The organism is Arthrobacter sp. NPDC058288 (assembly GCF_042880995.1).
Classification (GTDB): domain Bacteria; phylum Actinomycetota; class Actinomycetes; order Actinomycetales; family Micrococcaceae; genus Arthrobacter.
Map to the genome: position 1 here is coordinate 57,471 of NZ_JBHVYH010000007.1, position 115,343 is coordinate 172,813.

Consider the following 115,343-nt stretch of genomic DNA (forward strand, 5'->3'; position numbering starts at 1 on the left):
CTTTCGCTGGCGGACCTTCACGACGAGGACTTTGTCAGCCTTCCCTCTGACACCGGATCAATTCTCCAGGCGACCATGTTTGCCCTCTGCGTCACTGCCGGGTTCCGGCCACGGGTGGTCCAGGTATCGCCCGACTCGGCGACCGCGCTTGCCCTTGTCGCTGCCGGGGCGGGCATCACCATCACCCTGAGTTCCGTGACGCCGGCGCAGTCCGTCGGAATCGTCTACCGGGAACTGGTCGACATTAACCCCAGCCATATGTTCGCAACGCTGACCTGGCGCAAGGATGACCAGTCCCCTGCGCTTGCGGCAGTCCTGAAGGTCTCGGAGTCGGCTCTACCCACCCCCGATCTTTCTGGTTTCGCTCTCAAATAAGAGGCAATTGGTATTTCTATTGAGAAGAATCTCTAGCTAGTCTCTTGTGAAGGCACCAAATCACACGCCCTCAATGAAGAGAGACAATTGCGATGACAACAACTCCTGTGGCGGTGGATCCGGGCATCGAGGCCCGCGTCTTCCGAAAAGTGACGGTCAAGGTTCTTCCGCTCCTAATGCTCGGAATGTTCATCTCCTATATAGACCGCGCCAATCTCGGTGTGATCGCGGGCCCGCTGTCCAAGGACCTGGGCCTGACTGCTGCGACATTCGGCCTCGCGGCCGGATTCTTCTACATCGGCTATCTTTTGTTCGAGATCCCCTCGAACATGTTCCTCGCCAAGGTGGGCGCACGGATCTGGCTGGCGCGGATCATGGTCTCCTGGGGTGTCGTGACCATCGCCATGGCATGGATGCAGAACGATGTCACCCTCTACATCATGCGGTTCCTGCTCGGATTGGCTGAGGCCGGCTACTCCCCCGGGGCGATGCTCTTCCTCGCTCTCTGGTGCCCGGCCCGTCTGCTGCCGAAGGCAATGTCGTGGCTCAACCTCGCTGTACCGGTCGCACTGGCGGTCGGCTCCGTGGTTACGTCATCGATCCTTCTCATGAACGGCGTCGCCGGCATCGCCGGATGGCGGTGGGTGTTCTTCCTCGAAGGTCTCCCGGCAATCCTCCTCGCCGTCGTCATCTTCTTCGTCCTGCCTTCCTCGCCTGCAAAAGCTTCCTGGCTCGACGAACGAGAAAAGGCATACCTTGCGCAGAACGTCACACAGCGCGCGGATTCCGGAGCCCACGAACTCAAACAGCTTCCGGCGGCGCTGCGCAGGCCCTCACTCTGGGCGTTCGCGGTCACGTACTTCTTCATCCTGATCGGATTCTGGTCGATCACGTACTTCCTCCCCACAATCGTCAAGGAGCAATTCCATCTCGATGCTGTCGGATCCGGGTACGTCTCCGCGCTTCCATGGATCTTCTCGGCAATCGTCATGTTTGTTATTCTCCGCAGCATCTCCCGGACGGGTGAACGTCGTTGGCACCTCACCATCCCGATGGTTGCCGCCGCGCTGGGACTCCTCATCGGAGTTCTCTCAGGGAACCCCTTCCTGTCACTTATCGGCGTGAGCGTCGCTGCTGCCGGCTTCTTCGCCGTCCTCTCCACGTTCCAGGCCACCGTCGCGCAGGTCTATGCCGGCGCACTGGCCGCGGTCTCCATCGCACTGGTCAACTGCGTTGGTAACGTCAGCGGCCTCGTTGGCCCGTACATTCTGGGATGGCTGACCGACCTCACCGGAACGACCTCCGCGGGCCTGCTGGTCATGTCCGGTTTCTTTGCCCTCGCAGCAGTTTTCAACTACTTCCTGATCGGATGGGCCGACCGCCACACCGGAGGACTCCGCGGAACTTTGACTACCGAATCGGCTGCACGGACAGCCGCCAATCCGCACACCGAAGGATGACCGAAACTTTGCTAGTTCAAACAGCCACCCATACAGCGGCTCCGGGCCATGAGCCGTCAAGGGCGGCACGCATCGTCGAAGTACGCACCGTGCCGTATGCGATCCCCTATCGCAAACCGCTTCGTTTCGCGAGCGGATCGATCGACATCGCAGACAACGTCCTCGTGGAAGTCGTCACCAGCGACGGGATAGTCGGAATCGCCGAAGCACCCCCGCGCCCCTACACCTACGGTGAGACGCAAGCGTCGATCGTGGCCGTGATCGAGCAGATCTTCGCACCCGCCATCATCGGACTGTCAATCCTCGACCGCGAACTGGTCCGGTCACGGCTGGCACGAACAGTCGGAAACCCCACCGCCAAAGCCGCAATCAACATGGCCATGTGGGACGCATGGGGCAAGACGATCGACACCCCGGTCCACAGCCTTCTCGGAGGCTTCACCGACCAGCTCCAAGTCAGCCACATGCTGGGATTCGATGATCCCGAGGTCGTAGCCGCCGAAGCCATCCAACTGCGCGAGACGCTCGGCATCTCGAGCTTCAAGATCAAGGTCGGACGCCGCCCCATCCCCCTGGACGTGGCCGTCTGCAAAGCCGTCCGCGAAGCCCTCGGGCCAGATGCCGAACTCTACATCGACGGGAACCGCGGATGGACAGCAGCGGAATCCGCCCTAGCGGTCCGTCAGCTCGAAGACGTCGGCCTCAGCCGCGTCGAAGAACTCTGCCCCGCCGATGACGTACTGGGCAGACGCTGGCTCGTCTCGCAATGCCCAATCCCGTTCGTCGCCGACGAGAGCGCTCCGACCCCCGCAGACGTCACCCGCGAAATCCTCGCGGGTGCGGCCACCGCGGTGAGCATTAAGACAGCCCGGACAGGATTCTCCGACTCGCTCCGCGTCTCCCACCTTGCCGAGGGTCTCGGCATCGAAGCAGTCATCGGTAACCAGATCGACGCGCACCTCGGCACAGTCTGTTCCCTCGTGTTCGGCGCATCCCAAGAGATCACCGCACGGTCCGCCGCAGAACTGTCCAACTACCTGGACATGGCCGACGGGCTACTCCAGGAACCACTTCTGATCGAGAATGGGCACATGCGGGTCCCCGACGGGCCCGGCCTCGGCATCCGACTCGATCCGGAGAAGGTCGCCCGCTACCGCGTCGACCTCTGACACCCTTCAAAACTTGCCCTCCCAATCCCAAACCCATCAATCAAAGGATCAATCATGGTTTACCTCCGTCTCCACCACGTCAACGTCACCTCAGATGACATGTCACTGCTGACCGACTTCTACGGAAAGGCCCTGGGACTCGACCAGCTCCCCTCCCCTGCGATGATCGCCACTTCCAAGAACGCGGACAAGGACATCGACGGTGACGCCGAGTGGGACAGTGCCGCCAAGTTCTTCGACGCCGGCGACCCGAATGAGCTGCAGATTCACGCCACCCAGCGCCAGCCATACCTCGCGGCGCAGGAAGGACATTCGGTCAACCCGCTGATCGGAGGGCACTTCGCATTCCGGACCGATGACATTGAGGCGGTTAAGGCGCGCTTGACCGAGCACAACATCCCGTTCGACGACTGGGGCATCTGGTCGGTCGAGGGCTGGCACCAGATCTTCTTCACGGACCCCGCCGGCAACATGATCGAGATCCACCAGGTCATGACCGAGGGCGAATCCTGAACCAGCCGATGACGACTCCTCAAGCCCTTCCGCATACCTCAGGGGGTGAGTTCCCCCGGTTCGACCAGCTACTCGATCGCCCCGGACGGCTGCGGGGAACGGCGTGGGGCCTGTGGGGCCCGGCAGATCAGCTCGGCACGCTCAACCACCTCAGTCCCGAACGCGTGCTCGCCGCACGCGGGAGCATCGTGACAGGCGACGTCGTACCGCTCAACCTTCCGTTAGCCGAGTTCGACCCGCCGATCATCGCCCACCGAGGATCAATTGAACACACCGTGTTCGGTTTGAATGACTTCCACCGCGATGACCGAATCGACAACCTGTTCCTGCAGGCGTCCACGCAGATCGACGGACTTCGACACTTCGGACACCCGGACCGCGGCTTCTACAACGACTCCGATCCCACGGGGCTGGTTGCCGGTCAACCCGACCTAGGCGTCCAGGCGGTCGCGCAACGCGGAATTGCAGGAAGAGGATTGCTCATCGATGTGGGCGCCTACCGCGAAGCGGTCGGCCGTCCCATCGACCAGACCCGCAACGAACAGATTCCCGTCGAGGACCTTGACGCAACGCTCGAGTGGCAAGGGAGTTCGATTCATCCCGGTGACATCATCATGATCCGCACCGGATGGCTGAAGTACTTCCGGCAGGGCCCTGATCGTTCCGATGGTGTCCTTCGCTCGCCGGGCCTTCGCCAGTCGGAAGACACGGCGGCCTGGCTTTGGGATCACCAGGTTTCGGTGGCGGCGTCGGACAACATCGCGCTCGAGGCATGGCCGGCGACAGATTCGAACCTCACCGTCGACGCAGAACTCACCGGTACGATGCCGAAATCCAGTCACAGCGGGATGCTGCACCGCATCCTCATCCCGCTGCTGGGACTCACCATCGGTGAACTCTGGGTACTCGACGAACTTGCCGCCGCCTGCACCCTGCGGGGACGGTACGACGTATTCCTCACCGCACAGCCGCTGAACCTGTTAGGTGGCGTCGGCAGCCCCGCCAACGCAATGGCAATCCTCTAAGAAATGAACATCAGGAGCACGTAACGTGAATCAACCCCAGTCTGTGAAAGACGAAGCTGTACTCATCACCGGCGGCGCATCGGGCATCGGCCTGACTTGTGCACGCCTGGCTGCGGCCAGAGGTGCCCGCGTAGCCATCGTGGATATCAACCCCACGGCCGCCGCAGAAGCAGTAGCGACGCTGGATGGGGACGGACACCTCGCGATTGCCGCCGATGTGACCGACGCCGACGCTATGCGGCGCGCCGCCGATCAATTCGCGGAAGGGGGGAGCTTGACGGGTGTCGTCGCCGCCGCCGGCATAGTCAGCCGGTCACCGTTGCTCGACATCGATGTCGCCGAATTCCGGCGGGTGCTCGACATTAACGTGATCGGGGTCCAGAACACGATTTCCGCCGCGGGGCCGCACCTTATCCGCGCAGGCGCCTTGGGAACCGTCGTCGTCCTAGGCAGCGCCGCCGCGTTCACCGGAGGCGGACTGATGGGAAACGGCGCCTACGCCACCTCCAAAGCCGCTCTCATCGGACTGGTTCGCGGTTACGCCCGCGAACTAGCCCCCCACCGGGTGCGCGTAAACATGGTCGCCCCCGGGGCAACGGAAACCCCGATGACCGATGTATTGAGCGACACCGACCGCGACAGGATCGCCGGAATGTCACTCCTGGGACGCCTCTCAAAGCCGGAGGAAATTGCCGCCGCCATCTCCTTCCTCCTGGCACCCGACGCCGGCACCATCACGGGACAGATCCTTCACGTCAACGGAGGCGTGGTCTTCGGCTGAAACGCCGACTCCCGGGGATGAAGCGAGGTGCCTCTGCCGAGCCGACGGGGGCACCCCCTTTTGCACCCACGTCCCCACATTTCGCGCCAAAATCCCAACAGACAGGTTCCGAGAATGACATCCCTTCGTGCTCCCGAGGCAGAAGCCGCCCATGTCGGCAGCACCATGCGTGCCGTGGTCAAGGCACGGCCCGAGCGCGGCGTCGAGTTCGTCACGGCCTATGCCGAACCGGAGGTCTCGGCCGGGAAGGTAAAGATTCAAGTCGCTGCTGCCTCGGTCTGCGGAACCGACCGCGCACTGTACGAGTACTCACCGATGGCGCAGGCATTCAACCTCATGATTCCCGTCGTGCTGGGGCATGAGTGTGCCGGCACCGTCATTGAAGTCGGCTCGGGTGTTGAATCCCTCGAAGTGGGCGACACGGTGGCGCTCGAGTCCCACGTCGCCTGCTGGGACTGCTACCCCTGTCGAACCGGTGACGCCCATAATTGCCTGAACATGGAACTCCTCGGCCTGCATGTAGATGGCGGCTTTGCGGAGCGGCTCGTAGTGCCGGCAGGGGCCTGCTTCAAGCTGCCTGAAGACTTTCCGCTGGAACAGGGCGCCCTGCTCGAGCCGGCCGGGGTCGCGATGCACGCGATTCAACGGTCCAAGATCGACCTCTCCGGGGCTGACATTGTGATCAGCGGCGGAGGGCCCGTCGGCCTGTTCATCGCCGCAATCGCCGGCGCCATGGGTGCCGCCAATGTTGTCGTTGTGGAACCCAACGCGTACCGCAGAGGCCTCATCGAAGCCCTCGGCGCAACAGCACTTACCCCCGAAGATGATGTCGTCGGGACGTGCCGGAAGCTTTCGGGCGACAAAATTGGTTTTGATGTTGCCTTCGAGGCTTCAGGAGTACCGGCCGCGCTGCCGGCGCTCCTTGAAGCCCTCAGGAGGGAAGCAACGGTGGTCGCCGTGGGGATTCCAGGAAGACCGATTGAACTGGACGTCGCCGCGTACCTGATCAAGAAGGGGCTGACTTTCACAGGCAGCTTCGGGCGCTCTCTCTGGGGAACGTGGGAGCAGATCGCGGAACTCGTCGCCAGCGGAAGATTGGACCTGTCCAAGTTCGTCACCCACCGCCTTCCGCTGTCCGCTCTCGACGAGGCCATCGCACTCCTTTCCCAGGATTCGTGCAAGGTCCTGCTCATTCCGGCGCTTCCCGACCGCCCACGGAACGACAACCGGTAGGACGGGATGCGACCCAGGACGAGCAGAGCAAACCTAAATAATCAGTGGAATTCATAAGATGTCCACGGTCTACACAACGGCGGCCCACGTCCGCCGGCCCGACCCGACTGGGTCGCGGACCCGCCGCATGGTTGACGGCGTGATTCCCGGGGAAGACAACTGGTCATGAAAACGCGGGCAACGCAGATTCTGGGCATCGAACACCCCGTGGTGCAGGGCGGCATGCAGTGGGTGGCAACCGCTGAACTTGCGGCCGCCGTTTCCAACGCCGGCGCGCTCGGCATAATCAGTGCGCTGACCACTGGCTCACCAGAGAATCTGGTGCGTGAAATCAGACGCTGTCGTGAACTAACGGACCGCCCGTTCGGAGTGAACCTGACCATACTGCCGTCCATCAGTCCTCCTCCCTATGACGAGTACCGCGACGTGATCGTCCACGAAAAGGTATCGGTGGTGGAGACCGCCGGAAACAATCCGGGTCCATTTGTTGACGTTTTCAAGGCGCAGGGGATCAGGACCATCCACAAGTGCACCAGTGTGCGGCATGCGCTCAAGGCCGAGTCCCTGGGTGTAGATATTGTCAGCATCGATGGGTTCGAATGCGCCGGCCATCCGGGCGAGGACGACGTCCCTGGCCTTGTCCTGATTCCCGCAGCCACCGCCCGTCTCCGGATACCGGTACTGGCTTCCGGAGGAATAGCCGACGGCCGCGGGTTGGTCGCGGCGCTGGCGCTTGGAGCCGAAGGAATCAGTATGGGGACGCGCTTCATGTGCACCCAGGAATCTCCAATTCATCCAAAGATCAAGGACGCGATCGTAGCGGCCACCGAGCTGGACACCGAGCTCATCTTCCGGCCACTCCGCAATACTTCGCGCGTGGCAAGCAACTCGGTCAGCCGCGAGGCAGTCGGGATCCTCGCGAACGGCGGTGTCTTCGAGGACGTCAAGAACTTGGTGGCTGGGTCCCGGGGCAGACGGGTCTACACAGACGGCGATCCCGAGTCCGGTGTCTGGACCGTTGGTATGGTCCAAGGGCTCATTCACGATGTGCCAGGCTGCTCAGAGTTGGTTGCCAGAATTGTGCAGGAGGCCGAGGGGCTGATCCAGTCACGCCTTAGCGCCACGATTGCAGCCCGCGTATGACTTGTCTTCTTGTCCGCCGAAGTGCGGGCCAACGATTATCGGGGCAATGATGCCCCCGGCAAGGCTGGTGCTGACCGCCCTGCACGACGGCGTGTTGGTAGTGACGCTGAATGATCCGGCTCGCCGCAACCCCCTTTCCACACTGATGCGTGAACAACTGATCGCGGCCCTCGCTGCGGCTTCCGCGGACGACGCCGTCCGCGTTGCGGTCCTCACAGGGGCAGACGGAGCGTTCAGCTCAGGCGGAGACCTTTCCGCGATGCCGCCCGCGACGAAGGAAGACAGCGATAAACGGATGAGCCGGATCCGGACGCTGGTGCAGTTGGTGGCCGGATCCGCGAAACCCATGATCGCCGCCGTCGAGGGCCCGGCTGCCGGAATTAGTGTTGGGCTGATGGCGGCCTGCGACATCGTCATCATGGCAGAAGGTGCAAAGGCGCTGTTTCCGTTTACACGTCTAGGACTGCTCCCCGATGGCGGTGTGATGGGCACTCTGTCTCACCGGATCGGGCGGTCTGCGGCCAAGCGGGTACTGATGTTGGGCGACCCTGTCGGCGCCAGCGAGGCGCTCACGCTGGGGCTTGCGGACGAGGCGGTCCCCGCAGGCCAAGCGCTGCAGCGGGCCGTGGATGTGGCCGTCGTGCTCGCGGGGCGCGCACCGCGGTCGCTGGCTGCGATCAAAGATTTCTTCGCGGCCGGACGGCTGGATGTCGACGACGCTCTCGCCGCCGAGCAACGAATCCAGCGGGAGCTGTACTATTCGCAGGATTTCGCTGAAGGAAAAGCGGCCTTCTTCGACCGGCGAGAGCCGCGGTTCACCGGGAACTGATAGGCCTCTAGGCACGCAACACACACGGCAGCCAGATCCCGAGCAGTCAGATCTCAAGGTTCTTCGACCCCCGCGCTTTTGGCATTCAACGACGACGGCGTTGGGCGCTTTCGCGTCCGGCCAGTCGCGCGGGCGCGACGCTGACGGCGGTCGCCCGTCGCGCGAGCTTGACCGTGCTCCTCTTCGCATGGGCTAGCTTGCTTTGTCGACTCATGACGGAAGAAGAATCCCGACAGGTAGTCGAGCGCGGCCTAGGTGACGAGAAATGCGATGCATTCAATTGCAAAGCTGCCGAACCTATAGAAGAAGGCTGCTAATGCAAATGAGATTAGAACCACAGGAAGTTGACCGGTTGCAAGTTGCTGGCTACTTATGAATATGGCAGTTTGGTTCAGGACCGCTGAGACGGCTTGAACCAGGACCCCCGACGACTCGCCGGTTGCTTGTGACGGTTTCAGTCAGGACCACCCCCAGTGTTGTTTTCATCTGATGAAAGCGAGCATTTGGAGGTCTGGATGAGGGTGCGCATGGAGCTGTTTGCCAAGATCCGCAGAGACGCCCGCGTTGAGGGCATGTCAATCCGCGGGCTGGCAAAGCGGAATCAGATCGGCAGGGACACAGTCCGGAAGGCATTGTCGGATCCTGTCCCGCCGGCGCGGAAGATGCCCGTGAGGTCATCGCCCCGGCTGGATCCGTTCAAGACGGCGATCGACGCCATGCTCACCGAGGACACGACGGCGCCGAGGAAGCAGCGCCATACTGCCCGCAGGATCCTGGCCAGGCTCATTGAGGAGCACGGCGCGGCGGAACTCTCGTATTCTGGCCATAAGTACACAGTTTCCACGTTTCTTACGTGTATCCGTTGCAACGCGCATGCGTAAATTCCGGCTGGGCACGCTCACCTACGGCGCGTGGAATGCCCCTGACGCAGCACGAACGGCCGAGCCGTTTGCAGGCTCGGCCGTTCGGGTGTTGCGGAAGCTCGTCGGTATTTTTCGGACGGAGAGTTATTCCTGGTGCGTGTTATCGGCATATTTGGCGGGGCGCCACCTGCGAAGCGGGGTGCGCGACTCGTAAGCCTGCGGAGAGGGATAGGTCACGAGTTCGACCGTGCTCCCCCACGGGGTGCGGGCGTAGAGGTACCGGTTGCCCTCCCCTGCGTCACCCCCGGGAAGATCGCCAGGCGCGCTGAGCAGTTGACCGCCGGCCTTTTCCAACCGCGTGGAAGCCTCCTCGATGTCGTCCACGTAGACGCAAAAGTGCTGAAGTCCGTAGTCGCTCGGCACGACGGGCTCACGCTGGGCAGCCCCGGAGTACGTGAACAACTCCAGGTTGGGTCCGTCTCCGAGACGAAGCATACGGATGGCCTCGATCCTCGCCCCTTGCGGGATGCCCAGACCAGCCTCGACAGCGGGCCCCGCCAAAGGTTCGTCGAGCATGTCGTAGATCTTTTCGGCTCCGAATGCGTCCACGAAGAAGTCCGTGGCCCGTTCGAGATCAGGAACTGTGATGCCTATGTGTTCAATTGCGCGAATGACCATTGGTACTCCTCCTAAACCTCAGCTGCGGCCCAGAAACCGGACTGGGTCGCCTCGTACATTCGGCCACCCCGGAAGCGTGTGCCGATGGTGCGTATGCGTCCGTCGTCGACCGCCGCTGCCAGGAAATTGCTGGGTGTACGGTCCTGAGCCCACACCACTGTCCCTGCCACAGGGGCCGTCTGATCCGTACGAATGTTGACGTTCCGAACCGCGAGCAGTCCCTTCACATGGGTTCGCTGCATGTCATTCGTATCGAGCCCAATGTCCGCGCTGGGAGAGCTGAGCGTTACCTTCCGGCCCTGTTCGGCTAGCCACAGGGCTGCGAACATAGCTGTTTCAGTGTTTCCGTGCACGGTCACCTCCTTCGCCTCCGGCGCACTGCGGTCTGCCAGCATTTGCACAGCATCGATTGCACCCTGGGGTGCACCGGCACTCTCGGTGCCGGTAGCGAGAAAGACTGTGTCATACCCGCCCATGTCCGCTTCCGTGACCTCGGTTCCGAGCCGCACGTCGACGCCGGTGCGCTCCAGTTCGGCGCGGTAGAACTGGACGAACGTTGATACTTCCTTGTTCAGGACCTCAGCTGCAGCCCAGGCCCGCAACTGACCGCCGATCTCCTGCTCGCGCTCCACCAGCGTTACTTCATGGCCCCGGTCCGCGGCCAGAATGGCTGCCTCGCATCCGGCCGGGCCGGCTCCGACGACCAGGACCCGCTTTGCGGGAACAGCCTGCCGACGGGCTTCGGCGGCCCGCTTCTCCTGGGAGAGCGCTGGGTTGATAACACACTGGGTGTGCTGGCCATTGAACATCCAGCGGGAGATGCACTCGTTGACCGCCAGGCAGCGACGGATGTTGGACGTTGCCCCACGCCGGGTCTTCTCAACGATCGTGGGATCAGCCAGACCTGCCCGTCCCATGGCGACGAAGTCCAATTCACCGGCAGCGACGTCGTCATTGAGTTCATCCAGTAACCAGACAAGACGCCCGACGCCGATGACCGGCACGGAGACCCGCTTCTTCACCTCTTTGGCGTAGTGCAGGAGGTTGCCCGGCGGGACCATGGGTAGGAGAACGTCCGCCGTGTCATAGTTGCCGGCCGAAACGTCCAAAGCGTCCACATGCTCTTCAAGCATTTGGCAGAACGCCAGGCCGTCGTCCAAAGAGAGCCCGCTTTCGTACGGCTCCTCGACACTGAGCCGGTACATCACCGGATAGTCAGGACCGACCTGTTCGCGAACTGCCCGCACCACTTCGAGGGCGAACCGGGCGCGGTTTTCCAGCGAGCCTCCATACCCGTCCGTGCGCTTGTTGGTCTTGGGCGACAAGAACTGACCCAGCAGATATCCATGGGCGCCGTGGAGTTCCACTGCGTCGAAGCCAACTTCCTTGGCGCGGCGGGCACCTTGGGCGTACATATTGACCAGGCCGGGAATCTCGTCCAGCTCAATGGCGCGAGGCGCCGTTCCAAAGGCACTGGTGATCCCGGCGGTCGGCGCAATCGGGGGCACATTGCCTTCGGTATTGCCCTGCGAGTTCTGCCGGCCCGTATGGTGCAACTGCACCGCAATTTTCGCGCCCTCATTGTGTACCGCTTCCACCAAGTCGGCCAGACCTGACCGATAACGGTCATGGTCGATCCGGATCGGGTGTCCGACCGTACGGCCAACCTGCCAGTCAACAGAGGTGTTCTCGGTGATCAGAAGGCCTGCTCCACCGCGGGCCCGTTGCCGGAAATACTCGATGAGGCGAGGGCCTGCATACCCGTCGACCTCGGCATACTGCGTGAATATGGGTGACTGAACGAAGCGGTTTTTCAGGGACATCGATCCGATTCGTCCGGGCTGGAATAGTGCGGCGTGTTTCACGGCATGCTCGCTAAGGGTACTGGTCAATTGGGACTCCTTCGTCACCGGGAGGCATCTCCTCGCCTCCACAAGTATCGAAAACTCGAGGAAGCAAAACCTGCCGCCGTGTGCACAGAAGTGTTCCGGATATGCACAAAGTCGTTCAGATCACATTGAGCGGTGAGCGTTCCGTGCCTCGCGGGGGGAAACGCCGTATGCGGCACGGAAGGCGCGACTAAACGACGACGGGTTGTCGAAACCACACCGGTGCGCCACCTCGGTGACCGAGACAGGTGCGGGTGACAGGAGGAGTTGGTACGCCACTTCCCGGCGGCGACGCATCAAAAATTCCCGGCAGGTTTCCCCTGTGCCCTCGAACAGCGCATGGAGGTAACGGATCGACACTGCATTTCCGTGAGCAATGTCGTCTACGGTAAGGCTGGAGTCGCCCAGCCGGGACTCGACAAAGGCTTTGATTTCCATGAGGCGGATCGTCTTTATGTCGAAGACGATGTTGGAGGATGCGCCGATAGCGGAAGCCAAAAGATCGACCGCTATCCGTCCCGCCATCGCCGCTGAGTCCTCGTCCAGATCCACCGCTCTTGTCGACGTATGCAACCAGTCAAACAACAGACGAAGGCTGGGCGTGCTATTCAAGGGGCGCCCGACAAGTGATTCAAGGCGCGGCAACGCCTCAAGGCAGAGCTGCCGGGGCATGAAGAGTGTTGTTTTTAGGAGAGGTCCCTCGCTGAAGCACTCTCCGGGCAATACTCCGTCCCACATGACCGCACTGCCTGGTCCCACAACTGCCTGTCTGCCCCCTTGTGAAAACACTTCCCGGCCGCGCCTTACCAATAGGACGGCTACGTAATCTCCGTCAGTTTGGCTGATTTCCCGCTGGCCGCGCCGCCCTGTCATGCCACCCAGCCGGCAGTCCACAGCCCATAGCCCACCAAATTCTGCCGCGCGGTGTTTCAACGCCGCGTCGCGAACCACATCCAACTGCCACGGCAGATGACTCGTTGAGAATTCGTCGACCATTTCGTCGTTAACTACGGGCATCGTTGTCACGGACGTCATGTGTCACTCCGTTTCCCTGCATCGGAGCAACCGCGGCAAAGTCGCCGGGTGGCAATAGTCCGACCACCCGACGACCGATGCCTTCGGAGGCTCCACCTTCCGATACGTGGAGTTGTATCAGTTCTCCGGATCGAGGACGAAGTCGTAGGTGACTTCCCGTCCCTTGCCGTCCGTGCGGTCGGTCGGCGCTAGGATCAGTTCCGGCTTGACGGCTGAAGCGATGTCGTCTGCGACGTGCTCATCACCCTGGAAGTACAACTGGGTGGTGATGAGTTGGTGACCCGGAGCCGAGACCTTCAGGTGCAGGTGGGCCGGACGCCAGGCGTGCCAGCCGGCCGCGGCGATTAGGGCACCACAAGCGCCGTCCGTCGGAATCTGGTACGGGGCCGGCTGAATGGTGTTGATCTGGAATTTGCCTTCGGCGTCGGCAATAACGGACCCGCGAAGGTTCCATTCAGGCAGGCCCGGCGCAAACTGGGAGTAGAACCCGAGGTCATCAGCGTGCCACAGCTCAATCAACGCGCCGGCCAGAGGCTGCCCGGCAACGCTCGTGACCTGGCCCTGGAACAGCAACGGCGTGCCCGACTCGTCATGCCGCATTGGCAGCGTGGCTGGTGAGTTTTGAACGGGCGCGTTCGGGATGTAGTAGGGGCCTTCGATGGTTCCTTTGGAGCCGTGCCGGTTGGCGTTGGCAACTTCTTCGACCGAGTGCTCCACCCAGACGTCAAGAAAGAGCGGCCATTCGCCGTCCTCACCGACCTGAATCAGCCAGGCTTTGAGAGCGTTGTACTCGTCATAACTGACTTTTTCCTCGATCACGGTTTCGTTGATAGCTTTGATTATCCTGCCGGCGAGGGCGCTCACGCGTTCCTTGCTGGTTGCTGCGTTGACGTGCTTGTTTTCCCTGAAGCGGGCAGTTGCGCCTGCACCTGAGGCGGCTGCGGTTGCCTGGGTTTCCGTGGTCACGGTGACTCCTTTGTCGTGGACATTTCGTCAAGGGTTTCTGCGTTGCCCTTCCGGGCAGCTACGGGTGGTTGGCATCACACAGTGTGCGCTTCATTCAAGGCTAGGCTTCCTATTTGTCGAACAGAAATACCTTTTCCAAAAAGATTGAAAGGTTTTGCATATCAGTTCGTCCCTTGGTAAGCACAGCCGCCTTGTCGTCCTGCAGCCCGCATGGGGATCCTTTACGGACACTGTTATGTGACACCTGTCTGGCCAAGAAGTGAGTTCTTCATCAGTGTTCCTTGTCTCTTCCGATCAGGACCTGGTCCCGGCGGTCAGCGCCGAGACCGCATCCAACTGTTCCTGGGTGAGCTCGACATCGGCGGCCGAGGCGTTGGCGCGGAGCTCCCCAACGGTCTCGGCTCCGACGATCACCGATGCAACGGCCGGGCGGGACAGCAGCCAGGCCAGCGAGACCTGCTGCATTTCCAACTCCCACTCGCGGGCCAGCCGGTCGAGCTTGCGGGCGACCGCGATCTCGGACTCCGAATAACCGGGTCCTCCGTAGCGCTTGCCTCCGGCGATCGGGCGGTCCAGCACCGACAGGTCGGCCAACAGGCCACCATGCAGCGGCGCGTAGGGAATGATCGACAGTCCGAACCGCACGCACTCGCCACTGAGCTCGTTCTCGACGCTTCGGTCCAGGAGGCTGTACATCACCTGCGCGGCCACGGGAGCGGACACCAGCCGACGGTCATCGGCGATCCACAGCGACTCGGTCACCTGCCACGCTGGATGGTTGGACAAGGCGACATAGCGCAGCTTCCCCTGCCGGATCAGATCATCGTAAACGGCGAGTGTCTGTTCCAGGGGCGTGTTCGGATCCGGGAAATGCGCGTAATAGAGGTCGATGCGGTCAGTACGCAGCCGACGCAGGCTCTGCTCGACCTGCTGAATGATGTACCGGCGCGAGAGACCGGCATCCGGGTCGAAGCGGCGCTCCCCCGACTTCGTGGCCAGCACCACCTCGTCCCGATGACCGGCGAGGGCACGACCGAGGATCTCCTCCGCGGACTCGCGCTCTGAGGCGGGCGGGGCCCCGGGCCGGTCGAACGTCGGGGTCGAGCCGTAGACGTCAGCGGTGTCGAAGAAGTTGATGCCCAGATCCAGGGCTGCTCCTACGACTCCATCAGCTTCGTTTGCGCTCGGTGCCACGCCGAAAGTCGCCGTACCCACGCAGATGCGGGACACACGCACGCCGGTCGGGCCGAGAACGGAGTACTTCATCTAAAGGATTCCCATCTGCGAGTTTCGGGACCGGGCTGACACGTGCAGCCATCTGTCTGGACGCCCCGGACGGCTACAGGCCGTGTTCGAATTTAAACACTAACCGATTGGTTATATTTAGGCAACGGTCATGAGAAAGTAGTGGCATGCCAGAAAGCGCGCAAACCAGAACACGGGGCCCCTACCGCACAGGAATCCGCCGGCGCGAGCAGCTCGTCGGCATCGCCATGGACGTCTTCGGCGAACACGGCTTCGCCGGCGGCTCCCTCCGCACGATCGCCGAACAGGCCGGGGTCAACCACGCCACCCTGATCCAGCGCTTCGGCAGCAAGGAAGGCCTGCTCACGGCCGTGCTGGAAGAATGGGACCGACGGACCGTGGACAACGGACTCACAGACGTCAGCGGCCTGGACTACTTCCGGCGGCTGCCAGACGTCATGTCCGCCCACCAGGACAACCGCGGCCTACTCGAGCTATTCACGACCATCGCAGCCGAGGCCTCCAACACGGCCCACCCGGGGCACGCGTTCATCACCCAGCGCTACATCGCAAACCTGGGCACCCTCTCAGCGCATTTGCAAGAAGCCGTCGAGGCCGGGGATATCGCCCCCCTCTCCCCTGCGCAGATCGAGGTCGAGGTGCGGCTACTCACCGCCATGATGGACGGCATCGGTCTACAATGGCTCCTCAACCCCGAAACCGACATACGCGCCAGCGTCTCGACTTATGTCGAACGAGCCATCGCTGCCTGGGGAGGCAAGTGATGCCCGGCACTTAAAACGGCCGCCGAGAAGTGCGTGCGACGGCACGCCGCCGGCCGTCATTCAGTCTCCAGAAATCTGAAGAATCAGGGTTGCCTGCCCGCCTCACCCAACGATCAGCCTCCGTCGGAGGCGTTGCACGCCGGAAGACCAAACCAAGTTGGAACACACCCCAACCGGACGTCAGCAGGTTGCCAGGGGTCGTCCGAATAGAGTTAATTCTGCTTTTCTGACGAGGGGTGGGCAAACTCTTAGACCGCAACCTGAGACCTGACTCGTCCCTGGCGGCACCGCGACACCGCGACACCGCGACACCGCGACACCTGGCAGGATATGGGCGTCTCCCATAGGTGCCAGGTCAAGGGTTCGACGGAGCCGTTCGGCTTGATGTCACAGTTGTCATTCTGATCCCCATCATCGCTGGGCGGTTCCTCCGCGCAACCAGGGCGCTATGCGCCGCTCACGATCCAAAGTTTCGTTCGGCGCCCCTCCGTCGCTTATTTCCTCTCGAAACGTTGAACCGCTCCCTGTCCCCCAAGTTGCGTTCCGGACCTCGCAACCCAGCGGTGACTCCATGTATCAGAACGACGCCCAAATCTGACAGACACATCCGGTCCCGGCAGCGACCCAGCAGCCTCGTCCACAACGCCAGTGCCGCCAGCATGCTCCTCGCCGTGTCACCGGAACGACCTTCGGTGACCAGCCCGCCTCTGAGGGCCGCGGAAGCCGCCCCATCTACCGCAAGTCTGAGCGGGACGCCTTTCCTAGCGGCAACGGCGCCGATCCTATGCATCGGAGGAAAACGATAGTCGCGCGTCCAACGATGGACGGGTCTTACGGATCAACCAAAACCTGCCCCCGGAAGGAGAGTCCGGATCCCACACACCTTCACCCTGACGACGGATCCTAGGTCAGCCACAGGTGGGCCCAAAAGGCATTCCGGCTGAACCCCGGGCGTCCTAGGAAATCCTACGATCCGGACCGCAAAGTCATGTCGCCTGCAACAGCCGACTTTATAAAGTGGTGAAGGCAGAACCATGAGCAAGGGACCAAAATGAGGGCCCCAAAGCCGCCCGTGCACAAAAGTGTGCACAATGTGCACACCCCTTTGCCCGGACAAACACGCGATGAGCGCACGCTACCTGGCTCGCAGAAGGCAGCTATCGAGGAAGATCCTCGAAGAAAGTTCGTCTTGGTCATGTCGTCACCACAACTCCTGGCCATGAACGAGTGAAGGCCAACAACCGGCCACCGGAAACAGCAAGAAGGGACGCCACATAGCCCTAGATCCCAGCAGGCGGAGGACCCACCACCAAGAATCCTGACCCCGCCACCCACACAACCAAACAGGCCTCCGCGGCGCCAGGCACAAACCGCGGACAACGTCGGAGGGACCCGCCGAGTCAAAATGTCCACACATTAAAGCAAAAACCCCTCTGAGGAGAGGTTATGCGTGCCCGAGGTGGGACTCGAACCCACACACCTTTCGATACCGCATTTTGAGTGCGGCGCGTCTGCCAATTCCGCCACTCGGGCGCGGATTACACGGAAGTAACAATCTTAGGCTCACAGCAGCGTTGTGAGCAACGCGATCGCTTCCAGTGCGCGGAATTACTCTACATGCAGATAGGCTGAATTCCAGAATCGCGCCAGTGACGCCGCAACGAACCCAAGCAGTTCCAAGTACAACGGCGGGCACAACTAAGATGGACTAGTTCCCGCCGTACCTTTCAAGGAGTTCCCGTGTCAGAACAGACGGAGTCAAACCCCAACACCCAGCCGGCGCGCCGCGTTATTGTCGCCGAGGACGAGACCCTTATCCGCCTGGACATCATCGAAATCCTCCGGGGCGAGGGCTATGACGTCATCGGCGAAGCGGACAACGGCGAGAAGGCCGTCCAGCTCGCCGAGGAACTCAAGCCTGACCTCGTCCTGATGGACGTCAAGATGCCCGTCATGGACGGCATCTCGGCAGCCGAGAAGATCGTCAAGGCCCGTATCGCCCCCGTAGTCCTCCTGACGGCCTTCAGCCAGAAGGAACTCGTGGAGCGCGCCCGCGACGCCGGCGCCATGGCCTACGTGGTCAAGCCGTTCACGCCCGCGGATCTCATCCCCGCCCTGGAAATCGCGCTCTCCCGCCATGAGGAGATCAAGGCCCTCGAAAACGAGGTCTCGGACCTCCAGGAGCAGTTCGCCACCCGCAAGCTCGTAGAGCGCGCCAAGAGCCTGCTCACCACCAAGATGGGCCTCACCGAGCCTGAGGCCTTCCGTTGGATCCAGAAGACGTCCATGGACCGCCGCCTCAGCATGCGCGAGGTTGCCGAAACCATCATCAACCAGGTCAACTAGCAACAGCGGTCCGGCAGGCAACGTACGACGGCGGCCTGCCGGGCTGCTTGCCCGCCGGCACCAGCTGCCGTCGAGCAGTTAGAGACAAAAAGGGAGGATCCCCGCCAACCGGCGGGGATCCTCCCTTTTGTCCTGCGTGCGGCTCGCGCCGCACGCAGGGGACATACTAGGCCTTCTTCTTCTTTTCCGGCCAGGGACCGAGCTTTTCCTTGTTGCTGACGCCTTCACCGGAGCGGCCGGTGTCGGTCAGGTCGCCCACCTTGTGCACCTTCAGCGAGTTGGTCGAACCGGCCTTTCCGGGAGGGGAACCGGCAGCGATGACCACCAGGTCGCCGTCTTCCACCAGGTTCAGTTCCAGCAGGCTGCGGTCCACCTGGGCGGTCATTTCGTCGGTGTGGTCCACCATGGGAACCAGGACCGGCTGGATGCCCCAGGTCAGTGCAAGCTGGTTCCACACGTGCTCCACCGGAGTGAACGCGAAGACCGGCCGGACCGGACGCAGCCGGGAAAGGCGGCGTGCCGAGTCACCGGACTGGGTGAATGCACAGATGTACTTGGCATCCAGCTGGTCGGCGATCTCGACGGCGGCGCGGGTGATGGCGCCGCCACGGGTCTTGGGCTTGGTGCCCAGCGGGGGGACCCGCTCGAGGCCGTGGACCTCGGTGGATTCGATGATCCGGGCCATGACCTTGACGGTTTCGATCGGGTACTTGCCCACGCTCGTCTCGCCGGAGAGCATCACTGCGTCGGCGCCGTCGAGCACTGCGTTGGCGCAGTCCGAAGCCTCCGCACGGGTGGGGCGCGGGTTGTCGATCATGGACTCAAGCACCTGGGTGGCCACGATGACCGGTTTGGCCCAGCGGCGGGCCAGTTCGATGGCTCGCTTCTGGACGATCGGCACCTCTTCGAGGGGCAGCTCCACGCCGAGGTCGCCACGGGCCACCATGATGGCGTCAAACGCATCGATGATCTCGTGGAGCTGGTCAACAGCCTGCGGCTTCTCGATCTTCGCGATCACGGGCACGCGGCGTCCCTCTTCGTCCATGATTTCGTGGACGCGCTTGATGTCCGAGGCGTCACGCACGAAGGAAAGGGCAACCATGTCCACGCCGCGGCGCATGGCCCAGCGCAGATCGTCCTCGTCCTTTTCGCTCAGGGCGGGGACGTTGACGGCAACACCGGGCAGGTTGATGCCCTTGTTGTTGGAAACCATGCCGCCGACAGTCACCTGGGCGACCACCTTGACGTCGTCGACCTCAAGCGCCCGCAGGGCGACCTTGCCGTCGTCGATCAGCAGCGCATCGCCGACGTTGACGTCGTCGGTCAGGCTCTTGAGCGTGGTGGAGCAGATGTCCTTGGTGCCCGGGACGTCTTCGGTGGTGATGGTGAAGATGTCGCCGACAGCCAGCTCGTGCGGGCCGTCAACAAAGCGGCCCAGGCGGATCTTGGGGCCTTGGAGGTCAGCCATGATGGCCACGGGCTTGCCGAGCTGCTTCGAGGCCCGGCGGACGTTCTCGTACGTCACGTCGTGTACCGAGTAGTCGCCGTGGCTCATGTTCATGCGGGCAACATCCACGCCGGCTTCAACAACTGCGAGGGTGTTCTCGAAGCTGGAAATAGCCGGTCCGAACGTTGCCACGATTTTTGCGCGTCTCATATACCTACCCTATTGGTCTGTTTCTGGAATGGAGTTGTACCGCAGGTGAACTTCCGTGGTCCCCCGTTTGTGACTAGAGAACGGCGATCGCCCGGTCGGTTGGGGCAACCGGGGCAGGCAGGATCGTGGTTCCCATCAGGAATTTGTCTACCGCCGCGGCGCAGGCACGGCCTTCGGCGATGGCCCACACGATGAGCGACTGGCCGCGGCCGGCGTCACCGGCAACGAACACACCCTCGGTGTTGGTCATGTAGTAGCCGTCACGCGCCACGTTCCCGCGGCCATCGAATTCGGCGTGGACCTGATCGGTGATGCCGGCAGGTTCCGCACCGGTGAAGCCCAGGGACAGGAACACCAGGTCCGCGGGAATGATCCGCTCGGTGCCGGCCTTGGGAAGCCGCTTGCCGTCCACGAATTCGGTCTCAGCAACCTTAACGCCGGTGAGCTTGCCGTTTTCGCCAACGAACTCCACCGTGGAGGCCAGGTATGTCCGCTCGCCGCCCTCTTCGTGCGCACTCGCCACCTCGAAAAGCGTGGGGAAAGTGGGCCAGGGCTGGTTCGGGGTGCGTTCCACGGACGGCTGCTTGCCGATCGCCAGTGTGGTCACAGACGCGGCGCCGTGGCGATGCGCGGTACCGAGGCAGTCGGCCCCCGTGTCTCCGCCGCCCAGGATTACCACGTGCTTGCCCTTGGCATGGATCTGGTTCTCCACCTGCTCCCCCGCCACCACGCGGTTGGCGGGAACGAGGTAATCCATGGCGAAGTGGACGCCTTCGAGCTCGCGGCCCGGAATGGGCAGGTCGCGCGGCACGGTGGCACCGGTGGCAACCACCACGGCGTCGTAACGCCGACGGAGCTGCTCCCAGGTCACGTCAGTACCAACAGCGACTCCGGTCCGGAAACGGGTGCCTTCGGCCTTCATCTGCTCAAGGCGGCGGTCAACCTGTTCCTTCTCCATCTTGAAGTCGGGGATGCCGTAGCGCAGGAGCCCGCCGATCTTGTCGTCGCGCTCGTACACCGCAACGGTGTGACCCACACGCGTCAGCTGCTGGGCAACGGCCAGGCCGGCCGGGCCGGAGCCCACCACTGCCACGGTCTTGCCCGTCAGGCGGGTCGGCGGCAGCGGATTGACCCAGCCGTTGTCGAAAGCCTGATCGATGATGGAAACCTCAACCTGCTTGATGGTCACCGCAGGCTGGTTGATCCCCAGCACGCAGGACGCCTCACAGGGAGCCGGGCAAAGGCGGCCGGTAAACTCCGGGAAGTTGTTGGTGGCATGCAGCCGCTCAATCGCTTCCTCACCCTTGTCCCGCCACACGAGGTCGTTCCACTCGGGAATCAGGTTGCCCAGCGGGCAGCCCTGGTGGCAGAACGGCACGCCGCAGTCCATGCAGCGGCCGGCCTGGCTCTTCAGGACACCCTTTTCCTGGGCCTCGTAAACTTCCTTCCAGTCCATGATGCGGACGGGAACAGGACGGCGCGGCTGGGTTTCACGCTGACGTACTTTCAGAAATCCGCGTGGATCAGCCACCGGTCACCTCCAGGATTCGAGACCATACTTCTTCGCCATCGGGGTCCAGGCCCTCTTCGATCGCGTCAAGGCGTGTCTGCAATACGGCCGCGTAGTCGCGCGGCAGGACTTTGGTAATGCGGGCTGCGGTGTCGTCGAAGTTTTCCAGCAACCGCTCGGCGTGCAGCGATTCGGTTTCCTCAACATGCTTGACCAGCAGGCCGTGGACAATGTCGCGGTCCTCGGCGTCCAGTTCGCGCAGCTGCAGTTCGCCGGACTCCAGCGCCTGCTTGTTCACGCGGGTGGTCCGCAGGTCCAGCACGTAGGCCGTTCCGCCGGACATGCCCGCACCGAAGTTACGGCCCGTGCGGCCAATGATCAGCGTCTGGCCGCCGGTCATGTACTCGCAGCCGTGGTCGCCGATGCCTTCGACAACCGCGGTGGCGCCGGAGTTGCGGACCAGGAATCGTTCGCCCACCTGGCCCCGAAGGAACATCTCGCCGCTGGTGGCACCGTAACCGATCACGTTGCCGGCGATCACGTTGCTCTCCGCCTGGAACACGTTGGTCCGGTCCGGGCGGACGATGATGCGGCCGCCGGAAAGACCCTTGCCCACGTAGTCGTTCGAATCACCGAACATGCGCAGCGTAATACCGGCGGGCAGGAAGGCGCCCAGTGACTGGCCGGCAGTGCCGGTCAGCGTGATGTCGATCGTGTCCGTCGCCAGTACGTCCGTACCGAACGTCTTGGTGACGGTGTGGCCCAGCATGGTGCCCACGGAGCGGTCCGTGTTGATGACGTCCACCGCAATCTTCACCGGGCTGCGGTCTGTCAGCGCCTCGGCGGCCATGGTGATCAGTCGCTGGTCGAAGTGCTTGTCCAGCTCGTGGTTCTGGCCGGTCAGGTTGCGCAGCGGGGCGTCGTCGTCGAACTCGAGTCCGTGCAGGATCGGGTCCAGGTCCAGCCCTTCGGCCTTCCAGTGGTTGATCGCCTCACGGGTATCCAGCATCTCGGCGTGGCCGATCGCCTCTTCGATGCTCCGGAAACCGAGCTCGGAGAGGATCTCACGGACTTCCTCCGCGAGGAACTCGAAGAAGTTCACCACGAACTCCGGCTTGCCGCTGAAGCGGGCCCGCAGCTCGGGATTCTGCGTGGCAACGCCCACCGGGCAGGTGTCCAGGTGGCAGACGCGCATCATGATGCAGCCTTCCACCACCAGCGGTGCCGTGGCGAACCCGAATTCCTCGCCGCCGAGCAGCGCGGCGATCACGACGTCGCGGCCGGTCTTCAGCTGCCCGTCCACCTGCACCACCACGCGGTCGCGCAGGCCGTTGAGCATCAGGGTCTGCTGGGTCTCTGCGAGCCCCAGTTCCCACGGAACACCGGCATGCTTGAGCGAGTTCAGCGGCGAGGCGCCGGTACCGCCGTCGTGACCGGAAACCAGTACGACGTCGGCCTTCGCCTTGGTGACACCGGCGGCAACTGTGCCGATGCCCACCTCGGAGACGAGCTTGACGTGCACCCGGGCCGAAGGATTGGCGCGCTTGGCATCGTAGATCAGCTGCGCCAAGTCTTCGATCGAGTAGATGTCGTGGTGCGGGGGCGGCGAAATGAGTCCGACGCCGGGGGTTGAATGGCGCGTGCGGGCAACCCAGGGGTACACCTTCTGCGCCATCAGCTGGCCGCCTTCGCCGGGCTTGGCGCCCTGCGCCATCTTGATCTGAATGTCGTCGGCGTTGGTCAGGTACAGGCTCGTGACGCCGAAGCGGCCCGAGGCGATCTGCTTGACGGCCGAGCGGCGCTCGGGATCCAGCAGGCGGTCAACGTCCTCGCCGCCTTCACCGGTGTTGGACTTGCCGCCCAGCCGGTTCATGGCGATCGCGAGTGTTTCGTGGGCTTCCTTCGAGATGGACCCGTAGCTCATCGCACCGGTGGAGAAGCGCTTGACGATGCTGGAGACGGGCTCCACTTCTTCGAGCGGAACCACGGGACGGGCACCGGTCTTGAACTTCAGCAGGCCGCGGAGGGTCATGAGGTTCTCGGACTGGTCGTCCACGCCGCGGGTGTACTGCTTGAAGATGTCATAGCGGCGTTCACGCGTGGCGTGCTGCAGCCGGAACACGGTCTCCGGGTTGAACAGGTGCGGCTCGCCGTCACGGCGCCACTGGTATTCGCCGCCGCCCAGCAGCGGACGGTGCGGCTGCTCGATGCCGCCTTCCGGGTAGGCCATCTGGTGACGTGCGGACACTTCAGCGGCGATGACGTCGAGTCCGACGCCACCGAGCTGGGAGTGCGTGCCGGCGAAGAATTCGTCCACTAGTTCCTGGCCGAGGCCAAGGGCTTCGAACGTCTGCGCACCGGTGTAGGAGGCAACCGTCGAGATGCCCATCTTGGACATGATCTTCAGGACGCCCTTGCCGAGGCCCTTGATCAGGTTGTAGACGCCGTCCTGCGGAGTCACGCCAACAACATCGCCGCTGCTGATGAGCTGCTCCACGGATTCCATGGCCAGGTACGGGTTCACGGCGGAGGCACCGTAGCCGATCAGGACTGCCACGTGGTGCGTCTCGCGGACGTCGCCGGCCTCGACCACCAAGGCGGTCTTGGTCCGGTTGGCGCTGCGCAGCAGGTGGTGGTGTACGGCGCTGACCAGCAGCAGCGACGGGATGGGCGCCCACTGCGCGTTCGAATCACGGTCCGAAAGCACCACATACTGAACGCCGCGGTTGATGGCGCCGGAAACCTGCTCGCAGATTTCCGTCAGGCGGGCACGCAGGGCGTTTTCGCCGCCTTCGGGCCGGTACAGGCCGCGGACCTTCATGGCGACCCTGTCGCCGTCGGGGGTTTCGATGTTGGCGATCTTGGCGAGCTGGTCGTTGTTGATCACCGGGAACGGCAGCGAAACCTGCGGCTGCCGGACCTGCTTGGTGTCCAGCAGGTTGCCGTTCGGGCCGATGGCGCACATGAGTGAGGTGACCAGCTCTTCGCGGATGGCGTCCAGCGGCGGGTTGGTGACCTGCGCGAAAGACTGCACAAAGTAGTCGAAGAGGAGCCTCGGGCGCTTGGACAGCACAGCCACGGGAGTGTCCGAACCCATGGCGCCGAGGGGCTCGGCACCGGTGCGTGCCATCGGGCCCAGCAGGATCTTCAGTTCTTCGGTGGTGTAGCCGAAGGTCCGCTGGCGGATGTTCACGGATGCGGCCGTGTGCACCACGTGCTCGCGTTCCGGCAGGTCATTGAGGTCGATCAGGTTGTCCTTGACCCACTCCGCCCACGGGTTGGCGGCGGCGACTTCAGCCTTGACCTCTTCATCGTCGATGATCCGGCCGGCCTCGGTGTCCACCAGGAACATCTTGCCCGGGGAAACGCGGCCCTTCTTGACCACCTTGGAAGGTTCGACGTCGATGACGCCCACCTCCGAGGCAAACACCACCAGTCCGTCTTCTGTGATCCAGTAGCGGCCGGGGCGCAAGCCGTTGCGGTCAAGCGTTGCGCCCACCAGGCTGCCGTCGGTGAAGGAGACGGCGGCAGGGCCGTCCCACGGTTCCATCAGCAGGGAGTGGTATTCGTAGAACGCCTTGCGGGCGGGATCCATCGTGGCGTGGTTTTCCCAGGCCTCGGGGATCATCATCATGATCGAGTGCGTGATGGGGCGTCCGGAAAGCCACAGCAGTTCGGCCACTTCATCGAACGACGCCGAGTCGGAGGCGCCCGGGGTGCAGATGGGGTACAGCTCCTCGGGCGAATCACCCAGCAGCGGGTTGGCCAGCTGGGACTGGCGTGCACGCATCCAGTTCCGGTTGCCCTTGACGGTGTTGATTTCACCGTTGTGGGCGATGGTGCGGAACGGCTGGGCCAGGGGCCATGACGGGAACGTGTTGGTGGAGAAACGCGAGTGGACGATCGCGAGCTTGGTCTTGAAGCGCTTGTCCGAAAGGTCCGGGTAGAACGGCTCCAGCTGTGCGGTGGTCAGCATGCCCTTGTAGACGATGGTCCGGGAGGACAGCGACGGGAAGTACACGCCGAACTTGTTCTGGGCGCGCTTGCGGATGCGCCAGGCCCGGGAGTCCAGTTCGTTGCGCTCCAGCACTTCCCCGGTGCTGGAGGCAAAGAACGGCTGCGAGAAGTACGGCATGCAGGCACGCGCCATGGCGCCAACGAGGTCGGCCACGATCGGGACTTCACGCCAGCCGAGGACCGTGAGGCCCTCATCAGCCGCGAGCCCTTCGATGCCGGCCTTGGCGGCATCGGCTTCGCGCTGCTCCGCTGGCAGGAATGCCGTACCGGCGACGTATTGACCGGGTGCAGGAAGCTCAAACTCGGTGACGGCCCGGAAGAACTCGTCCGGGATCTGCATCAGCAGTCCGGCGCCGTCGCCCGTCCCCTCGTCGGCGCCCACGGCGCCGCGGTGCTCAAGGTTGCGCAGGGCTGTCAGGGCGGCGTCGACGATGTCATAGCCGGGCTCCCCGCGGAGCGTGGCAATGATGGCGAGGCCGCAGGCGTCCTTCTCCTGCTCCGGGTTGTAGAGCCCGCCGGCTTCCGGCAGCGCCGCAAACCGCTTGAACGGCGACATGGCAGCTGCCGGCTGGTTCGGTTCGGACCAACTGGGGCTGTGAAGAGTTTGGGTCATGGGAGACGTCCTTCCTCCTGATCGAGCGTATGGAAGGGACAACGTTGGCCCCACTCGCGGTGCCTGTGTGATGGGCACAACAAAGTGTTACTTACTGGAAATTGTAGGTCAGCCCGGCCTGCTGAACTAACAGTTACGCAGGCCCTGACCTGGGCTTGACCCGGCGGCAGCTCTGTGCTGACGGGAGGGGGCCCTGGTGCCACGACGCTGTGGGAACGGGCGCTGCGGGCGGTAGCCCTGCTGCCCGGTTTGCCGGCCCTGACTACTTGGTGCGGTCAGTGCCCGGCGCGGATCCGGAGTCCTGGTGCGCGGAGTCGCCGGCGGCCTGCGGGCCCTCGGCGGGCTTGGTGCCGACGGTTGGTTCCGTCACCGCTTCAGTTGGGGCGGAAGTGTGCCCCGGACCGCTTTGGTTATCAGGGAGATTATCACGGGACCCACTATCTGAGACACTCTTGTCCGAATGCCGGATGCTTTTGCCGTTCGCTGGAACAGCTGCCAGTTCGTCGTCTTCGCGGTCCCCGGCCTCGGCGGTACCGTCTTCGTCGGCCCCGGTGCCGCCGTCGGCATCGGCGTCGCCGTCTGTTACGGCCGGAACGTGGCCGGCAAGGTACGGGGTGTCCGGCTCGTCGCGCTTGCGGAGCCCGAGAACGATGAACACGATCAGCGCCGCAAGGAACACGAAAATGCTGGTCCAGACATTGAGGCGGGTGGTAATTCCGAACAGGCTGATCTGTTCGGCATCGTCGATCCGCATGGCCTCGATCCACACCCGGCCCAGGGTGTAGTACATGGCGTAGAGCCAGAACAGTCGGCCGCGGCGGAAGTTGAACTTCCGGTCCAGTGCCAGCAGGATCAGTACGCCCGCGATGTTCCACAGGGACTCATACAGGAACGTCGGGTGGAACAGGGTGTCGGCCGGCATCCCCGCAGGAAAGTTGGGATTGTCGGCGTCGATCTGGAGGCCCCACGGAAGGGTGGTGGGGCCGCCGAAGAGTTCCTGGTTGAAGTAGTTGCCCCAGCGTCCAAGAGCCTGGGCCAGCAGCAGCCCGGGAGCAGCGGCATCCAGGAACGCGGTCAGCTTGACGCCTGCGCGGCGGCAACCGATCCAGGCGCCCACGGCGCCGAGCAGGACGGCACCCCAGATCCCCAGTCCGCCGCGCTGGATCTGCGGAATCAGGGACAGGTCGCCCGTGCCGTCGAATCCGGGACCGAAGTACGCGTCCGGGGAAGAGAACACGTGGTACAGGCGCCCGCCGATGATGCCGAACGGGATCGCCCAGATGGCGATGTCCCACAGGCTGCCCTCCGGCGTTCCGCGCCTGGTCCAGCGGACCGACGTCAGCCACAGGCCAACGACGATTCCGGCCAGGATGCACAGCGCGTAAGCATGGATGCGCAGGGACCCCCACGGCAGCGGGATGTCGAACCCGGACCAATCCGGGCTCGGAATGCTGGCGGGGAGCATGGCCGCCGCGTGGAGGACAGTCTGCATTGGTTAGGCTTCTTCCCTGGTCAGGCCGGTACTGAGGTCTTTGGTCAGGGCGGCGACAGCGTCCACGCCGCCGTCGCGGATGGCTGCGACGAGTGCCGTGCCCACGATCACCCCGTCTGCGTAGGCCGCGATCTCGCGGACCTGCCCGGCGTTGGAAACTCCGAGGCCTACGCATACGCGTTCGGCACCTGCCGCATGCGCGGCGGCAACGACGCCTTCCGCTGCGCTGCTGACGGAGTTCCGGGCACCGGTGACGCCCATGATGGACACTGCGTAGACGAAGCCCCTGCTGGCATCCACCGTGCGCTTCATGCGCTCCGGAGAGGAGGACGGGGCGACGAGGAAGACCCGGTCCAGTCCGTACTTGTCCGAGGCAGCCATCCATTCGGAGGCTTCATCGGGAATCAGGTCCGGGGTGATGAGTCCGGCGCCCCCGGCCTCGGCCAGCTGGCGGGAGAACTCGTCCACGCCCATCCGGACTACAGGGTTCCAGTAAGTCATGACCAGGACGGCGGCGTCGGTCTTGCTGGTGATGCCTCGGACCACGTCGAACACCTGGCGGACGTGGAAACCCTTGGCGAGGGCCTCGGTGGTGGCGGCCTGGATGACCTGTCCGTCCATCACCGGGTCCGAGTAGGGGATCCCGATTTCGATCAGGTCGGCACCGTTCTCGGCCAGCGCGATGCCGGCTGCGATGGTGTCTTCCACGCTCGGGTAGCCGGCGGGCAGGTACCCGATGAGGGCGGCCCGCCCTTCGGCGCGTGCCTTGTCGATGGCCGCTGCCGATTTGCTGGTGCTGGTGATGTCCTGAACGCCGGTCACAGCTGTTCCCCTTCTTTGCCGATCTCGGCCTCGACAGAATCCTTGTCCAGCAGGTCGAACCATTCAGCAGCCGTGGCCACGTCCTTGTCGCCGCGGCCGGAGAGGTTTACGATCACGATCTTGCTGTCCGCCGGCTGGCCTTCAGCGGCAGCCTCGGCCGCGAGGCGCTGGCCCACCTTGATGGCGCCCGCCAGGGCGTGGGCCGATTCGATGGCCGGGATGATGCCTTCGGTCCGGCACAGGACCCGGAAGGCGTCCATGGCTTCGGCGTCGGTGATGGGTTCGTAGCTGACGCGGCCGATGTCCGAAAGGTAGGCGTGCTCCGGGCCGACGCCGGGATAGTCCAGGCCCGCCGAGATGGAGTGCGACTCGATGGTCTGCCCGTCGTCGTCCTGCATCAGGTACGAGCGCGCACCGTGGAGCACACCCGGCTTGCCCAGGCTGATGGTGGCGGCGTGGCGGCCTGTTTCCACGCCGTCGCCGCCGGCCTCGAACCCGTAAATCCGGACCGAAGGATCGTCCAGGAAGCCGTGGAAGATGCCGATCGCGTTGGAGCCGCCGCCGATGCAGGCGCAGACGGCATCCGGCAGCCGGCCGGCCTGTTCCAGGATCTGGGCCCGGGCTTCTTCGCCGATGACCTCGTGGAAGTACCGCACCATCGCCGGGAACGGGTGGGCTCCGGCAGCCGTGCCGAGCAGGTAGTGGGTGTGGTCCACGTTCGCGACCCAGTCGCGGAGCGCCTCGTTGATGGCATCTTTGAGGGTCCGCGAGCCGCTCGTTACCGGAATGACCGTGGCGCCCAGGAGCTCCATCCGGGCCACGTTCAGCGCCTGGCGCCGGCAGTCCTCGGCACCCATGTACACCACGCACTCGAGGCCCAGCAGGGCGGCGGCCGTTGCGCTGGCCACGCCGTGCTGGCCGGCCCCGGTCTCGGCGATCACCCGGGTCTTGCCCATGCGCTTGGCCAGCAGGGCCTGGCCCAGGACGTTGTTGATCTTGTGCGAACCGGTGTGGTTGAGGTCCTCGCGCTTGAGGAAGACGCGGACTCCCCCGGCGTGCTCCGCGAAGCGCTTCGCCTCCGTCAGCAACGAGGGCCGGCCTGAGTAGTTCTTGTTCAGGTCCTTGATCTGGGCGACGAATTCCGGGTCGGCCTTGGCCTTTTCGAATGTGTCTTCCAGCTCATCCAGGGCAGCGATAAGGGATTCGGGCATCCAGCGCCCGCCGTAGGAGCCGAAATACGGACCCGGCGCGTGGCGCAGGGACCGGTCTCCTTGCAGAAATGCGTCCGCGGTGCCCTCATCAGAGCCGGTTGTTGGCGCGTCGACCATCGGTCTCACCATCCTGTTCCACTGTTCATAAGAAAAATCGGGTGGCGCCCGGCTTCAGCAGACTGATGCCGGGGCGCCCGGGTCGTCAGACCCGTGCTGCGATGGCTTCTGCCCCGGCAGCGGTAAATTCGGCGATCCGCTCACGTGGGGTTGCGTCGCTCACGAGCGCTTCGCCCACGAGGACGGCGTTGGCGCCGCTCGCGGCGTAATGCCTGACGTCGTCCACGTCGCGGACCCCGGACTCGGCAACGATGACCGCTTCCGGGGGGATGCCGCCGGCGAGGGAGGCAAAAACGGAACGGTCGACGTCGAGCGTCTTGAGGTTCCGGACATTGACGCCGATGATCCGGGCATCAGCCGCAACGGCGCGCTCGATCTCTTCCGCCGTGTGCGTCTCCACCAGCGCGTTCATCCCCAGCTCACGGGTGAGCTGGCTGAAGTCGCGCAGTTCCGCGTCGGTCAGCGAGGCGACGATCAGCAGGACCAGGTCAGCCCCGTGCGCACGTGCTTCCCAGATCTGGTATTCGTCGACCGTGAAGTCCTTGCGCAGCAGCGGCACATCCACGGCTTTGCGGACGGCGTCGAAATCGGCGAGGGAGCCGCTGAACCGGCGCTGCTCGGTGAGCACGCTGATCACGGACGCACCGCCGTCGGCGTACTGGACCGCCAGCTCGGCCGGATCGGCGATGCTCGCCAGGTCGCCCTTGGAGGGGCTGCGACGCTTGATTTCGGCAATGACCTTCAGGTGGTTCCGCGGCGAGTCGCCGCCGCCGAGGGCTGCCCAAGCGTCACGCGCGGGCGCCTCCGCTTCGACGCGGTCCTTCAGTTCAGCGAGGGACACCAGGCGCCGGCGGGCCTCCATGTCCTCCCGTGCACCGGCATTGATGTCATCGAGAACAGTCACTGCTAGTGGCCGGAGTTCTTCAGCTTGCTGCCGTCCACGCCGTAGCCGGCCTTCCGCATGATCCAGCCGAGCAGCAGGCCGATCACCATGACTGCCGCGCCGGCAATGAAGATGGGGGTGCTGGCGATGACAAAGGCGATGGACGCAATGAGGGCGCCCACCAGCATAACGATCACGCAGGTCCAGGCGGCCGGGCTGTTGCCGTGGCCGAGGTCTGCGCTGTGGTCGACGCCGGTGTTGACGTTCTGCGCAGCAGCGGATTTGGATGCGGAAACAGTGGCTTTGCTCATGGAAATCTCCTCAGGATGAATACTGCTTACATTCTGCCATTTTTTGGCCGTGCCTTGGACATCGGCGGTCCCTGCCTACGTCGGATCGTCGCCCCGGGACAGCCTGTCCCAGCTGTCGATCTCGTCTGCGGGGCCGTCGGCTGCAGCGGGCCCGCCAGCCGGTGCGGCGTCATATTTGGTCCGGGCTTTCCAGTGCCGGCCCGCCGGAATGATCAGCAGGGCACCCAGACCCAGCAGGACGCCGGCGACGACGGCGAGTGCCGGGAAGGCTGAGACGCTCACCTGGACGCTGCTCCCGGTAATGCCGGTGGCGGCGGCGATGGACCCCTGGGCTGCGGCGAGGGGGTCCGACATGACCGTTACGGCGGCGGCAACGATGCCCACCGACGCCAGGACGATGATCGCCGTAATGATCCAGCGCGCAACCCGGCCCGCGATCGAGGCGGCGAGGCCGCCGGCTAACGCGACGAGTGCCAGCGCGGTGACCGTTGTGGCCGCTTTGCTGCCCTGGACCTGGAGGCCGTCCTGGCTGTTGACGGCCTGGCCCAACTGGGCCGGGTCCAGATGGACGGTCAGCCATGTCTGCGTTGTGGTGCCAAAGGCGGCCAGAGCCATCGCGGCGATGACCAGGACCAACGTGGACTTCCGAGCCCAAACAGGGGCACCGCCCCGATTCCTGGCCGGATGGCTTGCCTTGTCTGCCATGACTCCCATCAACGGGCCACTGTGCCCGTGCCGGCAGCATCGCCCGGCTCCGGAAGGGAGTCGGCTGTGATGTTGTGCAGTGACCCTGCCGTGTGGACGGCGCGCAGCGGCGCGGCTGCCTTATTGACGGTTTCCAGGGCCTCCGTCGGGTTCACCGAGTCGGCAACGATGCCGCCGCCGGCCTGCACGTAGGCACGGCCTTCGCGGAGCAGCGCGGAGCGGATGGCGATGGCCATGTCCATGTCGCCGGCAAAGTCCAGGTACCCCACCACGCCGCCGTAGATGCCGCGGCGGTGCGGTTCCAACTCGTCGAGGAGCCGCAGGGCACGGGGCTTCGGGGCACCGGAGAGCGTCCCGGCGGGGAACGTTGCCTTCAGGACGTCGTAGGCCTTGGCATTCGGCGCGAGTTTGCCCACCACCGTAGATACCAGGTGCATGATGTGGCTGAAGCGCTCCACTTCCATGAACTGCGTGACATCCACTGTGCCGGCAACGCACACCTTGGAGAGGTCGTTGCGGGACAGGTCCACCAGCATGAGGTGCTCGGCGCGTTCCTTCTGGTCTGCCAGGAGTTCCTCGGCGAGGGCCTTGTCCGCTTCGACGGTCTTGCCGCGGGGACGGGATCCGGCAATCGGGTGGGTGATGACTTCCTCGCCGGTGACCGTCACGAGGGCCTCCGGGGATGAGCCCACGATGGAGTACTGCCGGCCGGCGGCGTCTTCCAGGCTGAAAATGTACATATACGGGCTGGGATTGGTATTCCGGAGCACCCGGTACACATCCAGCGGATCTGCGCCGCACTCCATTTCGAAGCGGCGGGAAATGACAACCTGGAACACTTCACCGTCGACGATCGCCTCCTTGCCGCGGTCCAGCGCAGCAAGGTAGTCGGGTTCGTTCCAGCGTTCCTGGACGCTGGAGGCGAAGTCCAGCGCGGCCGGCTCCAGGACCGAGATCGGCTGTTCCACAGGGGTGCTGACCTTGGCCAGGAGTGCTTTGACCCGGGCCACGGCGTCGTGCCATGCCTCGTCCACACGCTCCGAGCTGTTGTCGAAGTTGATGGCGTTGGCGATCAGCAGGACGGTGCCGTCCATGTTGTCGTGCACTGCCATGTCCGTCACCAGGTTCAACGCCAGTTCCGGCAGTTCCAGGTCGTCTTCAGGCGGGCTGGTGAGTTTTTCCCAGTGCCGGACGGTTTCCCAGCCCAGGAAGCCGACCAGGCCCGAGGTGAACGGCGGCAGGCCGTCGAAGCGGTCGGTGCGCAGAGCCTCCACGGTGTCCCGGATCGCGTCAACCGGGTTCCCGTCGACCGGAACACCGGCCGGCGGCTCACCCAGCCAGTGCGCTTGCCCGTCCTTGGTGGTCAGGGTGGCGCGTGACTTGGCGCCAATGAAGGAGTAGCGGGACCACGAGCCGCCCACAGCCGCGGATTCCATCAGGAAGGTTCCGGGCTGGCCGTTCGCCAGCTTGCGGTAGAGCCCGATGGGGGTCTCGGCGTCGGCCAGGACCTTCAGCCGGACGGGGATGACACGGCTGTGGCTGGCGAGCTCCCGGAATTCCTCGAGGCCCGGGCTGATGATTCCAAGGTCCTGCATGGCTATGGTTTTCCGCCTGTTCTTGAGTGGTGCCTGAATCGTGTGGTGGGTGTCCGACGCCTGCGCCGCACCCTGCGTGAGCGGTGCTAGCCGGGGTTGCCTGCAGCGTTATCGGCGTCGCCGGCAACCACGGCAAGCCCGCGGCCGTCGAAGCAGGTGCGCGTGCCCGTGTGGCACGCTGCTCCGACCTGGTCAACGCGGACCAGCAGGGCGTCGCCGTCGCAGTCCAGTGCAACGGACTTAACCCACTGCACGTGGCCGGAGGTGTCTCCCTTGCGCCAGTACTCCTGGCGGGACCGGGAGTAGAACGTCACCCTCCCGGTGGTCAAGGTGCGCCGCAGCGCCTCGTCGTCCATCCAGCCGAGCATGAGCACCTCATTGGTGTCGAACTGCTGGACGATGGCAGCTACAAGCCCCGCGGCGTCACGCTTGAGGGCGTCCGCCACTTCGGAGGGCAGGACAGGTACTGGGGCGGGGGCGGGCTGCTCAGACATCAGACCAAGTCTAGTGCCTCACCGCAGTGTGACGGTCAGGGCAAAAACGGCGGCGCTTCCAGTGCGCAACTCGCCGCCTCTCGTGCTAGTTTCACAAGTGATGCATTTCGTCGATCCGTCCCGAGAAGTCCTGGCCGAAACCCTGTTGGCGGCCGGTCCTGACTCCCCCACGCTCTGCAGGGGCTGGCGCACGCGCGACCTCGCCGCGCACCTCTACCTGCGCGAACGCAAGGCAGGCGTCGGGCTTGGCCTGATTATCAAGAGCCTGGCCAAAGCCTCCGACGAGGCCACTGCGAAGCTCGCCGCCAAACTCAAGACCACCGAGGACTACACACGGCTGGTCAACACCTTCCGGGCCGGTCCCCCGGCGTTGTCACCGCTGCGGATCAAGGCCCTGGCCGAGAGCTCCAACCTCATCGAGTACTTTGTGCACACCGAGGATGTCCGCCGGGCTGTGGACCGTTGGGCACCGCGTGCACTGGACGAGGAATACTCCGACGCCCTGTGGGATGAACTCATCAAACGCGCGGCCATCCTGTACCGCGGTGTTGACCTGGGCATCGTGCTGGTGCGGCCTTCCGGTCCGCGCCACGTCGCCAAACGCGCTCCCGTATCGGTGGCCATAGTGGGCGAACCGGGCGAGCTGCTGATGCACGCCCATGGGCGTACCCGCCACGCGCTGGTGACCTTCGAAGGACAGCCTGACGCAGTCGCCCTCCTCCAGTCAGCCGAAGTGGGACTCTAGCAGCGGACCAGCTGAACCACCGGAGAGTTCCGAACCCCGCCACCGGCGTTTTCCGCTAGCGGACTTCGAAGCCCGCTTCGCGGATGGCCGTCTTGACCTGCGAGATCATGTCCAGCGGCCCGAAATGGAAGATCGACGCCGCCAGCACCGCATCTGCTCCGGCCTCGACGGCGGGCGGAAAGTGTTCGGGTTTGCCCGCTCCGCCGGACGCGATGATGGGCACCTTGACGGCGGCACGGACCAGCCGGATCAGCTCGATGTCAAAGCCGTCCTTGGTGCCGTCGGCATCGATGGAGTTGAGCAGGATCTCGCCGACGCCACGGTCCGCGGCTTCGCGTGCCCACTCGATGGCGTCAATTCCGGTCCCCTGCCGGCCGCCGTGCGTTGTCACTTCAAAGCCCGACGCCGTGGGCTCGGATCCGGGGCGGGTGCGCCGGGCGTCCACGGACAGGACCAGGACCTGGGACCCGAAATGCCGGGTAATTTCGTCAATGACGTCCGGCCGTGCCACGGCCGCCGTGTTGATGGAAGCCTTGTCCGCGCCGTAACGCAGGAGCTTGTCCACTTCTGCCACGCCGCGGACACCGCCGCCGACGGTGAGGGGAATGAAGACTTCCTCGGCTGTCCGGCGGACCACGTCGAAGGTGGTCTCGCGGTTGCCCGAGGACGCCGTGACGTCCAGGAAGGTGAGCTCGTCCGCCCCGCCGTTGTCGTAGCGGTGGGCCAATTCCACGGGATCGCCGGCGTCCCGGAGGCCCTCGAAGTTGATGCCCTTGACCACGCGGCCGGCGTCAACGTCCAGGCACGGAATAACGCGCACTGCTACAGCCATGATGTCTCCTGAAGATTCGCTGGTGGGAGATGCGGCGGGGACCGCAGAAACGGGCCGGGCCCTAAACGGTCAAGCTCAGATCCGGCAGGCGTGGATGCTGCTGACCAGGATGGCCCGGGCGCCCAGGTCGTAGAGCTCGTCCATGATCCGGTTGGTTTCCTTCTTCGGCACCATGGATCGCACGGCGACCCAGTCGGAGTCGCGGAGCGGGGAGACCGTGGGTGATTCCAGGCCGGGTGTGAGTGCCGCGGCCTGCTCCACGAGTTCTTTGCGGATGTCGTAGTCCATCAGGACGTACTGCCGGGCCACAAGCACACCCTGCAGCCGGCGGATCAGCACCTCGATCTCCTTGGCTGTGCCGTTCGCGGCGCCTTCCTGGGCCGTGCGGCGGATCAGCACCGCCTCGGACTTGAGGATCGGTTCGCCGAAGATTTCCATCCCGGCCGCCTTGAGGGTGTTGCCGGTTTCGACGACGTCGGCGATCGCGTCCGCGACGCCGAGCCGCACCGAGGATTCCACGGCACCGTCCAGGCGGACCACCTTGGCGTTGATGCCGCGCTCGGCGAGGTAGCCGCGCAGGAGGCCGTCGTAGCTTGTGGCCAGGCGCTTTCCTTCAAGCTCTTCCACCTTGGCGAAGTCACCTACGGGACCGGCGAAGCGGAAAGTCGAAGCCGCAAAGCCCAGCGGCAGCAGTTCCTCAGCCTCCACCTCGGCGTCGAGGAGCAGGTCACGCCCGGTGATGCCGACGTCGAGCGTTCCCCTGCCGACGTAAACGGCGATGTCGCGCGGGCGGAGGAAGAAGAATTCAATGTCGTTGTCCGGGTCCACCATGACCAGCTCGCGGGTATCGCGGCGTTGGCGGTAGCCGGCTTCGGACAGCATGGCCGAAGCCGCTTCGGACAGGGATCCCTTGTTGGGGACGGCAACTCGCAGCATGGGGGTCTTTCTGGGTTAGGAAGTCTTGGTTACAGGCAATCGGCCACGCTCAGCATGGCTACAGATGCTTGTAGACGTCTTCCAGGGTCAGGCCTTTGGCGAGCATCAGAACCTGCAGGTGGTAGAGGAGCTGGGAGATTTCCTCGGCGGCAGCCTCATCGGATTCGTATTCGGCAGCCATCCATACTTCGGCGGCTTCCTCCACGACCTTCTTGCCGATGCCGTGGACTCCGGACTCCAATTCTGCGACGGTGCGGGAGCCTGCCGGACGGGTGGCTGCCTTCTCACTCAGTTCTGCGAACAGCGTCTCGAAATTCTTCACGCCCTCCAGCCTACTTGCTCCGGGCCTGACCCCGCCTGTCGGGCCGTTCCATGACGGCGTCGATGTGAGGCAATACACAGCGAACACGGCACCGGAGCAAGCAAGGGGACGCCTAGCTGTACTGCTTCAGAATGACCGCGGTGGCCAGGGCCGCGGTGACGGCTTCGTGCCCCTTGTCCTCCTTGGACCCGGGCAGGCCAGCGCGGTCCAGGCCCTGCTGCTCGGTGTCGCAGGTGAGCACCCCGAAACCGACCGGAACGCCGGTGTTCACGCTGACGTCGGTCAGCCCCATCGTGGCCGCCTCGCAGACGTACTCGAAGTGCGGGGTGCCACCGCGGATCACCACACCAAGCGCCACAACAGCATCGAAGTGCTTGGCCAGCCGGGCAGCTGCCACGGGAAGCTCAAAGCTGCCCGGTACCCGCAGGACGGTCGGTTCGCTGATCCCGGCGTCCTTCGCAGCGCGGAGCGCGCCGTCCAGCAGCCCGTCCATGATCTGGGTGTGCCAGCTGGCCGCCACAATGGCCAGCTTCAGCTGCGACGTCTCCGCCGGGTTGAGGGTTGTGAGGTCAATCTCCGGTGCGCCGTGTCCACTCATCTAAAATCTCCTGCTTCGTTCTTTTCGTCAGTCTTATTCGTGCTGGTTCAGTCTTGTTCGTGCTGGTAGGGCCCCTGGCCGGCGGCCGGCAATGCCGTCACCGGTTCGCCGCCCCGGATGTCCAGGACGAGCCGGTGGTCCATCCGGTCTTTCTTGGTCTGCAGGTACCGGATGTTCTGTTCGCGTGAAGGGACCTCAGTGGGAACCATCTCGACGACGGTGACGCCGGCATCCGCCAGCCGGTTCTGCTTGTCCGGGTTGTTGCTCAGCAGGCGCACTTCGTGCAGTCCCAGCTCGGCCAGGATCTGCGCGGCGGCGTTGTAGCAGCGCGCATCGACGGGAAGGCCCAGCTGTTCGTTGGCTTCGACCGTATCGAAGCCGGCCTCCTGCAGGGCGTAAGCCTTGATCTTGTTGGCCAGGCCGATGCCGCGGCCTTCCTGTCCGCGAAGGTAGAGCAGCGTGCCGCCTTCCTCGTTGATCTTCTCGAGGGCGTAGGCCAGCTGCTCTCCGCAATCGCAGCGGTAGGAACCAAAAACGTCCCCGGTAAGGCACTCCGAATGCAGCCGGACCAGCGGTGCCTTGCCATCCACAGGCGGAATGGGTGAACTCACGGCGAGGTGCTCGGCACCCGTCACCAGGTCGGTCCAGGCCTGGGCCACGAAGTCCCCGAATTCACTGGGCAGCTGGACAACTGGTCCGCCGCTGACCGGGTGCGGCCGGCGCCCGGCCTTAACGTCTTTTCGTGCCTCTGAAGCCGTCATCGCATCTCCTCATTCCCCGCCGGGACCGGCGCCTGTCCGTCGTGCAGCCCCGCATCCAGGTACGCCACCAGATCCTCGATCGAGATCAGCGGGCATCCATGTTCTGCAGCGAAACCGCGAAGTCCGTCCAGACGCATCATTTCTCCGTTGTCGTACACCACCTCGGCGATCACGCCCACCGGCTCCAGTCCGGCAAGCCGGCAGAGGTCCACGGCCGCTTCGGTGTGGCCCGGGCGTTCACGCACTCCACCGTTAACGGCCCGGAGCGGGAAAACATGCCCGGGACGGGTGATCGATCCGGGGCGGCTCGCGGGATCCGCCAGCACGCGGGCGGTGAGTGCCCGGTCGGTTGCCGAAATTCCCGTGCTGACGCCAACGGCCGCATCACAGGAAACGGTGTAGGCGGTGCCCTTGGAGTCTTCGTTGACTTCGACCATGGGCGGCAACAGCAGGGCGTCTGCCCTGGCCCCGTCAAGCGGTACGCAAATCACGCCCGAGCTGTAGCGGACAGTCCAGCCCATCAGCTCGGGCGTGGCGTGCTGGGCGGCAAAAATGATGTCGCCCTCGTTTTCGCGGTCCTCGTTGTCCACCACCAGAACGGGGAGGCCGGCAGCCATGGCCCGGACGGCGTCTTCGATCGGGTCCAGAACCCTGCCTGTCGCGGCTGCCCCCGGGACGCTGAGCTCATCGTTGCTGAGTTCATGATGGCGCAGTTCATCGGTGTGCAGTTTAGGGGTGTTCTTGAGCTGGCTCACTTGGAGTCCCCCGTTCCTGCTGTGACATTGGCGGCGCCGGCGGCGGTACCGCCGGCAAAAGCGAGCAGGCGTTCGGTGTACTTGGCCAGCACATCGACTTCGAGGTTGACCCTGCCGCCGGAGTTCTTCGCCCCCAGGCCGGTTTCGGCCAGGGTGGTGGGAATCAGGCCCACTTCGAACCAGGGCGCCGGTTCCGACGCATCGCTGACGGCCGTCACGGTGAGGGAGACGCCGTCGACGGCGATCGAGCCTTTCTCGGCGATGTAGCGGGCAAGCCGCACAGGCACTCCGAACCGCAGGCGGTCCCAGTTGCCGAGTGCCTCGCGCTCGAGTAGTTCCCCGACGCCGTCCACGTGCCCCTGGACAACATGTCCGTCCAGGCGTCCGCCGGCCGGAACACAGCGTTCCAGGTTTACGGTATCGCCCGCTTCGAGCTCACCGATGGTGCTGCGGACCAGGGTCTCGCCCATGACGTCGACGCTGAAGTCCTTGCCGTCAATCGCGGTGGCGGTCAGGCATACTCCGTTGACGGCCACCGAGCCGCCAAGGGCCAGTCCTTCGATGCTGCCGGGCGCATGGAGTCGCACCGTGGCGCTGACGTCGCCGTTGCGCTCGACGGACAGGACCCTGCCCTGTTCGGCAATAATTCCGGTAAACATCAGTTGCCTCCTGTGGCGGTGCCCGCGCCGGTGCGGTGCGGTAAGGATTCGGGTGTGGTGGTCAGGGATAAGTAGGGTTCGGGCGCAGCCGGTGCTGCCGGCAGAGCCGCTTCGGCCGATTCGTCGGGCCCGGCAGTTCTTGCTGCCGGTTCGGTGCTGCCCGGAAAGAGGTGGAGCCTAAGGTCCCGCCCCAGGCTCTGCACGGCTCCCCCGGAGGCCGGGTCCCAGTCCCAGGCCTGGGCGTCGGCGAGGGTGGTGATGCCGAGGTCGCCGAGGGCGGCGGTGCCGGATCCGAGCAGGGTGGGCGCCAGGTAGACGATCAGTTCGTCCACGAGGCCGGCGGCGAGGAACGCGCTCAGGATGCTGGATCCGCCTTCCACCATGACGTGGCGGACCCCGGCGGAGAAGAGCTTGTCCAGTGCCTCGTGCGGATCCCGGGTGGGCAGGTGCAGGACGCGGCCGTCGTCACCGTGGATGGCAGCGTCGTCGGGAATTCCCCGGAGCCCCATGACTGCGCGCAGCGGCTGGCTGCCGGCCGGTTTGCCGGACGCGTCCCGGGCAGTGAGCCGCGGGTTGTCCACCAGGAGCGTTTGCGTACCCACCAGGATGGCATCAACCCGGCTCCGGAGTCCGTGGTTGTCCGCGAGGGACTCCGGACTGGAGATCCACTGGCTGGTGCCGTCCGCTGCCGCGATGCGGCTGTCCAGGGTCTGGGCAATATGGAGGGTGACGAAGGGGCGCTGGCCGAGAACAGCTTCAAACCAGCGGCGGTTCAGCTCGAACGCAGACCGGGCGGCCAGGCCGGAACGTACGCTGACGCCTGCAGCCCGCAGCGTTGCAGCTCCGCCGGCGGCGGGGTCATGGGGGTCGTCCACGGCGTACACCACCGAAGCAATGCCGGCGTCGATAATTGCCTGGGCACAGGGGCCGGTCCGTCCGCAGTGGTTGCACGGCTCGAGGGTGACCACCATGGTTGACCCGGCCAGGTCGATGCCCTGCATGCCGGCCTGGGCAATGGCGTCAGCCTCCGCATGCGCCGTCCCGGCCCCGCGGTGGTAGCCGGTCACCAGTTGCCGGCCATCAGGACCGACAACGACGGCGCCCACCAGTGGGTTTGCCCCGCGCGGTCCCAGGAGCGCAGCGTCGAGGGCCGCATCCATGGCATCGATCTCGGCAGCACTGAACCGGTTGGCAGTCTGCGGCGCTGTTGTCTTCGGCGTCAAAGCGTTCGTCGTTCCTTCCCTCGAGAACCGCGTGGGCTCCGGGGGTAGACGACAGCGCAATACCGCACAGCCCAAAGGGCAGTGCAGTAACAGCTGTACGTGCTTCTCTCATCCAGACTTTAACTGTCGGTACCGGAATTTCACCGGTTCAACCGTCCGCCGGAGCAGTTCCTGGAGAGGATCTGTGCCGGCTCGCGGGTCGCGGACTGTCACCGCCGGTTCGGACTTACACCGACCCCGGAGCACGTAGTGTGTGTTGTTATTCTGTCACAACTGAGTGACTGGTCCGCGTATTCCCGTCAGACTCCGTCATGATTCCGAAACAGAGCGTGCCGCGGCCGGAACCGTGCGTGAGCCGGCTTCCCGGAGGCGGTCAATCGCAGCCGCCGGGTCATCCGCACCGTACACGGCCGAGCCTGCCACGAAGACGTTGGCTCCCGCTTCGGCCGCCCGGACAATGGTCTCCTCCGTGATGCCGCCGTCCACCTGCAGCGCCACCCCGGTGCCGGAACCGTCGATCGCCGCCCGGGCACGCCTGATCTTCGGGAGGGTCAGGTCCAGGAAGGACTGGCCTCCGAAACCGGGTTCGACGGTCATGATCAGCAGGAGGTCCAGCTCCGAGAGCATATCCAGGTAGGGCTCCACCGGGGTGCCGGGACGCAGCGCCATTCCAGCCTTGGCGCCGCGTGCGCGGAGCTCCCGTGCCAGTTTGATGGGCGCGATCGACGCTTCAACGTGGAATGTCACGGAGGCGAGTCCTGCGTCGGCAAAGGCGGGTGCCCAGCGGTCGGCGTCGGCGATCATCAGGTGTGCGTCCAGCGGCACCGGGCTCACGTCCTGGATGCGCTGGACCACAGGCAGGCCGATGGTCAGGTTCGGCACAAAGTGGTTGTCCATCACGTCAACGTGGACGGCATCGGCGTTGCTGATTCTGCGCAGCTCCGCCTCCAGGTTGACGAAGTCGGCGGAGAGAATGCTGGGATTGATGCAGCACTGAGCCATGTCGGCTCCTTTCACTCAAGCGGAGGGATCAGGTAGGGCGGATCAGGGTTTCTTGTGGATGAGTGCCAGGAACATGGCATCGGTCCGGTGCACATGGGGCCACAGCTGGGCTGTCAGTTCATGGCCGGCCTCAAGGTGCCCTGGCAGGCTGACCTTATCCAGCGCCGCGCCGGCGTCGAGCAGTTCCAGGTCGTCGCGTTTGCGCAGCGCGTCGGTCACGACAGCCGTGGTTTCGGCGGGGTGCGGCGAGCACGTCACGTAGGCCACCACGCCGCCGGGCCGGACTGCGTCCAGGGCTGACTTAAGCAGTTCCCGCTGGAGCGGGCCCAGGTCCGCGAGGTCCTTGGGCGTTCGCCGCCACCTCGACTCCGGCCTGCGCCGCAGGGCACCAAGGCCGCTGCAGGGGACGTCGACGAGAACACGGTCGAAAGTCCCTGCCATTTCAGTTCCGACGTCGCGGCCGTCCCCGGTCCGGACATGCCACACCTCGTGGGGGACCGCGGCCAGCGCCTGCCGGACAAGCTTGGCACGGTGCGCGGCGGGTTCGTTGGCCAGCAGGGTTGCGCCCTGCTGCCGGGCGAGGGCACCCAGCAGGGCGGCCTTGCCACCTGGTCCTGCGCAGAGGTCCAGCCATTTTTCGCCGCCCGTGCCGGCGGGCTGCCCGTCCGCGCGTTCCGGAGCCACGGCATGCGCGTCCCCGGGACGCAGATCCACGGCGGCCATGGCCCGGGCCACCAGCTGGGAGCCCACATCCTGCACCCTCGTGCTGCCGTCACGCACGGAGGCCAGCCGGCCGAGGTCCCCTCCGCTGGAGAGTGCCGAACCCTCGACGAGTTCCCCGGCCGTGGCCCCGCCTTCCAGGGCTTCGTCCAGGCTCCCCAGACCGGGCAGCGCAACAAGGTTGACCACCGGCGCCGCATTGTCAGCTTCAAGAAGTTCGTTGATTTCGGTGACGGAACGTCCGTGCGCCACCAGCGACTGCCGCAGGGCGCGGACAATCCACTCCGGGTGGGCGTAGCGGATGGAGGCCACCCGGGTTTCGTCCTGCTCGTCGCTGAGCAGCAGCTCCAGCCACTCGTCCAGCGTGCGGGCGGAGACCTTGCGAAGGACGGCGTTGATTAAGGCGGATGGCCCGGCGCCGATGACCGCACGGGCCAGTCCAACGGTCTGGTCCAGGGCGGCGTGGGCGGGTACGCGCATGGCCAGCAGCTGGTGTGCGCCGATCCGCAAGGCATCCAGGATGGCAGGATCCAACTGGTCCAGCGGCCGGTCGACGCAGCGGGCCAGGACGGCGTCATAGGTTCCCTGCCCGCGCAGCGCCCCGTAGCTCAGTTCGGTTGCGAAGCCGGCGTCCCGCTTGTCCAGGCCATGGTGGCGGATCCGGGCCGGCAGGACCAGGTTGGCGTAGGCGTCTTCCGATGCGACGGCACGCAGCACTTCAAAAGCCACCAGGCGGGCGGGGTCGGCACGCCGCGTCCGCTGCGAAGGTGCGTTCTCGCTGAAGTTCCGCTTCGGCCCGCGGTTGCGTTCCCGGCCCTGGGCGTCGCGTTGGCCTCCTTGGCGGCGACCGCCGGAAGACCCGCCGGACTGACCGCCGGCTCCTCCTCCGCCGCGCTGGGGTCCCCTGCCGCGGCCGCTGCCGCCCGTTCCGGACTCACTCATTCGAATACCACGCCTTCCAGTGCTGCCTGTCCGCGCGCCCAGTCGGCGGCGGCCATCATCTTCTTGCCCGAGGGCTGTATCCGCGTCAGCTCAACCGGATGGGACCCCGTACCCACCAGAACGCTCTTACCGTCGAGCTGCACCTGGCCCGGCCGCAGCGCCGGAGCGTCGGTCCGGAGCGCAACAGGTTCGAGTTTGACCCGCTGTCCGTCCAGCGTGGTCCAGGCACCGGGTTCAGGCGTGACGCCTCGCGCCCTGCGCCCGATGGCGAGGGCGGGCTCGTGCCAGTCGATCCGGCCGTCGTCGATGCCGAGTTTGGGGGCCAGGGTCACGTCCCCCGACTGCGGAACAGCTACTGCCCGTCCCGCTTCAATGGCGGAAAGGGTCTGCGCGAGCAACACAGCGCCGCTATGCGACAGCCGTTCCAGGAGCTCACCGGAGGTGTCATCGGGCCGGACCGTCTCGGTGAGGGTGCCGAAAACAGGGCCGGTATCCAGCCCTTCTTCGAGGAGGAACGTCACAGCCCCGGTGATGTCGTCGCCCGCCATCACGGCGCGCTGCACAGGGGCGGCGCCGCGCCAGGCCGGCAGCAGGGAAAAGTGCAGGTTGATCCAGCCGTGCCGCGGAACGTCCAGCGCTGCGCGCGGGATAAGGCCTCCGTAGGCCACAACGGCTGCCGCATCCGGCGCTATGGCGGCAATCCTGGCGGTCACTTCAGCGTCGACTTTCGCGGCGTGGATCACCTCAATGCCTAGTTCGGCGGCGCGGGCGGCAACGGGCGACGGCGTGAGCACGCGCTTGCGTCCGATCGGCGCGTCCGGCCGGGTCAGGACGGCAACGACGTCAAAGCCTGCCCGGACCAATGCGTCCAGGGACGGTACCGCGACAGCCGGCGTACCGGCGAAGAGCACCCTCACTCGGCGGCGCCGAAACTGCCGCCGCCAAAACTGCCGCCCCCGAAACTGGAACCGACAGTCTTCGCCCGCTTCGACGTCGTCCGTTCGGTAATCGCGTCGTAATTGGCGTTGCGGATGGAACGCAGGGCAGCCTTGCGGTCTTCGCCCTCCAGCCTGTCCGTGAAGAGGATGCCGTCGAGGTGGTCGGTTTCGTGCTGGAAGCAGCGGGCCAGCATGCCCTCGCCGTCCACGGTGACGGGATGTCCATGGAGGTCGACCCCGGTGACCCGGGTGGCGCGGCGGCGGCGGACGGGGAAGCCAAGGCCCGGGATGGACAGGCAGCCTTCCACTTCGTCGGGCTGGAAGTCCTCGCTGTTTTCCAGCACCGGATTGATGATGTGGCCTTCCACTCCCCCGATGCGGTAGGTGAAAACCCTCTTGCTGACACCAACCTGGGGGGCCGCCAGGCCTGCGCCGTCCACGTCCTCCATGGTCTCGGTCATGTCTGCCACCAGTTTTGCGAGCTCCGGCCCGAATTCCGTCACGGGATCGGCAACCGTGCGCAGCACAGGGTCGCCGATGATGCGGATATTCAAAATGGCCATGGGTAATCTGTCCTTCGGTAAAACGGCGGTACGGGATCCAGTCCAGTTTAGTTGGCCGGCTACCTCCCGGGCACAGCCTGAAGTGCGGGCGGTGCCACAGGCACGGACGGCGGTGCCACCGGCAGGAGGGCGGTCCCGGCGCTGGAGGTGTCTGCCGACATCTCCCAGACCCGCCGGAGGGCGCAGAACTTCCACCAGTGGTGCTTGAGCACCTCCGGGTTGGCACGCATCGGCCGGACCTCCGTCTGTCCGATCGCGACCGCGAGCAGGATCGGGGACTCCCCGTGCTGCCAGGGCTCCCACTCCCCCGCGACGGGATCGACAAGGCTTTCCTCAGCCTTCATTCCGGCCACCAGCTGCATGACGACTTTGTCATCCAGCGGCTTGACCGTGCCGTCCCGGGTGGTGCCCTTGGTCTTGTAGTCGATGATGCAGGTCCTGCCGTTGATCCTGGCCACAAGGTCGAGGGTGCCTGCATAGCCTACGGTCTTGTTCCAGACCGTGACTTCCGGGGCAACAGGCTCCACGCCAAAGAGCTCCCACCACTCGTCGAAGCGCGCTGCGAACGCTTCCTCGCCGTTTGCTGCCAGCGCTTCACGCATCTCCTTCATCTGATGCGGGCGGCCGAGCGCCCGGAGCGCCACCTGTTCGCAGTAGTTGTGCACGCGGTCTCCGCGCTTCGCGGCGTCGTCGCGGTACACCTCCGCGGCCTTTGCCGCGCGGCTGACTGCCTGGCGGACTTTGGCGGGACTTCCCAGAATGCCGGGAAGCATCGGATCGCTGGCCAGGCTGTTCGCCCCCATGTACCCGAACCAGCCGTCGAGGCCGTGCGGCTGCTGGCCGATAACGGTGGTGATGGACGGAACGGAAAACGACTCGGAGGTGGAGCGTGCATACATCCGCCCGTATTCCGTGGCGTGGGCAAGGAGTGGATCTGTCATGCAAACACTCTTTCATGAAGGGCCGACAGGATTGCGTGGCGTGGGGGCGCTGCCGAAAAGCGAAAATGGCCCGTTCCGCTGGTCAGCGGAACGGGCCATTCGTTGGTGGGCGATACTGGGTTCGAACCAGTGACCTCTTCGGTGTGAACGAAGCGCGCTACCACTGCGCCAATCGCCCCAATGCCATTGAATGCTAGCCCACCCCGGCACCATTTGGAAAATCGAAGCTCCGGCCGCCCCCACGGACACAAATTACGTCGCCGGAGAGTCGGCCCGCCGGCCGACGTCCGGCGCCTCCGGGAGCGGCTAGGCGCGCATCGCCAGGATCGAATTACATAACTGTAATTAGCAAAATCCCCTAGATTTCAAGGAAGCAGGGCTGTCGGGAGTACATGACGGGGCCCCGATTTGTAAGTTCCCTGAACCTCCTATAGAGTTCTTACTCGTTGGAACGCGAGGAAATGCCGAATGCGGCACGGAAATGCTGACAATAATGCGGACGTAGCTCAGCTGGTAGAGCACCACCTTGCCAAGGTGGATGTCGCGAGTTCGAATCTCGTCGTCCGCTCGCAGGACACTGTCATAGCAAAGGTTTTTCGGAACCTGGCTTACACGGTGGGTTGGCCGAGAGGCGAGGCAGCGGCCTGCAAAGCCGTATACACGGGTTCGAATCCCGTACCCACCTCGGTGAAAACCTTGGTATCCGGTTTATGCCGGAAAACATTTGGGCGATTGGCGCAGCGGTAGCGCGCTTCCCTGACACGGAAGAGGTCACTGGTTCGATCCCAGTATCGCCCACCAGAGCAAGGCAACTTGCTTGATGAAGTACCACCGGCCCGGCCGGCATGGACTGAATGCGGACGTAGCTCAGCTGGTAGAGCACCACCTTGCCAAGGTGGATGTCGCGAGTTCGAATCTCGTCGTCCGCTCTCTTTTTTTAATTCCACTCCGGATCCTTCCGGTTGCGGGCGATTGGCGCAGCGGTAGCGCGCTTCCCTGACACGGAAGAGGTCACTGGTTCGATCCCAGTATCGCCCACCATCAAGCAGCTCTCCGGAGCTGCTTTTTTGTTGTCCGGGCGCGGACGAAGTTCCCGAAATAGGGCACCTGGACCCTAGACAACTCCCGGCGCGCGCCCTTGGCACGCCCAGCGACTCCGGGCTAGGATCGAATGCGGAGGAGCAATCTGGCTCCGCGACAGAAGGGAGGTGCCCGTGGGTATTCTTGACGATCTGAAGGGCAAGGCTCAGCGACTGGTTGGTGGCAACGAACAGGCCATCAAGGACGGCATCGGCAAAGCCGGTGATTTCATCGACTCTAAGACCGGCGGAAAGTACGCCGACAGGATCGATTCCGTCCAGAAAGGCGCAGCCGGCCTCGTGGACAAGGTCGACCCTAAGCCGCACGCGGCTCCTGTGGACGAACCTCCCGTCGCCGGAGAGCCCCCTGTAGCCGGGGAACCCCGGCCGTAGGGCTAATAACCCAGGAACGTCAGCGAGGTGCCGGTCCCGCCGTGAGGCGGCGCCGGCACCTTTGGCGTTTAACAGCTAGGACGGTTCGTGGTTCTGGCCTTCGCGCGCCAGCGCCGTGAGACGGGACACCGCGCGGTAGTACTTCTTGGTGTAGCCTCCGGTCATCATCTCTTCCGTGAAGAGCTGATCGAACGGGACCCCGCTGGCCAGGATGGGCACGTCCTTGTCGTACAGCCGGTCCGCAAGCACTACGAAGCGCAGGGCCACCGCCTGCTCGGTGATGGTTTCCACATCACGCCACACAACGCCCTCAATGCCGGCCAGGAGTTGCCGGTACCGGCTGGGGTGGACTCCGGCGAGGTGGTTGATGAGGGTCTTAAAGTCATCCCGGGCCACGGTCTTACCGTGGAATTCCGCCTGCATGTGGTGCGTCAGGTCGTCGTTCTTCAACGGGGCCGGCGCTGCCGGGAGTCCGCGGTGCCGGAAGTCCTCGCCGTCGATCCTGACGACGTCGAACTGGTCTGCCAGCACCTGGATCTCACGCTGGAAGTCGACGGCAGCGAACCGGCCGTCGCCCAGGGAACCGGGGAGGGTGTTTGACGTGGCGGCGAGCTTGACGCCGGCGTCGGCCAGTTCCCGCATGAGCCGTGACATCAAAACCGTGTCGCCCGGATCGTCGAGTTCGAATTCATCGATGCACACAAGCTTGTAACTGCTCAGCGCTTCGACGGTCTTACGGAACGAGAGTGCGCCAACCAGGTTGGTGTATTCAACAAAGGTGCCGAAGGCCTTCGGCCCGGGGGACGCATGCCACAGCGAGGCCAGCAGGTGCGTCTTCCCCACGCCGAAGCCGCCGTCCAGGTAGATGCCGGCGCGGGAAGTGTCCTTCTTCGCAAACAGCTTCTTGAAAAGTCCGGAGCTTCCATTGGCGCCAACACCGTTTGCGAAGGATTCGAGGGCCGTCACCGCAGCGGCCTGGCTCGGCTGCGAAAGGTCAGGCCGGTAGCTGGCAAAGGAAACCTCTCCAAACCGCGGGGAGGGATAGAAACCCTTGAGGAGTTCATCCACGGAAACCGACGGTGTCCGCGCGGAGAGCTGTTCGATCTGTACCAAGGTGGTCCGTTCTGCTGGTCTCGTGTCCCCAGAAAGGATACCGGCAATGCAGCACCGGCCTCATAACGCGGCGAGCCCACGTGACCAAGGCCATATTTCCCTCTGTGAACGCAGTAGCCCATTAGCGGCGGGGCGTGGTTAGTGTTGGAACTGGCCCGCCGCAGCGACGCTTCCCGGCAGCGGGCCCCATGACCATTTCAGTGAAAGGCCATCCCCATGTCCTACCCAGTTGAAGAGAACGAAAAGTTCGCAGCGTACGCGCACCCGGAGCGCCTCGTGTCCACCGAGTGGCTGGCGGCTGCCATCGACGGCGGCGCCCTGGCCGACGGCAAGCTTGTGGTGGTGGAGTCCGATGAAGACGTCCTGCTCTATGAAACCGGCCACATCCCGGGGGCGGTCAAGATCGACTGGCACACCGACCTGAACGACGAGGTCACCCGCGACTACGTTGACGGCAAGGCGTTTGCGGCGCTGGCCGCGGCCAAGGGCATCTCCCGGGACAGCACAGTAGTGATCTACGGCGACAAGTCCAACTGGTGGGCTGCCTACGCGCTGTGGGTCTTCACGCTCTTCGGCCACGAGGACGTCAGGCTCCTTGACGGCGGCCGCGACAAGTGGATGGCCGAGGGCCGGGCAATCACCACCGATGTTACTGTCCCTGCCCGCGCTGACTACCCCGAGGTCGAGCGCAACGACGCCCCCATCCGCGCCTTCAAGGAGGATGTGCTGGCCCACTTCGGCAAGCCGCTGATCGACGTCCGCTCCACCGAGGAATACACCGGCCAGCGCACCCACATGCCTGCCTACCCGGAGGAGGGCGCCCTGCGCGGCGGCCACATCCCCACCGCGGCCTCCATCCCCTGGGCCCGCGCTGCGGCCGAGGACGGCACCTATCGCAACCGCACCGAACTCGAGGCACTCTACCTCGGCGAAGCGGGCCTCACGGCAGGCGACGACGTCGTGGCGTACTGCCGCATCGGTGAGCGCTCCAGCCACACCTGGTTCGCCCTGAAGTACCTGCTGGGCTTCGATAGCGTGCGCAACTACGACGGTTCCTGGACCGAGTGGGGCAACGCCGTCCGTGTGCCCATCGCCAAGGGAGCCGAGCGCGGCACGGTACCGGCGTAAACTGGGCTTGATGAATACCCACGCCCTTCCCGCCCCCCTCGCGGAAATAGTTGACGACTTCCAGGCCCTGACCGAACCCGAGCGGCTGCAACTGCTGCTGGAGTTCTCCCAAGGGCTCCCCGAATTGCCGGAACGGTTGAAGGACCACCCGGAACTGCTGGAGCAGGTTGTGGAGTGCCAGTCGCCGCTGTTCCTGACCATTGAGACGGAAAAGCACGACGCCGGCACGCCGGACAGCGTGCGGCTGTACTTCAAGGCACCGCCGGAAGCACCCACCACCCGCGGCTTCGCCGGGGTCCTTCACGAAGGACTCGACGGTCTCACGGCACCGGAGATCCTCGCAGTTCCGGACGACATGCCGGAACTGCTGGGCCTCACGCGTGCCATCACTCCCCTGCGCATGCGGGGAATGACCGCCATGCTGGGACGCATCAAGCGCAAGGTCGCCGCGTCCGCCGCTCCTGAAGCCTAGGACCGGACCCGGCTTGGCACGCAAACAGGCTTCCCAGGGAACGCCGGCCACGGCAGCACTCGCTGCGGCCGGCGTTCCTTTCGTGTTGCATCCGTACAGCCACGACCCCTCAGCTGCCAGCTACGGCATGGAAGCCGCCGAAGTTTTGGGAGTGGATCCAGCCAGGGTCTTTAAGACGCTGATGGTGGATGTGGACGGCCGCCTCGCGGTGGGGATAGTGCCCGTGCACGGAAACCTTGACCTGAAGGCAATTGCCGCCGCCCTGGGCGGCAAGAAGGCCGCCATGGCGGACCCGGCCACCGCGCAGCGCAGGACCGGGTACGTCCTGGGCGGAATATCACCACTGGGACAGCGCCAACCCTCCCCCACCGTCCTGGATGAAAGCGCTCTCGGCCTTGACAGCATCCTGGTTTCCGGCGGCCGGCGCGGCCTGGACATCGAACTGCACCCGGAACACCTGGTGAGGCTCACCCGCGCCATTACTGCCCGCATCGGAACCGGCCCGAAAGCTACTCCGGACCGTTAGCGTCAGCAGTAGCGGGATCAGGGACCCTGGTACGGGAGCCCGGATTGGCGCGGGGCGCCAGTTGCCGCCGGAGCCAGGCGGTGACCAGACTTTCCCATCGCTGCGGATCCACATTCCATTCCTTGGTGTGCCGGGCCGTCTGGAAGGTCTCGAAGGTGACCATCTCGGGGTTCTTCTCCGCGATGCTGGCAGAAGGCCCGTAGGGTACATACTCATCGTCGACGCTGTGCAGGATCAGCGTGGGCGTCCTGAGCTCCACGGCACGGGAGACCCAGTCCATCGACTTCAGGTCCACCGGTGCCGCCAGCCCGGTCAGGCGCCGGCCCAGGGGGTGGCCCATCATCAGCTGTCCGTAGCGTCCCACGGCAGAGGGGATCCGGTTCAGCTGTGCATGGTGCGCCAGCACGTTCACCCAGTCCACCACCGGAGCGTCAAGCACCATCGCCCGGATCAGGTTATGGTGCCGTGACAGATCCGCTGTCTGCAGGCAGATCGCGCCGCCCATGGACCAGCCAAACAGCACCACTTCCCTCGCGCCGTTGGCAATCGCAAAACTGATGGCCGCCTCGACGTCGCGCCATTCGGTGGAACCGAGGCCGTAGCGCCCGTCGGGGGCCGAGGGCGCCAGCCCGTCGTTGCGGTAGGAGATCACCAGGCTGGTCAGCCCGAGCTCCCGTGCCGGACGCAGGGCGCGCAGGCACTCCTGCCGGGTGGCACCGCGACCGTGGACCATGATGGCCCAGACATCCGAAGGCTCCGGCGCACGCACCAGCCAGGCCGGCGCAGTTCCGCCGTCGACGTCGACTTCCACGTCCTCGGCGGACAGCCCGATGGACGCGGCGTCGGGGTAGGCGGCGCCGCTCCAGTAGCCACGGCGGGCCGTGGTGAGATCGCCGGCATAGACGGCTTCGACCTCGCGCAGTACGGTGCGTTCCGCGGGTGAGTAGGAAACGATCCTGCCGATCCGCGCGTGTCCGCGGCCGCCGTCGAAGAACAAGCCGTACACGCCTTCCACGGTGGCATCGTCGGTGGCGGCGAGGATGACCTGGAGTCCGTCCCCGGCACGGATGACGGCCAGCACTTCCTGGTTCTCGTCCCGGACCCGCACCGGCGTTATGACCCGCCGGGCGAAATACAGGGCAAGGGCCGAGGACCCGGCGCCCAGCAGCCCCGCAGCGGCGCCTCCAGCGATTACGCCGCCCACGGCCCATTTGGCGCTGGACGACATGCCGTCGTCGGCGGCGCTTCGGACCCTGTCCAGGGCAGGGGGCGGATTCGCTGGGGTGGCCGGGCGCAGCCCCGGGATGGATGCCATGGATCCATTCTTACTGCTGACGGCCTTTGGGACATATTCGGGCACGCCACCGGCGGCGGATCTGCGTGCGGGAAGACCGGGCCGGGACTAGGCTGGGGGCATGAGCGATCCAATCGTCATTTTGACAGAAGAGCCGCTGGGTGCGGACGACCGCGTAAACATCGAACGCCTGGTGGACGGGGGTGACGCGCCCCTCGTTGTGCTGGTCCCGGCCAACACGGAACGGCACCTCCTGGTGGACTTCCTGGAGAACCTGTCCCTCCTGGATGTGGCCAAGGCCTTCCGCGAACTGACCTCCCACGCCCCGGATCCTGCATCCGAGCGGGCTGCCGCCGCCGAAACCCTTGCGGTATCGCTCAACGCGCTTGCCGGAATCGGCGGCGGTGTCAGCGGCGAGGTGGTGGACGGCGGCGCCGTGCAGGGACTGGTGGCAAAGGTCAAGGAAGTCGGCGCCGGCCAGGCCGTCGTCATCACGCGCCCGCACGCCATTGCCGACACCTTCCATACCGACTGGGCCAACAAGGCCCAGGACCAGCTGGGGCTGCCGGTGCTGCACCTTTACGCCGGCTCGGGATTTATCGGGGACTCCTGAGCGTTGTTGAAGCCATGAGCATCTTTAGCAACAAGCCGAAAGTCACGCCCGTCCAGGTCCAGCCCGCTGGATCCGCCACGGAAAATGCCACTGCGCGGGTTGAAAAGTCCGACGAGGAATGGCGGCAGGAGCTGACGCCGGAGGAGTACCGGGTGCTCCGCCAGGCAGGGACCGAACGGCCCTACACCGGCGAGTACTGGGACACCCACACGGCCGGTGTCTACAAATGCCGCGCCTGCGGTACGGAGTTGTTCACCAGCAACGAAAAGTTCGATTCCCACTGCGGTTGGCCCTCGTTCTGGGCACCGCTCGCGGACGGCACCGTCCGCTACATCCATGACCGCACCATGGGCATGGACCGCGTGGAGGTCCGTTGCGCGAGCTGTGATTCACATCTGGGCCACGTTTTCGAGGGCGAGGGCTACGGTACGCCCACGGACCAGCGCTTCTGCATCAACTCCGTTTCGCTGACCCTGGTTAAGGCGGACGACGCCGAGTAATTCATCGGCAGCCCTGCACCCGCTAGCGCTGGGGCAGGGCTGCCACTCCACTTGCACAAGTCTTTCTTATGCTCAGGCTGATTTTGCATTAGGAGATCTGTTTGCTTGCTACGCTCGCCGTAGAAGCTCCAAGCAATCAGAAAGGCGATCGCCGACGATGACTACGACCGCTCTCACCGCCCCTGCCCGGCTCACCGAAAACCACCCGGAATGGCTGCGGCTCAAGGCTGCCGCAACGGCACTCCAGGCTCTCCAGGTCCAGGACGGCTCCGTCCCGGATCACGCCAACCATGATGCGGCTGGCGCACACGTCGGCACCATCTGCGCGGCTGTGGAGGCACTGGCCCCGGCATTTCCGCATGACGCCCGGTACCTCGAACTCCTGGTCGGCGACTTCGCCCGCTGGGCCGCCGGCGGCTTCGGTGTGCCGGATTTCCTGGACTCGCTGCTGGCCTTCCAGCCGCAGCAGCACCGCGTCAACGGGCTGCAGCACCTGGTGGTGTTTCCGATGTACACCCAGAACGGCAGCAGCAGCCGCCTCGTGGAGGCAGTCCTGATCGAGGTCATCTGGCCGGAGTTCATTGCCGGCCTCGAGGACGGCGAGTACTCCAACAAACTCTTCGTCCCGATCCGGTTCGTTGACTTCACTCCCGGCTACAACACCAATTCCGCAGTACTCTTCCCGGAAACTGTCGCCGTCCGGGAAACCCCGACGTTCACGTGGGGTGCCATCTTCGCGGACCGGGAAGCGGCCCGCTTCCGCCGCGTCCTCGGAGCCGCCGCAGACATCACCCGGCTGCAGCTCCCCGCCGAAGCGGCGGAGCTCCTGGAGAACCAGAAGCTCACCCAGGAAACGTTCGTGATGTGGGACCTGATCCATGACCGCACCCACATGCGCGGCGACCTGCCCTTCGATCCGTTCATGATCAAGCAGCGGATGCCGTACTTCCTGTACTCACTGGAGGAACTCCGCTGCGACCTGACCGCCTTCCGCGAATCCGTGAAGATCGAAAAGGACGAAGAGGCTGACCCCGAAGCACGCCGGCACGCCAAGCTCGTCCAGTATGCCGTCATCTTCGACCGGATCTTCCGCTTCGCCATCACCGGCAGCCGCGTCCGTAACTACGACGGCCTCGGCGGCCAGCTGCTCTTCGCCTGGATGCACCAGCACCGCGTCCTGCACTGGACCGACAGCAAACTCAGCATTGACTGGGACGAAGTCGCCGACGTCGTGGTTGAGCTCGGTGCCAGGATCGAAGAGCTTTACTGGCGCTCGATCGACCGCCCCAAGATGGCCCACTGGCTGGCCGCCTACGAGCTGATCTCCGGGACCGTCACCCCCAACCCGGCGTCCGTCTGGGCCAAGGGCCCGGGCGCGCTGCCCCTGGCCGGACCGCCGCGCGGCCTCACCGACCAGGTGCTCGACGACGAATTCCCGCTGTCCATGTTCTATGAAGCCCTCGAGAAGAAGATGCGTCCCGTCATCGAGTCCACAGCCGGCATCACCGGATCGTCAGACACCGGCAGCGGCTCCGCTGCCGACACGCGGGCCCTGAACGCCGGATGAGTGGCGGACACCCCCTGAACGTGGTGGTCACGGGCGGTAGCGGTCCGGCCGGGATCGCCACCGCACGTGCGCTGCGCGCAGCCGGCCATACGGTGTTCGTGGTCGGTTCGGATGGCCCACGGATCGAAGCTGCCGCCGCTGAAGCGGGCGACGGCGTCACTCCCCTGGTCTGTGACCTCGCCAGCCTGGCCGACGTCCGGGCGCTGCACGCAGCCATCTCGGGCACCGCCGGAAGGGTGGACGGCGTTATCCACCTGGTGGGCGGCTGGCGCGGCTCCAAGGGCATCACGGACCAGAGCGACGAGGACTGGGACTTCCTGGAGCGGACAGCCGTCACCACCGTGCGGAACGTCACGCGGGTGTTCTACGACGACCTAGCGGCTTCGGAAACCGGCCGTTTCGCCATGGTGACCTCCGCTGCTGCTGAAACCCCGACGGCGGCAGGCGCAAGCTACGTTGCCGCAAAGGCGGCCGCCGAAGCATGGACCCTTGCGGTTGCCGAGGGCTTCAGCAAGGGCACGCACAGCGCCGCGGTCATCTTCGTGGTGAAGGGTCTCGTGGACGATGCCATGCGCGAACGGTCCCCGTCCCGCAACTTCCCCGGCTTCACCGACGTTACCGACCTGGCCGCTGCCGCCGTCGGACTTTTCACCGCTTCCGCAGCGGAACTGAACGGCCGGCGGCTGGTTCTTAGCCGATAACGGCGCACATCCCTAGACTGAAAGCGTGACCAAAGCAATGACAACCACAGTTGAGAATGCCCCTGCCGCCACCGGGGGCCGGCTCCATGACCCCGCCGTCCGGGGATTCGCGTCCGACAACTATTCGGGCGTCCACCCGGAAGTCCTGGCGGCACTGGCAGCTGCCAACGAGGGCCACCAGGTCTCCTATGGCGAAGACGACTACACGGCACGGCTGCAGGTTCTGATGGAGGAGCACTTCGGCCCCGGCATCGAGTGCTTTCCCGTCTTCAACGGAACGGGGGCCAATGTCCTCTCGCTCCAGTCCCTGCTCCCCCGCTGGGGCGCGGTGATCTGTGCGTCGACGGCGCACATCAATATGGATGAGAACGGCGCCCCGGAGCGGATCGGCGGCATCAAGCTGCTCCAGGTCCCCACCGCCGACGGCAAACTTACCCCTGAGTTGATCGACAGGGAAGCCTGGGGCTGGGGGGACGAGCACCGGGCCCAGCCCCTGGCCGTGTCCATCACCCAGACCACCGAGCTGGGCACCTGTTACACGCCCGAGGAGGTGCGCGCCATTGCGGACCACGTCCATGCGAAGGGCATGAAGCTCCACATGGACGGTGCCCGGCTGGCAAATGCCGCAGCCCACCTCGACGTGCCGCTGCGCACGTTCACGCGCGACGCCGGAGTGGACATCCTCTCGTTCGGCGGCACCAAGAACGGGCTGCTGTTCGGCGAAGTGGTGGTGGCGCTGAACCCCGGCGCCGCGCAGGGGCTGATCTACCTCCGCAAAATGAACATGCAGCTGGCCTCCAAGATGCGGTTCATGTCCGCCCAGTTCATCGCCCTGCTCGAGGGTGACCTGTGGTTGCGTTCCGCCAGGCACGCCAACGCGATGGCTGCCCGGTTGCGCGCTGCAGTGGACGGTATCGACGGCGTGGAACCCACCCAGAAGACGGAATCCAACGGCGTCTTTGCCATCCTGCCGGAAGGGGTTGCCGACCGGCTGCGGGAATCATTCCGCTTCTATGATTGGAACGAAGCCGCCCGGGAGGTCCGCTGGATGTGCTCGTTCGATACGAGCGAGGAGGACGTGGATTCATTCGTCACCGCCATCAAGCGGGAGCTGGCGGCCGGTTGACGGGGCGCACGGGGCGGCGAGCCTGCGGGGAACGGCGGCACATTTTGCGTAACCTGCGAATGTGAACGAACTCGCCCAGGTTCCCGCGGAGTTCCTTACCGCGTTGGGATCCCTTCGAAAAGCACGGTGCCGCAGTGAGCTGCATCTGGACGAGATCCCGGCGCCCTCACGGCTGGCACCCTACGCGGTGGCCCTCGGAGCTGAGGTCATCGGCCCGGTCCCGGGGCCTGGCCCCGCCGCCGTGCACGGGCCGGTTTCCGCTGCCCTGGTCCGCGCTGCGGGAACCAACGACGACGACGCCGAGGAACTCGCCACCGGCCGGTTCATCCTGCTGTACGATCCTGACGGCTCAGCCGTGTGGGACGGGGAGTTCCGGATTGTCACCTATATCCGCGCCCAGTTGGAGGCGGAGATGGGAAACGACGAAATGCTCGGTTCGGTGGCCTGGACCTGGCTGGTTGAGGCGCTGGAAAACCACAAGGCTCCCTACCGTGCAGCGGGCGGAACAGCCACGAGGATCCTGTCCGAAAGCTTCGGCACCCTCGCCGACCGGCCGGGTTCCATCGACATCGAACTGCGGGCGTCCTGGACACCCGAGGGGCCGGATATCCGCTCGCACCTGGAGGCGTGGTCGGACATGGTCTGCACGTTCGCCGGACTCCCGCCGCTGCCGGAGGGTGTCTCCGCCCTGCCCCGCAGGCGGCGCAACTGACCATGGCTGGCTACGGCGGGGCGCCCCTCAGCGCGATGTCGGTAAACTGAAGGCATCATGACCCCTCAAAATCCGGAACACACCACAGCCGGCGTCCCGGCTGCTGACATTACTCCCCACATCACGGTGGAAGGCTTCGACAGCCTGGTCCCCGAGGTCATTGACCTGGACTCGCCCCGCGACGGGGTACCGCTGGTTATCGAAACCCCTGCGGGACTGGAACGCTGCGCCGCCGCCATAGCCGCGGGGACGGGTCCGGCGGGGGTGGATGCGGAGCGCGCGTCGGGCTTCCGCTACGGGCAACGGGCCTTCCTGGTGCAGATCCGACGCGAGGGCTCGGGAACGTGGCTCATCGATCCTGAACCCTTCGGGGACCTGCAGATCATCAACGACGCCCTGGAGGGTGTCGAATGGATCCTGCACGCAGCGAGCCAGGACCTTCCGTGCCTGTCGGAGCTGGGCATGTGGCCGCACAAACTGTTCGATACCGAGCTGGCGGCGCGTCTCGCGGGACTTCCCAGGGTGGGCCTGGCAGCAGTCATTGAGCAGCTGCTCGGCTTCGGCCTCGCCAAGGAACATTCCGCCGCCGACTGGTCCACCCGCCCGCTCCCTGAACCCTGGCTGCGGTACGCGGCCCTGGACGTGGAGGTCCTCACGGAGCTGCGCGAAGAACTCATCGAGCTGCTCCAGGCCGACGGGAAGCTGGAATACGCCGAGCAGGAGTTCGCCGCCATCCTCGCGGCCGGACTCGCCCCTCCCCGTGTGGATCCCTGGCGCAAGACCTCCGGGCTGCACCAGATCAGGGACCGCCGCCAGCTGGCTGCGGTCCGCGAACTGTGGCTGGAACGGGATTCCCTGGCCCGCAAGCGCGACGTGGCCCCGGGCCGGCTCATCCCCGATTCAGCCCTTGTGGCCGCGGCGAAAGCCATGCCCTCCACCGTGCCCCAACTGCTCGGCACCAAGGGGTTCCACGGCCGGGCCGCACAGCGCGAGGCTCCGCGCTGGCTGCGGTGCATCGCGACGGCGAGGACGATGGAGGAGCTGCCTCCGCTGCATCTGCCGACCAACGCTCCGCCGCCGCCGCGGGTATGGGCGGACCGGGATCCGGCTGCGGCCGAACGCCTGGCTACTGCCAGGCCCCTCCTGCAGGACAAGGCCGACGAACTGAACCTGCCGGTCGAAAACCTGCTCACGCCAGACTTCCTCCGCCGGGTGGCATGGCGTCCGCCTGCCGAGCTCAGCGAAGAAGGGATCGCCGAGGAGCTCGGTGAACTCGGTGCCCGGCCGTGGCAGATCGAACTGACGGCTCCGCTGATCACGGCGGCGTTCCTCAATCCGCAGCCGCTGCCGCCCAAGGAACCCAAGGAACCCAAGGCCGCGCCCGGCACCGGAAGCTAGGCTCCCCGGACCTGCCCCGCCTGGCCGGCCGCGTCCCGGGCAAACAGTCCGCCGGGTCCTTGCCAGCTAAGTTACTCACGAGTAACATTGGGATCAATGCCGCCCGGACCGACACCGCCATAGGCGTGCATCCGGCACCCATGTCTCGATGAGGAGTATCACGTGAGCCAACCCCACAGCGGAACACCCAGCAGCAGAAGCCCCCTGGGAAATCACAGAACCGTCCGCGACGTCGTTTTTGTGGACGGCGTCCGCACCCCCTTCGGGCGCGCAGGCGAAAAGGGCATCTACGCCGGAACCCGGGCTGATGACCTCGTGGTCAAGTGCATCCGCGAACTGATGCGCCGCAACCCCTCACTTCCTGCGGACCGCATCGACGAGGTGGCCGTCGCCGCCACCACCCAGACCGGCGACCAGGGGCTCACCATCGGCCGCACCGCGGCACTGCTGGCCGGACTCCCCCGCACCGTCCCGGGATTCGCGGTGGACCGCATGTGCGCCGGCGCAATGACCGCGGTGACCACAACGGCCAGCGGCATTGCCTTCGGGGCCTACGACGTCGTCATCGCCGGCGGAGTGGAACACATGGGCAACCACCCGATGGGCGAGGGAGCCGACCCCAATCCCCGTTTCATGTCCGAGCGCCTGGTGGATCGCGCCGCGCTGAACATGGGGAACACAGCGGAGAACCTGCACGACCGTTTTCCGGCCATCACCAAGGACCGCACAGACGCCTACGCGGTGGCGTCCCAGGACAAGCTGGCAGCGGCCTACGGAAAGGGCCAGATCCAGCCGGACCTGGTGCCGGTGGCCACGATGAAGCCGGGGCAGGGCTGGACGGTCAACACTGTTGACGAGCCGCCCCGGCCCGGAACGTCGCTCGAGGACCTCGCCGCGCTGCGCACCCCTTTCCGCCCCCACGGCCGGGTAACTGCCGGCAATGCGGCCGGTTTGAATGACGGTGCGACGGCGGCCCTGCTGGCCTCGGCGGATGCCGCCGCCGAGCTCGGACTGCCGGTGAAGATGCGCCTGGTCAGCTACGCCTTCGCCGGCGTGGAGCCCGAAGTCATGGGCATCGGCCCGGTCCCGGCCACGGAGAAGGCGCTGAAGAACGCCGGCCTCGGCATTTCGGACATCGGGCTGTTCGAAATCAACGAGGCCTTCGCCGTCCAGGTGCTGAGCTTCCTGGACCACTTCGGCATTTCCGACGAGGACCCCAGGGTCAACCGCTACGGCGGCGCGATCGCCGTCGGGCATCCCCTGGCCTCGTCCGGAGTACGCCTGATGAACCAGCTGGCGCGCCAGTTCCAAGAGGACCCCTCGGTCCGGTACGGCATGACCACCATGTGCATCGGCCTGGGCATGGGCGCCACCGTCATCTGGGAAAACCCGCGTCACTCGGAATACACAGGCTACAGCGGCGTCCCGTCACCAGCCGACGATGCCGCCACAGCAACCACCGAGACTGAAGGAGCCGCAGCATGAGCGCCGCAGATTTCCGTAAGCTTGCCGATCTCTTCCCCGACGAGACGGTCACGCATTCCTACGTGCAGGACATCCAGCTGCCCGCAGCCGGCGGCAAACCGAGCCCCGGAACCTTCGCGCTGATCACCCTGGACAACGGGCTGGACCACTCCAAGCCCACCACGCTTGGCCCGAACACGCTCGTGGAACTGGGCACGGTCCTCGAGGGCCTCAAGGACCGTGCAGCCCGCGGCGAGATCGTTGGCGTCGGCGTCACCGGCAAGCCCTATTACCTGGTGGCCGGCGCGGACCTGTCGGCCGTCAAGTCCCTCAACAACCGGGACCACGGCCTCTGGATGGCGCAGCTCGGCCATGACGTCTATGCCACGCTGGCCAACCTGGGCGTTCCCAGCTTCGCCTTCATCAACGGTGTTGCACTGGGCGGCGGGCTGGAGATCGCGCTGCAGTCCACCTACCGCACGGTCTCCACCGGCGCCGGGGCGCTGGCACTTCCCGAATCCTTCCTCGGGCTGGTGCCCGGCTGGGGAGGCGTCTACATCCTGCCGCGGCTGATCGGACCGGAGAGCGCCGTCAAGGTGATGATCGAGAATCCGCTCAGCAACAACCGGACGCTCACCGGTCCGCAGGCCTTCGGCCTGGGAATAGCGGACGCCATTTTCGAACCTGCGGACTTCGTGGAACAGTCCCTGGCCTGGGCCGCAGGCGTCATCTCGGGTGAGACAGCCCCGGAACGGCCCAACGCCGTCGACCCCTCCGATCCGGCGGTTGCCGAGCGCTGGGCGGCGGCCGTTGCCGGCGGGCGCGGCTTCGTGGAGTCCAAGACGTCCAATGCGTCGCCTGCGCCGGCAAAGGTGCTGGACATCATGGAGGCCAACAGAACCATGAGCCAGGCGGACTCGGCAGCACTCGAGTGCGAGACCCTGGCCGGCCTCATGCAGACCGACGAGTTCCGCTCCACGGTGTACGCGTTCCTGGACCTCGTGCAAAAGCGGTCCAAGCGCCCGGCCGGCGCACCGGACCGCAAGCTGGCCCGGCCCGTGACCAAGGTTGGGGTGGTGGGCGCAGGCCTGATGGCCAGCCAGCTGGCCTTGCTCTTCGCCCGGCAGCTCAAGGTGCCCGTGGTGATGACGGACATCGACCAGTCCCGCGTGGACAAAGGTGTGGGCTACGTCCACGCTGAAGTGGACAAGATGCTGGCGAAAAAGCGGATCAGTGCCGACGCCGCCAACCGCACCAAGGCGCTGGTGACCGGCTCGGTGTCCAAGGAGGCGTTTGCCGACGCGGACTTCGTCATCGAGGCCGTGTTTGAGGAACTGAACGTCAAGAAGCAGGTGTTCGCCGAGGTGGAGGCAATCGTCTCCCCCGAGTGCATCCTGGCGACCAACACCTCCTCATTGTCCGTGACCGCGATGGCCGAGGACCTGGAGCACCCGGAGCGCCTGGTGGGATTCCACTTCTTCAATCCGGTGGCCGTGATGCCTCTGCTGGAGATCGTCCGTGCACCCAAAACCGACGACGCCGTGCTGGCCACCGCGTTTGAGCTCGCCAAGGGCCTGAAGAAGACCGCGGTCCTGGTCAAGGACGCCGCGGCGTTTGTGGTCAACCGCATCCTGCTGCGCCTGATGGGCGAAGTGACCGCCGCGTTCGATGAAGGAACACCGGCCGAGGTGGCGGACAGTGCGCTGCGTCCCATGGGTCTGCCCATGACTCCCTTCACGCTTGGCGCGATGGTGGGCCTGCCGGTGGCGCAGCACGTCCAGGAGTCACTGCACGCCGCGTTCGGTGACCGCTTTACGGTTTCCCAGAACCTTCAGAAGCTCATCGACAATGGCGTTAAATCCATATGGGCGCCGGACAAGGGCCCGGACGGCAAGCCGTTCATTCCCGCGGAAACCCTGGCGCTGCTGTCGTTTGGCACCTCCCCCTCCACAGGTGAGGAAGTCCTCCGCCGGACCCAGGACGCGCTGGCCGAGGAAATCGGACTCATGCTGGACGAAGGCGTGGTGGCCGGACCGGAAGACATCGACCTTTGCATGATCCTCGGGGCGGGGTGGCCGATGTTCCTCGGCGGCATCACCCCCTACCTGGACCGGGTGGGAGCCTCCGAACGCGTCAACGGCAGGCGGTTCCTGGCTCCGGGTGTCGCGTCCGCGGCGGCAGCGGCCTAGCGCCGGGCTTCACTGTCACACAGCGCCGCCGCCCGCACCATTCTCCGGTGCGGGCGGCGGCGCTGCCGTGTCCCGCGGCGGTCACAGTTCCCGCAGCGTGCCGTTCGTGAGTTCCAGGACGCGGTGGGCCGTGGCACGGGCATAGTCGAGCTCGTGCGTGACCATCACGACGGCGGCGCCCCGGACTGCCGCGGCGCCAACGGCGTCATCAAGGCGTTCGAGGCCGTGGCGGTCCAGCCCCACGGTCGGTTCGTCCAGTGCGATGAGCCCCGGCTCACGGGCGAGCACGGTGGCGAGGGCCAGCAGCCGCTGCCGGGATGCCGGCAGCTCATGCGGATGGATCTGAAGCTGATCATCGAGTCCGACGGCCGCCAGGGCAGCCCGTGCCGTCGCATCCGCTGCCGCCCCGAATTTGCGGTCCAGGCCGAAGAGCACTTCACGCAGGACCGTCCGTTCGAAGAGCTGGTCCCGAGGGTGCTGGAACAGGAGGCCGACGAGATCTGCGACCCTTCCCGTGGGAATCCCTGCGATGTCCTTGCCCTGGATCCGGACGGAGCCCAAGTCCGGACGAAGCAGGCCGTTGAACTGCCGGAGCAGGGTGGACTTGCCGGTACCGTTCGGACCCGTCACAGCTACGATTTCACCTGCCGCCACAGCGAGGCTAAGCCCGTCCAGCACACCCGGCGGAAGTTCCCTGGTTCCGCGGCGCGCCCGGCGTCCGGCCGGATAGCCGAAGGTGACATTGTCCAGTTCCAGGACCGCAGCAGGGGCATCTGCCCCGCCGGAACGGCGACCGGCCGGGAGGCGGCCAGCGGCCTGGGGGCGCGGGCCGGTGCCCCCCGGGGCGGGAATTACGACGCCGGATCGCAGTAGCGCGGGTCCGCCCGCCAGCTCGCCGGGGGTGCCGCGGGCGGTGACGGTGCCGCCGTCGAGCACGAGCCAGTGCCCTGCCGAGCGGGCAAGCTCATCTGCGGTCTGGCTCAGGACGATGACGGCGGTACCGGTATCCAGGAGGCCGCAAACCAGCGCGCGCACCGACGCGGCGCCGGCCTGGTCCAGTGAGCCGAACGGTTCATCGAGGACCAGCACCCCGGGGCGAGTAATGGCAGAACAAGCGATGGCCAGCCGCCGCAGTTCTCCGCCGGACAGAGTGGCGGGAGCGCGGTCCAGCAGATCCGTCAGTCCCGCTGCGTCGGCGGCACGCGCCACTTCCGCCCGCATCAGCTGCCTGTCCATCCCCCGGTTTTCAAGGCCGAACGCCAGTTCCTCGGCAACGGTGGACCCTACGGTGGACAGCAGGGCGGCGGCTTCCTGGGGAACCAAGGCAACGTGCTCCGACCAAAGCGCCGGATTGATTCGCGGGTCGTCCGCGCGGCCGTGGAAATAGACGGGTCCGCTGTCCTCCGCCGGCGCCCCGCTTGCCGCGGCGGGCAGGTGCAGGCTCCCCGTGAACCGGCCGGAGTTGCCGCTGGACAGCCAGCCGGCCAAAAGCCTGCCAAGGGTCGACTTGCCGCTGCCGGAGCCGCCCAGCACGGCAGTGAGCGTGCCGGGCGCGGCGGCCAGCGCGACGTCGTGGAGGACGGACGAATCGTCACCGTGGTAGCTGAATGCCTCGATCCTGGCTTCGATCAGGGCAGCTGCCTTCATCCCGGGGCTCCCGAGGGCCAATGGCCGGAGATCCGCAGCCCCACCAGGGCCATGGCCAGCAGCAGGACTGCGGCCCTGAATCCGCGCTGGACGGCGGTATCCCGCACCTCGCGGTAGCTGGTGCGTACGCGGGTGCCGCTGAACCCGCGCGAATCAAGCGCCTGCGCCCGCTCCCCGGCATCCTGGATGAGCGACAGGACCAGCGGCAGCATCTGCAGCCGTGCCGCTGCCAGCCGGGACAGCGGGCCGCCCCCGAGTACCAGTCCCCGCGATTCCTGGGCCTGCCGGATCCGGGCCAGCCTGCTGCTGATGGCCGGCGCCAGCGTCAGGGTGGACGCCAGGACGAAGCCGAGCTGCGGAGGCACACGTCGAGCTGACATCACGGCCACGAGGTCCGGCACGCGCACCGTGAACGAAAAGAGCAGGAAAACCATGACGTAGGCGGCCGTCCGCGTACCCATATCCAGCGCGAAACCGAGGCCTTCAGCAGTAACCCGTGCCGCGCCCCAGTCAGCCAGGACGGTCTTCCCCTCGGGGAAGAACAGCCCGTGCATGACCAGCAGCGACAGCCAAAAGGGCGCCAGGATCACGGCGGCGGCGGGTGCCATCCGGCGTGCCACCCCGGCGCGCACCGCCAGAACGGCGCAGCCAACAGCTACGGCGAGGGACCACGCCCAGCTGGACACCGCCGTCGTGATGGCAGCAGCCGCTACGGCCGCCGCCAAGGCGGTCAGGGGATTGAGGATGGATGGGGTGGCCGGCGCGGCGGGGGTATTCAACGGGACGGGCACGGCGTCAGGCGTCCGGGGTTCCCTGCTTCTTGCCGGCCAGCACGTTGAAGCGCCGCACAAAGGCAAACTGCAGCGCGGTCCGGCGCGGCAGCGCGTACACCAGCACCGCGACGACTGCGAAAACAATGGCCTTGTCCATGGGGTCCGAAATCAGTGCCTGCTTGGTGATAGCGGCAAGGAGCGTATCGCCCATGGCCCGGAAAGCGCTGACAATGGCGCCGGTACCGACGCCGGAGGTGCCGCCGAAAACAAAGGCCGCAATAGGTGCGGAGACAACGCCGGCAAGGATGCCCGTCACGAAGCCTGCCACCGGCGCAAGGTAGAAGCGGCGGAACAGCCCGTAGCGCGCGGCCACGCCCGCCAGGAAACCGATGAGCGCCGCACCGGCGGCGAAGGGCAGCACCGTGGGATTGATGAAGGACCAGACAATGCTGCTGAGGGCACCTGTTGCCGCCCCCGCCGCCGGACCCGCCAGGACGGCGATGAGGACGGTGCCGATCGCGTCGAAGTAGAACGGCAGTCCAGTGGATCCCATGATTTGGCCGAGGGCGATGTTGAGGACGAGTGCCACGGGAATCAACACCAGGGTGGACGTGGGAAGGGTGGGCAGCACTCCAATGATCAGGAGGATGGCTCCCAGCAGGAAACCGCCCAGGGCTACCAGGGCGGAGCCGCTCGCCAGCCCGTTGGTGATGTCGGCGGGCTGCGTCAGGACCAGGAAGATGAAGGTGGCTGCGATGGATACCGCGCCGAGCGCTTCGAGCAGGCGGCGGCCGCGGACTGCCGCCTGTCCAGGGGCGGGAAGTGTCTGGGATTGCTGTGACATGGCTGTTCCTTAGGCTGTGGGTTGCGTTCCGCGGGTACACCCGTACCGGGATCGGCAAACGTGCGCCTATGTCACCTCGACGCAGCTACCATCTTAGGCCAGCCGCCTGGCCAGTGCCCCCACTGAATTGATGAGCTCGTCAAAGCACTGCTTCGGATTGTTGGACGTCACAATCCGGGCGTTCGGCGGCAGCCCCCACAGTCCGCGGTAATCGGCCACGGTGGTGCCCATCAGCAGCGGGGATCCGGTCTCGACGTCGACAGTCGCCAGCCGGGCGGTGTATTCCGTCCGCCCCACGGCCACGCAGGCGGCGAAGGCATCGTGCACGTGCGCCACGAAGCCCTGGTCGTAGAGCCGGTGGAACTCCATGTAAAAACGGATGGCGTCGGACAGGCATGCCATCAAGGGGTTGTCGGAGCTGCTGCGGAGTCCCTCCGGCTGGTCCGGGAGCACGAGTTCCGGACTGGTACCGGCGGCATCGGCCAGGCGCTGCATGTGTTCGGGCCGCATCTCGATCAGTTCGGTGGTCTCCAGTGCGCACACCACCGGCAGTTTGTCCTCCGGGAGGCCGCGGTAGGCGGCAAAGACCTCCTTGGCGGCATGCGGATCCACCGAGACGTTCCACTCCGCCGTCGGGGTGGTGTTGCCCTGGTAGTAGAAGCAGCCGCCCATGATTACCAGCCCCTTGAGCAGCCGCGGCAGTTCCGGTTCCCGGCGGAGGGCGAGGGCGAAGTTGGTCAGCGGACCGGTAATGAGGCCCGTGATCTCGCCGGGGTGCTTGCGCACCTCGTCCACCCAGACGTCGACGGCGTGCCGGTCTGAGATGTGCTGCGCCGGCACCGGCAGCTCGGCGTAGCCGATTCCCTGCGGGCCGTGGGTTTCCTCCGTGGTGACCAGCGGGATCTCCAGGGGCACCTCGGCCCCGATCGCCACCTCTACTCCCGACATGCCGCATAACTCCAGCAGGGCCAGGTTATTCAGGGCCACCTGGCGGGCACCCACGTTTCCGGCGGTGCAGGTGATGGCCTGCAGCCGGACGTCGGGGCGGGACAGGAGGTAGACCAGCGCCAGGGCATCGTCGATCCCCGTGTCCACGTCCATCAGGACCGAATGCATCAGAAGAGTGCCACCTTGGGCGTGCGGGGGAAGATCCCATCCAGCTCGGCGCGCTCCTCCGCGTTGGGCACCCAGGCCACGGCCGCCGCATTTTCGCGGATCTGCTCCGGCCGGGTGGCGCCGGCGATCACGCTGCTGACGGACGGCTGGGCCGCGAGCCAGGAGAACGCGACCTGGATCTCGCTGAGGTTGCGCTCGGCGGCAAACTTGCTGAACTTGTCCAGCTGCTCCCAGTCGGCGTCGTTGACCAGGTTGGTGCGCGTGTGGCTGAGGCGGGAGCCTTCCGGCGCCTTGCCCGGCGCGTATTTGCCGGTCAGCAGCCCGTTGGCCAGGGGGAAGTACGGCAGCACTCCCAGGCCGTAGGCTTCGGCTGCAGGCGTGACTTCGAGTTCAGCGCGCCGGTCCAGCAGGTTGTAGTGGTTCTGGGTGGAGATGAACCGGGTGCCTCCACGGGCGCGGGCCACAAATTCGGCCTCGGCGATCTGCCAGCCGGCCCGGTTGGAGTGGCCGATGTAGCGGACCTTCCCACTGGTCACCAGATCGTCGAGGGCGGCGAGGGTCTCGTCGATGGGGGTCAGCGGATCCGGGGTGTGGAACTGGTAGAGGTCGATCCAGTCGGTGCCGAGCCGCCTCAGCGACGCTTCAGCGGCCTGGACGATGTAGCGGCGCGACCCGCGGGCGCCGAAGTCGTTGCCATTGGCTCCGCGCATGTCCATGCCGAATTTCGTGGCGACAATTGCGTCCCCGCGGCGGCCGGCCAGGGCTTTGCCCAGCATGGTTTCACTGAGTCCGGGCGACCTGCCGTAGGTGTCCGCGACGTCAAAAAGCGTAATGCCGGCGTCCAGTGCGGCATGAACGACGGCGTCGGTGCCCTCCTGCGACTCCGTCACGGTATCGGCCCGGCCCAGGTTGTTGCAGCCGAGTCCCACAACGGAGACGGTCAAACCGGAATTTCCAAGGCGTCGGTATTCAGTCATGGAATCAGCCTATAACGGCCACAATGACGGCCCGGACGCGCACCTGCGCGAAAGCGTCAGGGCAGGGTCCGGGCGCGGAAGGCCGCTCAGGCCACGGGGAACTCGAGTCCGTGCTCGTCCATGGCATCCTCAAGCTGGGCCATGGTCTTGACGCCCATTCCGTGCAACTTCAACAGCTCCCGTTGACCGAACTGGACCACTTGTTCCAAGGTTTCCAGTCCGGCATGGGCCATGGCCCGGCGGGCAGGCGCGCCAATTCCGCGGGGAATCGGGGTGTGGCCTGGTTGAACGGATTTTGGCGCCATAGCGGATGCCCTCCAGTGAGTCGGTTGCCCCCTCTTAGAGGGTAAAGCCCGAAGCCGGTTTCGGCGAGTGCTTGAGCCTAAACGCTTCGGGATCACTGAACGGCGCCGCAGCGATGCTCAGTTTCGTGAAGTCCAGGTCCTCGCCGCGGATGCAGACCTTGATCGCGTTGACCGCTTTGTTGACGTCCGGGCACAGGCAGAAGATATTGAGCTTGGCGTCGCTGAATTCGCTTCTTTCCACGGTGCCGAGGCCGCGCCAGGCAAGATGGCTGATCAGGGCGTCCTTGGCTTTTTCCTCAAGGTAGCGGTCCCGGTCCGTGCCGTCCTTGGTCTTCAAGGCGTACTGGGCCACCACCCAGAACTGTTCTTCCTCGGCTAGCTCGGCATAGCCGTCCTCGGCGCACTGCACCGCGAAAGCGTCCATGAGGCGTTCTGCGACCGCAGCATCGGCAACATCCGTTTCGTCTGTCTTGCTCTGGTGCCCCACCACGCCGTGGTTCATCACGAACTGGTTGTAGTCCTCATCGAACCAGGCCTCCCGGAACAGCAGGACCCCTTCGTCGTCACGTTTGTAGACCCTGATAATTCCGCTCATGCCCGTCCTCTCCTGAACCACTCGGCGTCTGTGCCGTCGAACGGTGCCTGCTGTGCCTTAACGGCCTGGTAAAGCTGTTCTGTTTCCGCAAGCATGCGGTCCACGAGGTTCCGGGGATAGGCCATGCTCACCTGGTGTTCCGCGAATTCGTCCTCGTCGTCGATGTAGACGCCGCGGGTCACGGACCGGATCACGTCCAGGTCCATGTCAATGACGTGGAATTCCATGGTGCCGGGCCGGATGACGTTCCAGCCGTGGCCCACGGCGAGGTCCACGTACACCCGGAAGTCCCCCGGGTAGGTGTCGTCGTAGAACGTGGCCACGTAGTCGCCCGTGCGGGGAACGAGGAGGACGGCATCGGACCTGGCATGGAAGGCTGCCCCGGGCCGCGAAATAAACGATCCTTTGGGTTGGAAGATCCACCAGCCGTGAGCGTCCTCGCCGAGGTAGTTTCCCGGGACCACCCAGTGGGCGCCGCCGTCCCATTTGCGGTTCCGCGCCACCACCAAGTCTCCCGGTTTGAGGCTCTCCGGGGGTGTGGCCTCGTGCAGGATCACAGTTTCGGCAGGCTGCCCGTAGTCGGATGTTCCTGGCCGGGCAGGGGCCGGGCGAACGGCACCTTGGTCCCCAGGACCTGCGCGACGACGTCGTGCGTGATCTGGCGGGCGGTCAGTCCGACACGTTCCAGAACCTGCGCACGGGTACCGTGGTCCAGGAACTCCACGGGCAGCCCCACTTCGTTGAGGGCGGTGTCCACGCCGGCCGCACGCATTTCCTGGCGGATGCGTGAACCCACTCCGCCCGCCCGCACGCCGTCTTCGATGCAGATGACCAGCCGGTGGCGGGCAGCCAGCGCAATGATGGATTTGCGTACCGGCAGCAGCCAGCGGGGATCCACCACGGTGGAGCTGATGCCCTGGGCGCCCAACCGGTTGGAAACATCGAGGGCGAGTTCGGACATGGCGCCGACGCTCACGATCAGCACGTCGTTTTCGTTGGAACCGGCAGGGCGGCGGGCCAGCACATCCACCCCGTCGCTGAGCCGTTCGAGGGCTTCCACTTCGGCGCCAACGTTGCCCTTGGAATACCGGACTACGGTGGGGGCATCCTCGATGGCCACGGCTTCGCGGAGTTCCTCGCGGAGCCGGGTGGCGTCCCGGGGGGCAGCCAGGTGGAGGCCGGGCACAATCTGGACCATGGCCATGTCCCACATGCCGTGGTGGCTGGCACCGTCGGGGCCGGTGACGCCGGCGCGGTCCAGCACAATGGTGACCCCGGCCTTGTGCAGCGCCACGTCCATGAGCAGCTGGTCAAAGGCGCGGTTCAGGAACGTCGCGTAGACGGCAACCACGGGGTGGAGGCCACCGAAGGCCATACCCGCGGCGGAGGTGAGCGCGTGCTGTTCGGCAATACCGACGTCGAAGACGCGTTCCGGGTGCCGCGCGGCGAACTTGTGCAGGCCCACGGGGATGAGCATGGCACCGGTGATGCCTACGATGTCCTTGCGCTCATCGGCGATGGCTGCAATCTCATCGGCGAAAACGGACGTCCAGGACTGCGCGCCGCCCGCCTCGGTGGGCACCCCGGTTTCGGGATCGATGATGCCCACGGCGTGGAACTGGTCAGCCTCGTGGGCACGCGCCGGCGCGTAGCCGTGGCCCTTCTCCGTCATGGCGTGCACGATGACCGGACCGGCATAGTTTTTCGCGGTCGAGAGTGCGTGCTCCATTGCCTGGAGGTTGTGTCCGTCGACAGGGCCGATGTACTTCATGCCAAGGTCCTCGAACATTCCCTGCGGCGCCCACCAGTCCTTGATGCCCTTCTTCATGGCATGCAGGCTGCGGTACGTAAACTGGCCCACGGGTCCGCCGTTTTGGAGCTTCCGCTTCCACCAGTCCAGTGTGCCCTCGTAGGCCGGGGCCGCACGGAATGAATCAATCGTGGGGCGCAGCGACGCCAGGTAGTCGGCGAAGCCGCCCACAGTGGGGGCATAGGACCGGCCGTTGTCGTTCACCACGATGACGACGCGGCGGCGTTTGTCCGCCGCGATGTTGTTGATCGCTTCCCAGGCCATGCCGCCGGTCAAGGCACCGTCGCCCACCACGGCAATCACGTAGCGGTCCCCGTCGCCGGTCAGCTGACGGGCACGGGAGATACCGTCGGCCCAGGACAGCGATGAGGAGGCGTGGGAGCTTTCCACGATGTCGTGCTCGGACTCTGCACGGTCCGGATAGCCGGACATGCCGCCCTCCTGGCGGAGGGTGCTGAAGTCCTGGCGTCCGGTCAGGAGTTTGTGTACATACGACTGGTGCCCGGTGTCAAAGACAATGCTGTCGCGCGGGGAATCAAAAATGCGATGCACGGCCATGGTCAGTTCCACAACGCCGAGGTTCGGTCCGAGGTGGCCACCCGTCTGTGACACGTTGCCGATCAGGAAACTCCTGACCTCCGCAGCCAGCTGGGACAGCTGCTCTTCGGTCAACTTGCTCAGGTCCTGCGGATTCCGGATGGTGTCCAAAATTCCCAACGGGGCCTCCTTCGGGTGGTAGACATGCCTTTTAACTCTAACGCCTCGAAAGCGGGGCGCACGCAGGGACCGGCCGCCGCAACGCAAAAGCCCCGGCCTGTCAGTGACAGGCCGGGGCTTTTGGTGCTGCCGGATGTGACCTTCGCCGCTAGTTGGCGGAGATCTGGCGCAGCACGTACTGCAGGATGCCGCCGTTGCGGTAGTAGTCCGCCTCGCCCGGGGTATCGATACGCAGGACCGCATCGAAGGACTTGGCGGAGCCGTCTTCAGCGGTGGCCGTTACCTTGAGGGTCTTCGGCGTGGTGCCTTCGTTGAGGGCGGTCACGCCCTCGACTGCGAAGGTTTCCGTGCCGGTCAGGCCCAGGGTTGCGGCAGATTCGCCGGCCGGGTACTGCAGCGGCAGAACGCCCATGCCGATCAGGTTGGAGCGGTGGATTCGCTCGTAGCTTTCAGCCACCACAGCCTTGACGCCCAGGAGCGCGGTGCCCTTCGCAGCCCAGTCACGGGATGAGCCGGAGCCGTACTCCTTGCCTGCCAGGACCACCAGCGGGGTGCCGGCTGCCTGGTAGTTCTGGGCGGCGTCGTAAACGTACGCCTGGGGACCGTCCGCCTGGGTGAAGTCGCGGGTGAAGCCACCCTCGACGCCGTCGAGCAACTGGTTCTTGATGCGGATGTTCGCGAAGGTGCCGCGGATCATGACTTCGTGGTTGCCACGGCGCGAACCGTAGGAGTTGAAGTCCTTGCGCTCCACGCCGTTTGCCAGCAGGTACTGGCCTGCAGGGGTGTCCGACTTGAAGGAACCGGCCGGGGAGATGTGGTCGGTGGTGACGGAATCGCCGAGCTTGAGCAGCACGCGGGCACCGGTGATGTCCGTGACGGGCTCCGGCTTGGCCTTCATGCCTTCGAAGTACGGGGGCTTCCGGACATACGTGGACTTCTCATCCCAGGCGAAGGTGTCGCCTGCCGGGGTGTCAAGGGCCTTCCAGCGGTCATCGCCGTCGAAGACGCCCTCGTAGCCGCGGGCAAACATTTCCTTGTCGATCGAGGAGTCGATGACCTGCTGGACTTCGACCGGGTTCGGCCAGATGTCCTTCAGGAAGACGTCGTTGCCGGCTTCGTCCTGTCCCAGAGCGTCGGTGTCGAAGTCGAAGTCCATGGTTCCGGCCAGGGCGTAGGCGATGACCAGCGGCGGGGAGGCCAGGTAGTTCATCTTCACGTCCGGGTTGATCCGGCCTTCGAAGTTGCGGTTGCCGGACAGCACAGCGGTGACGGAAAGGTCGTTGGCCTGGATGGCCTCGGAGATTTCGGCATCAAGCGGGCCGGAGTTGCCGATGCAGGTGGCGCAGCCGTAACCCACGATGTAGAAGCCGAGCTTCTCCAGGTACGGGGTGAGGCCGGACTTCTCGTAGTAGTCCGTGACCACCTTGGAGCCGGGAGCGACGGAGGTCTTGACCCACGGCTTGGCGGCCAGGCCCTTGTCGACGGCGTTGCGCGCCAGCAGGGCTGCGGCCAGCATCACGGACGGGTTGGACGTGTTGGTGCAGGAGGTAATCGAGGCGATGGACACCGCGCCGTGGTCCAGCTCGAACTCGCGGCCGTCCGCGGTGACAACGTGCACCGGGGTGGACGGACGTCCGGCGGCACCGTTGGCGGCGGACTCAACCCTGGCCGTTTCCGTGGTGTGGGAATCAGCGTGGGTGAACGAGGGCGGGTCGGAGGCCGGGAAGGACTCTTCCAGGGACTCGTCCACGCTGCCGTCTTCGATGCTCACGTAGTTGTGGATGTCCTTGCGGAACTGCTCCTTGGCATCCGTGAGCTCGATGCGGTCCTGCGGGCGCTTCGGGCCGGAGATCGACGGGACAACCGTCGACAGGTCCAGCTCGAGGTACTCGGAGAACTTGATCTCCTTGGAAGGATCGTGCCACAGGCCCTGTTCCTTCGCGTAGGACTCCACGAGGGCCACGTTCTCTTCCGAGCGGCCGGTGAGGCGCAGGTACTCAAGGGTGACGTCGTCGATCGGGAACATCGCAGCAGTGGAGCCGAACTCCGGGCTCATGTTGCCGATGGTGGCGCGGTTGGCCAGCGGCACTGCCGCCACACCTTCGCCGTAGAATTCCACGAACTTGCCCACAACACCGTGCTTGCGCAGCTGCTCGGTGATGGTGAGGACGACGTCGGTGGCGGTGGCGCCGGCCGGGATGGACCCGGTCAGCTTGAAGCCCACGACGCGCGGGATCAGCATGGATACGGGCTGGCCCAGCATTGCGGCCTCGGCTTCAATGCCGCCAACGCCCCAGCCCAGGACGCCCAGGCCGTTGACCATGGTGGTGTGCGAGTCGGTGCCGACGCAGGTGTCCGGGTAGGCCCGGACAACGCCGTCAACTTCACGGGTCATCACGGTGCGGGCCAGGTACTCGATGTTGACCTGGTGCACAATGCCGGTTCCCGGCGGGACGACCTTGAAGTCGTCAAACGCGGTCTGGCCCCAGCGGAGGAACTGGTAGCGCTCCCCGTTCCGCTGGTATTCGATCTCCATGTTGCGCTCCAGTGCGCCGGAGTTGCCGAATGCGTCGATCTGCACCGAGTGGTCGATCACCATCTCGGCGGGAGCCAGCGGGTTGACCCTCTTGGGGTCGCCGCCGAGCTCCTTGACGGCCTCACGCATGGTGGCGAGGTCCACTACGCAGGGCACGCCAGTGAAGTCCTGCATGATCACGCGCGCCGGCGTGAACTGGATTTCAGTGTCGGGCTGGGCGTTGGGATCCCAACCGGCCAGTGCTCGGACGTGATCGGCCGTAATGTTGGCGCCGTCCTCGGTCCTCAACAGGTTTTCAAGCAATACCTTGAGGCTGAACGGAAGGTTTTCTGCACCTTCAACGGAGTTCAACCGGAAAATTTCGTATTCGGTACCGGCTACATTAAGTTTGCCTTTTGAACCGAAGCTGTCCACAATGCTCATCGCAGGACTCCTCTCGCAACAGTTTCATCTTTGTCGCGCGGTAGACCGCTTGCTAGTTAGGTCATCCTAATTAGTACAAGGTCATACAAAAGAGCATGGGGTCAGCCGAGAATTCGGCGCGCGACGTGGGACTACTACGCCCATCCTAGTCACATCAGGCCGGGGGCGTCAGCAACGCCACTGTCTCCATGTGGTGGGTGTGCGGGTACAGGTCGAACGCCCGCAGCTCTGCGAGCTGCCAGCCTTCCTGCCGAAAGTACCCCAGGTCCCGGGCGAAAGACGCCGGATCGCAGGACACGTAGGCGATGGCCCGGGGACCTGCCGCCATCAACTGGCTGACCACTGCCTTACCCGCGCCGGCGCGGGGCGGGTCCAGCACCAGGGCATCGAAGTTACGTGGCTTCTGGCGCAGGACCCGTTCCACGCGTCCCTGCACAATCTCCACCTGCGGCGCGTCGTGCAGGTTCTTCCGCGCGTCCCGGCTGGTGCCGGGGGCACCCTCAACGGACAGCACGGAGCCGGTCACGCCCACGGCGTCCGCCAGGGCGGCGGTGAACAGCCCTGCCCCGGCGTACAGGTCCGCAACCACGGCACCCGGCTCCAGGTATCCGCCGTCGTGCAGGAATCCCTTCACCGCCCCGACGAGTGTCTCCGGAGCATCCCGGTGGATCTGCCAGAAGCCTTCCCCCGTGACCCGGAACTCGTGCCCGGCGGCCGACTCCTGCACCCAGGTGCGGCCGCGCAGCTGCAGCGCGTCGCCCTTGGCCGGATCGAAGCTTGCCACCGAGACGTCGTCGGGAAGCTGCGCGAGGATCCCGCTGAGGCGCTTGGTGCGGGTCCCTTCGGCCGGTGCCAGCAGGACCAGCGGGCGCGACCCGTTGGCCGGCGCGGCCACTTCAACGCGTTCAACGCCCGTGAGGTCGATGTCCCACAGCCGGAGGTCGTTGATGCCGGCCACGGCCAATGGCATCTCGCGGATGGCAATGACCTGGTCGGAACGGTGTGCGTGCATGCCCAGCTTCCCGGCGGGTGTCACGGCAAAGCTGGCCCGCGTGCGCCATCCCAGCCCGGAGGCACCATCGCTGTGGTCGCCTGTGGCGGCGGCCGCCCCGACAGCTTCCACCTCCGTGACGCGTTCGACGCCGGCGAGCCGCTTCAGCTGTTCCGCCAACACGTCAGCCTTGAGGCTTCGCTGACGTTCAAGTGACACGTGGCCCAGCTCCGCGCCGCCCACCGGAGGATGGCCGTGTGACCATGCCCGGAGCGAATCCGCCACATGCCAGAAATGGGACACCCGGTCCGGAGAAGCGTCGAGCACTTCCACAACGTCGGCGCGCCAAAACTTGGAATCCTCCCCCGCGTCCGTCAGGCGGATCCGGACCTTTTCGCCGGGAATGGCGTGGCGGACGAAAACCACGCGGCCCTCGTGGCGGGCAACGCAATGGCCGCCGTGGGCGATAGGCCCGATGTCCACTACGAGTTCGGCATGCGTGCGGGTCTGGGTCTCGGGGCTCATTGGATATCCTGCAATTTCTTGGCTTCTTCGGACGATTTCAGCTGCCAGGGCACGCTGGCCACCATGACTCCCGGCTCGAAATGGAGGCGGGTTTTGATACGCAGGGCGGTCTGGTTATGGACCAGCTGTTCCCACCATTTGCCCACCACATATTCGGGGATGTAGACCACGATCAGGTCACGGGGCGAATCCCGCCTCATGTTCTTCACGTACTCCATGATGGGAGTCACCGTTTCGCGGTACGGGCTCGCGAGGACCGTCAGCGGCACCGGAATTTCCAGTTTCTCCCAGTCGGCCAGGGTGTGCGCGGTCTCTTCGGAGTTGATGTCCACCGTGATGGCATCAAGCCGGGAGGGCCGCGACGCCCGGGCATAGGCCAATGCCCGCAGAACGGGCTTGCGGACGTGGGAAACCAGCAGTACGGCGTGGACCCGGGACGGCAGGGCGCGGGGCGAGGAATCCTCGTCCACAGCGAGTTCCTTGGCCACGTTGTCGTAGTGGGCGCGGATGCTCCACATGATCAGGAAGAGCACGAACATCGCCAGCAGGGCGATCCAGGCCCCCTGTTCGAACTTGGTGATCAGCACGATCACCAAGACCAGCGCCGTCATGCCGAAGCCGATCGTGTTGATGATGCGGGACTTGAGCATGCGCAGCTTGACGGCGGGATCCCTGGCGAGCTTCAGCTCCCGGCCCCAGTGCCGGATCATGCCGAGCTGGCTCATCGTGAACGAGATGAAGACGCCCACAATGTACAGCTGGATGAGTTTGGTGACGTCGGCGTCGAACGACAGGATCAGCACCAGGGCGCCGGCGGCGAGGGCCAGGACGCCGTTGCTGAAGGCCAGCCGGTCCCCGCGGGTGCGCAGCTGGCGCGGCAGGTAGCCGTCCTGGGCCAGGATCGAGCCCAGGACCGGGAACCCGTTGAAGGCTGTATTCGAGGCAAAAACCAGGATGACGCCGGTTGCGGCAACCACGATGTAAAACAGCACCGAGCCCGGTCCGAAGATGGTCTGGGCGATTTGGCTGATGGCCGGGCTCTGGATGTAGCCCTCCGGCAACGGCTGCCCGTCGACCAGGAATTCCGTGGCCGGGTCCAGCACAATGTGGACCTTGGTGGCGTTGGCCAGGTAGATAATGCCGGCAAGCATGGAGGCGGCGATGACGCCAAGCAGAAGCAACGTGGTGGCGGCGTTCTTGCTTTTGGGTTTCTGGAAGTTCGGCACGCCGTTGCTGATGGCCTCAACACCTGTCAGCGCCGCGGCCCCCGAGGAGAACGCGCGCAGCAAAAGGAACGCGCCGGCGAGACCCACCAGCCCTTCGTCGAAGCCGGCGGCCGGAACGATCGTGAAGTCCGCCGACGGTGCCCGGCCCAGCTGGCCGGTGAGGGACTGGAAGATCCCGACGGCAGTCATGCCGAGAATGGAGGCCATGAAGATGTAGGTGGGGACGGCGAAGACGCTACCTGCCTCCCGGATGCCGCGGAGGTTCACCAGGGCCAGGATCACGACGCCGATGGTCGCAATGAGGGCCTGCTGGCCGTGCAGCGAGGGCACGGCGGTGGTCAGGTAGGCCGCGGCCGAGGACATCGACACGGCAACCGTCAGCACGTAGTCGACCAGCAGCGCGGACGCGACCGTGAGCCCGGCAAACTTGCCCAGGTTTTCATTGGCGATCTCGTAATCGCCGCCGCCGGAGGGGTAGGCGTGGACATTCTGCCGGTAGGACGCGACGACGGTCAACAGCACAACCATGACGGCCAGGCCCACCCAGGGCGAGAATGCCACGGCGCTGACGCCCGCCAACGCCAATGTCAGGAGGATTTCGTCGGGCGCGTAAGCCACCGAGGACAGGGCGTCGGAGGCGAAAATGGGAAGCGCAATCCGCTTTGGCAGCAAGGTATGGGCCAGGCGGTCGTTCCGGAATGGCCGCCCCACGAGAACCCGTTTCACGGCATTCAATATTGTCAGCACTCCACAAAGCTAGTCTGATTCGGACGCGATGTCATGACAGCATCCGGCTGTCCCCTCCCCGGTCGCCCGCTTGCGCGCCGGGGTGGTCGCCGGGCCGGATCTGCCGGACACCGGAACGGGCGGCCCGGACGGCCGGTAGAGTCTTAGGCAGCAACAGGAAAAAGACAGAGGAGGCACGGGTGGCGCACTTCGTGATCATGGGTTGTGGCCGCGTGGGAGCAACGCTGGCGCACACCCTCGAGGATGCGGGCCATTCGGTGGCCATCATCGACCAGGACGACCGTGCCTTCCGCAGGCTCCGGACCGGTTTTTCCGGCCGGAAGGTCACCGGGGTCGGGTTCGACCGGGAAACCCTGAAGCAGGCCGGCGTCAGCGAGGCCTATGCCTTCGCAGCAGTGTCCAGCGGTGACAACTCGAACATCCTGGCCACCCGGGTGGCCCGCGAAACTTTCCATGTCCCCCACGTTGTGGCCCGGATCTACGACCCCGGCCGCGCCGAGATCTACCAGCGGCTGGGCATTCCGACGGTGGCGGCAGTGCGCTGGAGCGCCGACCAGGTGCTGCGCCGGATCCTCCCCGAACAGCACCTCGCCGGAGACTTCCGGGAGCCTTCCGGCCGCCTTGTCCTCGCCGAAATCGACCTCGATCCGTCCTGGATCGGGCACTCCATCGCCGAAATCGAGAAGGTCGCCGGAATCCGGATCGCCTACCTGACCAGGTTCGGCGAGGGGATGCTGCCCGGCGCCGGTACGTCCTACCAGGAGGGCGACACCGTCCATGCCATGCTGCGAGTGGACCGCAGCGCCGAGGTAGGCCACATTCTTGCCAAAGAACCACCCAAGGAGCAGTAAGTGAAAGTCGTTATCGTCGGGGCCGGGAGCGTCGGTTCCTCGATCGCCCGTGAGCTTCTTTCCCACAAGCACGAAATCCTGCTGATCGACCTGAAGCCGGAAGTGATCGGCCGCAGCGGGCTGCGTGGCGCGCATTGGCTGGTCGGGGACGCCTGCGAACTGAGCACGCTCCAGGACGCAAAGCTCGAAGACGCCGACGTGGTGGTTTCGGCCACGGGTGACGACAAGGTCAACCTGGTGGTGTCGCTGCTGGCCAAGACCGAGTTCGGCGTCGGACGCACGGTGGGACGCGTCAACAACCCCAAGAACGACTGGATGTTCAACGACTCCTGGGGCGTCGACGTTGCGGTCAACACCCCGCAGCTCATGACCGCCCTCGTCGAAGAGGCGGTGGAAATCGGCGACCTCGTCCGGTTGCTCACCCTGCAGACGGGGGTGTCGTCCCTCGTCGAGTTCACCGTCCCGCACGACTCGCACGTTATCGGGGTCACGGTGGGAGACATTGACTGGCCCGAAGACTCCACGCTGGTGGCGATCCTTCGGGACCAGGCACCCATCACTCCCAGCCGTGACGATGTGCTCGATGGTGGTGACGAACTGTTCTTCGTCACCACCATCGCTGCCGAAGACGGCCTCAGGGCGCTACTGTCCCCCGAGCAGCAGCAGGACCGGGAAGCGGACCTGCTGGAGGGGCAGGAGGACGGCCGCCCCGCCCGGCAGCAGGAGCAGCAGGCACCCGAGGACGACGGTTTCGACGGCTAGATCCGACGGCTAAGGCAGCGGCGGAGGACCGGACTGCGACGGTGCACCCGGTTCTGCCGGCGCCGGAGGCTCCGCCGAAGCTGCGGGCCGGGTGATGAGCCACGCTACCCAGATGCCCAGGATGTATAGCGGTGCACCCATCAGGAGCCTCGTGGTGGCGAGGGCGGCCAGGCCCTGCTCGCCGAGGAGGTACAGCGGCACTTGGACCAGCAGCCGCAGGGCCAGGACGCCCACGATCACCCACGTGCCCAGGCGGTAGGCCCTGACACGGGCCGGGTCCTTGCGCCAGTCCAGGCCCTCGTTCCGGATAAAGCCGAACAGCAGGCCTGCGATGGGCCAGCGGAGCGCTATGGAGACCACCATGCCGGCAATGTACGCCGCATTGGTGAAGAATCCCGGGACGTAGAAGTCCTGCGCTTTACCGGTGGTGTTCGCCAGCCAGGCGGAGATTCCGACGCCGGCGATCCCCGCCAGTGCCTGTGTCAACGGCCGCCGTTGGACGAGCCGGGCAACGGTAAAGGCGGCCGCCGCAGCGAGGGCGCCTATCAGTGACAGCGTGAGGTCGCGGGTGATGGTGAACGCCACCAGGAAAACGAGTCCCGGGACGATGCTCTCCGCGATGCCCTGGACACCGCCGGCGCTCTTGACGACGTCGATGCTGCCGTCCTTAGACCGGTGCAGGCCGGCCTTCACGGCGTAGCCTTCTGCAAGGTCGGCCACTGACGGCGGCTCCGGGGCTGGACGGGGCTTACCCTGGCCCGCAGCGGGGTCCGGGTTCTCGGACGTCGTCATTCGTTCTCCTGGCGGGACAGTATTTCGTAGCGGGGATTGAACATGGTGGGAAGGCCGTCCCGTACTGTGAGCATCCCTTCGAGCCGGAGTTCGCATCCGGGGCCGACGCCGGGTACCCGCCGTCGACCGAGCCACACGACCCGCAGCCGGTCGCGCCGGCCCGGTCCCGCGGGCTTCCGGGCGGACGGCGGTTCCGCGGCAACGGGGGCAAGTCTGCCCTTGTTGCGCGGGAGGTCGTGATCAATGACGATCGCGGTGAACGTGGCAACCTGGGTGGCCGGAACGTACGTGACGGACTCAATAAAGCCACGGCACAGCACCCGTCCACGGTCCGGCAATCCACTAATGGAAAGTTCGGGCCGTGGATACTCGCCGGCCGGGTCAGCCAATCTGGGTGATCTCCGGTCCGCGCTCGGGCTGCTCAAATTCCGGGGCGCCCTGCTGCGGTGCAGGAGCGGAATCCTTCGGCAGGCGAAGCTGCAGCAGGTCGCGCGGCGGCATCGGGCTCTCGCCCCGGACTACCACGATCTGCCGGAACAGGGCTTCGAGGTTCGCGGCGGCATCGCGGTCCAAGGCAGCCTCGCCGCCCAATACGCCACGGAGGAACCAGCGGGGACCGTCGACACCGATGAAACGGGCCACACGGTAGCCGCCGGCGCCGTCGGCAGTTCCTGCCGGCAGCTTAGCCACCAGTTCGGTGCCGAAAACACCCGGGATCTCCTCGACCTGACCGCCCTGGCTTCCCACCGACTGCCCGATCTGTTCGCGGATCTCATCCCAGAGTCCCTCGGTGCGCGGGGCAGCGAAGGCCTGGAGCTGGAGGCTTGAACCGTCAAGGTCCATGGTGACGGCCACCACCCGCTGCGTGGCTTCCTCAATCTCGAGCCGAAGCTGGAGGCCTTCCCGCGGTGCGATCAGCAGGGCGCCAAGGTCCACGTAGCCGTCAGTGCTGTCAATTTCCGAGACGTCAAAAGGTCCCGTGGCTTTCCGGCCGGTGCTCTCCTCAGCCGGGCCTGCAGTTTCCAGGCTTTCACCGGGCTCTGCTGCCTGGTCCTTCTTGGCCTTCTTGCCACGCCCAAAAACCATCGGGTTGTCTCCTTAGTTGTGATCTTGTCCCGCCGTGCCACCTGGGCCGCGCGGTAAGTCATGCAGCACCGGCAAAGCGAGCCGCCGCCGCCCGCAGGCTAGGCCTGCGGCGCCGCGAAGCCGCCGGTCGAACCGAATCCACCAGTCGAACCGAAGCCGCCGTCACCGCGGACCGAGTCGCTCAATTCCGTAACGGCCACAAACTGTGCGTACTCCACGCGCTGAATGACCATCTGTGCAATTCTATCGCCGCGACGAAGCTCAATGGCCTTCTCCCGGTCCGTGTTCAGCAGGGTCACGGCGATCTCTCCGCGGTATCCGGCGTCTACCGTTCCGGGGGCGTTGACCACTGCCAGTCCGTGCTTCGTGGCGAGCCCGGAACGCGGGTGGATCAGGGCGACGAAGCCATTCGGCAGGGCGATCGACACCCCGGTGGGCACCAGCCGGCGTTCACCGGGTTCCAGCACCACATCCTCACGGGCGCGGAGGTCAGCTCCGGCGTCGCCGGGGTGGGCGTAGGACGGGGCTTCGAGTCCGTCGTCGAGCATTTTCAGCTGCACGGACAGTGTGGGCGATCCGTAGGCGGCGGGGCTGCCTTCCGGAGAGTCAGACGGCAAAGTACTCACGGCTGCAGTTTCTTCAGTCACAGTCATTCACTCTAACGCCAGCGGCGCGTCCGGGCCTAGCCGCCGCTGGCACCGCCGGGCGCCTGTCCAAGGTGAAATAGCCCGGGAAAAGTGGAAAGCTGGGCCTATGCCGGAATCTAGTGCAGCTGTGCCTGCCCCCAACAGCACACCCCGCGGAACCACCGTTGTATACAGCGAGAAGCTCCGCCCCAGTCCGTGGATCTGGCTGGTGGCTGCCGGGTTGTCCGGCGCCGGCATCCTTGTTTTTGCTCCGATCAGCATGGCGGCCGGCATCACGGCGGCGGTGGTGCTGTTCGCCATCATCACGGTGCTGCTGGTCCTGTCCACACCCTCGATCACTGTGACAGCGGACACCCTGCAGGTGGGTCGTGCCACGATCGAGCGCCGCTTCATTGGAACCGTGACGCCCTTCAGCGGGAAGGAGGCAACGGCTGAGCGCGGGCCGCGCCTGAACGGGCTGGCATACCTCTGCATCCGCGGCTGGGTGGACCCGGTGGTGCGGATCGACATCACCGATCCTTCGGACCCCACTCCCTACTGGCTCACGTCCACGCGGCGTCCGGCGCAACTGACGGCGGCGCTAACGAACGCCTGAGGGCGGCGGGCGGTTGTCAGCTTTCGCAGTCCTTACAGAACAGCAAGCCGTCCTTTTCGCGGGCGATCTGTGAGCGGTGACGGACAAGGAAGCATGACGAGCAGGTGAATTCATCCGCCTGGGCCGGCAGGACCCGCACCAGGAGTTCCTCGCCCGACAGGTCCGCGCCCGGAAGTTCATAGCCTTCGGCCAGGTCGGATTCGTCCTCGTCCACTACCGCCGTCGGCTTCTCCGCGCGCCTGGTCTTCAACTCCTCGATGGAATCTTCGTTCAGTTCCTCTTCTGATTTCCGCGGCGCATCATAATCTGTCGCCATTATTTTCTATTCACACTCCGCTTTGTTCCGTGGGTTCGCCGGTCCCGGGGTGCTGCGTGTCGGGGAGCACTGGCGCCCGCTGGCTGGTCCCCGGTCCGGTTCACCGATGTAAACGCCGCGTGGCCCGATTTTGTGCCCGGCTCAGGCGCGCATTTTCCCCGGGCAGTCCGCGAAGGCGAGTGACACCCCGGAAAGTCGCGGAATATCGCGGCGCGCCCTCTCCCTTCCCCGGAAAAGCGACCGCCGGGTGGCAGAGTTTCGAATGTCAGTAATGCCAGGGTGGAGGATTTGTATGCAGGATCTACGGCTTGTAGGCGTCCACGACGACGGAGAGCATCTCCTGTTGAGCGGCACCGGCGGCGAGATGTTCCGGCTGCCGATCGACGAAGCTCTCCGGCTCGCGGCCAGCCGCTCTCCGGCGAGAGTTACCGCTGCTGTCGCGCCCGTCGCCATGTCCCCGCGGGACATCCAGGCGCGCATCAGGAGCGGCGCAACCGCCGCCGAGGTATCAGAACTCTCAGGAATTCCCCTGGCCAAGGTCCAGCGCTATGAAGGCCCGGTGCTGGCTGAACGCGACTACGTGGCACAGCAGGCCCGAAAAATCGAGGTAGCCTCTCCGGCGCCGGGCCATGACGTCTACCGCTCGGCCTTCGGGGACAGCCCTGCCACCCTCGGTGACATGGTGGCCCACCGGCTCAATGCCCACGGCATCGAGTCCTCAACCGTCGAGTGGGACTCCTGGCGGCGCCCGGACGGTACGTGGACAGTGGTTGCCCGCTTCGAGACCAATCCCGGCCGTCATACCAGCATCGGCGAGGAACCGCCGGCCATGTGGACTTTCAGTCCGGCCCGGAAGTCGCTGCAAAACGCCAACCGCTGGGCGCAGCAGCTCAGCGAGCTGGAACCCCTCGACGGCCCGGTACCTGCGCGCCGCCTGTCGGCCGTCTCCGACCGGCCGTTCGACTTCGAGACGGATGCAGAGGCAGCCGCCGCCAGGACGGCCTCCAGCCAGCCCGGCAAGGATCCGGACGGCCTGCTCGATATGCTGCGGTCACGCCGCGGCCAACGGCTGGGTGTTGACGAAGACGCCGATGACGCCCTGGCCCTGCTACTTACCAACGGTGTTCCGGCCGCCCACCCGCGTCCGTCAGAAGTCATCCCCGAACCAGATATGGAAGAGGGCCCGGCAGGGGCGGACAACGGCGAAGAAGCCGCAGCCCCGGCCGCCAAGGGGGACTCGTTCACCCGTAAGCGTGAGATCCGTGCCTCCATGCTCTCCCGCTTGAGCCTGGCTCCGCGGCACACCGGCGACGACGATGAACGGCTGAAGCTCCACGACGGCGTCAGCACCGAAACCCGCGAAATCACCATCGTGGCCTCGCCGCTGCGCCCGGTGGCGGGTCCGGATGAGCAGCCAATCGAAGAGTCCGGCAGCATGCCGGCAGCACCCGGCGGGCCGCAAAGCCTCGAAGGTGGTGCCGGCGAGGATTCCGTTCCCGCGAAGGATACGGCCCCCGCGCGCCAGTCCGGCTGGAACCGCGAATCCGCTCCTAACATGGGCCTGGACGAACTGCTGGGAGGCGGGAGCCCCCGCCGCCCCCGGGAGGATGCTCCGGCCGCGGCCAGGAGTGACGCGGCCAGAAATGATGCGGCCAGGAACGACATCGCCAGGAACGAGCGGGAATCCGAGCAGCCGGAACGGCAGCCTTCAAAGCCCAAGCGCTCCAGCGTACCCAGCTGGGATGAAATAGTTTTCGGCGCACGCGGGGACTAAGAGGGTCCTGCCTTGCCTGCCTGAGCCCGTATAGGGACCTATGGCACCTTCCAGCCAGCGCAGTTTCCATGAGACTGGAGAACGGAAGGTAGGAGGCATCATCATGACTGTCCTGATCACTTACGCGACTGCGATGGGTTCCACCCGGGAGATAGCGCAGCGGGTAGCTGCCCGTATGGCGGCGGGACTGGGCGAGGTTGAGTGCCGGTCCGTGGAAGAAGTCGAGTCTGTAGCCGGCTATCAGGCCGTGGTGGTCGGAAGCGCCATCCACAACCAGGCGTGGCTCCCTCCTGCTGTGCTGTTCCTTGAACGCCATGCGCCCGAGTTGGCCAAACGACCTGTCTGGGCTTTCAGCGTGGGGATGTCGGACGCACTGCCGAAGCCGTTCCGCAAACGGGGTGCCGCGCTGCAGCAGGCACGCCTGGCGGGAGTTCTAGCAAAGGACGTTCCCCTTCGCGGGCACAGGCTCTTTTCCGGCGTCTACGAGGCCGCCCAGATGCCGGTGCTGCTCCGGGTGCTTTTCCGGCTCACCGGCGGCCGGTTCGGCGATTTGCGGGACTGGGCCGCCGTGGACGCCTGGACGGATGAGATCACAACCCAACTCACAAAACCTGCTCCGTCCGCGTCTTCAGGGAACGTCCCGGGATAGTTAGGCCGGGTTGCTGCGCACCCTGGTCAGCTGCGCCGGCTTCCCCCGGCACCGTGCCACAGGCAAGCGTCCACCTCGAACGGCAACAACTGGTCCTGCTGGGCCATGACATTGGCTCCGTGGGCCGTGACCCGCCGCATGAAATGGCGCCTGCACAACGTCTCATAACCCACCACGGGGGCGTGGTCCGCTGACTCGGCAGAGGCCGGATCACCGCCCATGTCGACGTCGCCCACCACCACTTGCGCCCCTTCGGTCACCATCACGCCGTCAACAGTGCGGGCGTTATGGGTGGCGCGGCGTCCGCACCAGCACAAGGCCTCCACCTGCAGGACCTGCACGCGGTCCGCGAGTTCAATAAGCCGCTGCGATCCCGGAAAGAGCCGGGTGCGGAAGTCCGCGCTGATGCCGAACGCAAACACATCGACGTCGATCTCGTCCACAATCCGGGCCAGTTGTTCCACCTGCAGCGGCGAGTAGAACTGCGCTTCATCACAGATGAGGTAGTCCACCCGGAGGCCGCGGGTGCGGCGCTCGATGACCTCGTCCCAGAAGTCCGTGGTGTCCAGGACCTCCACGCAGTCCGTCTCGAGTCCGAGCCGGCTGGAGATCCTTGCGCCGCCGGCCCGGTCGTTGCGGCTGAACCTGACACCGCCGCGCCCGCGGGCCCGGTGGTTGTGGTCCATCTGCAGGGCCAGGGTGGACTTTCCGCAGTCCATGGTGCCTGAGAAGAAGACGAGTTCAGCCACGCGCTCCCTTTCTGCCTCGAGCCTGGAAACAAAGCAGCGGAACCTCACGTTCCGCTTTGGTCAGCGATCCGTGCTGGCCGACAACCTCCAGCGCGGCAGGGCGCACGCGGCGGGTGTCGTAGAACGCCAGGGCATCCCGCGCGGCGATCATGACGTCCCCAATGCGGGGGCTGACCTCCGGCCTGACATCACCGAACAGCCCGGCGGACACGGCCTCGTCCCTGGTGAACGCCCAGATCCTGTCGCCGAACCGGTCCCGCCACGATTCGATCAGCCTGGCGCGATCCTGTTCCCCTGCGTTGGGCTCAAGGTACAGGTGGACCATGCGCGGCTCCCCCGCCGTGTGCCGGACTCCGGCAATGAGGGCCGGTTCGGCCGCGTAGTCGAGACGCTGCGATTCAGGGACGTCGAGCATGCCGTGATCCGCCGTCAGCAGGACCGTGGTTCCCGGCGGAAGGGTTGCGTTCAGCCGCTTAACGGTGGCGTCCAGTTCTTCAAGCTGGTGTTCCCACTGGGGCGACTGGCAGCCGTAACGGTGTCCGGCTTTGTCCAGGTCGTTGACGTAGAAGTACATCAGTGAGCTGTCGGCGGCCAGCATGGCGTCCGCCGCCGCAGCAGTCCTGGCGTGCGGAGTGGCGGCGGCGATGAAGCGGCCGCCCCGCAGCGCAGCCTGTGTCATGGGTGAGGCACCGAATTGCGGAAGGCTGATGGTGGTCACGTCGGTGTGGGCGGCGGCGCGCTCGAACACGGTGGGAAACGGCTGCCACTCGCGGGGGTCCACGCCTGCATCCCAATTGCCCAGCATGTTGACGACTTTGTCCTGCTCCGGGTCAAGGACGTCGTAACCCACCATCCCGTGCCGGCCGGGCGGAAGCCCGGTTCCGAAGCTGGCGAGGGAGGACGCCGTGGTGGAGGGAAAAGCGGAATCCAGGGCCACCGGCACCTCTCCCTGCCCCTGCTGCATCATGGACCGGAGGAAGGGGGTGTGCGCCGACTTTTGCTTCAGCAGGCCGCGGCCAAGGCCGTCCGCCAGGACCACGCATACCCTTTTGGCGGCGGGCAGCTTCAACCGGTTCTCGAAGCCCTCAATGCCGAGGCTCGCTGCCGCGCTGGTGAGGACCTCAGCGATGGAGCGCTGGCCGAAGGCGGGCGCCGCTGGCATCGACGGTGCGGACACGCCTTCGGCTACGGCTACGGCAAAAGGTTCACCTTTGGTACCGGACGTCATCTCAGCGCTGGTGCCCGCGGCTGAGGCGGTTGCCGAAGACGCCGGTGCGGGGACGCGGCGCTGGAACGGTGCTGTGCGGCACCGGCGCCGGCGAGCCCGTGTTGACGGCCCGGAGCGCCCGGGCGAACAGCTTGGCGTCCTGGACAGCCTGCAGTCCGTCAGCTTCGGCGCTGATCCGCAGCACAATGTCTTCCTGCGCGATGGTGCCGCTGTAGCCGTGGTCGGCCTCGCATTGCGGATCACCGCAGCTGGCCGGCCCCATGTCCAGCCGCTGGCCCCCGGACCAGGCGATGGAGAGGGTGAGTTCCCGGACGGGGTCAGAAGGCTTGTAGTTCTGCGGCTGGGCGTACATGTAGCTCAGCACCACGGAGCGGATCTGCGCCACGGGCACCGACTCGGTGGAGATTTGCGCGACGATCTGCTCCCCGGCCTCGTCCAGCTGCTGGTCGTCTACGTGGGCGATGACCAGCATGTCGTCCGTCAGCACCAGCACAGTGATGTGGCGGCGGACTTCCGCCCGGTCGAAATGGGTCTCAAGGTGCACAAGGTGAGCCATGCAGTCGCGGCCGTCCAGTGCGTCGTCAACAACATCGGCTACGAGCCGGGGGTAGAAGCCTGCCTGCTGGAGGGCCCCTTCAAGGCTCTGGCCCTGGGCACCGTGGTCATGCGCGTTATGGCCGTGTGGGGCCTGGTGACCGGTTCGGGGTGCTTGCGGCTTCGACGTGGGAGGCTGGGGACTCATTACCCCATTTTCACAGATCGGCTGGGCACTTGCTAACTGTGCTAGCTCCGCATCGCACGCCGGGCGCTGTCGGTTCGCTGGGCGGCGTTCGCGATCCGGACGTCCGCCGCCAGGATCGAGGCGCCCCGCGGTCCGGCCAGGACAGGGTTGAACTCAATCAGCGCTATTTCGGGGTGGTTGTCCTTGAGCCGGGTCAACCGTGCCGCGATGTCCTCCAGTGCGGCCACATCCACGGCCGGCAGGCCCTGGTAGCCGAACAGTTTCCGGGCTGCCCGCGGCGCGCGGATGAAGTCGTGGACGTCGGCGCCGGACAGCGGCGGTACCCGGTGGGCCCAGTCCTCCAGGAGGTTCACGGCATCTCCGGCCAGCCCGAAGGAGACCACCGGGCCCAGCAGCGGATCCTCGATCGCCCGGAACGTGCAGGCCTGCCCCACCGGCGCCATTGTCTGAACTTCCATGGACGGCGAACCGTACGGTGCCAGCGCCCGGTGCATTTCAACGATGTTCCGCCGCAACGAATCCGCGTCCTGAATATCCAGCCGCACGCCACCCAGATCCAGCCGGTGGCGCAGTGCGGGGTCCGTGGTCTTGAGTACTACGGGCCAGCCCAGCCGCTCCGCGGCCGCTACGGCCTGGTCCGGCGTCTCGAAGCCTTCAGAGGGAACAACATGGATGCCGTAATGCGCCAGCAGCGTTGATGCTTTTCCCGGGTCAAGCTGCACCAGCTGCTCACCGGGGACGTCATGAAGCATGTCCTCCAGCTCAGTCCTGACAGCCTCCGGATCGCAGCCCTCCGGCTCCACGAACAGGCCCTGGTCGCGGTCCACCCACTCGGCGTATTTGACCACGGCGGCGAGCGCTGCGACGGCGGCACCGGGGTTGGAGTAGCACGGCACGGATCCGCCGGCGGATTCATCCCCCACGGAGTGGATCGACCCGGCTTCCGCGCCCACCATGCCCTCGACGTAGACGGACGGGTCGAGGATCCCCGTGAACGCGGCGACCACCGGTTTACCCGCCGTTGCGGAGCATTCCGCCAGGACTCCGGCAATTTTCTCCACGGTCAGTCCCCGTGCCGGCAGCAGCGCCACCACGACGGCGTGGATGGACTCGGACGCGAGTGTCCCGGCCAGGCTTTCGCGGAGGGCCGGCAACGCAAGCGACATGCCGGCGTCGAGATCCACGTCGGTGACGATCCGTCCAACGCCCAGCCCGTTGGCGGCGGCACTGTCCGCGACCACTTTGCCGAGCGCCCTGGAGTTGCTGAAAACGGCGATGTCCGCCCCGGCAGGCAGCGGCTGGCCGGCGACGATCTGTGCCACGTCCATAAGCTGCTCAATGGTTTCCACCCGGATCACACCTGACTGGCGCATCATCGCGTCCAGGGCACCCGGGGGCGCCTGCGTGGTCCGCACCGCATGCCCGGGGGGCAGCTGGAGGCCCGTGGCGTCCGATTTCGCCACGATGACGGGTTTGGTGCGGGCGAGGCGCCGCGCCAGACGAGAAAACTTGCGCGGATTACCGATGGATTCGAGGTACAGGCCCACCGCCGCGGTATCGGCGTCGTCTTCCCAGAACTGCATCATGTCGTTGCCGGAGACGTCCGCCCGGTTGCCTGCCGAAAGGAAGGTGGACAGGCCCAGCCGCCGCCGGCTGGAGGCCGCGTACAACGCCACGCCGATGGCGGCGGACTGGCTGAACAGGCCAAGGCCGCCGCGGCGCGGCAGGCTCGGCGCCATGGACGCGTTCAGGGACACGGCCGGGTTGGTGTTCACGATGCCCAGGGACGCCGGTCCTATCACCCGCATTCCGTTGGACCTGGCCTGGCGGACCAGCTCGCGTTGCCGCGCCAGGCCGCGTTCGCCGTCGTCGGCGTATCCGGCTGTCGCCACAACAACGCCCTTGACTCCGGCGGCCGCGCAGTCCGCCACGACGTTGGGGACTTCCTCATACGGCACGGCGATGATGGCCAGCCCGACCGGGTCCGGCACCTCAGAGAGCCTCGCGAAGGACAGCATGCCCGCCAGTTCCAGCGCCTCGGGGTTGATGGCGTACACGGGCCCGGTGAAGCCGCCTTCGATGATGTGTTCGAGCAGCTGGTAGCCGATGGTGCCCCATTTGCGGCTGGCTCCGATCACGGCGACCGACGACGGCGCCAGGAGCTCCTGGATGCTTCGCGCCTCTGCGCGGTGCTCACGTGCCTCCATGACAGCCCGGGACTTATCGGTGGGGTCGATGTTGAACTCAAGGCTCACCACGCCGTCGTCGAAATGCCTCTTGACGTCGTAGCCCGCATCGGAGAAGACCATCAGCATTTTGCGGTTTTCCGGCAGCACTTCGGCGCTGAACTTACGGATCCCGTTTTCGCGGGCGGCGGCGGCCAGGTGTTCCAGCAGGATCGACCCGATGCCGCGGCCCTGGTGGGCGTCGGCTATATTGAAGGCAACCTCGGCTTCTTCGGGATCGGCCAGCCGGTCGTAGCGGCCGATGCCCAGGATTTCGCCGCCAATGGTGATCACCAGCGCCACCCGGTCTTTGTAGTCCACCTCCGTGAAGCGCTTCAGCTCCTTGCTGGAGAGCCTCGCCTTGAAGGCGAAGAAGCGCATATAGATGGACTTCTGAGACTGGCCGGTGTGGAAAGCCTGCACGGCGTCGGCATCTGAGGGGTGGATCGGGCGCAGATGAGCCGTCCCTCCGTCCCGCAGGACGACATCGGCTTCCCAATATTCCGGATATACGCCGTCCCCGGGCTGATCCACCATAGGGTTAGCCTAGCTAAAATTCGCCAGTAAACCGTTAAGGATCCACCAGCCTCATGGCCCGCCGCCAAAGTTCCGCCCCGGCAGGGGACGCCGTCCAGGACTACACCGAGAACATCGTTGACATCGACGTCACGTCGGAAATGGAAGGCTCGTTCCTCGAGTACGCCTACTCGGTCATCTATTCGCGGGCCCTTCCGGACGCCCGTGACGGCCTGAAGCCCGTGCAGCGGCGCATCCTCTACATGATGAGCGAGATGGGCCTGCGTCCGGACCGGGGCCATGTGAAGAGCGCCCGCGTGGTGGGCGAAGTCATGGGAAAGCTGCACCCTCACGGTGATACGGCGATCTACGACGCCATGGTCCGCATGGCGCAGGACTTTTCGCTGCGGCTGCCGTTGATAGACGGCCACGGCAACTTCGGCTCGCTCGACGACGGCCCGGCGGCCCCGCGCTATACCGAGGCCCGCCTCGCGGCGGCAGCGCTCAGCCTGACCGACCACCTCGATGAAGACGTAGTGGACTTCGTCCCCAACTACGACAACCAGCTGACGCAGCCGGATGTCCTCCCGGCGGCGTTCCCCAACCTGCTGGTCAACGGCGCCACGGGCATCGCCGTCGGCATGGCCACGAACATGGCCCCGCACAACCTCGTGGAGGTCATCTCCGCTGCCAGGCACCTGATCGCGAACCCGGAGGCCACCCTGGAGGACCTCATGCGGTTCGTTCCCGGCCCGGACCTGCCCACGGGCGGACGGATCGTGGGACTGGACGGCATCCGTGACGCGTACGCCACGGGCCGCGGCTCATTCAAGACCCGCGCCAAAGTGGAGGTGGAACAGCTGTCGGCCCGCCGCACCGGCCTGGTGGTCACGGAACTTCCCTACATGGTGGGCCCGGAGAAGGTGATCGAGAAGATCAAGGACGCCGTCAACGGCAAGAAGCTGACCGGCATCAGCGACATCGTGGACCTCACCGACCGCAAGCACGGCCTGCGGCTTGTCATCGAGCTGAAGAACGGCTTCAACCCGAACGCCGTGCTCCAGCAGCTCTACCGGTATTCGCCCATGGAAGATTCCTTCGGCATCAACAACGTGACGCTGGTGGACGGCCAGCCGCAGACCCTGGGCCTGGTGCAGCTCCTCTCCGTCTACGTTGAACACCGCATCAACGTAGTGCGGCGCCGTACCGCCTTCCGGCTGGAGAAGAAGAAGGACCGCCTGCACCTGGTGGAAGGTCTCCTGATCGCCATCGTGGACATCGACGAGGTCATCCAGATCATCCGGTCCTCCGACGAGGTAGCCGCAGCCCGCGAACGCCTCATGTCCATCTACGATCTCACTGAAATCCAGGCGAACTACATCCTGGAACTCCGGCTGCGGCAGCTGACCAAGTACTCGCGGATCGAGCTCGAAAAAGAGCAGGACCAGTTGAAGCGTGAAATCGCGGAGCTGGAGGCCATCCTGGGTTCGGACCAGCGCCTGCGCCAACTGGTGTCCGACGAGCTGGGCGAAATCGCCGAGAAGTACGGAACGCCCCGCCGGACGGTCCTGCTCGAGTCCGAAGCGGTCTCTCCCACTGTCGCCGCACTGGCGACTGCACCCGGCGGCAAGGGCAAGGCGGCCCCCCTCGCACTGGAAATCGCCGATGACCCCTGCTGGGCCATCCTGACCGCCAGCGGACAGATCGCCCGGACCTCCAACCAGGAGCCGCTCACCGAGTCCGGACCGCGGTCAAGGCACGACGTCTTCCGGTCAGTGGTGAAAACCTCCGCGCGCGGCGAGATTGCCGCCGTCACGTCATTGGGCCGGATGCTGCGCCTCCAGGTCATGGACATGCCCGTACTCCCGCCGATGTCGGGGCTTCCCAACCTGGCCGGCGGCGTCCCGGCCAAAGACTTCATCACGCTGCTGAAGGGCGAAACGCTGGTTGCGTTCGCTCCGCTGGACACGGTGCTGGCGATCGGTACGGCGCAGGGCATCGTCAAACGCGTGCAACCCGACTATCCCCTCAACCGCGAGGACTGGGAAGTCATTGCCCTCAAGGACAAGGACACGGTGGTGGGTGTGGAACCTGCCGGGGCGGACGACGTCGACCTCGTGTTCCTGACCAGGCAGGCCCAGTTGCTGCGCTTCAGCGCGGCAAATGTCCGTCCGCAGGGCCGCACGGCGGGCGGCATGGCGGGAATCAAGCTGGGCGCCGGGGACCAGGTGCTGTTCTTCGGCACCGTGGCCCCGGGTGACGAGGACGCGGTCGTGGTGACGGTGTCCGGGACCGAAGGCGCCCTGCCGGGCACGGCTCCGGGTGCAGGAAAAGTGACGGCGTTCGCGGAGTACCCGGCCAAGGGCCGGGCCACTGCGGGGGTGCGGGCACACCGGTTCCTGAAGGGCGAAGACACCCTCCTTATCGGCTGGGCAGGGCACGGTCCGGCCAAGGCGTCCTCGCTGGCAGGGGTGGCGCGGTCCCTTCCGCAGGAACATGGCCGCCGGGACGGCTCCGGCATCCCGCTGTCGCAGGCAGTGGAGGCCATTGGGCCCAGCATGACCTGGGCCTAGACTACTGGCATGCCTATCATCCCTGACGAAAAGGACTGGACCTGGGTGCTGACCCGGGTCTGCCCGGAATGCGGTTTCGACGCCTCGACAGTCACTCCGGCCACGGTTCCCGGGAGCGTCTCCAACATGCTTCCCCGCTGGCGGGCCGCCCTGCGCAGGCCTGACGTTGCGGAACGCCCGGACGAGGCCACGTGGTCAGTGCTGGAGTACGCATCGCACGTCCGGGATGTCTTTAGCCTCTTCGACCACCGGCTCAACCTGATGCTCACCGAAGACGACGCCCGGTTCGAGAACTGGGACCAGGACAAGACTGCGGTGGACCTGGACTATGCCAACGCGGACCCTGCCGTCGTCAGCGCCGAACTGACCGCCGAGGGAGAGCAGATCGCGGGCTCATTCGCGGGCGTGCACGAGGACGAGTGGGGCCGGAAAGGCTTCCGGAGCAACGGCTCCGAGTTCACGGTGTTGACCCTGGCACAGTACTTCCTGCACGACGTCGTCCATCACCTGCACGACGTCGACGCCTGAGCTACGCAGCCGGCCGCGTCAGCCGGGGACGGGAAATTCCTTGTCCCACGCCTGGCTCCTGTTGACCGCGGCATATCCCATCTTTTCGTAGAGGGCGAGTGCGCCGGTGGGATTCTCGGAATCGACGTCCAGCGAAGCGCGGTCCATCCCCGCCGCGGCAAAGCGCCGCATCGCGTCGGCGAGCAGGGCCTGGGCGATCCCGCGTCCGCGGTACTCGCGGCGGACGCCCAGCAGTTCCGTATACCCCTCGCTGTAGCCCCGGGATACCGCGCTGTCCGGGTCGTGGCTGGCGAGCTGGTAGCCTGCCACGCTTCCGGAGCCGCGGTCCAGGACCACAGCGCTCAGGTCCGGCCTGGCCTGCGGATCGTTGACGGTGAAACCCCAGGATTCCTCATCCCGTGGTTCGCTTCCCCAGTGGTCACGGAAGGCGGCGTTGTGGGCCAGCCTGACCTCCTCGCTGAGCTCCGGGCCCATGGTCACGAGGTCCAGCCCTTCATCGAGCCGCACTTCGGGAAGTGGAACGCCGTTCAGGGGCCGGTGCATCTCGTTGAAATAGCGCACCACCCGGAACCCGGCGTTGCGGAGCAGTTGCTGCTGGTGGTCGTGCTGCTGCTCTATGTGGATCCGCAGCCGCGGTACGGGGCCGCCGTCCTCCGCGAAGCGCCGGAGGGTTCGTTCGCTGAGCCATCCCAGCAGAGCCGTCCCGATCCCACGGTGCTGCCAGCCGGGATCGACGCAGCCGAAACCGTAGGCTTTTTCGCCGTCCCTGTTTTTCGTGATGCGGGCATAGGCCCGGGGAACCGCCCCGCGATCCAGCACCAGGAGGGTGTTGGCTGCGGGATGGTTCTTTTTCGATTGCAGGATCTGCCCGAGGTCGGCGGCACGCTCGAACCACACCGGCTTTTCCACCTCGGCCGTCCGGGCGATCAGGGCAGCCCACGCGTCAAGGTCACGTTCCGCGGCAGGACGCCATTCCAGGCCCGCGCCCGCGAGGGCCCTCCGCCAGGATGCGGACCTTGGCGCCTCGTCGTTCAGCATGGCAACAGGCTAGCTGTCGGCCCCCGACCGCGCCAGAACAGGCCCGGCATCCGCTCCGGCGTCAAGGTCCAGCCTGCGGTCGGCAGGGTCAATGTCGTCAGGATTGTGGGTCACCAGTACAACGGTCCGTCCGGCGAGCCCCTCGCGAAGGTCGGCCAGCATTTCCCTGCCCGCCTCCGCGTCCAGGTGCGCCGTGGGCTCGTCCAGCAGGATCACGTCGGCACCGGTCATCAGCGTCCTGGCAACAGCAAGCCGCTGACGCTCCCCGCCGCTTAGGAACGCACCGCCGGGACCGATCCGGGTGCCGGCGCCGTCCTCCAGCCGGCGCAGCAGCGGGTCCAGCCCCACTGCGGCGAGGGCGGCAGCCATTTCCTGTTCGGCGTCCCCTGGCGTCCCCTCCGGCCGGCCCAGCATGAGGTTGCCGCGGATGGTGGAATCGAAGAGGTGGGCCTCCTGCGGGCACCAGGCCGCCCGTCCGCTGACGGCTATCCGCCCCGAGTGCGGCGGCAGGAACCCCAGCATCACAGCCAGCAATGTTGACTTGCCGGCTCCGGAAGCGCCCGTCACGGCCAGCCAGCGGCCGGGTTCCGCCGTTGCGGAGATGCCCCTGAAGACCTCCGGTCCGCCAGGCCAGGCTGCGGAGAGTCCTTGAAGCTCCAGGCCGGGCAGCCCGTCCGGACGTGATGCGACCGGTTCCAGCCCGCCTGTCCCGGTATTCGCCCCGGGTGCCTCCCGGGCCCGGGGACCGGATATGCCCGGGTCCTCGGCAGAAGGGGCGTCCAGCACGTCGGCTTCGCTGATCCGGTTGAGCACCTGGCGGAGCGCCGGATACTGGCGGACCGCCGTCGTGATGGCGGCGTACGGATCCACCAGGGCCAGCTGCAGCAGGACCACGACGGCGGCGGTGGCCGGGGCCACGGACCCGTCCATCACCCCGGGGGCGGCCAGCACGGCACTGGCCAGTGCCGCGGAGCCGCAGGCCAGGACAGTGAGCGCCTGGCCCAGCCCTTCCGCCCACGCGGACCGCTGCGAGGCAGCTGTTGCCTCCTTGTCGGCGTCGCCGATGGCGGACAACACCGGGCCCGCAACACCGTTGGCGTGCAGTTCGGCCCGCGCATCCAGCGCCGCGGCGACGTCACGCAGCACCCCTGAACGGAGCCGCTGCTCGGCCTGCGCGGACATCCTGTCCGCCAGGAGTGCCGCCACTGGTGCGGCCGCCAGGGACACCAGGGCAGCGGCGATGGCTGCCGGCAGCGCCGCCGGCAGCAGCAGGGCCGTGGCCGCCACGGCTGAAGCGCCTACGGCCACTGCGGTCACGGGCGGCAGGACCACCCGGGGAAGCAGGTCCCGGACGGTGTCGACGTCGTCGATCACCGCGCCCAGTACGTTGCCGCCCTGCAGCAACCGGCGCAGGGACAGCGCCCTGCGGCTCAGCGAATCCCACAGCCGGCCCCGGAGCCTGGTGAGCGAGGCGAAGACCGCGTCATGCAGGAGGAGCCGTTCGGTGTAGCGCAGGACAGCCCTGCCGATGCCAAAGAACCGCACGCCCACGATGGCGGTGAGGAGGTACAGAATGGGCGGCTGCTCGCTTGCCCGGATGATGAGCCATCCGGACAGTCCTGCCAGGGCTACGGCGAAGAGCGCCGCCAAAACTCCCACGACGCCGGCCGATCCGAATTTCAGGGACTCCGGCTGCAGGAGCCTGACGATACGGGCCGGAGTGTTGCCACCGGCCTGTGCCCGGGCAGCCTTTCCGTCATCCGCGGGCGTGCTGGCGGCGGTGCGGGCGGGAATGACGAGCGGGGCGCTGCTTTCGAGGGCTTGTTCCACAGCCTCCGCCGCCCGCGCGGTCACTGCCGCCGGGGCCGTTCCCGTTGCCGGGGCCGTTCCTGTTGCCGGGGCGACCTCCCGGAACCCGGCGGCGGGGCCCACTGTGGGGCGGGCCGGGGCGGGGCCTGTGGCGACGGCCACGACATGGTCCGCGAGTTCGCGGGTGAGACGGTCGTGCGCCACCAGCAGGACGGTGGCCCGGCCGCGCAGTTTCAGGATGGATTCGTTGACCACGTTGGCGGATTCACGGTCCAGGTGTGCGGTGGGTTCGTCCAGGAGCAGCAACGTCGCACCGGCCTCAATCCGGGCCAGGCCACGCGCCAGGGCAACCCGGCGCAGCTCCCCCGGGCTTAGCTCGGCCGGGTGCTTTCCGGCCAGATGGCCCGCTCCGGCTGCGTCGAGGCAGCGCTGGGCAGCAGCGGCCGTGTCAGCGGCGGCGGCGCCGGTGTCCGCACCGTGCGCCACGTAGAGCCGCACTTCGGCGAGGACGCTTGTCGCCACCATGACCGGGTGCTGCGGCACCCAGGCGACGTCCGACCGCACGAACCCGGCAATGCGTCCGCTCACCACAGCACCGCCGCCGGTGCCTACGGTTCCGGCCAGGACGCCCAGGATGGTGCTCTTCCCGGCGCCACTGGCGCCGTCGAGGGCGGTGATCTGCCCGGCGGGAGCGTCAAAGCTGAGCGGCCCGACGGCGGGTTCCATCCGCCCGCCGTACGCCACCACCAGATTTCGGACAGTGACCACCGGAAGGTCGGCGGCGCCGTCGGACGCCTCCCCCCGGGGCTGCAGGCTGCCTGCCGGCCTGGTGCCGTCCTGCGGCACCAACGGCTGGACTTCAGGCGCATCCATGACCGCGGTGACCTCGGCCAGGGCGGCACGGCCGTCGTCACTGGCGTGGTGGGCGGTGCCCAGTTCCCGCAGCGGCAGGTAGCAGTCGGGTGCCAGGATGAGGGCCAGCAGTCCGGCCTCCAGCGCCATGTCCCCGTGCACCAGGCGCACACCGATGAAGACGGCCACGACGGCCACCGAGATCGTGGCGATCAGTTCGAGGGCAAGGGCGGACAGGAAGGCCGTCCGAAGGGTTTCCATGGTGCGGGACCGGTACTGCTCGGAAATATCCTCCAGCGCCTTGCGTTGGGCGCTGGCACGGCCCAGCCCGACCAGTACGGGCAGCCCTTTGGCCAGTTCCAGCATGTGGCCCGACAACCGGGCCAGGGCCGATTGCGCTGCCCGGACCCGGTCTTCGGTATAGCGTCCGATCAGCACCATAAAGACAGGTACCAGCGGCACCGTCAGCACGATCACCACCGCGCTGACCCAGTCGGCGAACAGGATCCGGGCGCCAAGCAGGAGCGGGATGGCGGCGCAGTTGACGAAGGCCGGCAGGAACTGGGTGTAGTAGCTGTCCAGCGCGTCGAGGCCCCTGGTGGCCAGGATGGCCAGGCCGCCGTCGGACGGACCTGCCGCACGCGTGCCGTTCCGCAGCGCACGTTCCAGCAAAGCGGCGCGCAGTTCTTCCTTGACCCCGAGGGCGGCCCGGCGGGACGCCACGCCCTGCGCCCAAACCGTCAGGGACCGAAGGATCACGCCGGCAAGTCCCCAGCCCAGCTGGTCTGCCCACGCCGGGCTCTGGGTTACCAGTCCAGCCAGGACGGATGCCACGGCCTGGGCCATGAGCACCAGCGACAATGCCTTGATGGCTGCAAGGAGGCCCAGCCAATACAACGCGAGACGGTTTGCGGGGCCGGCCGGGAACTGCGGTCTCATGTGGTCCTAGTCCTTGGGTGCCAGCGCCCTGGCGGCGATGGCGGGAAGGAAGCTGTGGGCTTCCGGAATGTGCGCGGCGCTGACGCGGCGGCGGAACACCCAGTAGGTCCAGGCCTGGTAAGCCAGCACCAGCGGCAGTCCCACGCAGGCCACGATACTCATCAGGCCCAGCGTGTAGTCGGAGGATGACGCATTGGAAATGGTCAGGTTGAAGTCCGGGCTGATGGTGGAGGGAAGCACCACCGGGAAGGCGGCACCGAAGATGGAGGCGCTGCCCAGGAGCAGGAACACCCCGAGCGACAGGAACGCCTTCCCTTCCAGGCCGTTCCGGCCAAATTGCCAGGCGAACACCGCAGCCACAACGGCAGCGGCAACCGCCGCGACTGTCCACACTTCGCCACTGAGAAGCTGGACGCTGATGGCCCAGCCGGCGATGGGGAGCAGAAGGACCGGCAGGAGGCGGACAAACCAGTTGCGGGCACGGTGCCTGACGTCCCCGTCGGTCTTCAGTGCCAGGAACGCCAGCGCGTGCAGCAGGGAGAAGCACACCACGGCCAGCCCGCCCAGGACGGCGTAACCGCTGAACCAGGCGAACGGTCCGCCTTCGCGGTCACCGTTCGCATTGATGGGAAGCCCGGTGGTTGTCAGGGCAAGCGCCGCACCGACGCCGAATGCAGCGACGAGGGATCCGGCCGCGATGGCCCAGTCCCACACCGCGCGCCAGCGGTCTGTGTCCACCTTGCCGCGGTATTCGAAGGCCACGGCGCGGAAGATGAGGGCCACGAGGACCAGCAGCAGGGGAAGGTAGAGGGCGGAGAACAGGGAGGCGTACCAGAGCGGGAAGGCGGCGAACGTAGCGCCGCCGGCGGTCAGCAGCCAGACCTCGTTGCCGTCCCAGACAGGTCCGATCGTGTTGAGCAGGACGCGGCGTTCGGTGTTGTTGCGGGCGAAGAGCTTCATCAGCATGCCGACGCCAAGGTCGAATCCTTCGAGAAAGAGGTATCCCGTCCACAACACCGCGATGGCGATGAACCAGATGGTGGGCAGCAGTTCCATTGTCGAATTTCCTCTGCGCTTAGTAGGCGAATGCCAGGACGTCGTCGGAGCCGCCGGGTTTGCCGGGGCCGGAGCCGGGTGCGGCGTCCTCGTTCTCGTCGACCGGGGCGTGGGCGAGTTCGGGCATGGCGGACACGACGCCGCCGCGGATGTACTTCACGAGCAGCTTCACCTCCACCACCAGCAGCACGGCGTACACGGCCGTCAGGACCACCAGGGACGTGAGCAGTTCTCCTGCGGAAACGCCGGGTGAAACCGCGGCTGCGGTGAACATGAACACCTGGTCGATGCCGCTGGGGTCCGGGTTGGGCGCCACAACGAACGGCTGGCGGCCCATTTCGGTGAAGATCCAGCCGGCAGCGTTAGCGCCGAAGGGTGCCATGATGCCGAATACTGCGAGCCGCATCAGCCCGCGGGACGCCGGCACGGTGCCCTTGCGGGTCAGCCAGAGGGCCACGAGTGCCGCGAGGGCAGCCAGGCCGCCGAAACCGATCATCATCCGGAAGCCCCAGTAGGTCACCTCCATGACGGGAACGTACTCGATCTCCTGCCCGGCCCGGTCACCGTAGATGGGGTTGTCCGGAAGGTGGGTCCCGTAATCGGCCTTGTACTGGTCCAGGAGGCTGTTGACGCCTTTCACCTCGGTGGTGAAGTCTCCCTTGGCAAGGAAGGACAGGATGCCGGGAACTTCGATGACCGCGACGATGTCGTCACAGTTCTTCGAACCGAGGTTGCCGACGCTCAACACGGAGAAACCGGTGCCGTCGTGGCACGCGGCCTCGGCCGCAGCCATCTTCATGGGCTGCTGTTCGAACATGAGCTTGCCCTGGAGGTCACCGGTGAGGGCCGTGCCGGCGAAGGAGATCATGGCGACGACGGCGCCGATCCGAAGGGAGCGGATCCAGACCTTGTAGTCAGTCTTGTCCCGGCCGGGAATGTCCGCTTCTCCGGGAATGACCTTGCCGTCAGTGCCGACGGTATCGATGCCGTCATGGCGCCGGCGCCAGAGGTGGTACCAGGCGATGCCCAGCAGGAAGCCTCCGGCCACGGCCAGGGCACCGAAGAGGGTGTGCGGCACGGCGACGAGGGCGGTGTTGTTGGTGAAGACGGCCCAGGCCTCTGTCATGACGGGGCGCCCGTTGATCATTTCCACGCCGACGGGGTGCTGCATCCAGCTGTTGGCCACGATGATGAAGTACGCGGAGAACACGGAGCCCACCACGGCGATCCAGAGGCAGGCAAGGTGCACTCCCCTTTTGAGCTGCTTCCAGCCGAAGATCCACAGCCCCAGGAAGGTGGATTCCACGAAGAAGGCAAGGAGTGCCTCGAGTGCCAGCGGCGCCCCGAACACGTCGCCGACGAAGCGGCTGTATTCGCTCCACGCCATTCCGAACTGGAACTCCTGGACGATGCCGGTGGCAACGCCCATGATGAAGTTGATGAGGAAGAGCTTCCCCCAGAACTTGGTCATGCGCAGGTACTCCGGTTTGCCGGTGCGGTACCAGACCGTCTGGATGACTGCCACCACGAGGCCGAGCCCGATGGTCAGCGGGACCATCATGAAGTGGTACACGGTGGTGATTCCGAATTGCCAGCGTGCAATTTCCAAAGCGTCCAAGGCAGTCCCTACTTTTGGCTAGGCTCTCATCAGTCCAAGACTTCTACGCTTCGTAGAAGACTAACTTCTACAGAGTGTAGAACACTTTCGGCCTGCAGTGTAAACAACAGTTCCACTGGCCGCAGCCACTGGCAAGGGTGCGACGCGCCGATTGTTCTACCTCATGTAGAAAGAAAGTCCAAAAAGAGGTAAATTTAGAACTTAAGTATTCGAACTACGTTCCGCGATCGCCGCTCAGGCTTCGCGGATCGGACCTTTAAGAAGGATGTACGGAATGGCAAGTCTTGGTGAACTGGAACGGGCAGTGATGGATCTGCTCTGGGCAGGCCAGGAAGCGGCCACCGCCAACACCCTGAGGGATCTGCTGGCGCAGAGCACCCAGGCCCAGGGCGGCACCGCCGGCCACGAAGGCAAGGATCTCGCCGTCACCACCGTCCTGACCGTGCTCTCACGCCTGGAGAAGAAAGGGCTTGTGGAACGCGAACGCGGCACCCGCCCGCACCGCTATCAGGCCGTATCCAGCCGGGCGGACCATACCGCCGAACTCATGCACGAGGTCCTGGGCTCGGCGCCGGACCGCGAAGCTGTCCTCGCCCGCTTTATTGGCTCCGTTACCGAAAGTGAAGCCGAAACGCTGCGCAAACTGCTTGGCCACATCTAACAGCGCATGTTCTGGACCTCATATTTGCTGGCGGTCCTGGCGATAGTCCTGGCGTGGCCGGTGCCTATCCTCCTTTCGCGTGCCCAATGGCCGTCCAGGTCACCATTCACCGCAATGCTGCTCTGGCAGGCGATCGGCCTCGCCGGCGGCCTGTCAATGATCGGGGCCATGCTGGTCTATGGCCTCGAGCCGATCGGTGACAACCTCCTGGCCGGCCTGCGCGGGCTGGCCGGCATGGTCCTTTTCAATGCCCCCACGACCGCGCTCGGCTTCTGGCATCTTTTCGCGCTGTCGGCGGCGGCCCTCCTCACCGCGCACCTCGTCTTTACGCTGCTATTGACCTACTACCGGATCGAACGCCAGCGCAGGCGCCACCGCGAACTCCTGGCGCTGCTGGCGTCACCATCCACGGACGGTCCGGGAACCGTGGTCATCAACCACGATTCCCCCGTAGCGTATTGCCTCCCCGGCGGCGCGCGCTCCGTCACCGTCCTGAGCGACGGTCTGATGGCGGCCCTGGAGCCTGCAGAACTGCGCGCCGTGCTGATCCACGAAAACGCCCACCTGAGCCAGCGCCACCACCTACTGCTGTGGGCTTTCGCGGCGTGGCGCCAGGCCCTCCCCTGGCTTCCGACCACCCGCCTCGCCCAGGAAGCCGTGAGCTCGCTGATCGAAATGCTCGCTGACGATGTCGCACTGAAGACCGAAAGCAAAGCCACGCTGATCAAGGCCATCGCCATTGTTGCCAGCGGACCAAGCGGTGTTCCCGCCAGCCGGGTGGGGTTCAATGGCGCCGGACTTCCCTCGGCCGCAGACGGAATAGTCGACGGCGGCATCCAGGGTGCGTCCGGCGGTGCCGGTTCTGCGGGCACCACAGCATCCAGGGTGAGCCGGCTCCTGTCCCCCAAGGACCCGCTGCCGGCACCGCTGCGGTCCGTTGTCCTGGCAGGCTGCCTGCTCCTGCTTGCGGTGCCCACAGCCCTGCTGATCGTCCCGGGGCTGCTCGGCTAGCAGGCAACGCCGCCTGGGTCAGGCGTCGATCCGCTCCCGGTCCAAGCCCGCAGCACCGGCGATGATGAAGTCCTTGCGCGGCGCGACATCGGAGCCCATGAGCAGATCGAACGTTTCCTCCGCCTGCTTGGCGTTTTCGATCCCCACCTTGCGCAGAGTACGGTGGCGCGGGTCCATGGTGGTCTCGGCCAGCTGTTCAGCATCCATTTCACCCAGGCCCTTGTAGCGCTGAATGGGCTCCTTGTAGCGCTTGCCCTCCTTGGCCAGCCTGGCCAGCAGCACGTGGAGTTCGGCCTCGGAGTAGGTGTAGATCATCTCGTTGGCCTTCTGCCCGGCATTGATCACCTCCACCCGGTGCAGCGGCGGCACGGCGGCGAACACCCTGCCCTCATCGATCATGGGCCGCATGTAGCGGAAGAAGAGGGTGAGAAGCAGAGTGCGGATGTGGGCGCCGTCCACATCGGCGTCCGTCATGAGGATCACCTTGCCGTAGCGCGCGGCAGCAATGTCAAAGCTGCGCCCGGACCCTGCACCCACCACCTGGATCAGTGCCGCGCACTCGGCGTTGGACAGCATGTCCCCCACCGAGGCCTTCTGGACGTTGAGGATCTTGCCGCGGATCGGCAGCAGCGCCTGGAAGTCCGAGGAACGGGCCAGCTTTGCGGTACCCAGTGCGGAATCGCCTTCCACGATGAACAATTCCGAGCGGGCCACGTCATCGGTGCGGCAATCGGCGAGCTTTGTGGGCATCGACGACGTCTCCAGGGCGTTTTTCCGGCGCTGTGTCTCCTTGTGGACGCGCGCCGAAATGCGGGACTTCATCTCGCTGACAATTTTTTCCAGGAGGAGGGCGGACTGCGCCTTGTCATTGCGGTTTGCCGAGTTCAGTTTCGCGTTGATTTCCTTTTCCACCACACGGGCCACAATGGCCCGGACCGCGGACGTGCCGAGGATCTCCTTGGTCTGGCCTTCGAACTGCGGCTCAGCCAGGCGTACTGTCAGCACGGCGGTCAGCCCAGCGAAGATGTCATCTTTTTCGATCTTGTCGTTGCCGGCCTTGAGCTTGCGGGCGTTCGCTTCCACGGCCTTGCGGAAGGTCTTTACCAGCGCCTGTTCGAAACCGGACTGGTGCGTCCCGCCCTTGGGAGTGGAGATGATGTTGACGAAGCTGCGGACGGTGCTGTCGTAACCGATTCCCCAACGGAGGGCCACGTCCACTTCACAGTCGCGCTCCACCTCGGCCAACTGGCTGTGTCCGCGCTCGTCCAGGACGGGAACGGTTTCCTTGAACTTCCCCGAGCCGTGCAGCCGCCAGGTGTCGGTGACGGCAGGATCCGCTGCGAGGAAGTCCACGAACTCGGAGATGCCTCCGTCATGGTGGAAGATTTCCTCGTGGCCGTCCAGCTCGCCCGGGGTGCCCGGAATCCGTCGCTGGTCGCGGACTGTCAGCTTTAGGCCCGGGATCAGGAAGGACGTCTGCCTGGCCCGTGCGGCCAGCTCGTCATAGGAGAATTTGGCGTCCGGGGTGAAGATCTGGCGGTCCGCCCAGTAGCGGATCCGGGTGCCGGTGACGCCGCGCTTGGCCTTGCCCACGACGTCCAGGACGGAGTCATTCACGAACGGTTCGAATGCCGCCGCGGGGTCGGGCTTCGTGCCCGGGTCCTTGAACCGACCCGGCTCACCGCGCCGGAAGGACATCTTGTAGGTCTTCCCGCCGCGGTCCACTTCCACGTCCAGCCGGGAGGACAGGGCGTTAACCACCGAAGCACCCACGCCGTGCAAACCACCGGACGCAGTGTAGGAGCCGCCGCCGAATTTTCCTCCAGCGTGCAATTTGGTGAAAACAACCTCGACGCCGGTCAGTCCGGTCTTGGGCTCAACGTCAATGGGGATGCCACGTCCGTCATCGTGGATCTCCACCGAATTGTCGGCATGCAGGATGATCTTGATGTCGTGCCCAAAGCCGGCCAGCGCCTCGTCGACGGAGTTGTCGATGATTTCCCACAGGCAATGCATCAAGCCGCGGGAGTCGGTGGAACCGATGTACATGCCCGGGCGCTTGCGGACGGCCTCAAGGCCTTCCAGTACAGACAGGTGCCGGGCGGTGTAATCAGAACTTGGTGCCACGGGTTGTGAACTCCTTCAGTGACGGAACAACTAATGCTTTAGACGCTCTTCCTAGGTTAGTCGGCCCACGCCGGGACGCCCGCCAGCCACTCCAGCAGCGGCATGATCGGGCGGACCCCGTTACGGAACGGTGATACGCGCACAGCGAAAGTGATCCATCCTTGTCATGGTTTTGCTACGAATGCTGGTTATATAGATATACAGATCTACTAAGGAGGCCGAAATGACAACAGCAGTTGCGGACCGCACGCTCAACGCACTGGACCGGTGCGATCGTTGCGGAGCACAGGCGTACGTCCGGGTTGTTCTCGAGTCCTCCGGCGGGGAGCTGCTCTTCTGCGGCCACCACGCTCGGGCTGTCGAAGCGACGCTCAAGCCGCTGAGTTCCGGCTGGCACGATGAGACCGGCCGGCTCCACGAGAAGCCCACGGTATCGGTGGACTAAGCAACTCTCTGATGACAAAACAGGGCTCCTCCGCTTGGGAGGGGCCCTGTTTGTTTGCCCATCGAATTCCCGGGCAGTGCACTCACTGCGAAAGGCCCCGCCGCTGGCGGGGCCTTTCGCAGTGAGTGAACCCGGAGCGGCCGGGCAAACGCGCCGGCCGCTCCGGCTCTGGCAGTGCCGCCTAGTCCAGGTAGTCGCGCAGGACCTGGGACCGGGACGGGTGCCGCAGCTTGGACATCGTTTTGGATTCGATCTGGCGGATACGCTCTCGCGTCACTCCGTAGACCTTGCCGATTTCGTCTAAAGTCTTCGGCTGTCCGTCGGTGAGGCCGAACCGCATGGCCACAACGCCCGCTTCGCGCTCGGACAAGGTGTCCAGCACCGAGTGCAGCTGTTCCTGCAACAGGGTGAAGCTGACCGCGTCGGCAGGAACCACAGCTTCGGAGTCCTCGATGAGGTCACCGAACTCGGAATCGCCGTCCTCGCCCAGGGGAGTGTGCAAGGAGATCGGCTCGCGGCCGTACTTCTGGACTTCCACGACCTTCTCGGGGGTCATGTCCAGTTCGAGGGCCAGCTCCTCGGGCGTTGGTTCGCGGCCGAGGTCCTGCAGCATCTGGCGCTGGACACGGGCCAGCTTGTTGATGACTTCCACCATGTGCACCGGGATGCGGATGGTGCGGGCCTGGTCAGCCATGGCGCGGGTGATGGCCTGGCGGATCCACCAGGTGGCGTAGGTGGAGAACTTGAAGCCCTTGGTGTAGTCAAACTTCTCGACTGCACGGATGAGGCCCAGGTTGCCTTCCTGGATGAGGTCCAGGAAAAGCATGCCGCGGCCGGTGTAGCGCTTGGCCAAGGAAACTACCAGACGGAGGTTGGCCTCCAGCAGGTGGTTCTTGGCGCGCTTGCCATCGTGGATGACGAATTCGAGCTCGCGCTTGAGCTTCGGATCCATGGAACCGTCGTCAGCCGCGATTTTCTCTTCGGCGAACAAGCCCGCCTCGATGCGGAGGGCAAGGTCCACTTCCTGCTCAGCGTTCAGCAGGGCAACCTTGCCGATCTGCTTCAGGTAGTCCTTGACGGGGTCGGCGGTGGCGCCGGCCGACATGACCTGCTGGACCGGGGCGTCGTCATCATCGGCATCGGAGTAAACGAAGCCGGTTCCGGTAGCAGCGGCGCCGGTCTTGCTGGCGGCTTCCTCCTCGGTCAGCTCGGACGGATCCGGAGTCACGTCGTCCAGATCTTCATCCAGTTCGACATCCTCTGTATCGTCGTCGTCCGACGTGCGCGTCTTGCCGGCCTCGGCGGCAGCCTTGGCGCCGGGCTTGGGTCCACGCTTTTTGGGCTCGGGCTTCACCGGGGCGCCGCCCTCGGCGGAAGCAGCATCTTTGACAGCCTTATTGGCTGCACGCGTGGCGGCACGCTTGGCGCTCGTCGCCGCCTTCTTCTCCTCAGGGGACAATTCGGCCTGGTCGGCGGGTTCCTTCTTCGCGGAAGACGGGGTCACAGAAAACCTTTCTAGCGGCGGTCTGTGGAATCACCATGCGGGCAACACCACTATGACCCTGTCAAGTCCGTGATTCACATCAGGTGCGATCGCGGCCGGCAGAGTCATTAAGTAGAACTGCCGGAGCGGCCGTAATGTTCCCGTTTCCGGGCATCACTACATGCACTTGATTCACGGACCCAACCGGGTCTCGGCATCCATTGTCTCATGGTTTTCCCAATCGGCGCCTCATCGCGGCCAGCAGGCCCGAATGTTTCTGCCGGGCGGCCGCTTCCTGCCGGACCTGACGGGCCGGGAGCAGGGGCCCCTAGGCCGCATCCGTTTCGAACTTCTGCCAGGCGGCGTCACGGCGCCCGGCCCATCCGCACAGCGTGCCCCGGCTGACGAGTTCGGACAGAAGCTCAGCCAGCCGGTATCCGGGGTGCACAACGATGGCTTGGTCCAGCAGCGCGTGCGCAAACGAACCTCTGCCCCGGCACCACTCGATCCAGCCCCGCCCCGTGAGGGACGCCGCGCCACCTTCTCCCTCGCCCGCCGCACAGAGTTGCCGCAGGATGACCTCCAGCGCCCGCATCCGGTCCCAGCGGGGTGAAGCCGGCGCCAGCCCCAGCAGCACATCCCCATATCCGGGGACCGGGTAGGCGGCATCCTCGAAGGGGGCCGCCGACGGCAGTCCGTCCAAGGGCGGTGATACCACCGGCAGGTCACTGTCCGGGTCGAAGACCCCGAAGTCCTCGGCGCCCTGCTCCGCCGCATGCCGGCCCGCCGCACTCATCACCAGCACAGCGTCACGCCAGTGGGGAATACGAAGGGAAGCGCGGAGGTATCCGGCCAGCCCGGCCGGAAGCTGCCGGCCCGGTTCAGCCGCCAGCACGCAGCCCCAGACGTCCAAAACCTTCGCTAACTGGGACCGGCTCCCCCTCAGCGCCACCAGTTCCGTGGCCCACCGGTGTTCCGACTCCAGCACGGCCGCATCGGCCGGCGCCTCTGCGTGCCGGGCAGCGGCCTCGGCAGAAGGGTCCTCGCCCACGCTGCTCCCCCGGAAGACCATCTCCGCGTTTAGCCTGCTGTCCCTGATCTCATCCACCGACCGCCCCGGAAACGGACAGCAGGACGGGTCAAAGCAATAAGCGTTCCGCCAGAAGGCCTCGCCGACATACCAGGCGTCACGGACAGGACGCCCGGACAATGCCAGCTCGACCTCCAGCTCTACCAACAGCCACGCCAATGTGCCCTCCGCGGGCGCCCCGGAGGGGACAGCGCCGGGAACAGCCGGCCCTTCAACCCACCCTTCATTGCTGAAAAGCACCAGCAGGCTACCGTCGGCCTCCTGGTCCGCTTCAAGGTAGTCCCTGACGGTGCGCGCGAAACGGTGCAGCCCGGGGCCGGAATCGAGTCGGGGCAAGTCCACTCGGAGGGTGGCCCCCAGTCGTTTTCCCTGCATGGTCATGGCCACCAGGCTGTTGGCCGGCCAATAGCCAAGGGAGTGCGGAATGAAGCCCAGGATGTCCTCCGGGCCGGAGATGGTCAGTCGTTCTGGAGTCGGTCGTTCTGGAGGTGTCATGCATCAAGACTGGAACCGACGGCGACCCGCCGTCAGCCCGGCACCGCCCCTATGTGCGTAATTGCCCTATGTGGACAACGCTGGAAACCTATTCAGCCCGGCGGCGCTCCAGGTTTCTCCGGCGCTGCTGTGCGAGCGCTTTGAGCAGGGGCGGGACAACAACACCCTGGGCGGCCATCTGGCGCCGGACCTTCCGCCGGGTGGCGATGATGGCGGCCGATCCGATGCCGATCAGCACAAACTGGACGCTCAGAGCGATCCGGAACGGATCGAGGCCATAGAGCTCTCCCCGGGAGAACCCGGTGGCGTGGAGGACGTCGAGCACAACGCCTACGAGGTAGATGGCAACGAGCGCTGCAATGAATCCGCCCACGTTCACGATTCCGGTGGCTGTTCCGATCCGGTGGGCGGGATTAAAGGTACGTGCAAAGTCGAAACCGATCATGGAACCGGGACCGCCGATGGCCAGCACCACCACGAGTCCGGCGAGCATCCAGAGCGGAGACCGTCCCGGCATGAGCAGCACAGCGGCCCAGGCGGCCGCCGTCGTGGCTGCAATCAGGAGCACCATCGTGGAGCGGCGGAGCGGGTGCCGGGAAACGAACCTGCCGATCAGCGGACCGGCGGCGATGGCCGCTGCAACGTAAACGGACATCAGGCCGGACACCGTAGCCGCATCGAGTCCCTGGGCGGAAATCAGGAACGGGTATCCCCAGGTCATGGCGAACACCGTGCCGCTGAACTGGATCGTGAAGTGGCTCCACAGCCCCAGCCTGGTGCCGGGCTGCCGCCAGGCGCGGGAGAGGGAGATGCCGGTGGCCCTGAGTCCCTGGCCCGTTTCCGCGCGAGGGTGGCCCGGCGGCTGGTCCTTCAACACGGCCAGCACCAGGACGACGGCGAGAGCGGACATCGCGGCAAGGGTCAGGAAGGCAGGGGTCCAGCCGGCCGAGTGGAGGATGATGGCAAAAGGGACAACGCTGAAGAGCTGTCCAAGCTGGCCCGACATTCCTGTCAGCTGCGTAATAAGCGGCACCCTCGCTGGCGCGAACCACAGCGGAATCAGCCGGATCACTGAGATAAACGTCATCGCGTCCCCGGCGCCCACCAAGACCCGGCCGAGCACTCCGCCGGGAATGTTGTCCGCGAAGGCCAGCTGGAGCTGCCCAAGGCCCATCAGGACCGCTCCCCCGGCAATCATGGTCCGCGATCCCAGGCGGTCAACGAGGACACCCACCGGGATCTGAAGCCCTGCGTAGACCAGCAGCTGCAGCACGGTAAAGAACGAGATTTCCGCCGCGGCGGCATGGAACCGCTCTGTCGCTTCAAGTCCCACCACGCCAAAGGAGGTGCGCTGGCTGACGGCGACGAGATACGCAAATATTCCGACGGTCCAGATGAGCCAGGCGCGCGGTGCAGTCACGTCTCCATTATGCCCGCTGCCCGCATAAGTCCTATTTATTGACGGGGCTCTTCGCGGGCCAGATAGGCCTCCACTGCGGCGCCCAAGGCGTCAGCGTTCGGCAATTCGTCGTTTTCGTCGGCCAGCAAGGACCGGCGCACCGTGCCTTCGGCTTTCTCGTCATAGCGGGTCTCCAGGCGCGAAACCACCTGCTGGACTTCTTCGGAGGCCTCGAGCTGCTCGGCAATCTGGCGCCCCACTTCGCGGCCGGCCTCACGCAGGCGGTCTGTCGGCAACATCAGTGACGTCGCGGCCCCGAGGTACTCAAGACCGGCCACGGCCGCGTTGGGGTATTCGGCTTCGGCGAGGTAATGCGGAACGTGGATGACGTACCCGGCAATATTGCGGCCCGCGGCCGTGAGGCGCAGTTCAAGGATGTGGCCCACCGCAGCGGGCACCTCCACCGTGGGCTTCCAGACCGAGATCCCTTCGATGAGCTCCGGACGGTTGCCGTGAACGGTGACTCCCACCGGCCGGGTGTGGGGAACAGGCATCGGGATGGAGTGGATCCAGGTCACCAGGTTCACATCGAGGTGCTCGACGATCCGGACGACCGCGCGGGCGAACCGCTCCCACTGCAGGTCGGGCTCGAAGCCGGCCAGGAACAGGAACGGCTTGCCCAGCCCGTCAACCAGCCGGTACAAGGCCAGGCTGGGGGCCTGGTAATCCTGGAGGTGGTCCTCCACGAACGTGACGTGCGGCCGGCGCGAGCGGTAGTCGATCAACTGGTCGGCATCAAAGACGGCCACGACCTCCGACTCGAGAGTGTCCAGCAGCTCGGCGGTAATCTGTTTGACCACGTGACCGGCGTCCGCGAATCCCGTGAAGCCCATCACCAGATTGAGCCCGCGGAGTTCCGGGTTGTCGAACAGCTCGGCGTTGCTCACATAGAGAGCATCGGGGTCCAGCAGGGAGCCGGAAATCCGTTCAAGCACGGCATGTTCCTTTCGCAGTGGCGGCGGAGGCGGGTTCGTCAACACTATGGGTGGGGGGATCCGCGCAGATCCGCCGGATATTTTCTACAACGCACCGGCCGGCCGAAGCATTCCGCCACGGCGGCGCGCACCGGCAATGTGCTGCAGGTCTCATCAGATTCAGTGCGGCCGGGGCGGAGAGACTACGATCGGAACTGGCCCTACGCACGCCTTGCAGACACCGGGTTGCGTCTCAAGCCGACAACGGCCTGTTCCATGGCGGGGCGCCAAACATGCGATTCCTGCCGAAAATCACAGAGAATTGAGGACTGATCCTCGTGGTCAAGAATACTGAAATCAAACTTAGCGTCATTGCCCGTGACGTTAAGAAGTCGCCCACGGACGCCCTGGTCATAGGCGTGGCCCAGGGGCCCGACGGTCCCGTGCTGCTGGACAACCCGCTGACGGCCAAGTCCGCCGAGGCCATCGCGGAGTCCCTGAAGGTTCTTGGCCTCACCGGCGCGGCCGACCAGGTCCACAGGCTGCCCGGCCTTCCGGAAGCGGGCGCCGCAGTACTGGTGCTGGCAGGAGTCGGCAAGCCCGGCGCCGGAGGAAGACTCACGGAAGAGGCGCTGCGCCGCGCCGCCGGCTCCGCCATCCGTCAACTTGCCGGCCTCACCACGGTGACACTGGCCCTTCCGACGGCGTCCCCTGCCGACGTCGCGGCCATCGCCGAGGGCGCCGCCATGGGTTCGTACTCGTTCACCGAGCACCGTTCGGAAGCCAACGGCCGCAAGGAACCCGTGAAGAACGTGGTGATCTTCACCGACTTCGCTGCCGACAAGGACCTGCAGCCCCTGCTGAACCGCTCGGCCCTGATCGGGAAGGCCGTCAACGCAACCCGTTCGCTCGTGAACCAGCCGCCCAGCCACCTTTTCCCCGAGTCCTTTGCCGATGCCGCCAAGGAACTCTCCAAGGGCCTGCCGGTCAAGGTCACCGTGTGGGACGAGAAGCGCCTCGAGAAGGAGGGCTTCGGCGGGATCATGGGTGTCGGCAAGGGGTCCACCAGGCAGCCGCGGCTGGTCAAGGTGGAGTACGCACCGTCCAAGGCCTCGGCCAAGATCGCCCTTGTGGGCAAGGGCATCACCTTCGACACCGGCGGAATCTCCATCAAGCCGGCCCTCGGCATGGGTGACATGAAGAGCGATATGGCGGGCGCCGCCGTCGTACTTAACACCGTGCTGGCCATCGCGGGCCTGGGTCTGCCCGTTAAGGCGACCGCATGGCTGTGCATTGCCGAAAACATGCCCTCCGGGGCAGCGCAGCGCCCCGCGGACGTCCTCACCATGTTCGGCGGCAAAACGGTCGAGGTCCTTAATACGGATGCCGAAGGCCGGCTGGTCATGGCCGACGGAATCGTGGCGGCCAGCCAGGAGTACCCGGACGCCATCATCGACGTCGCCACCCTCACCGGCGCCCAGCTGATCGCACTGGGCAACCGGACAGCCGGCGTCATGGGCTCGGATAGCGTCACCGGCCCGCTCAAAGCCGCGGCCGACCGCGCCGGCGAACTGGTGTGGCCGATGCCGCTGCCGGAAGAGCTCCGCGCCAGCATCGATTCCGAGGTTGCGGACCTGGCCAACATCGGTGAGCGCCACGGCGGCATGATGACCGCCGCCGTGTTCCTGCGTGAATTCGTCGGCAAGGGCAAGGACGGCGAGCAGATCCCGTGGGCCCACATCGACATCGCAGGCCCGTCCTTTAACAACGGCAGCCCCTACGGCTACACCCCGAAGCAGGGCACCGGCTGCACTGTCCGCACCCTGGTGGCCTATGTGGAAGACGTACTGGCGGCGTCGGCCAGTTAAGCCGTTCGCGGCTTTGTGGCGGTGCGTGATTCGTCCGCCACAAAGCCGCGTGACACTCGACACAAGCGCTCCACAAACGCCGTGACAAGGTGGAGCATGGATAAGTGGTTCGCTAAGGTGAACTGCGGTAGTCACAAATGCAAGAGAACCTGCCTGCTGGCATAATCACGGCAGAGCAAGTTCCAAGACCAGATGATGCGTACTCTCGTGTCATCGTTCACGCGAGGGAGCGTCTAAGTGGCCGATCAGGCAACTGCGCAAGAATTCGACATCCTGGTACTCGGTGGTGGCAGCGGCGGATACGCCACCGCCCTCCGCGCCGTTCAGCTTGGCCTCACCGTTGGCCTCGTGGAGAAGGGGAAACTCGGGGGCACCTGCCTGCACAACGGCTGCATCCCCACCAAGGCACTCCTGCACTCCGCCGAGCTCGCCGACCACGCCCGCGATTCCGCAAAGTACGGCGTCAACGTCACGCTGGACAGCATCGACATGAGTGCTGTCAACGCTTACAAAGACGGCATCATCGCCGGTAAGTTCAAGGGCCTGCAGGGCCTGATCAAGTCCAAGGGCATCACCGTCATCGAGGGTGAAGGCAAACTCCAGGGCACCGACACCGTCGTCGTAAACGGCACCGCCTACAAGGGCAAGAACATCGTGCTCGCCACGGGCTCCTACTCCCGTACCCTGCCGGGCCTGGAAATCGGCGGCAAGGTCATCACCTCCGACGAAGCCCTCACCATGGATTACATCCCCAAGAGCGCCATCATCCTGGGCGGCGGCGTGATCGGCGTCGAGTTCGCCTCGGTGTGGAAGTCGTTCGGCGTGGACGTCACCATCGTGGAAGGCCTGCCGTCGCTGGTCCCCAACGAGGACGCTGCAATCGTCAAGAACTTCGAGCGCGCGTTCAAGAAGCGCGGCATCAAGTTCTCCACCGGCGTTTTCTTCCAGGGCGTTGAGCAGAACAACGACGGCGTCAAGGTCACCCTCGTTGACGGCAAGACCTTCGAAGCCGACCTGCTCCTCGTGGCCGTCGGCCGCGGACCGGTCACCGCCAACCTTGGCTACGAAGAAGCCGGCATCACCATCGACCGCGGCTTCGTCATCACCAACGAACGCCTCCACACCGGCGTCGGCAACGTCTACGCCGTTGGCGACATCGTCCCTGGCGTCCAGCTGGCCCACCGCGGCTACCAGCAGGGCATCTTCGTGGCCGAGGAAATCGCCGGCCTGAAGCCTGTCATCGTTGAGGATGTCAACATCCCCAAGGTCACCTACTCCGAACCCGAAATCGCCACCGTGGGCTACACCGAAAAGGCTGCCAAGGAAAAGTTCGGCGACGACCAGGTGGAAACGCAGGAGTACAACCTCGCCGGCAACGGCAAGAGCTCCATCCTGGGCACCGGCGGCATCGTCAAGCTGGTCCGCCAGAAGGACGGCCCCGTCGTGGGCGTCCACATGATCGGTTCGCGCATGGGCGAGCAGATCGGCGAAGCCCAGCTGATCGTGAACTGGGAAGCATACCCGGAGGACGTGGCACAGCTGCTGCACGCACACCCGACCCAGAACGAAGCCCTGGGCGAGGCCCACCTCGCCCTCGCAGGTAAAGCCCTCCACGGCTAAAACCTCCGCCAGCACCACCGCAAGAACCCAGAGCTTAGTGCACCCGGCATGATCCGCAGGGTGCACTAAGCTCGAACACGGCAGCAATCATCCGCACTAAAGATCAATAAGGAGAACGGGGACGACATGTCTGAATCCGTTAACTTGCCCGCCCTCGGTGAGAGTGTCACCGAAGGAACCGTCACCCGCTGGCTCAAGCAGGTAGGTGACCGGGTAGAGGTGGACGAGCCGCTGCTCGAGGTTTCCACCGACAAAGTAGACACCGAAATCCCCTCTCCGATTGCTGGCGTGATTGAGGAAATCCTCGTCGCCGAAGATGAGACCGCCGAAGTCGGTGCTCCGCTCGTCCGCATCGGTGACGGCTCCGGTTCCGCCGGTGCTTCCGAGGAAGCCGCACCCCTAGAAGCTGCGCCCGCAGAGCAGGCGCCGGCTGAAGAAGCACCCTCGACCGAGGCGCCCGCACCGGCTGAAGCCCCGGCCGCCGAGGCAGCCCCCGCCGCATCCGGCGAAGGCCACGAAGTCACCCTTCCGGCACTCGGCGAATCCGTCACCGAAGGCACCGTGACCCGCTGGCTGAAGGCCGTCGGCGACTCCGTCGAGGTCGACGAACCCCTCCTCGAAGTATCCACCGACAAGGTGGACACCGAGATCCCTTCCCCGGTTGCAGGCACCCTGCAGGAAATCCGCGTCAACGAGGACGAGACTGCCGAGGTTGGTTCCGTTCTTGCCGTCATCGGCTCCGGCGCTGCCGCACCTGCCGCTGCTCCCGCAGCACCGGCACCCAAGCAGGAAGCCCCCGCCGCCGAGGCTCCGAAGCAGGAAGCCCCGGCCGCCCCGGCCGCTCCGGCCGCAGCTCCCGCCAAGGAAGAAGTACCGGCTGCTCCCAAGCAGGAAGCCCCGGCTGCTGCACCTGCGGCAGAATCCGGCGCCCCGGCCGAGTCCGGCTACGTCACTCCCCTGGTGCGCAAGCTCGCCAACCAGCAGGGTGTGGACATCTCCTCGCTGACCGGCACCGGCGTCGGCGGACGCATCCGCAAGCAGGACGTGATCGCTGCCGCCGAGGCCAAGGCTGCTCCCGCCGCAGCTCCGGCAGCTTCAAAGGGCACCCCGGCGTCTGCTCCTTCGGCCGCCGAATCGTCACTGCGCGGCACCGTGCAGAAGGCACCGCGCATCCGTCAGGTCATTGCCCGCCGCATGCGTGAGTCCCTGGACATCTCCACCCAGCTGACCCAGGTCCACGAAGTGGACATGACCAAGATTGCCAAGCTGCGTCTCAAGGCCAAGAACTCCTTCCAGGCCCAGAACGGCGTGAAGCTCACCTTCCTGCCGTTCATCGCCAAGGCGGTAGCGGAAGCCCTGAAGCAGCACCCGAAGGTGAACGCTGCCTACGACGAGGACAAGCAGGAAATCACCTACCACAACGCGGAACACCTGGCCATCGCCGTGGACACCGACAAGGGCCTCCTGGTTCCGGTCATCTCCGACGCCGGCAGCCTGAACCTCGCCGGCCTGGCCGGCAAGATCGCAGACGTGGCAAGCCGCACCCGTGACGGCAAGATCGGCCCGGATGAGCTGTCCGGCGGAACGTTCAGCATCACCAACATCGGTTCCGTTGGCGC

The 115,343-nt window shown here is 65.6% G+C and carries 99 protein-coding genes, 7 tRNA genes, 1 pseudogene and 1 riboswitch (2 of these 108 cut by a window edge); of the genes and pseudogenes, 44 read left to right on the forward strand and 63 right to left on the reverse strand.

The features are described from left to right. From ACFVWT_RS17170 to ACFVWT_RS17215, 10 genes and pseudogenes are all read left to right on the forward strand, one after another. A protein-coding gene (locus ACFVWT_RS17170) for a LysR substrate-binding domain-containing protein (protein ID WP_390249935.1) crosses the window boundary here: on the forward strand, window positions 1–375 show its end. 543 nt of this gene lie to the left of the window's left edge; 375 of the gene's 918 nt are visible here — the last part of the coding sequence; its start codon lies off the left edge, out of view; its stop codon occupies window positions 373–375. A gap of 92 nt (window positions 376–467) precedes the next feature. Then, complete coding sequence (locus ACFVWT_RS17175) at window positions 468–1,835, forward strand: MFS transporter (RefSeq protein ID WP_390249937.1); 1,368 nt, start codon at window positions 468–470, stop codon at window positions 1,833–1,835. Window positions 1,836–1,843: 8 nt separating this feature from the next. After that, window positions 1,844–3,004: a mandelate racemase/muconate lactonizing enzyme family protein gene (locus tag ACFVWT_RS17180; RefSeq protein ID WP_390249939.1), complete on the forward strand. Its 1,161-nt coding sequence runs from the start codon at window positions 1,844–1,846 to the stop codon at window positions 3,002–3,004. Window positions 3,005–3,058: 54 nt separating this feature from the next. Beyond that, window positions 3,059–3,517, forward strand: a complete 459-nt coding sequence (locus ACFVWT_RS17185) for a VOC family protein (RefSeq protein ID WP_390249941.1) — start codon at window positions 3,059–3,061, stop codon at window positions 3,515–3,517. A gap of 8 nt (window positions 3,518–3,525) precedes the next feature. Beyond that, window positions 3,526–4,542 (forward strand): cyclase family protein, encoded by a 1,017-nt coding sequence (locus tag ACFVWT_RS17190; RefSeq protein ID WP_390249943.1) that lies wholly within the window; start codon window positions 3,526–3,528, stop codon window positions 4,540–4,542. Between the two features lie 25 nt (window positions 4,543–4,567). Then, window positions 4,568–5,323 (forward strand): SDR family NAD(P)-dependent oxidoreductase, encoded by a 756-nt coding sequence (locus ACFVWT_RS17195; RefSeq protein ID WP_390249945.1) that lies wholly within the window; start codon window positions 4,568–4,570, stop codon window positions 5,321–5,323. 114 nt (window positions 5,324–5,437) lie between these two features. Continuing rightward, window positions 5,438–6,556: a zinc-binding dehydrogenase gene (locus tag ACFVWT_RS17200; RefSeq protein ID WP_390249947.1), complete on the forward strand. Its 1,119-nt coding sequence runs from the start codon at window positions 5,438–5,440 to the stop codon at window positions 6,554–6,556. A 165-nt stretch (window positions 6,557–6,721) separates the two neighbouring features. Beyond that, entirely contained in the window at window positions 6,722–7,699 is a 978-nt protein-coding gene (locus tag ACFVWT_RS17205; RefSeq protein WP_390249949.1) for an NAD(P)H-dependent flavin oxidoreductase, read from the forward strand. Window positions 7,700–7,745: 46 nt separating this feature from the next. Then, window positions 7,746–8,528, forward strand: a complete 783-nt coding sequence (locus ACFVWT_RS17210; protein WP_390249951.1) for an enoyl-CoA hydratase/isomerase family protein — start codon at window positions 7,746–7,748, stop codon at window positions 8,526–8,528. Window positions 8,529–9,043: 515 nt separating this feature from the next. Continuing rightward, window positions 9,044–9,349 (forward strand): annotated as a pseudogene (locus ACFVWT_RS17215) (IS21 family transposase); the annotation flags it as partial. A gap of 186 nt (window positions 9,350–9,535) precedes the next feature. Here ACFVWT_RS17215 and ACFVWT_RS17220 read toward each other — a convergent pair. The 5 genes from ACFVWT_RS17220 to ACFVWT_RS17240 all read right to left on the reverse strand — a co-directional run bounded on the left by ACFVWT_RS17220 (window position 9,536) and on the right by ACFVWT_RS17240 (window position 15,225). After that, window positions 9,536–10,069 (reverse strand): VOC family protein, encoded by a 534-nt coding sequence (locus tag ACFVWT_RS17220; RefSeq protein WP_390249953.1) that lies wholly within the window; start codon window positions 10,067–10,069, stop codon window positions 9,536–9,538. An 11-nt stretch (window positions 10,070–10,080) separates the two neighbouring features. Next, window positions 10,081–11,961: an FAD-dependent oxidoreductase gene (locus ACFVWT_RS17225; protein ID WP_390249955.1), complete on the reverse strand. Its 1,881-nt coding sequence runs from the start codon at window positions 11,959–11,961 to the stop codon at window positions 10,081–10,083. A 120-nt stretch (window positions 11,962–12,081) separates the two neighbouring features. Beyond that, window positions 12,082–12,993 carry a helix-turn-helix domain-containing protein gene (locus ACFVWT_RS17230; protein ID WP_390249957.1) on the reverse strand — a complete coding sequence of 304 codons (912 nt, stop codon included), beginning with the start codon at window positions 12,991–12,993 and terminating at the stop codon, window positions 12,082–12,084. A gap of 117 nt (window positions 12,994–13,110) precedes the next feature. Further along, complete coding sequence (gene catA / locus ACFVWT_RS17235) at window positions 13,111–13,959, reverse strand: catechol 1,2-dioxygenase (protein WP_390249959.1); 849 nt, start codon at window positions 13,957–13,959, stop codon at window positions 13,111–13,113. A gap of 294 nt (window positions 13,960–14,253) precedes the next feature. Continuing rightward, window positions 14,254–15,225, reverse strand: a complete 972-nt coding sequence (locus ACFVWT_RS17240; protein WP_390249961.1) for an aldo/keto reductase — start codon at window positions 15,223–15,225, stop codon at window positions 14,254–14,256. A gap of 146 nt (window positions 15,226–15,371) precedes the next feature. Between ACFVWT_RS17240 and ACFVWT_RS17245 the strand changes: the two genes are divergently transcribed. Next, window positions 15,372–15,989 carry a TetR/AcrR family transcriptional regulator gene (locus ACFVWT_RS17245; protein WP_390249963.1) on the forward strand — a complete coding sequence of 206 codons (618 nt, stop codon included), beginning with the start codon at window positions 15,372–15,374 and terminating at the stop codon, window positions 15,987–15,989. Window positions 15,990–17,440: 1,451 nt separating this feature from the next. Here ACFVWT_RS17245 and ACFVWT_RS17250 read toward each other — a convergent pair. Next, a tRNA-Leu gene (locus ACFVWT_RS17250) sits at window positions 17,441–17,522 on the reverse strand. A gap of 207 nt (window positions 17,523–17,729) precedes the next feature. Between ACFVWT_RS17250 and ACFVWT_RS17255 the strand changes: the two genes are divergently transcribed. Beyond that, the gene (locus ACFVWT_RS17255) at window positions 17,730–18,335 is read left to right on the forward strand and encodes an ANTAR domain-containing response regulator (RefSeq protein WP_011691554.1); all 606 of its coding nucleotides are present in this window, start codon (window positions 17,730–17,732) and stop codon (window positions 18,333–18,335) included. 166 nt (window positions 18,336–18,501) lie between these two features. Here the strand turns inward: ACFVWT_RS17255 and pyk are convergent, their stop codons facing one another. The 11 genes from pyk to hisI form a co-directional block, all read right to left on the reverse strand. Further along, window positions 18,502–19,992, reverse strand: a complete 1,491-nt coding sequence (gene pyk / locus ACFVWT_RS17260; protein WP_390249965.1) for a pyruvate kinase — start codon at window positions 19,990–19,992, stop codon at window positions 18,502–18,504. A gap of 73 nt (window positions 19,993–20,065) precedes the next feature. Further along, window positions 20,066–21,523 (reverse strand): glutamate synthase subunit beta, encoded by a 1,458-nt coding sequence (locus tag ACFVWT_RS17265; protein ID WP_390249967.1) that lies wholly within the window; start codon window positions 21,521–21,523, stop codon window positions 20,066–20,068. Continuing rightward, entirely contained in the window at window positions 21,516–26,132 is a 4,617-nt protein-coding gene (gene gltB, locus ACFVWT_RS17270; RefSeq protein WP_390249969.1) for a glutamate synthase large subunit, read from the reverse strand. The genes ACFVWT_RS17265 and gltB overlap by 8 nt, the downstream gene beginning before the upstream one ends. A 262-nt stretch (window positions 26,133–26,394) precedes the next feature. Then, window positions 26,395–27,624, reverse strand: a complete 1,230-nt coding sequence (gene lgt / locus ACFVWT_RS17275) for a prolipoprotein diacylglyceryl transferase (RefSeq protein WP_390249971.1) — start codon at window positions 27,622–27,624, stop codon at window positions 26,395–26,397. A gap of 3 nt (window positions 27,625–27,627) precedes the next feature. Beyond that, window positions 27,628–28,446, reverse strand: a complete 819-nt coding sequence (gene trpA, locus ACFVWT_RS17280; protein WP_390249973.1) for a tryptophan synthase subunit alpha — start codon at window positions 28,444–28,446, stop codon at window positions 27,628–27,630. After that, the gene (trpB, locus tag ACFVWT_RS17285; protein ID WP_390249975.1) at window positions 28,443–29,774 is read right to left on the reverse strand and encodes a tryptophan synthase subunit beta; all 1,332 of its coding nucleotides are present in this window, start codon (window positions 29,772–29,774) and stop codon (window positions 28,443–28,445) included. The genes trpA and trpB overlap by 4 nt, the downstream gene beginning before the upstream one ends. Window positions 29,775–29,859: 85 nt before the next feature. Beyond that, on the reverse strand, window positions 29,860–30,678 hold the full coding sequence (trpC, locus tag ACFVWT_RS17290; RefSeq protein ID WP_390249977.1) for an indole-3-glycerol phosphate synthase TrpC: 819 nt from the start codon (window positions 30,676–30,678) through the stop codon (window positions 29,860–29,862). A 2-nt stretch (window positions 30,679–30,680) separates the two neighbouring features. Then, window positions 30,681–30,968: an HGxxPAAW family protein gene (locus tag ACFVWT_RS17295; protein ID WP_011691546.1), complete on the reverse strand. Its 288-nt coding sequence runs from the start codon at window positions 30,966–30,968 to the stop codon at window positions 30,681–30,683. Window positions 30,969–31,043: 75 nt separating this feature from the next. Then, complete coding sequence (locus ACFVWT_RS17300; protein ID WP_390249979.1) at window positions 31,044–31,682, reverse strand: Trp biosynthesis-associated membrane protein; 639 nt, start codon at window positions 31,680–31,682, stop codon at window positions 31,044–31,046. Next, on the reverse strand, window positions 31,682–33,268 hold the full coding sequence (locus ACFVWT_RS17305; RefSeq protein WP_390249981.1) for an anthranilate synthase component I: 1,587 nt from the start codon (window positions 33,266–33,268) through the stop codon (window positions 31,682–31,684). Before ACFVWT_RS17305 ends, ACFVWT_RS17300 begins: the two co-directional genes overlap by 1 nt. An 86-nt stretch (window positions 33,269–33,354) precedes the next feature. Continuing rightward, the gene (hisI, locus tag ACFVWT_RS17310) at window positions 33,355–33,762 is read right to left on the reverse strand and encodes a phosphoribosyl-AMP cyclohydrolase (RefSeq protein WP_390249983.1); all 408 of its coding nucleotides are present in this window, start codon (window positions 33,760–33,762) and stop codon (window positions 33,355–33,357) included. Window positions 33,763–33,862: 100 nt separating this feature from the next. On the opposite strand from hisI, the gene ACFVWT_RS17315 reads away from it, so the two are divergent. Then, window positions 33,863–34,507 (forward strand): TIGR03085 family metal-binding protein, encoded by a 645-nt coding sequence (locus ACFVWT_RS17315; protein ID WP_011691542.1) that lies wholly within the window; start codon window positions 33,863–33,865, stop codon window positions 34,505–34,507. A 55-nt stretch (window positions 34,508–34,562) separates the two neighbouring features. Here ACFVWT_RS17315 and hisF read toward each other — a convergent pair whose 3' ends face one another. The 14 genes from hisF to ACFVWT_RS17385 form a co-directional block, all read right to left on the reverse strand. Continuing rightward, window positions 34,563–35,339 carry an imidazole glycerol phosphate synthase subunit HisF gene (gene hisF, locus ACFVWT_RS17320; RefSeq protein ID WP_390249986.1) on the reverse strand — a complete coding sequence of 259 codons (777 nt, stop codon included), beginning with the start codon at window positions 35,337–35,339 and terminating at the stop codon, window positions 34,563–34,565. 75 nt (window positions 35,340–35,414) lie between these two features. Further along, window positions 35,415–36,275 (reverse strand): ATP phosphoribosyltransferase, encoded by an 861-nt coding sequence (gene hisG, locus ACFVWT_RS17325; protein WP_390249988.1) that lies wholly within the window; start codon window positions 36,273–36,275, stop codon window positions 35,415–35,417. Window positions 36,276–36,333: 58 nt separating this feature from the next. Next, window positions 36,334–36,597: a phosphoribosyl-ATP diphosphatase gene (locus ACFVWT_RS17330; RefSeq protein WP_028270786.1), complete on the reverse strand. Its 264-nt coding sequence runs from the start codon at window positions 36,595–36,597 to the stop codon at window positions 36,334–36,336. Between the two features lie 112 nt (window positions 36,598–36,709). After that, on the reverse strand, window positions 36,710–37,195 hold the full coding sequence (gene ribH / locus ACFVWT_RS17335; protein ID WP_209753270.1) for a 6,7-dimethyl-8-ribityllumazine synthase: 486 nt from the start codon (window positions 37,193–37,195) through the stop codon (window positions 36,710–36,712). Between the two features lie 47 nt (window positions 37,196–37,242). After that, the gene (gene ribA, locus ACFVWT_RS17340) at window positions 37,243–37,956 is read right to left on the reverse strand and encodes a GTP cyclohydrolase II (protein ID WP_390249991.1); all 714 of its coding nucleotides are present in this window, start codon (window positions 37,954–37,956) and stop codon (window positions 37,243–37,245) included. Further along, window positions 37,953–38,669 carry a 3,4-dihydroxy-2-butanone-4-phosphate synthase gene (gene ribB / locus ACFVWT_RS17345; RefSeq protein ID WP_390250283.1) on the reverse strand — a complete coding sequence of 239 codons (717 nt, stop codon included), beginning with the start codon at window positions 38,667–38,669 and terminating at the stop codon, window positions 37,953–37,955. Before ribB ends, ribA begins: the two co-directional genes overlap by 4 nt. A gap of 38 nt (window positions 38,670–38,707) precedes the next feature. After that, complete coding sequence (locus ACFVWT_RS17350) at window positions 38,708–39,370, reverse strand: riboflavin synthase (protein WP_390249993.1); 663 nt, start codon at window positions 39,368–39,370, stop codon at window positions 38,708–38,710. After that, the gene (ribD, locus tag ACFVWT_RS17355) at window positions 39,370–40,530 is read right to left on the reverse strand and encodes a bifunctional diaminohydroxyphosphoribosylaminopyrimidine deaminase/5-amino-6-(5-phosphoribosylamino)uracil reductase RibD (RefSeq protein ID WP_390250285.1); all 1,161 of its coding nucleotides are present in this window, start codon (window positions 40,528–40,530) and stop codon (window positions 39,370–39,372) included. Before ribD ends, ACFVWT_RS17350 begins: the two co-directional genes overlap by 1 nt. 158 nt (window positions 40,531–40,688) lie before the next feature. Beyond that, window positions 40,689–40,843, reverse strand: a riboswitch (FMN riboswitch). A gap of 59 nt (window positions 40,844–40,902) precedes the next feature. Further along, on the reverse strand, window positions 40,903–41,595 hold the full coding sequence (gene rpe, locus ACFVWT_RS17360) for a ribulose-phosphate 3-epimerase (protein WP_390249995.1): 693 nt from the start codon (window positions 41,593–41,595) through the stop codon (window positions 40,903–40,905). 42 nt (window positions 41,596–41,637) lie between these two features. Next, the gene (locus ACFVWT_RS17365; protein ID WP_390249997.1) at window positions 41,638–43,257 is read right to left on the reverse strand and encodes an RsmB/NOP family class I SAM-dependent RNA methyltransferase; all 1,620 of its coding nucleotides are present in this window, start codon (window positions 43,255–43,257) and stop codon (window positions 41,638–41,640) included. Beyond that, a complete protein-coding gene (gene fmt, locus ACFVWT_RS17370; RefSeq protein WP_390249999.1) occupies window positions 43,254–44,174 on the reverse strand; it encodes a methionyl-tRNA formyltransferase in 921 nt (306 codons plus the stop codon). Before fmt ends, ACFVWT_RS17365 begins: the two co-directional genes overlap by 4 nt. After that, the gene (gene def / locus ACFVWT_RS17375) at window positions 44,171–44,758 is read right to left on the reverse strand and encodes a peptide deformylase (RefSeq protein ID WP_043429660.1); all 588 of its coding nucleotides are present in this window, start codon (window positions 44,756–44,758) and stop codon (window positions 44,171–44,173) included. Before def ends, fmt begins: the two co-directional genes overlap by 4 nt. A gap of 59 nt (window positions 44,759–44,817) precedes the next feature. Next, a complete protein-coding gene (locus tag ACFVWT_RS17380) occupies window positions 44,818–45,699 on the reverse strand; it encodes a cytochrome (RefSeq protein ID WP_390250002.1) in 882 nt (293 codons plus the stop codon). 103 nt (window positions 45,700–45,802) lie between these two features. After that, a tRNA-Val gene (locus tag ACFVWT_RS17385) sits at window positions 45,803–45,877 on the reverse strand. A gap of 317 nt (window positions 45,878–46,194) precedes the next feature. Between ACFVWT_RS17385 and ACFVWT_RS17390 the strand changes: the two genes are divergently transcribed. The 6 genes from ACFVWT_RS17390 (at window position 46,195) to ACFVWT_RS17415 (ending at window position 47,171) form a co-directional block, all read left to right on the forward strand. Continuing rightward, a tRNA-Gly gene (locus tag ACFVWT_RS17390) sits at window positions 46,195–46,267 on the forward strand. Window positions 46,268–46,313: 46 nt separating this feature from the next. Continuing rightward, window positions 46,314–46,384, forward strand: a tRNA-Cys gene (locus tag ACFVWT_RS17395). A 41-nt stretch (window positions 46,385–46,425) separates the two neighbouring features. After that, window positions 46,426–46,500, forward strand: a tRNA-Val gene (locus ACFVWT_RS17400). Window positions 46,501–46,555: 55 nt separating this feature from the next. Continuing rightward, window positions 46,556–46,628, forward strand: a tRNA-Gly gene (locus tag ACFVWT_RS17405). A gap of 37 nt (window positions 46,629–46,665) precedes the next feature. Continuing rightward, window positions 46,666–46,740, forward strand: a tRNA-Val gene (locus ACFVWT_RS17410). A 173-nt stretch (window positions 46,741–46,913) separates the two neighbouring features. Next, window positions 46,914–47,171, forward strand: coding sequence for an antitoxin (locus tag ACFVWT_RS17415; protein ID WP_390250004.1), 258 nt, complete (start codon window positions 46,914–46,916; stop codon window positions 47,169–47,171). A gap of 75 nt (window positions 47,172–47,246) precedes the next feature. On the opposite strand, the gene zapE is transcribed toward ACFVWT_RS17415, so the two are convergent. Continuing rightward, window positions 47,247–48,284 (reverse strand): cell division protein ZapE, encoded by a 1,038-nt coding sequence (zapE, locus tag ACFVWT_RS17420; RefSeq protein WP_390250006.1) that lies wholly within the window; start codon window positions 48,282–48,284, stop codon window positions 47,247–47,249. Window positions 48,285–48,500: 216 nt separating this feature from the next. Here zapE and ACFVWT_RS17425 point away from each other — a divergent pair, with 216 nt between their 5' ends. Genes ACFVWT_RS17425 through ybaK form a run of 3 tightly spaced genes read left to right on the forward strand, consistent with a single transcriptional unit; the run spans window position 48,501 to window position 50,410 of the window. Continuing rightward, window positions 48,501–49,412: a sulfurtransferase gene (locus tag ACFVWT_RS17425; RefSeq protein WP_390250008.1), complete on the forward strand. Its 912-nt coding sequence runs from the start codon at window positions 48,501–48,503 to the stop codon at window positions 49,410–49,412. A gap of 10 nt (window positions 49,413–49,422) precedes the next feature. Beyond that, the gene (locus ACFVWT_RS17430; RefSeq protein ID WP_390250012.1) at window positions 49,423–49,884 is read left to right on the forward strand and encodes a SufE family protein; all 462 of its coding nucleotides are present in this window, start codon (window positions 49,423–49,425) and stop codon (window positions 49,882–49,884) included. Between the two features lie 13 nt (window positions 49,885–49,897). Continuing rightward, window positions 49,898–50,410: a Cys-tRNA(Pro) deacylase gene (ybaK, locus tag ACFVWT_RS17435; protein WP_390250014.1), complete on the forward strand. Its 513-nt coding sequence runs from the start codon at window positions 49,898–49,900 to the stop codon at window positions 50,408–50,410. Here the strand turns inward: ybaK and ACFVWT_RS17440 are convergent. Further along, window positions 50,394–51,725 carry an alpha/beta hydrolase family protein gene (locus ACFVWT_RS17440; protein ID WP_390250016.1) on the reverse strand — a complete coding sequence of 444 codons (1,332 nt, stop codon included), beginning with the start codon at window positions 51,723–51,725 and terminating at the stop codon, window positions 50,394–50,396. The genes ybaK and ACFVWT_RS17440 overlap by 17 nt on opposite strands. Before the next feature lie 100 nt (window positions 51,726–51,825). On the opposite strand from ACFVWT_RS17440, the gene ACFVWT_RS17445 reads away from it, so the two are divergent. The 9 genes from ACFVWT_RS17445 (at window position 51,826) to ACFVWT_RS17485 (ending at window position 61,974) form a co-directional block, all read left to right on the forward strand. Beyond that, window positions 51,826–52,317, forward strand: coding sequence for a hypothetical protein (locus ACFVWT_RS17445; protein WP_390250018.1), 492 nt, complete (start codon window positions 51,826–51,828; stop codon window positions 52,315–52,317). Window positions 52,318–52,331: 14 nt separating this feature from the next. Further along, window positions 52,332–52,817 carry a peptide-methionine (R)-S-oxide reductase MsrB gene (msrB, locus tag ACFVWT_RS17450; RefSeq protein WP_390250020.1) on the forward strand — a complete coding sequence of 162 codons (486 nt, stop codon included), beginning with the start codon at window positions 52,332–52,334 and terminating at the stop codon, window positions 52,815–52,817. A 157-nt stretch (window positions 52,818–52,974) separates the two neighbouring features. Beyond that, on the forward strand, window positions 52,975–54,384 hold the full coding sequence (locus tag ACFVWT_RS17455; RefSeq protein WP_390250022.1) for a DUF6421 family protein: 1,410 nt from the start codon (window positions 52,975–52,977) through the stop codon (window positions 54,382–54,384). Then, window positions 54,381–55,085: an SDR family oxidoreductase gene (locus ACFVWT_RS17460; protein WP_390250024.1), complete on the forward strand. Its 705-nt coding sequence runs from the start codon at window positions 54,381–54,383 to the stop codon at window positions 55,083–55,085. The genes ACFVWT_RS17455 and ACFVWT_RS17460 overlap by 4 nt, the downstream gene beginning before the upstream one ends. A gap of 37 nt (window positions 55,086–55,122) precedes the next feature. After that, window positions 55,123–56,211, forward strand: coding sequence for a threonine aldolase family protein (locus tag ACFVWT_RS17465; RefSeq protein WP_390250027.1), 1,089 nt, complete (start codon window positions 55,123–55,125; stop codon window positions 56,209–56,211). A gap of 61 nt (window positions 56,212–56,272) precedes the next feature. Next, window positions 56,273–56,923 carry a DUF3000 domain-containing protein gene (locus ACFVWT_RS17470; protein WP_390250029.1) on the forward strand — a complete coding sequence of 217 codons (651 nt, stop codon included), beginning with the start codon at window positions 56,273–56,275 and terminating at the stop codon, window positions 56,921–56,923. Between the two features lie 57 nt (window positions 56,924–56,980). Next, window positions 56,981–58,321 carry an HRDC domain-containing protein gene (locus ACFVWT_RS17475; protein ID WP_390250031.1) on the forward strand — a complete coding sequence of 447 codons (1,341 nt, stop codon included), beginning with the start codon at window positions 56,981–56,983 and terminating at the stop codon, window positions 58,319–58,321. 162 nt (window positions 58,322–58,483) lie between these two features. Next, window positions 58,484–59,806, forward strand: a complete 1,323-nt coding sequence (locus ACFVWT_RS17480) for a thiolase family protein (RefSeq protein WP_390250033.1) — start codon at window positions 58,484–58,486, stop codon at window positions 59,804–59,806. After that, window positions 59,803–61,974 carry a 3-hydroxyacyl-CoA dehydrogenase NAD-binding domain-containing protein gene (locus ACFVWT_RS17485; protein ID WP_390250035.1) on the forward strand — a complete coding sequence of 724 codons (2,172 nt, stop codon included), beginning with the start codon at window positions 59,803–59,805 and terminating at the stop codon, window positions 61,972–61,974. The genes ACFVWT_RS17480 and ACFVWT_RS17485 overlap by 4 nt, the downstream gene beginning before the upstream one ends. Before the next feature lie 81 nt (window positions 61,975–62,055). On the opposite strand, the gene ACFVWT_RS17490 is transcribed toward ACFVWT_RS17485, so the two are convergent. From ACFVWT_RS17490 to ACFVWT_RS17545, 12 genes are all read right to left on the reverse strand, one after another. Next, the gene (locus ACFVWT_RS17490; protein ID WP_390250037.1) at window positions 62,056–63,621 is read right to left on the reverse strand and encodes an ABC transporter ATP-binding protein; all 1,566 of its coding nucleotides are present in this window, start codon (window positions 63,619–63,621) and stop codon (window positions 62,056–62,058) included. Further along, complete coding sequence (locus ACFVWT_RS17495; protein ID WP_390250039.1) at window positions 63,618–64,412, reverse strand: energy-coupling factor transporter transmembrane component T; 795 nt, start codon at window positions 64,410–64,412, stop codon at window positions 63,618–63,620. Before ACFVWT_RS17495 ends, ACFVWT_RS17490 begins: the two co-directional genes overlap by 4 nt. Window positions 64,413–64,416: 4 nt before the next feature. Further along, entirely contained in the window at window positions 64,417–65,238 is an 822-nt protein-coding gene (locus ACFVWT_RS17500) for an ECF transporter S component (protein WP_390250041.1), read from the reverse strand. A gap of 93 nt (window positions 65,239–65,331) precedes the next feature. Continuing rightward, on the reverse strand, window positions 65,332–66,354 hold the full coding sequence (locus ACFVWT_RS17505; protein ID WP_390250043.1) for a nucleoside hydrolase: 1,023 nt from the start codon (window positions 66,352–66,354) through the stop codon (window positions 65,332–65,334). After that, a complete protein-coding gene (locus ACFVWT_RS17510; protein WP_390250045.1) occupies window positions 66,354–67,331 on the reverse strand; it encodes an aldo/keto reductase in 978 nt (325 codons plus the stop codon). The genes ACFVWT_RS17505 and ACFVWT_RS17510 overlap by 1 nt, the downstream gene beginning before the upstream one ends. Window positions 67,332–67,417: 86 nt before the next feature. After that, window positions 67,418–67,636, reverse strand: coding sequence for a hypothetical protein (locus tag ACFVWT_RS17515; protein WP_011691508.1), 219 nt, complete (start codon window positions 67,634–67,636; stop codon window positions 67,418–67,420). 34 nt (window positions 67,637–67,670) lie between these two features. Continuing rightward, window positions 67,671–68,231 carry a hypothetical protein gene (locus ACFVWT_RS17520; protein ID WP_390250048.1) on the reverse strand — a complete coding sequence of 187 codons (561 nt, stop codon included), beginning with the start codon at window positions 68,229–68,231 and terminating at the stop codon, window positions 67,671–67,673. After that, entirely contained in the window at window positions 68,228–68,782 is a 555-nt protein-coding gene (locus tag ACFVWT_RS17525) for a DUF402 domain-containing protein (RefSeq protein WP_390250287.1), read from the reverse strand. Before ACFVWT_RS17525 ends, ACFVWT_RS17520 begins: the two co-directional genes overlap by 4 nt. A 2-nt stretch (window positions 68,783–68,784) precedes the next feature. Then, window positions 68,785–70,758 carry a 1-deoxy-D-xylulose-5-phosphate synthase gene (dxs, locus tag ACFVWT_RS17530; protein ID WP_390250050.1) on the reverse strand — a complete coding sequence of 658 codons (1,974 nt, stop codon included), beginning with the start codon at window positions 70,756–70,758 and terminating at the stop codon, window positions 68,785–68,787. 148 nt (window positions 70,759–70,906) lie between these two features. Then, window positions 70,907–73,717, reverse strand: a complete 2,811-nt coding sequence (acnA, locus tag ACFVWT_RS17535; protein WP_390250052.1) for an aconitate hydratase AcnA — start codon at window positions 73,715–73,717, stop codon at window positions 70,907–70,909. Between the two features lie 154 nt (window positions 73,718–73,871). Further along, on the reverse strand, window positions 73,872–75,233 hold the full coding sequence (locus ACFVWT_RS17540; protein WP_390250054.1) for a class I SAM-dependent RNA methyltransferase: 1,362 nt from the start codon (window positions 75,231–75,233) through the stop codon (window positions 73,872–73,874). Further along, entirely contained in the window at window positions 75,230–77,206 is a 1,977-nt protein-coding gene (locus ACFVWT_RS17545) for an APC family permease (protein ID WP_390250056.1), read from the reverse strand. Before ACFVWT_RS17545 ends, ACFVWT_RS17540 begins: the two co-directional genes overlap by 4 nt. A 179-nt stretch (window positions 77,207–77,385) precedes the next feature. On the opposite strand from ACFVWT_RS17545, the gene ACFVWT_RS17550 reads away from it, so the two are divergent. Next, the gene (locus ACFVWT_RS17550) at window positions 77,386–78,057 is read left to right on the forward strand and encodes a potassium channel family protein (RefSeq protein ID WP_390250058.1); all 672 of its coding nucleotides are present in this window, start codon (window positions 77,386–77,388) and stop codon (window positions 78,055–78,057) included. Beyond that, the gene (locus ACFVWT_RS17555) at window positions 78,058–78,819 is read left to right on the forward strand and encodes a potassium channel family protein (protein WP_390250060.1); all 762 of its coding nucleotides are present in this window, start codon (window positions 78,058–78,060) and stop codon (window positions 78,817–78,819) included. 9 nt (window positions 78,820–78,828) lie between these two features. On the opposite strand, the gene ACFVWT_RS17560 is transcribed toward ACFVWT_RS17555, so the two are convergent. The 4 genes from ACFVWT_RS17560 to dut all read right to left on the reverse strand — a co-directional run bounded on the left by ACFVWT_RS17560 (window position 78,829) and on the right by dut (window position 81,344). Beyond that, window positions 78,829–79,611, reverse strand: coding sequence for a DUF3159 domain-containing protein (locus ACFVWT_RS17560; RefSeq protein WP_390250062.1), 783 nt, complete (start codon window positions 79,609–79,611; stop codon window positions 78,829–78,831). Then, window positions 79,608–80,000, reverse strand: a complete 393-nt coding sequence (locus ACFVWT_RS17565; RefSeq protein WP_390250064.1) for a hypothetical protein — start codon at window positions 79,998–80,000, stop codon at window positions 79,608–79,610. Before ACFVWT_RS17565 ends, ACFVWT_RS17560 begins: the two co-directional genes overlap by 4 nt. Further along, the gene (locus tag ACFVWT_RS17570; RefSeq protein WP_390250066.1) at window positions 79,993–80,697 is read right to left on the reverse strand and encodes a DUF3710 domain-containing protein; all 705 of its coding nucleotides are present in this window, start codon (window positions 80,695–80,697) and stop codon (window positions 79,993–79,995) included. The genes ACFVWT_RS17565 and ACFVWT_RS17570 overlap by 8 nt, the downstream gene beginning before the upstream one ends. A 98-nt stretch (window positions 80,698–80,795) precedes the next feature. Beyond that, complete coding sequence (gene dut / locus ACFVWT_RS17575; RefSeq protein ID WP_390250068.1) at window positions 80,796–81,344, reverse strand: dUTP diphosphatase; 549 nt, start codon at window positions 81,342–81,344, stop codon at window positions 80,796–80,798. A 106-nt stretch (window positions 81,345–81,450) separates the two neighbouring features. Between dut and ACFVWT_RS17580 the strand changes: the two genes are divergently transcribed. Next, window positions 81,451–81,939: a DUF3093 domain-containing protein gene (locus ACFVWT_RS17580; RefSeq protein WP_390250070.1), complete on the forward strand. Its 489-nt coding sequence runs from the start codon at window positions 81,451–81,453 to the stop codon at window positions 81,937–81,939. A 16-nt stretch (window positions 81,940–81,955) separates the two neighbouring features. Here ACFVWT_RS17580 and ACFVWT_RS17585 read toward each other — a convergent pair whose 3' ends face one another. Continuing rightward, on the reverse strand, window positions 81,956–82,255 hold the full coding sequence (locus tag ACFVWT_RS17585) for a DUF4193 domain-containing protein (RefSeq protein ID WP_390250072.1): 300 nt from the start codon (window positions 82,253–82,255) through the stop codon (window positions 81,956–81,958). A gap of 292 nt (window positions 82,256–82,547) precedes the next feature. On the opposite strand from ACFVWT_RS17585, the gene sepH reads away from it, so the two are divergent. Beyond that, window positions 82,548–84,029: a septation protein SepH gene (gene sepH, locus ACFVWT_RS17590; RefSeq protein ID WP_390250074.1), complete on the forward strand. Its 1,482-nt coding sequence runs from the start codon at window positions 82,548–82,550 to the stop codon at window positions 84,027–84,029. 103 nt (window positions 84,030–84,132) lie between these two features. After that, on the forward strand, window positions 84,133–84,678 hold the full coding sequence (locus ACFVWT_RS17595) for a flavodoxin domain-containing protein (protein ID WP_390250076.1): 546 nt from the start codon (window positions 84,133–84,135) through the stop codon (window positions 84,676–84,678). A gap of 26 nt (window positions 84,679–84,704) precedes the next feature. Here the strand turns inward: ACFVWT_RS17595 and ACFVWT_RS17600 are convergent, their stop codons facing one another. From ACFVWT_RS17600 to ACFVWT_RS17615, 4 genes are all read right to left on the reverse strand, one after another. Then, complete coding sequence (locus ACFVWT_RS17600) at window positions 84,705–85,427, reverse strand: thymidine kinase (protein ID WP_390250078.1); 723 nt, start codon at window positions 85,425–85,427, stop codon at window positions 84,705–84,707. Continuing rightward, entirely contained in the window at window positions 85,420–86,589 is a 1,170-nt protein-coding gene (locus ACFVWT_RS17605) for an alkaline phosphatase family protein (protein ID WP_390250289.1), read from the reverse strand. Before ACFVWT_RS17605 ends, ACFVWT_RS17600 begins: the two co-directional genes overlap by 8 nt. Before the next feature lie 67 nt (window positions 86,590–86,656). After that, a complete protein-coding gene (locus tag ACFVWT_RS17610) occupies window positions 86,657–87,397 on the reverse strand; it encodes a DUF5998 family protein (RefSeq protein WP_390250080.1) in 741 nt (246 codons plus the stop codon). A gap of 41 nt (window positions 87,398–87,438) precedes the next feature. Beyond that, window positions 87,439–90,159 carry a GNAT family N-acetyltransferase gene (locus tag ACFVWT_RS17615; protein ID WP_390250082.1) on the reverse strand — a complete coding sequence of 907 codons (2,721 nt, stop codon included), beginning with the start codon at window positions 90,157–90,159 and terminating at the stop codon, window positions 87,439–87,441. A 53-nt stretch (window positions 90,160–90,212) separates the two neighbouring features. Here ACFVWT_RS17615 and ACFVWT_RS17620 point away from each other — a divergent pair, with 53 nt between their 5' ends. Both ACFVWT_RS17620 and ACFVWT_RS17625 read left to right on the forward strand, forming a co-directional pair. Next, window positions 90,213–92,711, forward strand: a complete 2,499-nt coding sequence (locus ACFVWT_RS17620) for a DNA topoisomerase (ATP-hydrolyzing) subunit A (protein WP_390250084.1) — start codon at window positions 90,213–90,215, stop codon at window positions 92,709–92,711. Window positions 92,712–92,720: 9 nt separating this feature from the next. Next, entirely contained in the window at window positions 92,721–93,239 is a 519-nt protein-coding gene (locus tag ACFVWT_RS17625) for a DinB family protein (protein ID WP_390250086.1), read from the forward strand. An 18-nt stretch (window positions 93,240–93,257) separates the two neighbouring features. On the opposite strand, the gene ACFVWT_RS17630 is transcribed toward ACFVWT_RS17625, so the two are convergent. The 4 genes from ACFVWT_RS17630 to ACFVWT_RS17645 are packed head-to-tail and all read right to left on the reverse strand — an operon-like array spanning window position 93,258 to window position 100,551. Then, on the reverse strand, window positions 93,258–94,277 hold the full coding sequence (locus ACFVWT_RS17630; protein ID WP_390250088.1) for a GNAT family N-acetyltransferase: 1,020 nt from the start codon (window positions 94,275–94,277) through the stop codon (window positions 93,258–93,260). A 9-nt stretch (window positions 94,278–94,286) separates the two neighbouring features. Next, window positions 94,287–97,877: a thiol reductant ABC exporter subunit CydD gene (gene cydD / locus ACFVWT_RS17635; protein ID WP_390250090.1), complete on the reverse strand. Its 3,591-nt coding sequence runs from the start codon at window positions 97,875–97,877 to the stop codon at window positions 94,287–94,289. A gap of 6 nt (window positions 97,878–97,883) precedes the next feature. Continuing rightward, window positions 97,884–98,933 carry a cytochrome d ubiquinol oxidase subunit II gene (gene cydB, locus ACFVWT_RS17640; RefSeq protein ID WP_390250092.1) on the reverse strand — a complete coding sequence of 350 codons (1,050 nt, stop codon included), beginning with the start codon at window positions 98,931–98,933 and terminating at the stop codon, window positions 97,884–97,886. Window positions 98,934–98,952: 19 nt separating this feature from the next. Continuing rightward, window positions 98,953–100,551 carry a cytochrome ubiquinol oxidase subunit I gene (locus ACFVWT_RS17645; RefSeq protein WP_390250094.1) on the reverse strand — a complete coding sequence of 533 codons (1,599 nt, stop codon included), beginning with the start codon at window positions 100,549–100,551 and terminating at the stop codon, window positions 98,953–98,955. A 274-nt stretch (window positions 100,552–100,825) separates the two neighbouring features. Here ACFVWT_RS17645 and ACFVWT_RS17650 point away from each other — a divergent pair, with 274 nt between their 5' ends. Both ACFVWT_RS17650 and ACFVWT_RS17655 read left to right on the forward strand, forming a co-directional pair. Further along, window positions 100,826–101,212, forward strand: a complete 387-nt coding sequence (locus ACFVWT_RS17650) for a BlaI/MecI/CopY family transcriptional regulator (protein WP_011691481.1) — start codon at window positions 100,826–100,828, stop codon at window positions 101,210–101,212. 6 nt (window positions 101,213–101,218) lie between these two features. Then, the gene (locus ACFVWT_RS17655; protein ID WP_390250096.1) at window positions 101,219–102,223 is read left to right on the forward strand and encodes a M56 family metallopeptidase; all 1,005 of its coding nucleotides are present in this window, start codon (window positions 101,219–101,221) and stop codon (window positions 102,221–102,223) included. 18 nt (window positions 102,224–102,241) lie between these two features. Here the strand turns inward: ACFVWT_RS17655 and ACFVWT_RS17660 are convergent, their stop codons facing one another. After that, window positions 102,242–104,350, reverse strand: a complete 2,109-nt coding sequence (locus tag ACFVWT_RS17660) for a type IIA DNA topoisomerase subunit B (RefSeq protein ID WP_390250098.1) — start codon at window positions 104,348–104,350, stop codon at window positions 102,242–102,244. Between the two features lie 223 nt (window positions 104,351–104,573). Here ACFVWT_RS17660 and ACFVWT_RS17665 point away from each other — a divergent pair, with 223 nt between their 5' ends. Continuing rightward, a complete protein-coding gene (locus ACFVWT_RS17665; protein WP_209745915.1) occupies window positions 104,574–104,795 on the forward strand; it encodes a hypothetical protein in 222 nt (73 codons plus the stop codon). A gap of 181 nt (window positions 104,796–104,976) precedes the next feature. Here the strand turns inward: ACFVWT_RS17665 and ACFVWT_RS17670 are convergent, their stop codons facing one another. The 4 genes from ACFVWT_RS17670 to ACFVWT_RS17685 form a co-directional block, all read right to left on the reverse strand. Beyond that, a complete protein-coding gene (locus ACFVWT_RS17670) occupies window positions 104,977–106,299 on the reverse strand; it encodes an RNA polymerase sigma factor (RefSeq protein WP_390250100.1) in 1,323 nt (440 codons plus the stop codon). A 307-nt stretch (window positions 106,300–106,606) separates the two neighbouring features. Beyond that, the gene (locus ACFVWT_RS17675; RefSeq protein ID WP_390250102.1) at window positions 106,607–107,863 is read right to left on the reverse strand and encodes a DUF4192 family protein; all 1,257 of its coding nucleotides are present in this window, start codon (window positions 107,861–107,863) and stop codon (window positions 106,607–106,609) included. Window positions 107,864–107,951: 88 nt separating this feature from the next. Then, window positions 107,952–109,283, reverse strand: coding sequence for a nitrate/nitrite transporter (locus ACFVWT_RS17680; RefSeq protein ID WP_390250104.1), 1,332 nt, complete (start codon window positions 109,281–109,283; stop codon window positions 107,952–107,954). A gap of 35 nt (window positions 109,284–109,318) precedes the next feature. Further along, the gene (locus ACFVWT_RS17685) at window positions 109,319–110,257 is read right to left on the reverse strand and encodes a proteasome assembly chaperone family protein (protein ID WP_390250106.1); all 939 of its coding nucleotides are present in this window, start codon (window positions 110,255–110,257) and stop codon (window positions 109,319–109,321) included. A 317-nt stretch (window positions 110,258–110,574) separates the two neighbouring features. Here ACFVWT_RS17685 and ACFVWT_RS17690 point away from each other — a divergent pair, with 317 nt between their 5' ends. The 3 genes from ACFVWT_RS17690 to sucB form a co-directional block, all read left to right on the forward strand. After that, window positions 110,575–112,104: a leucyl aminopeptidase gene (locus tag ACFVWT_RS17690; RefSeq protein ID WP_390250108.1), complete on the forward strand. Its 1,530-nt coding sequence runs from the start codon at window positions 110,575–110,577 to the stop codon at window positions 112,102–112,104. A 237-nt stretch (window positions 112,105–112,341) separates the two neighbouring features. Then, complete coding sequence (gene lpdA / locus ACFVWT_RS17695; RefSeq protein WP_028270850.1) at window positions 112,342–113,724, forward strand: dihydrolipoyl dehydrogenase; 1,383 nt, start codon at window positions 112,342–112,344, stop codon at window positions 113,722–113,724. A 126-nt stretch (window positions 113,725–113,850) separates the two neighbouring features. Beyond that, window positions 113,851–115,343, forward strand: the 5' portion of a protein-coding gene (gene sucB / locus ACFVWT_RS17700; RefSeq protein WP_390250111.1) for a 2-oxoglutarate dehydrogenase, E2 component, dihydrolipoamide succinyltransferase. Its footprint extends 244 nt past the window's final position; only the first 1,493 of its 1,737 coding nucleotides appear in the window; its start codon is at window positions 113,851–113,853; its stop codon lies beyond the right edge, outside the window.

Bases quoted from the DNA above. Each gene is read 5' to 3' on its own strand.
- ACFVWT_RS17175 (WP_390249937.1), top strand. From the start codon at position 468: ATGACAACAACTCCTGTGGCGGTGGATCCGGGCATCGAGGCCCGCGTC.
- ACFVWT_RS17185 (WP_390249941.1), top strand. From the start codon at position 3,059: ATGGTTTACCTCCGTCTCCACCACGTCAACGTCACCTCAGATGACATG.
- ACFVWT_RS17190 (WP_390249943.1), top strand. From the start codon at position 3,526: ATGACGACTCCTCAAGCCCTTCCGCATACCTCAGGGGGTGAGTTCCCC.
- ACFVWT_RS17200 (WP_390249947.1), top strand. From the start codon at position 5,438: ATGACATCCCTTCGTGCTCCCGAGGCAGAAGCCGCCCATGTCGGCAGC.
- ACFVWT_RS17205 (WP_390249949.1), top strand. From the start codon at position 6,722: ATGAAAACGCGGGCAACGCAGATTCTGGGCATCGAACACCCCGTGGTG.
- ACFVWT_RS17210 (WP_390249951.1), top strand. From the start codon at position 7,746: ATGATGCCCCCGGCAAGGCTGGTGCTGACCGCCCTGCACGACGGCGTG.
- ACFVWT_RS17220 (WP_390249953.1), bottom strand. From the start codon at position 10,069: ATGGTCATTCGCGCAATTGAACACATAGGCATCACAGTTCCTGATCTC.
- ACFVWT_RS17230 (WP_390249957.1), bottom strand. From the start codon at position 12,993: ATGACGTCCGTGACAACGATGCCCGTAGTTAACGACGAAATGGTCGAC.
- ACFVWT_RS17240 (WP_390249961.1), bottom strand. From the start codon at position 15,225: ATGAAGTACTCCGTTCTCGGCCCGACCGGCGTGCGTGTGTCCCGCATC.
- ACFVWT_RS17245 (WP_390249963.1), top strand. From the start codon at position 15,372: ATGCCAGAAAGCGCGCAAACCAGAACACGGGGCCCCTACCGCACAGGA.
- pyk (WP_390249965.1), bottom strand. From the start codon at position 19,992: ATGAGACGCGCAAAAATCGTGGCAACGTTCGGACCGGCTATTTCCAGC.
- gltB (WP_390249969.1), bottom strand. From the start codon at position 26,132: ATGACCCAAACTCTTCACAGCCCCAGTTGGTCCGAACCGAACCAGCCG.
- lgt (WP_390249971.1), bottom strand. From the start codon at position 27,624: ATGCAGACTGTCCTCCACGCGGCGGCCATGCTCCCCGCCAGCATTCCG.
- trpB (WP_390249975.1), bottom strand. From the start codon at position 29,774: ATGGTCGACGCGCCAACAACCGGCTCTGATGAGGGCACCGCGGACGCA.
- ACFVWT_RS17295 (WP_011691546.1), bottom strand. From the start codon at position 30,968: ATGAGCAAAGCCACTGTTTCCGCATCCAAATCCGCTGCTGCGCAGAAC.
- ACFVWT_RS17300 (WP_390249979.1), bottom strand. From the start codon at position 31,682: ATGGGAGTCATGGCAGACAAGGCAAGCCATCCGGCCAGGAATCGGGGC.
- ACFVWT_RS17305 (WP_390249981.1), bottom strand. From the start codon at position 33,268: ATGCAGGACCTTGGAATCATCAGCCCGGGCCTCGAGGAATTCCGGGAG.
- hisI (WP_390249983.1), bottom strand. From the start codon at position 33,762: ATGTCTGAGCAGCCCGCCCCCGCCCCAGTACCTGTCCTGCCCTCCGAA.
- ACFVWT_RS17315 (WP_011691542.1), top strand. From the start codon at position 33,863: ATGCATTTCGTCGATCCGTCCCGAGAAGTCCTGGCCGAAACCCTGTTG.
- hisF (WP_390249986.1), bottom strand. From the start codon at position 35,339: ATGGCTGTAGCAGTGCGCGTTATTCCGTGCCTGGACGTTGACGCCGGC.
- hisG (WP_390249988.1), bottom strand. From the start codon at position 36,275: ATGCTGCGAGTTGCCGTCCCCAACAAGGGATCCCTGTCCGAAGCGGCT.
- ribH (WP_209753270.1), bottom strand. From the start codon at position 37,195: ATGAGTGGACACGGCGCACCGGAGATTGACCTCACAACCCTCAACCCG.
- ribA (WP_390249991.1), bottom strand. From the start codon at position 37,956: ATGACGGCTTCAGAGGCACGAAAAGACGTTAAGGCCGGGCGCCGGCCG.
- ACFVWT_RS17350 (WP_390249993.1), bottom strand. From the start codon at position 39,370: ATGTTTACCGGAATTATTGCCGAACAGGGCAGGGTCCTGTCCGTCGAG.
- ribD (WP_390250285.1), bottom strand. From the start codon at position 40,530: ATGGATGCGGCCCTCGACGCTGCGCTCCTGGGACCGCGCGGGGCAAAC.
- rpe (WP_390249995.1), bottom strand. From the start codon at position 41,595: ATGGCTCAGTGCTGCATCAATCCCAGCATTCTCTCCGCCGACTTCGTC.
- ACFVWT_RS17365 (WP_390249997.1), bottom strand. From the start codon at position 43,257: ATGAGTGAGTCCGGAACGGGCGGCAGCGGCCGCGGCAGGGGACCCCAG.
- def (WP_043429660.1), bottom strand. From the start codon at position 44,758: ATGGCCATTTTGAATATCCGCATCATCGGCGACCCTGTGCTGCGCACG.
- ACFVWT_RS17380 (WP_390250002.1), bottom strand. From the start codon at position 45,699: ATGACAGATCCACTCCTTGCCCACGCCACGGAATACGGGCGGATGTAT.
- ACFVWT_RS17425 (WP_390250008.1), top strand. From the start codon at position 48,501: ATGTCCTACCCAGTTGAAGAGAACGAAAAGTTCGCAGCGTACGCGCAC.
- ACFVWT_RS17430 (WP_390250012.1), top strand. From the start codon at position 49,423: ATGAATACCCACGCCCTTCCCGCCCCCCTCGCGGAAATAGTTGACGAC.
- ACFVWT_RS17440 (WP_390250016.1), bottom strand. From the start codon at position 51,725: ATGGCATCCATCCCGGGGCTGCGCCCGGCCACCCCAGCGAATCCGCCC.
- ACFVWT_RS17445 (WP_390250018.1), top strand. From the start codon at position 51,826: ATGAGCGATCCAATCGTCATTTTGACAGAAGAGCCGCTGGGTGCGGAC.
- msrB (WP_390250020.1), top strand. From the start codon at position 52,332: ATGAGCATCTTTAGCAACAAGCCGAAAGTCACGCCCGTCCAGGTCCAG.
- ACFVWT_RS17455 (WP_390250022.1), top strand. From the start codon at position 52,975: ATGACTACGACCGCTCTCACCGCCCCTGCCCGGCTCACCGAAAACCAC.
- ACFVWT_RS17460 (WP_390250024.1), top strand. From the start codon at position 54,381: ATGAGTGGCGGACACCCCCTGAACGTGGTGGTCACGGGCGGTAGCGGT.
- ACFVWT_RS17465 (WP_390250027.1), top strand. From the start codon at position 55,123: ATGACAACCACAGTTGAGAATGCCCCTGCCGCCACCGGGGGCCGGCTC.
- ACFVWT_RS17475 (WP_390250031.1), top strand. From the start codon at position 56,981: ATGACCCCTCAAAATCCGGAACACACCACAGCCGGCGTCCCGGCTGCT.
- ACFVWT_RS17485 (WP_390250035.1), top strand. From the start codon at position 59,803: ATGAGCGCCGCAGATTTCCGTAAGCTTGCCGATCTCTTCCCCGACGAG.
- ACFVWT_RS17490 (WP_390250037.1), bottom strand. From the start codon at position 63,621: ATGAAGGCAGCTGCCCTGATCGAAGCCAGGATCGAGGCATTCAGCTAC.
- ACFVWT_RS17500 (WP_390250041.1), bottom strand. From the start codon at position 65,238: ATGTCACAGCAATCCCAGACACTTCCCGCCCCTGGACAGGCGGCAGTC.
- ACFVWT_RS17505 (WP_390250043.1), bottom strand. From the start codon at position 66,354: ATGCATTCGGTCCTGATGGACGTGGACACGGGGATCGACGATGCCCTG.
- ACFVWT_RS17510 (WP_390250045.1), bottom strand. From the start codon at position 67,331: ATGACTGAATACCGACGCCTTGGAAATTCCGGTTTGACCGTCTCCGTT.
- ACFVWT_RS17515 (WP_011691508.1), bottom strand. From the start codon at position 67,636: ATGGCGCCAAAATCCGTTCAACCAGGCCACACCCCGATTCCCCGCGGA.
- ACFVWT_RS17520 (WP_390250048.1), bottom strand. From the start codon at position 68,231: ATGAGCGGAATTATCAGGGTCTACAAACGTGACGACGAAGGGGTCCTG.
- acnA (WP_390250052.1), bottom strand. From the start codon at position 73,717: ATGAGCATTGTGGACAGCTTCGGTTCAAAAGGCAAACTTAATGTAGCC.
- ACFVWT_RS17540 (WP_390250054.1), bottom strand. From the start codon at position 75,233: ATGAGCCCCGAGACCCAGACCCGCACGCATGCCGAACTCGTAGTGGAC.
- ACFVWT_RS17560 (WP_390250062.1), bottom strand. From the start codon at position 79,611: ATGACGACGTCCGAGAACCCGGACCCCGCTGCGGGCCAGGGTAAGCCC.
- ACFVWT_RS17570 (WP_390250066.1), bottom strand. From the start codon at position 80,697: ATGGTTTTTGGGCGTGGCAAGAAGGCCAAGAAGGACCAGGCAGCAGAG.
- ACFVWT_RS17580 (WP_390250070.1), top strand. From the start codon at position 81,451: ATGCCGGAATCTAGTGCAGCTGTGCCTGCCCCCAACAGCACACCCCGC.
- ACFVWT_RS17585 (WP_390250072.1), bottom strand. From the start codon at position 82,255: ATGGCGACAGATTATGATGCGCCGCGGAAATCAGAAGAGGAACTGAAC.
- sepH (WP_390250074.1), top strand. From the start codon at position 82,548: ATGCAGGATCTACGGCTTGTAGGCGTCCACGACGACGGAGAGCATCTC.
- ACFVWT_RS17595 (WP_390250076.1), top strand. From the start codon at position 84,133: ATGACTGTCCTGATCACTTACGCGACTGCGATGGGTTCCACCCGGGAG.
- ACFVWT_RS17605 (WP_390250289.1), bottom strand. From the start codon at position 86,589: ATGCCAGCGGCGCCCGCCTTCGGCCAGCGCTCCATCGCTGAGGTCCTC.
- ACFVWT_RS17610 (WP_390250080.1), bottom strand. From the start codon at position 87,397: ATGAGTCCCCAGCCTCCCACGTCGAAGCCGCAAGCACCCCGAACCGGT.
- ACFVWT_RS17615 (WP_390250082.1), bottom strand. From the start codon at position 90,159: ATGGTGGATCAGCCCGGGGACGGCGTATATCCGGAATATTGGGAAGCC.
- ACFVWT_RS17620 (WP_390250084.1), top strand. From the start codon at position 90,213: ATGGCCCGCCGCCAAAGTTCCGCCCCGGCAGGGGACGCCGTCCAGGAC.
- ACFVWT_RS17625 (WP_390250086.1), top strand. From the start codon at position 92,721: ATGCCTATCATCCCTGACGAAAAGGACTGGACCTGGGTGCTGACCCGG.
- ACFVWT_RS17630 (WP_390250088.1), bottom strand. From the start codon at position 94,277: ATGCTGAACGACGAGGCGCCAAGGTCCGCATCCTGGCGGAGGGCCCTC.
- cydD (WP_390250090.1), bottom strand. From the start codon at position 97,877: ATGAGACCGCAGTTCCCGGCCGGCCCCGCAAACCGTCTCGCGTTGTAT.
- cydB (WP_390250092.1), bottom strand. From the start codon at position 98,933: ATGGAACTGCTGCCCACCATCTGGTTCATCGCCATCGCGGTGTTGTGG.
- ACFVWT_RS17650 (WP_011691481.1), top strand. From the start codon at position 100,826: ATGGCAAGTCTTGGTGAACTGGAACGGGCAGTGATGGATCTGCTCTGG.
- ACFVWT_RS17655 (WP_390250096.1), top strand. From the start codon at position 101,219: ATGTTCTGGACCTCATATTTGCTGGCGGTCCTGGCGATAGTCCTGGCG.
- ACFVWT_RS17665 (WP_209745915.1), top strand. From the start codon at position 104,574: ATGACAACAGCAGTTGCGGACCGCACGCTCAACGCACTGGACCGGTGC.
- ACFVWT_RS17675 (WP_390250102.1), bottom strand. From the start codon at position 107,863: ATGACACCTCCAGAACGACCGACTCCAGAACGACTGACCATCTCCGGC.